Here is a 112,633-nt window from a genome sequence, read left to right as displayed (position 1 = left end):
CACATGCAGCTGGACGTGGCCGGCATCGGCTGTGATTTCTACGCGGTCACCGGCCACAAGATCTGCGGCCCGACCGGCACCGGCGCACTGTGGGCACGCCGCGAACTGCTCGACGCCATGCCGCCCTTCATCGGCGGCGGCGAGATGATCAAGGAAGTCAGCTTCGACAAGACGACCTTCAACGACGTGCCGCACAAGTTCGAGGCCGGCACGCCCAACATCGCCGGCTTCGTTGGCCTGGGCGCGGCGCTGGATTACCTCGAAGGTGTGGGCATGGACGCGATCCGTGCGCGCGAGGCCGAGCTGCTGGCCCACCTCACCGAAGAACTCAACACGATCGAGGGCCTGCGCATCTTTGGCACCGCGCCGGACAAGGCCGCGGTGGTGTCCTTCCTGATCGACGGCGCCCACGCCCACGACCTGGCGACGCTGCTGGACCTGGAAGGTGTGGCCGTGCGCTCAGGCCAGCACTGCGCCCACCCGCTGCTGCAGTACTTCGGCGTGGCGGCGACGCTGCGCGCCTCGCTGGCGTTCTACAACACGCACGACGAGATCGAAGGTTTCATCGCTGCACTGAAGAAAGCCCGCAAGCTGCTGGGCTGAAAGCGCTGGCCTGAATGTGGGAGCTGCTTCAGCAGCGATGAGGCTTTCTCGATGAGGCCCCATCGCCGCAGATGGCCCTGGGCCACGTGGAACGGCCCCCACAGTCCGCACCCTCAACGCCCTGCCCGCGCGTTTTACAATGCGCCCATGCAGACCCTGACCTTCCGCGACGCCACGCTCGCCGACATCGACGCCATCACCGCGCTGGTGACGTCCGCCTATCGCGGCGACGCCAGCCGCGTCGGCTGGACCACCGAGGCCGACATCCTGGACGGCAACCGCATCGACCGCGGCGTGCTGGAACACGACCTCACCCGCCCCGACAGCCGCGTCCTGCTGGCCGAAGTCGATGGCGAGCTGCTGGCGTGCGCGCACGTGGCGATCGAGGACGGCGCCGGTTACTTCGGCATGTTCTCGGTGCGGCCCAGCCTGCAGGGCGGCGGCGTGGGCAAGCAGGTCATGGTCGAGGCCGAACGCATCGCCCGAGAGGAACTGGGCGTGGGCGTGATGCGCATGACCGTGATCGACGTGCGCGAATCGCTGATCGCCTTCTACGAGCGCCGCGGCTACGTGCGCACCGGCAAGTACAAGCCCTTTCCCTATGGTGACGAGCGCTTCGGCACCCCACTGCGCGACGACTTGCGCTTCGAACTGCTGGAAAAATCATTGTGAGCGAGGACTGGACCTTCGTCTGCGCCACCGCCGAGCTGCTGCCCGGCGAGATGCGCAGCACGTTCGACGAGGTCACCGGCACACCGATCGTGGTGTTCAACCTCGACGGCGATCTGTATGCCCTGGAAGACCGCTGCAGCCACGCCGAATTCGAACTGAGCGCCGCCGGCAGCTTCGACGCGCAGGCCGGCAGCGTGGAGTGCGTGCTACATGGCGCGCGCTTCGACATCCGCGAAGGCACCCCGCTATGCGGCCCCGCCTACGCACCGGTGCCCAGGTTCCCAGTCAAGATCGAACACGGCGGCGTCTGGTCGCGCGACGATCGCGACTGAAGATCAGGCCAGCGATCCCCCAACCCGAAAGACCGGCCAAGCGCCGGTTTTTTTGTACCCATCGCGATGCGGCATGGCAGAACCTGCTGGATAAAGGCGATCCAGGACGAAAATTCTTCAAGCGAGGCCATGTAAACCGGTTGTTAATACAAATCGTTCTCATTACAATTCCGCCACGTTTTACGGCCGACATTTTTGCCGCGCCCGGCATTTTCGGCTTCCCGTTCGAGTTTTCCGAGCCCCTGCACATCAGCGAGGGCGGGTCTCGTACGGCCCCCGCACCTCCCGTCAGCCGTCGCCAATGGGGGATTTCGTCAACTTCATTGGAAGAACGCCTGACATGTCGCACATCCGTTCCCGCAAGCACCTGCCGGGCGCCCGCCCGTTGACCGTCGCCGCGCTGGCCACCTCCCTCGCCTTTGCCCTGCCGTCCGCCGCATTCGCGGCCGACACCGTGGCCGCCGATGCGCCGGCCGACCAGCACAAGGATCAGGAGCACGAGCGTGACGGCCATCGCCACCATCGCGACGAAGCCAAGAACCTCGACAAGGTCGACGTGCACGGCTCGCGCATCCAGGCCAAGGCCGTGGCCTCCCCGAAGTTCACCCAGTCGCTGCAGGACACCCCGCAGACCATCCAGGTGATCACCAGCGACCTGTTCAACCAGCAAGGCGCCACTACGCTGACCGAAGCCCTGCGCAACACGCCCGGCGTCGGTGCGTTCTACGCCGGCGAAAACGGCAACACCAGCACCGGCGACACGATCTACATGCGCGGTTTCGACAGCTCCAGCAGCATCTTCATCGATGGCGTGCGCGACCTGGGCTCGATCTCACGTGACCTGTTCAACATCGACCAAGTGGAGGTCGAGAAAGGTCCGGCCGGTACCGACAACGGCCGCAGCGCGCCCAGCGGTGCGATCAACATGGTCAGCAAGCGCGCCTCGTTGCGCGAAGCGATTTCTGGCACCGTCTCTGGCGGCGATGAAGGCCAGAAGCGCGGCACCGCCGACTGGAACCAGACCTTGGGCGGTGGCGGTGCAGCCCTGCGTCTCAACGCCATGTGGCAGGACAGCGACACGCCCGGCCGCGACCACGTCAACAACAAGCGCTGGGGCCTAGCGCCCTCGCTGGGCTTCAACCTTGATGGCGCGACGCGCTATTGGCTGAACCTGTATTACGTCAAGCAGGACAACGTGCCGGACGGCTTCGTGCCGACCATCGGCCTGCCGGGCTGGACCCCGCAGCCGGGCCTGGCCCAGCTGGCTGGCCATCCGGTCGACCCGGAGAACTACTACGGCACCCGCCAGGATCACGATGACGTCGAGGCCAAGCAGGCCACTTTCATCTTCGAGCACGACTTCTCCGACACGCTCAAGTTGACCAACACCGCGCGTTGGGGCGAGACCACGCAGGACTACCTGCTGACCTCGTTCATGGGCACGGGTGTACTGACCGCGGGCAACCCGACCGGCAACATCCAGTGGACCGACATCAACGACCTGTCGACCTACACGCTGGCCCGCAGCAGCAATACGTTCAAGGACCAGCGCAACAAGATCCTCACCGACCAGTTCAACCTGCGTGCGGATTTCGCCACCGGTTCGATCGAGCACAACCTGAGCACCGGCATCGAACTGACGCGCGAAGAGCAGTACAGCCGCAACTTCGGCAGCACCGGCGCGCGTCCGGCCGCCAGCCTGTACAACCCGGACTGGAATGACGTCGGCAACCTGGTCTACTTCCACAATGGCACCGGCAGCTACGGCAAGACCGACACCGCTTCGGTGTTCGCCTTCGACACGCTGAAGTTCGGCGAGAACTTCCTGATCACCGGCGGCGTGCGCTTCGACCACTACAAGACCGAGTACGAGAACACCGCCATCTGCAACAACGGCACCGGCCGAGGCGCCGTGCCGTGCAACGGCGCACCGGTCGGCAGCGCGGTCAGCACGGTCGATACGGACACCAGCGATACGCTGTTCAACTGGAAGCTGGGCGCGGTCTACAAGGTCGGCGACGACGTCAGCCTGTATGCCAACTGGGCGTTGTCGCAGCAGCCCCCGGGCGGCGCCAACTTCGCCCTGGCCTCGGCCGACGGTGCGGCCAACAGCATCAATGCCGATCCGCAGAAAGCCAAGACCTTCGAAGTGGGCACCAAGTGGAACGTGCTGGAGAACCTAGCCGTCAACCTGGCGCTGTTCCAGACCGACGTGACCAACGAGATCAACGCCAACGTAGTCGATGACTTCGGCAACCCGACCCAGACCGGCGAGAAAAAGGTCAAGGGCGTAGAGCTTTCGGCGGTCGGCAATATCACCGACAACTGGACCATCTCGGCGGGCTACACCTCCATGACCACGGATGTCACCGAAGGCCCGGTGGTCAATGCCGATGGCACTTCCGGCCTGTCGTATACGCCGGACGATGCCTTCACCAGCTGGACCAGCTACCGCTTGCCGTTTGGCCTGACCATCGGCGGCGGCGTGCGCTACTCCGGGCAGATGCATCGCGGCACCGACGGTGCGGTCGGCACGCCGGCGTTCACCAAGTCCTACACGGTCTATGACGCCGTCGCTTCGTACGACATCTCGCGCAACGTCACCGTGCGTCTCAACGGCTACAACCTGTTCGACAAGGAATACGTCGCGGCAATCAACAAGAGCGGCTACCGCTACACGCCGGGGACGCCGCGGACCTTCCTGCTGAGCGCGGATTTCCGTTTCTGATCCTGCGCGTCTGCTAGGTTGCACCCACCGTGCCGGGCCACCGGCACTTCCAGCACGGGAAGGCTTGCCTTCCCGTGCGTCGTTGTAGAGGCCCCACACGATGCTGCTGCACGTTCCCAACGTCCTTGATGCCGACCAGCTCCAACAGATGCGCCAGGCGTTGGACGCGGCCGACTGGACCGATGGCCGCGAGACCGTCGGCGCGCAAGGCGCCAAGGTCAAACGCAACGAGCAACTGCCCGATGCCTCGCCCCTGCGCGAACAGCTCGGCCAGCAGGTGCTGGCGGCACTGGAACGCAGTCCGCTGTACTTCGCCGCTGCCCTGCCGCTGCGCACGCTGCCGCCGCGCTTCAACCGCTACACCGGCGGCGGAGAATACGGCTTCCACGTCGATGGTTCGGTGATGGCCGTGGATCGCCCCGGCCAGTCGCGCCAGCAGGTGCGCAGCGATCTGTCGTGCACGCTGTTCCTGTGCGAGCCGGACGAATACGACGGCGGCGAACTGGTCATCAGCGACACCTACGGCGAGCACGAGGTGAAGCTGCCGGCTGGCGACCTGATCCTGTATCCGTCCAGCAGCCTGCACAAAGTCACGCCCGTGACGCGCGGCGCACGCTTGGCATCGTTTTTCTGGGTGCAGAGCATGGTCCGCGACGAAGCAAACCGACGTCTGCTGCTGGAGATGGATACCGCCATCCAGCGGCTCACTGCCAGCGGCGGCGATCAACAGGCGATCGTCCAGCTGACCGGCGTGTACCACAACCTGCTGCGCGGCTGGGCCGAAGTCTGATACGCCAAATCTAGCCCCAAATGACCGTGCCATAATTGAGACCGATTCTCATTTCATGGTGTAATGCCGCGATCGCTAGACCGTCGAACTCCTTCGGAATCCTCCGTTCTTGTCCCAGGCCGCTGCCCCGCTTTCCGCACAGCAACGCCGTGGCTTCTGGCTGCGCACGCTGCACCAGTGGCACTGGATCAGTTCGGCGGTGTGCCTGATCGGAATGCTGCTGTTCGCTGCCACCGGCATCACGCTCAACCACGCAGCCAGCATCGAATCCAAGCCGCAGGTCACCCATCGCACTGCGACCGTTCCGGCGCCGCTGCTCAAGTCGCTGGGTGCGCGCGAAGACGGCAACGCGCCGCTGCCGCGCGTGGTCTCGGACTGGCTGGAAGGCACGCTGGACATCAGCCTGGCCGGGCGCGAGGGCGAATGGTCGGCCGATGAGGTCTACGTGTCGCTGCCGCGCCCCGGCGGCGATGGCTGGCTGTCACTGGATCGCGAAAGCGGCGCGGTGGAATTCGAGTCCACCGATCGCGGCTGGGTCTCGCTGTTCAACGATCTGCACAAGGGCCGCAACGCCGGCGCGGCGTGGAGCTGGTTCCTCGATGTGTTCGCGGTGGCGTGCCTGGTGTTCTGCATCACCGGGCTGTTGCTGTTGCAGCTGCACGCCGGCCAGCGTCGCATGACCTGGCCGATGGTGGGCCTGGGGCTGCTGGTGCCGCTGCTGCTGGCGCTGATCTTCGTCCACTGATTCCCCCTCTGTTGACCTGCACCTTCAAGGACGCCTCGCTATGACCAAGACCGTACCGATCACCCTGACCATCGCGCTCAGCGGGCTGCTGGCGCTGCCGTCGTATGCGGCGACGCTGCAGGTGAAGGTGGAGATCCCGCAGCTCAACGTGGCCGAGTACCACCGTCCGTATGTGGCCGTGTACGTGGAAGGCGCCGACGGCAAGGCCGCGGCCAACCTGGCGGTCTGGTACGAGAACAAGGACACCAAGGAAGGCCACGGCACCAAGTGGCTGCCCGACCTGCGCCAGTGGTGGCGCAAGTCCGGCCGCAGCCTGGAACTGCCGGTGGACGGCTTGACCGGCCCGACCCGTCCGGCGGGCGTGCAGACCCTGGATTTCGCCGCCAATGCGCCGCAGCTGTCCGGCCTCAAGCCCGGCAGCTACACGCTGGTGGTGGAAGCGGCGCGCGAAGTCGGCGGCCGCGAGCTGGTCAAGGTGCCTTTCACCTGGCCGGCCACCGCTGCGCAGACCGCCAAGGGCCAAGGCAGCACCGAAGTCGGCGCCGTCTCGCTGACCGCCAAGCCCTGATCTTCTTCCCCGCATTCGCACGTCTTAACGGAGCAACCCGCATGAAGCGTTCCCTGACCCTCGCCCTGGCACTGGCCGCCGCCCTCCCCTTCACCGCCGCCGCGCACAAACAGTGGCTGGTGCCTGCCTCGACCGTGGTCGCCGGCAACGATGTGTGGGTGACGGTGGATGCAGCGGTGTCCAACGAGCTGTTCTATCCGGACTTCGTGCCGGTGCGCCTGGACGGCATCACCATCACCGCGCCCGATGGCAGCACCGTGCAGGCGCAGAACGACGCCACTGGCAAGACCCGCAGCGTATTCGACGTGGAGTTGAACCAGCAGGGCACCTACCGCGTGGCCAACGTCACCAACGGCCTGTCGGCCCGCTGGGGCGAGCGTCGCGGCCCAGGCGCGCCGCCGGCGCCGGGCGCCAAACCCGATCCCAACAGCGGCTTCCTGCGCAGCGTCACCGCCGAGGAACTGGCCACCAAGGTGCCCAAGGGCGCCAAGAACCTGGAAGTCACCGAGAACCTGGGCCGCGTGGAAACCTTCATCACCAACGGTGCGCCGACCCCGATCAAGGCGACCGGCAAGGGCCTGGAGCTGGTGGAAGTAACCCACCCCAACGACCTGTTCGCCGGTGAGGCCGCCAAGTTCAAGCTGATGGTCGATGGCCAGCCCAAGGCCGGACTGGAAGTGCAGGTCGTCCGCGGCGCCACGCGCTACCGCAACGCGCAGGAAGACACCAAGGTCACCACCGACGCCAACGGCGAGTTCTCGGTGCAGTGGGCCGAGCCGGGCATGTACTGGATCTCGGCTTCGACCACCGACAACAAGACCACGGTCAAGCAGGCCACCCAGCGTCGCCTGAGCTACATCGCCACGCTGGAAGCCCTGCCGCAGTAAGGCAGCCACCGGGCGCGGCTCGACCACGCCCGGTGCGTCCCCGCACGCGGCCGATTGCCCATGTCTTCCCTGCTCGCTCCTTCGCGCATGTTGGCGCTGGCCACGCTCGGCGGCCGCACCATGGGCACGACCTGGTCGACCAAGCTGGCCGTGCCATCGGGCGTGGACCTGCATCCACTGCATGACCTGTTGCAGGCCACGCTGGATCGCGTGGTCGCGCAGATGAGCACGTGGGAAGCCGGGTCGGACCTGTGCCGTTTCAACCACGCCGCGCCCGGCAGCTGGCAGGTGCTACCGCACGATTTCGGCCAGGTGATGGCCTGCGCGCTGAAGATCGCCGCGGCCAGCGGGGGCGCGTTTGATCCGACCGTCGGCGCGCTCGTACAGGCCTGGGGTTTCGGTGCCGGCGGTGGCACGCCATCGATTCCCGCGCCGGCGGCCCTGGCGCAGGCACAGGCGCGTCCGCGCTGGGCGCAGCTGGTCCTGCGCGAGGATCCTTTCGAACTCCTGCAGCCCGGCGACGTGCAGCTGGATCTGTCGGCCATCGCCAAGGGTTACGCGGTCGACCTGCTGCTGCAGGCGCTGCAGGCACGTGGCATCGCCGATGCGCTGGTGGAAGTCGGCGGCGAACTCGCCGGCCGCGGCTGCAAGCCCGACGGCACGCCGTGGCGCGTGCTGGTGGAGACCGGCGCCGATGAGCATGGCGATCTGCCACCGCGCGTGCTCGCCCTGGACGGCCTTGCCGTGGCCACCTCCGGCGATCGCTGGCATCGCTTCGAACACGACGGCGTGCGTTACGCGCACACCTTCGACCCGCGCACCGGACAGCCCGTCACGCAGGCGGCCGCCGCCGTCACCGTGGTCGCCACCACTGCGATGGACGCCGACGCCTGTGCCACCGCGCTGACCGTGATGGGCGTGGACGCCGGGCTGGCGTTCGCGACCACGCACGGGCTGGCGGCGCGTTTCGTCACGCAGTCCGATGCGGGTGCGCAGGAACGGATGAGCGCGCGTTTCGTTGACCTGCTGGCGGCATGAGCAACGCGCGATTGCGTCCGTCGCGCGCCGCCTTGGGCAATGGCCTGGTGCTGCTGGCGCTGGCCGCGGTGGTGGCGGTGCTGTTCGCCTGGCAGCCCGGCGACTGGTGGCGTGGACCGCCGCGACCACAGCGCTGGATCGGCGCTGGTCTCAGCCTGGCGGCGTACGTCGCGTTCACGGGTTGGATCCTGTGGCGCGCCCGCGCGCCGCGCGCCGAAACGCTGACAGAGCAGATCGACGCCGAGACCGTGCTGGTCGCCCACGCCAGCCAGACCGGCTACGCCATCGAACTCGCGCTGCGCACCGCGCAGTCGCTGCGCGAAGGCGGGATTGAGGTACGGGTGCGCTCGTTGGCGTCGCTGGATCTGGCCACGCTGGCGCATTACCGCCGCGTGTTGTTCGTGGTCAGCACCACTGGCGAAGGCGATCCACCGGATCTGGCGCTGGGCTTCGTGCGCGATGTGCTGGCGCACCCAGCCGCGCTAGCGCCGCTGCAGTACGCCGTGCTTGCGCTGGGCGATGCGACCTACGCGCAGTACTGCGCATTCGGACGGCAGCTCGACGACTGGCTCCGCCGACATGGCGCGACGCCGCTGTTCGACCGCGTGGAGGTGGACAACGCCGACGATGCGGCTCTGCGCCACTGGCAGCACCACCTGGCGCTGCTGGCCGGCTATGCCGACCTGCGCGACTGGCGCGCCCCCAGCTACGAAGCCTGGACGCTGCAGGAACGCCGCCTGCTCAATCCCGGCAGCCTCGGCGGCCCGGTCTACCACCTCGCCCTGACGCCGCCTGCCGACATGCCACACTGGCAGGCCGGCGACCTGGTCGAGATCGGCCCACGCCATGCGCCCACGCGCGTGGCGCAATGGCTGCAGCAGCAAGCGTTGGATGCCACCACCTCGGTATTGGTAGAACAGACGCCGATGCTGTTGGCGCAAGCGCTCGCCGCGCGCCAGTTGCCCGACGCGCCCGCGCCCGGGGTTACTCCGCAGACATTGGTTGAGACGCTGCCGCCATTGCCGCATCGCGAGTATTCGATCGCCTCGCTGCCAGCCGATGGCGCACTGCACTTGTTGGTAAGGCGGATGCAGCGGCCCGACGGCAGCCCCGGCCTGGCCAGCGGTTGGTTGTGCGATCACGCCACGCCTGGCGCATCGATTGCGCTGCGGCTGCGGGCCAATCCCAACTTCCACCCGCCGGCACCGGACGTGCCCCTGATCCTGATCGGCAACGGCACCGGCATCGCCGGGTTGCGCGCCCTGCTCAAGTCACGGATCGCCGCCGGCGCGCGACGCAACTGGCTGCTGTTCGGCGAACGCCAGCGCGCGCACGATGTCTATCACGGCGATGAACTCAGCACCTGGCACGCACAAGGCTGGCTGGAGCGGCTGGACCTGGCGTTCTCACGCGACGAAACACCGCGCCTGTACGTGCAGGACGCCCTGCGCCGGGCCGCGTCCGACCTGCAGCGTTGGATCGCTGAAGGCGCCGCCGTTTACGTCTGCGGCAGTCTTGACGGCATGGCGCCAGGCGTGGATGCGGTGCTACAGGACACGCTGGGCGAGGCCGAAGTCGACACCCTGCGCGCACAGGGCCGCTATCGCCGCGACGTGTATTGAGCTGCGTTACGCAGGCTCCGGCGTGGTGAACTTCACCGCGATCAGCTCGCCGCCACCGTCCAGTGCATAACGCACCCGATCCGGCGTGCCGTACAGCAGCGCCGTATCGCCCGCCCACAGCGGCGGCAGGCCGGAGGCCGCATCAAAACGCGCCTGCCCGGCGATCAGGTGGATCGCCCAGTGCGTGCGCGCATCGGCGAAGAAGAACATCGGCCCCACCAGCGGCCGCAACAGCAGTTCGGCATCCAGTGCCTCTGGCCGCCACATCAGATTGAAGTCGTGGGTCACCCCGTCGACCAGCTCGCCGCGCAGGCTGCGCGCGCCGCTGAAGCGATGCTTCTCGTGCGGCGGCGACAGCGTCACCGTCTGCCCATCGTCGAAGCACAGGCGCACGCCGTTGCCATGCAGCAGCACCAGTTCGCGCTCGACGCCGGGGAATGCGGAGAACGCCGCGTCCTGCTCGATCTCGGCGATCGACAGGCGCCAGTCCCAGTCATCGCCGGCATGCGAAGCGGCGATCTGGCGGGTCCAGCCCAGGCCGTTGCGCCAGCGCTCGCGGCGGTATTCGTTGGCAGGGATTACTTGCGTGACGCGAGCGTCGAACGGATGCGAAGTCATGGGACCAAGTTTAGCCGCACCACAAATAGAACCGCCCGGGTGCGTGCGGCGCACCCGGGCGGAAGTACTTCCCTGTCGGCATCGTGCCTTGGTCTACCGGCGTCCTGCCTTCCCTCGTCTCCCACCCAGCCAGGTGGTGAGGTACATCCCTGTCGGCATCCCTGCCGGTCACGTGGCGTCCTGCCCTTGAAGGTCGCGGCGGTGCGTCCTGCTCCGCTGCGTCCCGTGACGTCTTTGCGCCTTAGCGACGTGCCACCGGCTTGGCCGGTGCGGCAGCGGCGGAAGGCTTTTTTGGTGCGGCAGCCGAGCGGCCGACCTCGATGCGATCGCGGTTCTTCTCGACGGTCTTCAGGCCGATGCCCTTGACCATCGCCAGCTCTTCGGCGCTCTTGAAGGGGCCGTTGGTCTTGCGGTAATCGACGATGGCTTGGGCCTTGGTGGCCCCGACGTTGAGCAGCACGGCGTCCAGTGCGGCGACGTCGGCCGTGTTGATGTTCACCTTGGTCTCGGCGGCCTGCGCGGCGGTGATCAGCAGCAGCGACAGGAACAGCGACTTGATCAGGATGGAAATGGATTTCATGGCAACACTCCTTGTGGCGATGAGTTGGGTAGGCGTTCCGGTCCGGGACGGGCTGCGTCATCCGGTGTGCACAGTCTCCCCCTCGACACAGGGCCACGATATCGGCCCAGGCCCTTGGGCGATGCCGGGAAACATCCCGATCCTTTGTAGGAAAAGTCCTACACGCCCCGGCCCCGGCAAGCCGTACAGATCGGGGGGCGTAGAATTGACGGCAGATTTTTGCTGAGTAGAGCCGCATGGATACCGCACGCCTGGACCGTTTCGTTGCCGGCAAGTGGGATGAGGAAATCGTCCCGCAGCTGGTCGAATACATCCGCATCCCCAACAAATCCCCGATGTTCGACGCCGATTGGGTCGCCAACGGCTACATGGCCCAGGCCGTGACGCTGATGGAAACCTGGGCCAAGGCCCAGCCCATCGCCGGCATGCAGGTGGAGGTGATCGAACTGGAAGGCCGCACGCCGCTGATCTTCCTGGACATCCCGGCCAGCGGCGAAGGCACCGGCGAGGACTGCGTGCTGCTGTACGGCCACCTGGACAAGCAGCCGGAAATGACCGGCTGGGACGAGGACCTGGGCCCGTGGAAGCCGGTGATCAAGGGCGACAAGCTCTATGGCCGCGGCGGTGCCGACGATGGCTACGCAATCTACGGTTCGCTGTCGGCGATCCTGGCGCTGCAGGAACAGGGCCTGCCGCATGCGCGCTGCGTGATCCTGATCGAGGCCTGCGAGGAATCGGGCAGCTATGACCTGCCCGCCTACGTCGACCATCTGGCCGAACGCATCGGCAAGCCCTCACTGGTGGTCTGCCTGGACTCGGGCTGCGGCAACTACGAGCAGCTGTGGTGCACCACCTCGCTGCGCGGCATGGCCGGCGGCAACTTCACGGTGAAAGTGCTGAGCGAAGGCGTCCACTCCGGCGATGCCTCGGGCATCGTCCCGTCCAGCTTCCGCCTGCTGCGCCAGCTGCTGTCGCGCCTGGAAGACGAGACCACCGGCAAGGTCGTGGTCGAGGACCTGTTCGTCGAGATCCCGGCCGAGCGCCTGGAACAGGCCGCCAAGGTCGCCGGCGTGCTGGACAAGGAGGTCTACGAAAAATTCCCGTTTCTGCCCGGCATGACGCCGATGGACAGCGATCTGACCGAGCTGGTGCTCAACCGCACTTGGCGCCCGGCGCTGTCGATCACCGGCGCCGATGGCCTGCCTGCGCTGGCTTCGGCCGGCAACGTGCTGCGCCCGCAGACCTCGGTGAAGATTTCCCTGCGCCTGCCGCCGACCCTGGACGGCAAGCGCGCCGGCGAGATCCTGAAAGACGTGCTGCTGCGCGACCCGCCCAACGGCGCCAAGGTCGAACTGGTGCTGGAGAAGTCCTCCACCGGCTGGAACGCCCCCGCACAGTCGCCGTGGCTGACCGACGCCATCGAAGCGGCCTCGCAGGCCGCGTTCGGCAAACCGGCGATGTACATGGGTGAAGGCGGCACGATCCCGTTCATGGGCATGCTGGGCGAGAAATTCCCGGGCGCGCAGTTCATGATCACCGGCGTGCTGGGTCCGCACTCCAACGCGCACGGCCCCAACGAGTTCCTGCACATCCCGATGGGCAAGCGCGTCACCGCCTGCGTGTCGCACGTGATCGCCGCGCATCAGGCGGCCAGCGTGGCCGGCCTGACCACCGGCGTGGCCGCTGCGGCTAGCGCGCAGGAACGCGGCGAGCACGGTTGCTGTTGATCGCACCGCGCCATCGCGCTGAATGAAAACGGCCGCACATGCGGCCGTTTTCACGTGCGCGTCGCGGCTGGCTGGCAGGCTGGCATTCCTCTCCTCATGCATGAGGCACACACGATGGAACACCTGTTCGGCAGCGGCAGCTGGCTCTACACCATCCTGGTCGGCTTCATCGTCGGCCTGCTCGCCCGCGTCGTCACCCCGCACAACGCGCGCATGGGCTGCCTGCTGACGATCGGGCTGGGGATCGTCGGTGCGCTGCTGGCCGGCTGGTTCGGCCGCAGGATGGGCTGGTATGGCGCGGGTGAGCCGGCCGGCTTCGTCGGTGCATTGATCGGTGCGGTGGTGATCCTGGGCCTGACCAGCCTCTTCAGCCGTCCACCGCGCGGACGCGGCTGACTTCTTCTTCGCCGCCAACCAGGCAAAGCAAAAGGCCACCCGATCGGGTGGCCTTTTGCGTGCTGCTTCAGTGTTGGATCAACGCTTGCTGCCGTGGCGGGCGTGCATGTCGTCCTCGTGGTCCAGCCAGTTGCTGCCCTTGTTCTTCAGCGCGAACACGTACACCAGCAGCGAGATGAACATCACCACCGTGGCGTAGATGATGAAGGTGTCCATCTGCTTGGCGCCCTTGGCCCACTGGTACAGCAGTGGCGCGGTGCCGCCGAACACCGAGTTGGCCAGCGCATAGCCCAGGCCCACGCCCAGGGCGCGGATGTAGGTCGGGAACAGCTCGGCCTTCACCACCGCGTTGATCGAGGTGTAGCCGGTCAGGATCACAAAGCCGATTACCAGGATCGCGAACGCCGAGCCCCAGGTCGTCTGCTGCGGCAACGCGGTGATCAGGTACCAGGTGTAGGCCACGCTGCCGACGCCGAAGAACACCAGCAGCGTCTTGCGGCCGATGCGATCGGACAGCCAGCCGCCGACCGGCTGCAGCAGCATCAGCACCGTCAGTGCGATCAGGTTGAGCACCGTGCCCTTCATGATGTCGTCGCCGGCGAAGGCGGTCTGGATCATCTTCGGGCCAGTCACCGAATAGGTGTAGAAGGCCAGCGTGCCGCCCGCGGTGATCAGGAAGCACAGCAGCAGCGGACGCCACTGGTTGACGAACAGCTCCTTCAGCGAGCCGGACTTGCGCGCGCCGCCGGTCTTGGCATCGGCGATGGCGGTCTCGGACAGCGATTCGTCCATCGTGCGACGCAGCCAGAACACCACGATCGCCGACACGCCGCCGATCGCGAAGCCCACGCGCCAGCCCCACTCCACCACGTGGTCCTTGGTGAAGAAGGTCAGCAGCAGGAACAGCGTCAGCTGCGCCAGCACGTGGCCGCCGACCAGGGTGACGTAATGGAACGAGGACAGCAGGCCGCGATGGCCCGGCACCGCAGCTTCGGACATGTAGGTGGCGCTGGCGCCGTATTCGCCACCGGTGGCAAAGCCCTGCAGCAGGCGCGCGATCACCAGGATGATCGCCGCGCCCACCCCGATGGTCTCGGCCGTGGGCACGATGGCGATGCCGAACGAGCAGATCGCCATGAGCGTGACCGACAGGGTCAACGAGGCGCGGCGGCCATGACGGTCGGCGTAGCGGCCGAAGAACCAGGCGCCGATCGGGCGCATCAGGAAGGTCACCGCGAAGATCGCCCACACGTACAGCGTGGCGTTCTTGTCGCCGGCGGAGAAGAACTTGGATTCGAAGTAGCTGGCGAAGACCGAGTAGACGTAGACGTCGTACCACTCCACCAGGTTGCCGGCCGAGCCCTTGAGCGTGTTGGAGATCGAGCGCTTCAGGCTCTTGTGGCTGGTCGCCATCGGATCGGCGACGGGTGTGGATGCGCTCATGCGGGCCTCGCTGTCATGGCTTGAACATGCCTGGAATGGGAACCTACGTGTTCCCCCGCGATGCCTGACCGGCTGCGCCTGGTCGAGACATCGCCGCCATGATGGGCAGCGCGTCGTGAGCGGCACGCGATGGGAGCCGCACTTTATAAACGCCGAAGGCCCGCCTGGTGGCGGGCCTTCGACTTATTGGCTATGCAGCGTGGACCGCCGCACGCAGGCTCAGCTGCGGCCGTACTGGTCTTCGAAACGGACGATATCGTCCTCGCCCAGGTAGCTGCCGGACTGCACTTCGATCAGCTCCAGCGGCAGGCGACCCGGGTTCTTCAGGCGATGGGTCACGCCCAGCGGGATGTAGGTGCTCTGGTTCTCGGTGAGCAGGATCACCTCGTCGCCGCGGGTCACTTCGGCCGTGCCGCTGACCACGATCCAGTGCTCGGCGCGATGGTGGTGCATCTGCAGGCTCAGCGTGGCGCCGGGATTGACGGTGATGCGCTTGACCTGGAAACGCGCGCCCATGTCGATCGAGTCGTACGCGCCCCACGGGCGATAGACCTTGCGATGCAGGACCGCCTGGCTGCGCTCATCGTGCTTGAGCTGGGCCACGACCTTCTTGACCTCCTGCACGCGATCCTTCTTGGCGACCAGGATCGAGTCATCGGTCTCGACCACCACCACGTCGTCCAGGCCGACCAGCGCGACCAGGCTTTCGGCGTAGACATAGCTGTTATGCGTGTCGACGGTGATGACATCACCCGAGCAGGCGTTGCCGTTGGCGTCCTTCTCGGTGACATCCCACAGCGCCGACCACGAACCAACATCGTTCCAGCCCACGTCCAGCGGCAGCACCTTGGCGTCGGCGGTCTTTTCCATCACCGCGTAGTCGATGGAATCGGACGGGCAGGCTTCGAACGCAGCCTTGTTCAAGCGGATGAAATCGCCGTCGCGCTTGGCGCCTTCCAGCGAGGCGCGCACCGCGGCGACCATCTCCGGCTGGAACTTCTGCAGTTCCTCGATGTAACGGCTGGCCTTGAACAGGAACATGCCGCTGTTCCAGAAATACGTGCCTTCGGCCAGGTATTTGGCGGCGGTTTCGGCATCGGGCTTCTCGACGAAGCGCAGCACCGGCTGCACGCCCTGGCCCTTGTCGGCCTGGATGTAGCCGAAGCCCGTTTCCGGGCTGCTGGGCACCACGCCGAAGGTCACCAGCGCGCCGGCTTCGGCTGCGGGCGATGCCGCTTCCACCGCAGCGCGGAAGCCTTCCGGATTGGTGATCACATGATCGGAGGGCAACACCAGCAGCAGCGGATCGTCGCCGCCTTCCAGCGCGCACAGCGCGGCAGCGGCGATGGCCGGGGCGGTGTTGCGGGCGACCGGCTCCAGCAGGATCTGCGCCTGCGGCGCCTTGATCTCGCGCAGCTGCTCGGCCACCAGGAAACGGTGATCTTCATTGGCCACGACCAGCGGCGGCAGCGAGGTCAACGGCTCAACGCGGCGCCAGGTGGCCTGGACCATCGTGTCTTCGCCACCGAGTGGCAGGAACTGCTTGGGATAGGCTTCGCGCGACAGCGGCCACAGGCGTGTGCCGGAACCGCCTGACAACAGGACAGGCTGGAGCTTGCTCATCGAGGAAAATCTCTTCCGTGGGGGAAATCCACCGCAGTGTAACCTGCGCACCCCAGCCCTTATCCCGCCTGTTCCATGAACGAAGTGCCCGTTGCCCTGGACCCGACCGACCGCGCGAACCAGCGCCAGGACTGGGCCCGCCACGCGCTCGACGACGGCCACGCCACCCTGCACCGCGCCAGCGTCGACGCCGGCCAACGCAGTTACTGGCGCACGCAAGGCACAGGTCCCACGCGGATCGTGATGGATTCGCCACCTGGACTGGAAGACGTGCGCCCCTGGCTGCATTGGCACGCGATCCTGACAGCCGGCGGGGTGCGCCTGCCGCAGATCCTGGCTCGTGAGGTGGAATCCGGATTCCTGCTGCTGGAGGACCTCGGCCAGCCCACATTGGCGCAGCAGCTGGCGCGCGATGCGTCCGACGCCGATGCCTGGATCGAGGCGGCCATCGGCCAGTTGCTCACCTTGCAGGCCATCGCCCCGCCCGAGGGCACTGGCATGTTCGGCGAAGCGCTGCTGCAGCGCGATGCGGGCCTGTTCGAAGAATGGTTCCTGCGTCGCCACCTGGGCCTCGAACTGGATTGCGATTTGAGCGACGGCCTTGAACTGGTCCAGCGCCGGCTGATGGACAACGCGCTGTCCCAGCGCAAGGTGCTGACCCACCGCGATTTCATGCCGCGCAACCTGATGCCGGTGCTGCCGGGCCCGGCGGTGCTGGATTTCCAGGACTGCGTGATCGGTCCTGTCGCTTACGACGCGGTGAGCCTGCTGAAAGATGCGTTCCTGAGCTGGCCGCTTGCACGCGTGGACGGGTGGCTGCTGCAGTACCACGCACGGGCGCTGATCGCCGGGATTCCAGTGCCGGCATCGGCCGAGGTGTTCCTGCGCGATGCCGACTGGATGGGCATCCAGCGCCATCTCAAGATCCTGGGCATCTTCTGCCGCCTGCATTACCGCGATGGCAAATCGCAGTACCTGCCGGACCTGCCGCGCTTCATTACCTATCTGGAAGAAGTGCTGCCGCGCCATCCGCAGCTGCAGCCGCTGCAGCAGCTGCTGGACGAGCACATCCGCCCGGCCCTGCAGGCACGCGCCGCATGAAGGCGCTGGTCTTTTCCGCAGGACTGGGCGAACGCATGCGCCCGCTGACCGACACCACGCCCAAGCCGCTGCTGGAAGTCGCCGGTACGCCGCTGATCGTCTGGCACCTGCGCAAGCTCGCCGCACTGGGCATCACCGACGTGGTGATCAACCTGAGCTGGCTGGCCGAACAGTTTCCCCGGGTGCTGGGCGATGGCAGCGCGTTCGGCGTGCGTATCGCCTGGTCGCACGAAGGCGCCGTGCCACTGGAAACCGGCGGCGGCATGCTGCACGCGCTGCCGCTGCTGGGCAACGCGCCATTCCTGGCGGTCAACGGCGATGTCTGGACCGATTTCGACTTCGCCACGCTGCCCAGCGAGCCGGCCGGCGATGCGCACCTGGTGATGATCGACAACCCGCCGCATCACCCGCGCGGCGATTTCCATTTCGACGCGGCCGGCCTGTTGCAGCCGCGCAGCGATTCGGCGGCGAATTTCACCTATTCGGGCATCGGCGTGTACCGGCCGTCGGTGCTGCGCGACTGGCACAAGGTGTTCGAATCCAGCACCAGCCCGGGCCTGGACGGCCAGCCGCCGCGCTTCCCGCTGGCCCCGTTGCTGCGCGCAGCCATGCGCCGCAACGCCGTCAGCGGCCAGCGCCACGCCGGCCGCTGGACCGACGTTGGCACGCCGCAGCGGCTGGCCGAACTGGACGCACAGCTGGCAGCAGAAGCCGGTCACAGCGCGGACTGAGCTCCGATCGCCCCGCGTGGCGGCGCGGTCGTGCGCCGGTTAGGATCGGCTGATCCAAGGAATGCAATGCACACAGGAGTCGTGCCATGGCTGCAAACGGATTGCAGGGTTCCCCGACCAGCAGCGCCCAGGCGCTGGCCGCACGCGCCGCACTGGCCAGCGGCCAGGATGAAGACGCCTCGCGCGCCGATCAGCTGATTCTCGACCACCGCGGTATCGGCGGCATCGACGCCGCCGCGCTGGTGCGCGACATGGTCGCCGCGCCGGGTTATCCGGGCCATCGCAAGGTCAAGCCGCTGATCGCCGAGATTGAACAGCACCTGGACAAGCGCGAGGCGCATCGCTTCGAGGAAGCGCTCGACGATGCCGGTGTCACCGACAGCGCCTTCGAGGATGCTGCCGAAAAGACCGGGCGCGGCGTCTTCGGCTTCTTCCGCGGCCTGTTCCACGCGGTGGAAAAGATCGACGACACCATCCGCAAGACCTTCGACAAGGTCGAACAATGGGCCCATGCCACCGCCAGCGATCCGCAGGCGGGCCTTCTTTCGCGCCTTGTCGCGCGCACCGTGGAAGCGCCCGTCGCCCTGGCCGGCACCGCCTACAAGACCGTCAGCGCGCCGGTGATGAGCGCAGTGCATACGGTCGAAGACGTGGCCGCCGCCGGCAAGGTGATTTACCGCTTCGTCTCCGACGAGCCCTACCGCGACACCGTCACCAGCTTCGCGCGCCTGCGCATGACCGAGGAGCTGACGCTGCCGGGCAAGCTGTTCGACCAGGTCACCGAGCAGGCGCTGGACAAGCTGGGCCAGTGGGAAACCGGCCTGCTGCAGGCCAAGCTGGCCGGCACCGAAGGCGACTACCTGGCCCAGGTCACTAACGAACGCGGCATCTCGCTGTTCACCGGCATCTGGCCAGTGGCGCAGGCTGAAGCACTGGACCGGCTGGCCAGTGTGCTCAAAAGCGTTTCGCTGGACGACATCGAAGGCCTGAAGAACGTCGTGGGCCACGCCAGCGCTGCGATCGGCCGCGACGACGACACCAGCGCGCTGGGCCTGAAAACGCTCGGCCATCTGGTCGACGAATACCGCCACGAAGGCACGCTCGACACGCTGGTCGATACCGCGCGCGTCACCGGCAGCCTGGAGACGCTGATGCGCTCGGGCCAGCTTTCGCCAGGCGAACTGACCGACCTGGCCAGGCACGACCCCACCCTGTTCCTGCCAGATCCGCAGACCCTCGCCGGGATGTCGACCGAACAGCGCGCGCGCTACGGCAGCGTCGAGCTGGACACCGCGCTGCAGGCCAGCCTTGGCCAGCTCGACCCGAGCAATCTCACCGCACACCAGGCTGCTGATGCGATCGAAGCGTTGGTCGGCCGCAACCTCGCCCAAGCCGGCTACAGCGACATCGCCGCGCTCACCGGCAAGGACGGCAGCCCGCTGCAGATGGCCGCGCGCAATGCGCAGGGGCAGATCGAGTTCTTCGACTTCGACACCAACGCTTTGGCGGCCGCCGCAAAACGGGCTCCAGGCCAGGACCTGGCGCAGCTGGTCGAACAGCTGCAGCGGGACACCGGCCAATTCCGCGATCCGCTTGCACCGCAGCTCGCGCATGGCGCGCAAGCAGTTCCTGCACACGCAGCGTCTGACGCACCGCCGGCGATCCACATCGGCGGCAACACCGATCTCTCTCATGGACAGGCCGTGGGCACGGCAAAACAGGAAACGCCGGCAGCCAATCCGCTGGCCCTGCCGATGTCCGACGAACGCCATGCCGACTACCCGATGTACCGCGCCGCGGTCACCGGGCTGGAGGCTGAAGTGGCATCGCGCCACATCCAGTTCACCGACCATGCCGAACTGGAACGTGCCGCTGGCCAGCTGGTGGTCGAAGCCAAGGCGTCCGGCTTGCCGACCATCGCCCGCGTCGCCGCCATCGACGGCGGCAAGGCCATCTTCGCAATGGACCGCGACCCGTCCGAGCCCAACGCCGCCGCCGCGCGCCGCATCTACGTCGACCGCGACCTGGCCATCGCCCACAGCGTCGCCGACAGCACCCAGCGCGCCAGCCAGCTCGACAACGATCTTGCCCAGGCCCTCAAAACGCCCGACCGCGACACCGCCATCGCCGCGCGCTAGGCGCGACGACCAAACTCACATATCGCCCGCCAGCACCTGGCGCAGGAACGGCACGGTGACCCGGCGCTGGGCGGCGAGCGAGGCGCGATCGAGGCGTTCGATCAGCTCGACCAGCTGGGTCGGTTCGCGGGTGGTGCGGGTCAGCATCCAGTCGACGGCGGCGTCTTCCAGGATCAGGCCACGGCGCGTGGCGCGGTCGCGCAGCAGCGCGGCGCGGCCGGCATCGTCCAGCGCGCGCAGGACGATGCGGTTGCACTGACCCAGGCGCGAACGCAGGTCCGGCAGGACCAGGCCGATCGCATCGGGCAGGTCGGCGGCGGTGTAGAGCAGGCCGATGCCGGCAGTGCGGGCACGGTTGTGGAAATCGAACAGCGCGATCTCATCGGCGCGGTCGCCGGCAACGGCGTCCAGCCCGTCCAGCACCACCAGCACGTTGCGCTCCAGCCCGTCCAGCGCCTGCTGCACGTAGCCGCGCGCGGCCTGCAGCGGCAGGTAGGCGGCCGCGCGCCCGGCCTCGCCTGCGGCGGCGCAGGCCGCTAGCGCCAGATGCGTCTTGCCACTGCCGTGAGCCGCGGACAGGTACAGCCAGTCCGCACCGGGCGCCTGGGCCAGGGCCTGGAGCTGTTCCAGCGCACCGGCGGGTGCCCCGATGAAACGATCAAAACGCTGGTCCGGCGGAGTCCGCAGTGCCAGCGGCAACTGCGGCACGCTCATGGCGGGGTGGGGTCCTGCGGGTTGTGCAGGGTTTCAATCGAGGTGTGGTGCGGATCCAGCAGGATCGTCGGCTGGCCGCCGGCGTAGAGCTGGCTGTGGGTGTAGCGCTCGTGCGCATAGCGCAGCAGCACGTTGACCACCGCCGCGATCGGCAGCGCCAGCAGCATGCCGAGGAAGCCGAACAGCTGGCCGCAGGCCAGCACGGCGAAGATCACCGCCACTGGATGCAAGCCGATGCGATCGCCGACCAGCTTCGGGGTCAGCACGTAGCTTTCAATCACCTGCCCGACCGCGAACACGATCGACACCAGCACCAGATGCTTCACGTCGCCGTACTGCATCAGCGCGGCGATCAGGCCCATCGCCACGCCGCTGGTCGGACCCAGATAGGGCACGAAGGTCAGCAGGCCGGCGATCAGGCCGATCAGGATGCCCAGGTCCAGCCCCACCGCCCACAGCCCGGCGCCATAGAGCACGCCCAGGATAATCATCACCAGCAGCTGGCCCTTGAGGAAGCCGCCCAGGACCTCGCTGGATTCGCCGGCCAGCCGGCTCACCGTGCCGACATGGTCGCGCGGCACCATCGACGCAATGCGGCCCACGATCAGGTCCCAGTCACGCAGAAAGAAAAACGCGATCACCGGGATCAGCACCAGGTTGGCCATCCAGCCGAACAGCGCGAAGCCCGAGCGCGAGACATAGCCCCACACCGTGCGGGCCACGCCGCCGGCGCGCTCCCAGTTGCTGCGCAGCAGGTCCCAGATATGGGTGAAGTCCAGGTAATCGGCGATGCGCACGTTGAACTTGCCTTCCAGCCACGGCACCGCGACGGTGTAGATCCACTGCTGGTAGCGCGGCAGCGACTGGATCAGCGTGGTCACCTGGTCCTGGATCAACGGCACCAGCAACAGCAGCACGATGACCACCGCCAGCAGCATCACGAAGAACACCACGGCCACCGAGGTGTTGCGCGACCAGCCGCGCGCCTCCAGGCGATCGACCAGCGGGTCGCCCATCCAGCCCAGGATTGCGGCCACCGCGAACGGGGTCAGCACCGGCGACAGGATCCACACCAGCCACACCACCGCCGCGGCCACGGCCGCCCATTGCAGTCGGCGCAGGAACTGCGCGATGACCTGCTGCGGATCTTCAATGATCATGCCAATGCCATCCTGGTCTTGCGGTAGAGAATCACGTAGCGCGTCAGGCCTTCGGAAAGCATTACTTGAGGTGGAACACGGCCGGGTTGCCGTCGCCACCCACCACCGGGCTGTCCTCGCCCAGCATGCGCTTGAGGCCGTCGACGCCGCTCAGCAGGTCCAGGTCCACTTCCATCGTGTCCCCGTCCACGCGCGCCGGCGCGATCCGGCGCACCACCGCGGTCTGCTGCAACGCGGCCGACAGGCGCAGGTAATCCTCGCTGCTGCGGATGCCGCTGAAGATCACCCGGTAGGTGCCGGGCGTGCCGCCCACGGCCTGCTTGGCGTAGCGCTTGACCAGCGCATCGGCCGCGCCATCGGCGCCGGTGGCCATGGCCTGGCGCGCATCGGCGTTGTCGGCCGACCAGGTCGCCAGGACCTTGCCGTTGTCGACGAAATTCCAGTCCGCCACCCAGCCCGACTTGCCGCGGTAGAGCTTGCCGATCAGCTGCATCGGCGGCGCGTAACGGGCCGAGGCGCGCGACACGGCCGCGGTATCGCCGCGCCAGATCGCCCCGGCCAGCGCGACCTCGGCGGCCGAGCCCTGCGGCAGGCCCAGGCGATAGCCACGGTCCACCGCGCGGTCCAGCAGCGAACGCACCGCCGCCGACTGCTGCAGGCTCACCAAGCGCGCGCCACTGCCGTCATCGATCGCCAGCCAGACCACCGGCTTCGGGCGCGGCTGCGGCCACACCGGCAGGCCCAGCACGCTGGCCAGCACATCGACCTTCTGCTGGTCGAAGCGCGCCACCAGCGTGGTGCGGAAGGTCGGCGCGCCGCCGGCCGAGGTGCCCTGGTCCTGGCGGTAGTCGTAACCGTCCACGTAGTTCTTGGCGTTGCGCAGCTCGGTGGCCACGCCGGCGCGCGAGGTCGCCCCCTTGTCGCCACTGACCTTGGCCAGCACCTGGCCCAGCGCGCGGGCGAACCCGGCGTTGCGGTCGCTCTCGGCCTGGCTGGACACGGTGACCTCGGCCTCGTACAGGCCCTGCGCCTTGGCGACATCGCCCTCGGTGCGCATGCCGGTGTCGTCCTGCGCCAGCGCAGGCAAGGCACTCAGGAGAAGAAAGGCGGCAGCGGCGAAAGCGTTGAAACGGCGCATCGAGCGTCCTGTGAACAGCGAATCTGGGGGAATTGTTGCCCGAATGGACCAGCGCCGCCAGCACGGACCGTTCACATGGGGCGCGAAGCGGGCCGCGCTTCCCTTAAAATGGCCGTCCATTTCCGCCACCGGCCCGCCTCGTGACCCAGTCCAACCCGCCCGCCTCCACGCCCATGACCTACCGCGACGCAGGCGTGGACATCGACGCCGGCAACGAGGTGGTCGAGCGCATCAAGCCGCTGGTCAAGCGCAGCTTCCGCCCGGAAGTGATGGGCGGCCTGGGCGGTTTCGGCGCGCTGTTCGACCTGTCGGGCAAGTACAAGGAGCCGGTGTTGGTATCCGGCACCGACGGCGTGGGCACCAAGCTCAAGCTCGCCCAGCAGCTAGGCCGCCACGACACGATCGGCATCGACCTGGTCGGCATGTGCGTCAACGACGTGCTGGTGCAGGGCGCCGAGCCGCTGTTCTTCCTGGACTACTTCGCCACCGGCAAGCTGGACGTGGAGACCACCGTGGCGGTGGTCGGCGGCATCGCCAAGGGCTGCGAACTGTCCGGCTGCGCCCTGATCGGCGGCGAAACGGCCGAAATGCCCGACATGTATGCCCCGGGCGACTACGACCTGGCCGGCTTCACCGTCGGCGCGGTCGAAAAGTCGCAGATGCTGGACGGCAGTGCCGTGACCGAGGGCGACGTGCTGATCGGCCTGGCCTCGTCGGGCGCGCATTCCAACGGCTACTCGCTGATCCGCCGCATCTACGACCGCGCCGGACGCCCCGCCTCGCTGGACATCGGCGGCGTGACCCTGGAAGACGCGCTGATGGCGCCGACCACCCTCTACGTCAAGCCGATCCTGGAACTGCTGCGCACCCACGGCGCCGGCGCCGGCAAGCCGATCCACGCCATGGCCCACATCACCGGCGGCGGCCTGACCGAGAACATCATCCGCGTCGTCCCCGATGGCCTGGGCCTGGACATCGATGCCAAGTCCTGGACCTTCCCGCCGCTGTTCCAGTGGCTGCAGAAAGAAGGCGCCGTGGCCAACAGCGAAATGTGGCGCACTTTCAATTGTGGCATCGGCTTCGTGCTGATCGCCGCCAAGGACAGCGTCGCCGCGCTGGAAGCCAGCCTGGACACGGCCGGCATCGGCCACTGGCAGATCGGCCAGGTCGTTCCAGCCGGCACCGGCGAGCGGGTGAAGATCGGCTAAGCCCGCCCGCTTGCCACGCTCCACCTTTCCGCGCCACCCGACGGCTGCCGCCGCATGAGCCCGCCGCGCATCGCCGTGCTGGCGTCGGGCCGTGGCAGCAACCTGCAGGCGCTGCTGGACGCGATCGCGGCCGGCACGCTGGCGGCAGAAGTGGTCGGCGTGTTCTCCGACCGGCCGCAGGCGCCGGCGCTGCTGCGCGTGCCCGAGGCACGGCGCTGGAGCGCCAAGCCCAGCGCCTTCACCGACCGCGATGCCTATGAGCAGGCGCTGGGCGATGCCATCGCCGCCGCCCGCCCGGACTGGATCGTCTGCGCCGGCTACATGCGGATCCTGGGCGCTGCCCTGATCGCCCGCTTCGCCGGACGCATGCTCAACATCCACCCGTCCCTGCTGCCGCGCCATCGCGGCCTGCGCACCCACGCCGCGGCGCTGGACGCGGGCGATGCCGAGCACGGCTGCAGTGTCCATTTCGTCATCCCCGAGCTGGACGCCGGCAGCGTCGTCGCCCAGGCGCGGCTGGCGATTGCGCCCAATGACACCGCCGAAAGCCTTGCCGGACGCGTGCTCGCGCTAGAACACCGGCTGCTGCCGGCCGTGCTGGCGCTGGCCTGCAACGGGCGCCTGGCTGAACGTGGCGGCACGGCGCTGCTGGATGGTCAGCCGATGTTTACGCCCTTGACACTAGATTCCTTCGATCGGCTTATGCCGTAACCCCTCGCGACCTTTCAGATGACCAAGCTGCTCGGCGGCCTTCTGTTCCTGGCCTGTGCTGTTCCCGCCCTCGCCCAGGATGCGCCCGTCGCACCGGCGCCGGCGCCCGTGGAAGCCCCGCCGGCCGCGGACCAGACGCCCTGGAAGCTGGCACCGTTCAGCGCGACCTACGAGGCCTGGTACAAGGGCAAGCGCGCCGGCGATGCGACCCTGCAGGTGGTCCACAAGGACGGCAACCAGTGGCGGCTGGACCTGGAGATCCGCGGCGAGCGCGGCGTGGCCAGCCTGCTGCGGCTCAACATCCAGCAGAGCACGGTGTTCGATGTCAGCGGCGCGGCGAACGACCAGTTCCGTCCCTTGAGCCAGAGCACCGTGCGCAAGGCAATCTTCGGCGACAAGGAACAGACCGGCCGTTACGACTGGCACAGCAACACGGCGCTCTGGGAAGGCAAGGTCGACAAAGACCGGCGCGCGCCGGTGCCGCTACAGCCCGGCGACATGAGCTCGCTGCTACTGGACCTGGCGATCATGCGCGACGCCAAGCTCGGCGCCAGCATGGATTACCGCGTGGTCGACAACGGCCGCGCGCGGCAGTACCAGTACGCGGTGGGCGCGCAGACCGAAATCGTCCCGGTCGGCGAGCTGAGCTACGACGCGATGCGCATCCAGCGCATCAACAGCGGCGACCGCGAACAGATTTTCTGGGTGGCCAACGGCGTACCGACGCCGGTGCGCATGCTCCAACGCGACGATGGTGAAGACGCCATCGACCTGCGCCTCATCGATTACCAGGGAGTGCAATGACATGAAATCCAACCTCACCCGCCCGCTGCAGCTGCTGGCCGCGGCCACCACCCTGGCCCTGGCCGCCACGCCGGCCTTCGCGCTGGATGCCTTCACCGCGACCTACCAGGCCAGCGCCATGGGCATGCAGGGCAACGGTCAGATGACGCTCGTCGCGCAGGGCGCCGGCAAGTGGAAGTACGACATGTCGGTGCGCAACCAGCTGGTCAACCTGACCCAGTCCACCACCTTCGAGGACAAGGACGGCACCTTCCGCCCGCTGTCTTCCAGCGACAGCTCGATGGTGCTGGTCAAGAGCAAGTCGGTGAAGACCAACTACGACTGGTCCAGCAAGCAGGCCACCTGGAGCGGCGACATCAAGGACAACCGCAAAGGTCCGATCGCGCTGCAGCCCGGCGACATGGACGCGCTGCTGGTGAACCTGGCGATCGTGCGTGACGTGCACGCTGGCAAGCCGCTCAACTACCGCATGTTGGAGAACGGCAAGGCCTCGCCGATGACCTACCAGGCCGCCGGCAAGGAGACGATCACCGTCGCCGGCAAGCAGGTCAGCGCCACCAAGGTCAGCCAGACCGACGGCAAGAAGCAGATGATCGTGTGGGTGGTGCCGGACATGCCGGTGCCGGCGCGCATCCTGCAGCGCGAGAACGGCCAGGACTCCTACGACCTGACCCTGACCTCGTTCAAGTAAGCGCCCGCTGCGGGCTTTACGAAAAACCCCGGGCTTGCCCGGGGTTTTTGTTTACTTCTTCTCGGTGGCCGCCGCGTCCGGATGCAGCTCGGTGCGGCATTCGACACGGATCTGCTGGCCGCTGCTGCGCCAAGCGTAAGTGGTGCAGGTGCGGTTGCCTTCGGTCGCCTTCTTGGCCACCACCGCGTAATAGGCCTGGATCACCTCGTCGCGGCTGACCTGGCCGTCGCCGTCCCAGTCCATGTCCTTGGTGGAGATGCCGCTCAAGCCGGCCGCGCCGATCCAGCCCATCCAGCCCACGGCCAGCAGCAGGATCACCACCAGCACCAGCACCGCACGCCGGCGTGGCGAGAAACTGGCCTTGGAAAAGCGTCGCTTCCAGCTCATGACACGCGCCTGATGGTGGCGCCCAGCCCGCCGAGCTTCTCTTCGATGTTTTCGTAGCCGCGATCCAGGTGGTAGATGCGGTCGATGGTGGTCTCGCCCTGCGCCACCAGGCCCGCCAGGATCAGCGAGGCCGAGGCACGCAGGTCGGTCGCCATCACCGGCGCGCCGCCTAAACCGTCAGCACCGCGCACGATGGCGGTGTGGCCTTCGACCCGGATGTCCGCGCCCAGGCGCAGCAGCTCGTTGACGTGCATGAAGCGGTTTTCGAAGATCGTCTCGTTGATCACGCCCACGCCCTCGGCCACGCAGTTGAGCGCCATGAATTGGGCCTGCATGTCGGTGGGGAACGCCGGGTACGGCGCGGTGGTCAGGTCAACGGCCTTCGGGCGCTTGCCCTGCATGTCCAGGGTAATGGTGTCTTCGGTGGTTTCGATCCGGGCGCCGGCTTCTTTCAGCTTTTCCAGCACCGCCTCCAGCGTGTCCGGGCGCGCGTTGCGGGCGGTGATCTTGCCGCCGGTCATGGCCGCGGCGACCAGGAAGGTGCCGGTTTCGATCCGGTCCGGCACCACCGCATGGCGACCGCCGCCCAGGCGCTCGACGCCGTGGATGACGATGCGCGAGGTGCCGGCGCCTTCGATCTTCGCGCCCAGCGCGTTGAGGCATTCGGCCAGGTCGGTGACTTCCGGCTCCATCGCGGCGTTTTCCAGCACCGTGGTGCCTTCGGCCAGCACGGCGGCGGCCATGACGTTCTCGGTGCCGGTCACGGTGACCATGTCGAACACGAAGCGCGCGCCCTTCAGGCGTGCGGCGCGGGCCTTGATGTAGCCGTTCTCGACGGTGATGTGCGCACCCAGCGCCTGCAGGCCCTTGATGTGCTGATCGACCGGCCGCGAGCCGATCGCGCAGCCGCCCGGCAGCGAGACCACGGCCGCGCCGTGGCGGGCCACAAGCGGACCCAGCACCAGGATCGAAGCGCGCATCGTGCGCACCAGCTCATACGGCGCGACGAAACGGTCCACCGTGGTCGGGTCGATGGTGATGCTGCGGCCCTTGGCCAGGGTGCCTTCGTCGATGCTGACGCCAGCGCCGATCTCGCCCAGCAGCTTCACCGTGGTGACCACGTCGTGCAGGTTGGGGACGTTGGTGATTTCCACCGGGGCATCGGCCAGCAGCGTGGCGCACAGGATCGGCAGGACGGCGTTCTTGGCGCCGGAGATGGTGACGTCGCCATTGAGCGTGGCGCCACCGGTGACGATGATCTTCTGCATGGAGCTTGGGGTTTCCCGAAGGGACGAGGCGGCTTAGCCGGCTTCGTCGGGGGTGATGGTCTTGAGCTGCAGGGCGTGGATGGCACCGCCCATCAGGTCGCCCAGGGTGGCGTAGACCAGGCGATGGCGGGCCAGCGGCAGCTTGCCCTTGAAGGCATCGGACACGACCGTGGCCTCGAAATGCACGCCATCGTCGCCCTGCACCTGCGCCTGGGCGCCGGGAAGGCCTTTCTCGATGAGTTCACGGATGGTTTCGGCGTCCAACGGCCTTTCCTCCTAAAATGGCCGGCCATTCTAGCCCCACGACACCTGACCCGATGCCTTCCACCGCGCAGCACAGCGTTCCTGCAGACGATGCCGCCCTGGCCGCCAGCGGTCGGCGCGCCGTGCAGATCGAGGCCGATGCGCTGACCGCGCTGGCCGCGCGCATCGATGGCCCGTTCTCGGCCGCCTGCCAGGCGATCCTGGCCGGCGCGGGCCGCGTGGTGGCCATGGGCATGGGCAAGTCCGGGCACATCGCGCGCAAGATCGCCGCCACGCTGGCCTCGACAGGCACGCCGGCGTTCTTCGTCCATCCGGGTGAAGCCGGGCACGGCGATTTCGGCATGATCACCGACACCGACATCGTCCTGGCGATCTCATACTCAGGCGAATCGGACGAGATCCTGATGCTGCTGCCGCTGCTCAAGCGCCAGGGCAACACGGTGATCGCCATGACCGGCAAGCCGGCCAGCACCCTGGCCAAGTCCGCCGACGTGCACCTGGATGTCAGTGTCCCGGCCGAAGCCTGTCCGCTGCACCTGGCCCCGACCAGCAGCACCACCGCCACCCTCGCCATGGGCGATGCCTTGGCCGTGGCCCTGCTGGAAGCGCGCGGCTTCACCTCCGAGGACTTCGCCCGCTCGCACCCGGCCGGCAGCCTGGGCCGCCAGCTGCTGCTGCACATCAGCGATGTGATGCACACCGGCGACGAGGTCCCGGCCGTGGCCGCCGACGCGACCCTGGCCCAGGCCCTGGTGGAGATGAGCCGCAAGCGCCTGGGCATGACCGCCGTGGTCGATGCCGATCGCACCCTGCTGGGCATCTTCACCGACGGCGACCTGCGCCGCGCCTTGGATACGGCTGGCCTGGACATCCACACCACCGCGATCGCCTCGGTCATGACCCACAACCCGGTCACCATCGGCGCCCAGGCGCTGGCCACCGAGGCCGCGCGCCTGCTGGAAACCCGCAACATCGGCAGCGGCCTGATCGTGGTCGATGCGGATGGCCGGGTGACCGGGGCGCTCAATGTTCACGACCTGTTGCGCGCGCGCGTGGTGTAAGAGCCATTGTTTTCCGCTTCACCTTCCCTTTCCGGACCGCCTGACCCGATGCCCCATTCCCACCTCCACGACGTCACCGATGACCTGCTGCAGCGCGCCGCGCGCGTGCGGCTGGCCTGCTTCGACGTCGATGGCACCCTGACCGACGGCGGCCTGTTCCTGGATGCCGACGGCCGCGAAGGCAAGACCTTCCACGTACAGGACGGACTGGGGCTGGTGCTGCTGCGCCGCAATGGCATCGAGGTGGCGCTGGTCACCGCCCGCAGCGGCCAGGTGGTCGAACACCGCGCCCGCGAGCTGGGCATCGGCGTGCACCAGGGCATCAAGGACAAGCTGTCGCACATCAGCGCGCTGTGTGCCGAGCGCGGGCTGGGCCTGGATGAAGTGCTGTTCATGGGCGATGACCTGGCCGACCTCACCACGCTGCGCCAGGTCGGCCTGGCCGTGGTGCCGGCCAACGTGCATGCCTGGGTGGCCCCGGCTGCGCACTGGCGCACCCAGGCCAGCGGTGGCCAGGGCGCGGCGCGCGAAGCCTGCGACCTCGTGCTGGCCGCGCAGGGCTTCGTCGGCAAGCTGCTGCAGGAAGGTGCCGCATGAACTGGCGCAGCGGGCTGGTGCTGGCCCTGCTGGTGGCGACCCTGCTGTTCGGCTGGTCGGCCTGGAACAACCGCAAGAAGCCCTCGGCCAATGCGGCCAATGCCGCGCAGTCCGACTACATCATGCATGACTTCGAGATGGTCGCCCTCGACAAGGAAGGCAAGGAATCGGTCACCCTGCGCGCGCCGGAAATGCACCGCACGGCAGCTGACCAAACCTACACCGTGACCACACCGCTGTTCCTCGTCCCGGACAAGAGCGGGGCGCATATGGAAGTCCGTAGCAAGACCGCCTGGGTCGCTGCCAAGGGCGAGAAAGCCGAACTGCGCGACGATGTCGTAGGCAACAGTCCACCGGGTGTGGGCGTGCCATCGACCTTCAAGACCAGCCGGCTGGATATCTTTCCAGACCAGAATCTTGCCAGTACCGATCAGCAGGTTGTCCTGACCCGCCCCGGCATGAGCCAGCAAGGCACGGGTTTTGAAATCAACTCGCAGACCCAACAATACAAATTCAAGTCCAAGGTGAGCTCCCGCTATGTCCCCAAATCCGCGCAGTAACGCAGTCCTGGCGCTCCTGGTCGCCGGCGTGCTGACGGCCACGGGCGCCTGGGCCAAGTCTTCCGACCGCAATCAGCCGATGGACATCACCTCCGGTGCGCAGGACGGCAACTTCGGCGACAACGCCACCACCAAGATGTGGGGTGGCGTCGAGATCAAACAGGGCACGCTGGAGATCGAGGCCGACCAGGGCGAGATCTACAGCAAGGACGGGCAGATTTCGCGCGCCGTCTTCACCGGCAAGCAGGCCCACATGAAGCAGATCAACGACGACGGCACGCCGATCGACGCGGTCGCCGACCGGATCGATTACGACGTGCTCAATGACGTCGTCACCTTGACCGGCAACTACAAGGTGACCTCACCCAAGGGCTCCAATGCCGGCCAGAAGATGGTCTACAACACCAAGACCGGCAACATGCAGAGCGGTGGCGACGGCACCCGCGTGCATACCGTGATCCAGCCCAAGACCAAGGCACCGGGCGCGACCGTCGGTTCGCCCACGCCTGCCCAGCCCGCCAAGCCGGGAGCCAAGTAATGCTCTCGGCGCAGGGTCTGAAGAAAAGCTACAAGCAACGCAACGTCGTCGCCGAATTCGGCCTGACCCTTGAGCCGGGCGAGATCGTCGGCCTGCTCGGTCCCAACGGCGCCGGCAAGACCACCTGCTTCTACATGATCGTCGGCCTGGTCTCGACCGATGCCGGCAGCATCGTGCTGGACGGCCAGGACATCACCAGCGAGCCGATGTACCGCCGGGCGAAGCTGGGCGTGGGCTACCTGCCGCAGGAGCCGTCGGTGTTCCGCAAGCTCACCGTGGCCGACAACATCCGCCTGGTGCTGGAGCTGCGCGAGGACCTGGACAGCGCTGGCGCCGAGAAGGAGCTGGCCTCGCTGCTGGACGAGTTGCAGATCACCCACGTCTCCGAGCAGCTGGGCGCCAGCCTGTCCGGCGGCGAGCGCCGGCGCGTGGAAATCGCCCGCGCCCTGGCCGCCAAACCGCGCCTGATGCTGCTGGACGAGCCCTTCGCCGGCGTCGACCCGATCTCGGTCGGCGAGATCCAGCGGATCATCACCCACCTCAAGGAACGCGGCATCGGGGTGCTGATCACCGACCACAATGTCCGGGAAACCTTGGGAATCTGCGACCGGGCGTATATCCTCGCCGAAGGCAGCGTGCTGGCGCAGGGGGCACCAGAGGCGCTGCTGGACAACGCCGACGTGCGCCGCGTGTACCTGGGAGATACCTTCCGGTTGTGACGCGTGGTGCGGCGGACGCTGCCGCATCAGCCGCTTCACAGGTCCTCCGGATGAAACCACGCCTCCAGACATCGATGGGCCAGCAACTGGTGATGACACCCCAGTTGCGCCAGGCAATCCGCCTGCTGCAGATGTCCACCGCCGAGCTGGAAGCGGAGATCACCGAGGCCGTCGAGACCAACCCGCTGCTCGACTGGGCCGAAAACAGCCTGCCCGACGCCCCTGCCGCCAATGGCGGCGACGAGCCGCCGGCCGAACGTGCCCAGGCCGAAGAACAGCCCGAACGCCAGGCTGACAGCGACGACTGGCAGCCCGAGGAAAGCCCCTGGTCCGAGTCGACCGGCACGTCTTCGTCCGGCGGCTCGTTCGACGATGACGACAACATGGGCAGCGCCGCCGAGCGCGTGGCCGAGTCGGACACCCTGCAGGACCACCTGCTCTGGCAGCTGCACCTCTCGCACCTGTCCGCCCGCGACCGTCGCATCGGCGCAGCGGTGATCGATGCGATCGAGGACGATGGCTACCTGCGCACGCCGTTCTCCGACATTGCCGAGACCCTGCTGCCGGAAGTCACCGCTGGCGAGGATGAAATCCATACCGTGCTGCGCCAGCTGCAGCGCTTCGACCCGGTCGGGGTCGGTGCGCGCTCGCTGAGCGAATGCCTGCGCCTGCAGCTGGACGTGCTCTCGCCGGACACCGCCGGCCGCAGCCTGGCCCTGATCATCGCCGATGGTCCGCTGCTGGAAAAACTGCCGCGCAGCGGCGTGGTCGGCCTGGCCAGCGAACTGCGCCGCCCGCAGGAAGACATCGAGGAAGCCGTGGCCCTGCTGCGCTCGCTGGACCCCAAGCCCGGCGTGCAGATCGGCGAGCTGACCCAGGACACCTACGTCGTGCCCGATTGCGTGGTCTGGCGCCAGAAAGGCGTGTGGCGCGCGGCGCTGGCCAGCCAGCACCTGCCCAAGGTCACGATCCATCGCGGCTATGAATCCATGATCCGCCAGTGCAATGAATCCGACGCTGGCTACCTGCGCGGCCACCTGCAGGAAGCGCGCTGGCTGCTCAAGAGCCTGGAGGCCCGCGGCGACACCCTGCTCAAGGTCACCCGCTGTCTGATCCACCAGCAGGCCGGCTTCCTGGAGTTCGGTGAACAGGCCCTGCGTCCGCTCACATTGCGCGAAGTGGCCGGCGAAGTCGGCCTGCATGAATCCACCGTCTCGCGCGCCATCGCCCGCAAGTACGTGCGCACCCCGCGCGGCACTTTGCCGCTGCGCGCGTTCTTCGCTTCGGGCGTCAGCACCGAAGGCGGCGGCGAGGCCTCCAGTACTGCGATCCAGTCGATGATTCGCAAGCTGATCGACGCCGAAAACCCGCGAAAACCGCTCTCCGATGCCAAGCTGGCCGACCTGTTGAAATCGTCAGGCGTGCCAGTGGCGCGACGCACGGTGGCGAAGTATCGTGAAGCCATGGACATCCTGTCGTCGCACGAACGCGTACGCATGGCGTGATGCCCTCGAGTTGGCAGGCGGTTCAGTCGCCGCCTGCCAGTTTGAAACCGGACGACCGGTCGTACACCTGAACATCCACCCAGCCCAAGAGGAGCCAGCGAGGAACCCCAGACCACTCCGGTTTGTCCCAAACAACCGACGCAACAACCACTGCAGGAGACAATGCGATGCGAATCGAGACCTACGGCCAGTCGATGGAAGTGACACCCGCACTTCGTGACTATGTCGAGACGAAACTCAAGCGCCTTGAACGACATTTCGACCAGCCGCTCGAATGCCGCACGCAACTGGGGTTCTCCAAGCCCGATTACGTGGCCGAAGCCACGATCAACATGTCCGGCCGCACGCTGCACGCCGATGCCGGCGCCGAGACCATGTACGCCGCCATCGACATGCTGGCCGACAAGCTCGACCGCCTGGTGCTCAAGCACAAGCGCAAGCAGATCGACCGCCAGCGCGGCCCGCGCGGCGAAAACGCCGACTGAGTCGCACATCGCGATGTGATCGAAGAACGGCGACCGCAAGGTCGCCGTTTTCGTTGGTACGCCTGGCATCAACCAGTGGGACGGTTCGACGCGCCATCGGCGCGTCGTATCATCAGGCCTGCTTCCGCCCTGCCGTGACCCCATGAACTCCAGCATCTCCGCCAGCGAGCTGTTCGACCAGATGAAGGACAAGCTCAGCCTGCGTTGGCTGGCCGGGCGCACCGGTGGCAGCCGCCAGATCGACACGGCGGGCAAGGTCAAGCGACGCCCGTCGCTGGCCGGCTACCTCAACGCGATCTATCCCAACAAGGTGCAGATCCTTGGCACCGAGGAGCTGGCCTGGCTGGATGGCCTGGACTCACGCCGGCGCTGGGAAACCATCGAGAAGATGGTGGCCGATCGGCCACTGGCGCTGGTGATCAGCAAGAACCAGTCGTGCCCGGAAGACCTGCGCGCGGCCGCGGATGAATCGGAAACCCCGCTGTGGCTCTCGCCACGACGCGGCCATGAACTGCTCAACTTCCTCTCCTACCACCTGGCGCGCACGCTGGCGCCGCGGGTGACGCTGCACGGCGTCTTCATGGAGATCTATTCGATCGGCGTGCTGATCACCGGCGAGGCCGGCTCGGGCAAGAGCGAGCTGGCGCTGGAGCTGCTGACCCGCGGCCATCGCCTGGTCGCCGACGACGCGCCCGAGTTCACCCAGATCGCGCCGGACGTGCTCGACGGCACCTGCCCGGAGCTGTTGCAGGACCTGCTGGAAGTGCGCGGCCTGGGCGTGCTGAATGTGCGCGACATGTTCGGCGACACCGCAGTCAAGAAGAACAAGTACCTGCGCCTGATCGTGCACCTCACCCGGCCGATGACCGAGCCCACCAACCACGGTTACGAGCGCCTGACCGGTGATTCGGGCAGCCGCCACGTGCTGGATCTGGACGTGCCGCTGATCACGCTGCCGGTGATGCCAGGCCGCAACCTCGCCGTGCTCACCGAGGCCGCGACGCGCCTGCACATCCTGCGCACCAAGGGCATCGATCCGGCGGCGATGTTCATCGCCCGCCACAGCAACCTGCTCGAGCGCAGCACGCCATGACCAGCGGCCCGGAGGACACGCCAGTCGACAGCAAGCCTGCGCCAGCACCTTTTGTGCTGATCGTCAGTGGCCTGTCCGGCTCGGGCAAGTCGGTGGCGCTGAAGACGCTGGAAGACCTGGACTACTACTGCGTCGACAACCTGCCGATCCAGCTGCTGCCGGACTTCATCCGCAGCCTGATGCGCGAGGACGTGCTGCCGCAGAAAGTGGCCATCGGCATCGATGTGCGCGCCCGCCACAGCGACCTGTCGCAACTGGCGCAGTGGCGCGCGGCGGTGGCGCGCCTGGGCTTCGAAGCCAAGCTGGTGTTCTTCGATTCCGAAGACAGCGTGCTGCTGCGCCGCTATTCCGACACCCGCCGCCGCCATCCGTTGAGCCACGGCGGGCTGTCGCTGCCCGAAGCCATCGCCCGCGAGCGCGAACTGACCCAGCCGCTGCGGCTGGAAGCCGATGTGCTCATCGATACCGGCCAGCTCAACGTGCACCAGCTGCGCCGTCGCGTGGTCGGCGAATTCGCCTTCGACAGCGGCGATGCTCCGTCGCTGCTGTTCGAATCCTTCGCGTATCGGCGCGGCGTGCCGGGCGATGCGGACTTCGTGTTCGATGCGCGTGTGCTGCCCAATCCACACTGGCAGCCCGAGCTGCGCCCGCTCACCGGCCGCGATGGCCCGGTGCGCGACTACCTGGACGCGCACGAGGACGTGCAGCGCTACGTCGAACAGGTCAGCGGCTTCCTCGACACCTGGCTGCCACGCCTGCGCGGCGAAACCCGTAGCTACGTCACCGTGGCCTTCGGCTGCACCGGCGGCAAGCACCGCTCGGTCTACCTGACCGAGCGCATGGCCGAACACGCCCGCACCCAGGGCTGGGAACAGGTCGCCACCTTCCACCGCGAGCTCGACTGAAGCGGAACCCGCTCGTCCGCAGGACGTAATCACCGGCACGTTCTTCCGCGGGGCATGCAACAACGCCGCACGGGACGAAGAAACCCGCGCGTACAGGTCGATGCATGCAGCATCGACCTGTTAACGTTGCACCATGACCTGCGGCGTTCTGCTCATCACCCATCCCGGCATCGGCTCATCGCTCCTGGCGGTAGCCAATGGCCTGCTGCGCAACCTCCCGCTCAAGACCGAGGCGTTCGAAGTCCCCTTCGACGCCGATCTGGAAGCACTGTTACCGCAGGCCTCTGCTGCGCTGCGGCGTGTGGACGGCGGCAACGGCGTGCTTGTGTTGACCGATCTGTATGGCGCCTCGCCCAGCAACCTGGCGGGCAAAGTCGCCCGCCTGGGGACGCCGGTGCGCCGCGTGTCGGCGTTAAGCCTGCCGATGCTGCTGCGCGTGATGAACTATCCGGAACAGGGACTGGACGAACTCCCGGCCACTGCGGCGGCCGGCACACGAAACGGAGCCATCCTCGACGATGCTTGAACGCGACCTCATCGTGACCAACAAACTGGGCCTGCACGCCCGCGCGACCGCCAAGCTGGTGCAGGCGGTCGCGCCCTTCCGCAGCCACGTGACGCTCTCGGCCAAAGGCCGCCAGGTCAACGCCAAGAGCATCATGGGCGTGATGCTGCTCGCCGCCGGCCAGGGCACGGCCGTGACCGTGCGTACCGACGGCGATGACGAGACCGCCTGCATGGACGCTATCGAGGCGCTGTTCGAACGGCGCTTCGACGAGGAAGGCTGATGCGCAAACTGCTGCCGGGCCATGGGGCTTCGCGTGGCAGTGCCCTGGGACGTGCGCGGGTTCGCCAGCCGCACGCCCTGGAAGTGGCCGAGCAGCGCATCCGCGCCAGCGAGGTCGAAGACGAACTGACCCGGCTGCACGCGGCCGTGGCCGCGGCCCGAACAGAAATGCACGACCTGCGCGCGCGCCTGCATGGCGCGCTGGCGCGAGAGGTCGGCGAATTCCTGGACCTGCACGCGCTGCTGCTGGACGACCCGGAGCTGCTGCACGGCCTGGATGACCTGATCCGCAAGGGCCGCTATGGCGCCGACTACGCCCTGCGCCTGCAGCGCGATCGCCTCGCGGCCGTGTTCCAGGACATGGATGACGCCTATCTGAAAAGCCGCATGGACGACCTGGACCATGTGATCGGCCGCATCCACGCGCATCTGCACAGCCGTTCGACCGATGCCGAAGGCCTGGCCGGCGAAATCCTGGTCAGCGATACCGTGGCGCCGTCGGAGCTGGCCCAGCTGCAGGCGCAGGGCGTGGTGGCCGTGATCACCTCTACCGGCAGCACCCTCTCGCACAGCGCGATCCTCGCGCGCAGCCTGCACATGCCGCTGGTGGTCGGTGCGGCCCAGGCACTGACCAAGATCAATGATGGCGACGCGCTGATCGTCGATGGCGAGACCGGCGAAGTGGTCGTGGACCCGTCGGCCGCCGACCTGCGCGCCTATCGCCAGCGGCTGAAGGACGCCGCGCGCGAGCAGCGCGAACTCGGTCGCCTGCGCAGCAAGCCTACGCGCACCCGCGACGGCATCGACATCGCTCTGCACGCCAACGCCGAGTCGCGCGAGGACGTGGCCCAGGCGCATGCGCTGGGCGCGGCCGGCATCGGCCTGTATCGCACCGAGTTCCTGTTCCTGCAGCGCAAGGAGCTGCCGGACGAGGAGGAACAGTTCCGCACCTATCGCGACGTGGTGCTGGGCATGAGCGGTCGTCCGGTCACCATCCGCACCTTGGACCTGGGTGCGGACAAGGCCGACCGCACCGGCCTGGCCCTGCGTGGCGAAGAGAACCCAGCGCTCGGCCTGCGCGGCGTGCGCCTGTCGCTGGCCCACGGCGACGTCTTCGACACCCAGCTGCGCGCGATCCTGCGCGCGTCCGGCTACGGCCCGGTGCGCGTGCTGGTGCCGATGGTCGCCGTGCGCGAGGAACTGGTGCAGGTGCGCAAGCGCCTCAAGCGGCTCACCGCGCAGCTGCGCAAGCAAGGCCATGAAGTCGCGGCGGAGATCCCGCTGGGCGCGATGATCGAGGTGCCGTCGGCGGCGATCTGCGTCGAGCATTTCATCGACCTGGTGGACTTCCTTTCGGTTGGCACCAACGATCTGGTCCAGTACCTGCTGGCGGCCGACCGCAACAACGAGGCGCTGGGCGAACTCTATTCGCCGCTGCGCCCTGCCCTGCTGCGCCTGCTGGAGATGGTGCTCAGCGCCGGCCGCGCACACGGCAAGCAGGTCACCGTCTGCGGCGAGATCGCCGGCGATGCGGCGATGGCGCCGATCCTGCTTGCGCTGGGGCTGGAACACTTCAGCCTGCATCCCTCGCATCTGCTGGAACTGCGCCGCGCGATCCGCGGCCACGATCGCAGCGCGCTGATGGACCAGGCCGGCAAGCTGCTCAAGGCCCGCGACCGCACCGGCATCGAACGCTGGCTGGCCAAGGCCGCCGACTGACGCAATCGCATATCCGTTGGACTGGCGCGAGGCGCGATGCCATCGCCTTCAGGCGCATCACGCACGTGATCGCCGCGGTCGTGGCGAGCGCATCACCGCATCGCGCCTGACCTCCAAGGGTGTCCTTTCCCGGCAGCGGGGGGGATAATGGCGGGATGAACACCTGATCTGCAGCGCATCGTCTCCCGGCGACGCGGTGCTTCCGTCGACCGCACAGGGGGCCACGCGCATGGCAGAAGCCGTTCGCCACGACAAGACCGCGCGACAGCTGCGTTTGCTGTCCGACGCGCTGGACAGTGGTCGCCTGGGTCCGGTGCGACGCCTGGTCAACACGCTCTCCCCGGCCGAGATCGGCAACCTGCTCGAATCGCTACCGCCGGGCAAGCGCGAGGTGGTGTGGGGCCTGGTCGATCCCGAAGACGACGGTGAAGTGCTGGTCCACGTCGGCGAGGAAGTGCGCGAAAGCCTGCTGGCCGAGATGGACCCCGATGAAATCATCGCGGCAGTCGAAGACCTGGACATCGATGACCTCGCGGACCTGGTCGAAGACCTGCCCGATACGGTCATCGACGAAGTCCTCAAGTCGATGGACCGCGAGAACCGCGAGCGCCTGGAGCAGGTGCTGTCCTATCCGGAGGATTCGGCCGGCCGCCTGATGAACCCGGACGTGGTCACCGTGCGTGCCGACGTCAACATCGACGTGGTGCTGCGCTACCTGCGCCTGCGCGGCGAACTGCCCGACCACACCGACCATCTGTTCGTGGTCAGCAAGAAGCACCAGTACCTGGGCCGCGTGCCGCTGGCCGCGCTGGTGACGCATGAACCGTCGACGCCGATCAATCGCCTGATCGACGACGAGCAACCCGCCATCGACGTGGAGGAAGGTTCGCCGGAAGTGGCGCGCAAGTTCTCCGACCATGACTGGGTCTCGGCGCCGGTGGTGGACGACAACAACATCCTGCTCGGTCGCATCACCATCGACGACGTGGTCGACATCATCCGCGATCAGGCCGAGCACCAGGCCTTGAGCGCGGCCGGCCTGGACGAAGAGGAAGACCTGTTCTCGCCGATCCGGCGCGCGTTCCGCCGCCGCATGCTGTGGCTGGGCATCAACCTGGGCACGGCCTTCATCGCCTCCAGCGTGGTCCAGCAGTTCGAAGGCACCATCGAGAAGCTGGTCGCACTGGCGGCGCTGATGCCCATCGTGGCCGGCATGGGCGGCAACGCCGGCACCCAGGTGCTCGCGCTGATGGTGCGCGGCCTGGCGCTGGGCCAGATCGCAGGCTCCAACGTCTACGTCCTGCTGCGCAAGGAACTGGGCGTCGCCCTGATCAACGGCCTGGGCCTGGGCCTGCTGCTGGGCCTGATCGTGCTGGTGTGGTTCCGCCAGCCCGGCCTGTCGCTGGTGATCGGCACCGCGCTCACCTTGAACCTGCTCACCGCCGCCGCTGGCGGCGTGGCCGTGCCGCTGGTGCTCAAGCGCATGGGCTTCGATCCGGCGCTGGCCGGCAGTGTCATCCTCACCACGCTTACCGACGTGATGGGCTTCATGAGCTTCTTGGGCCTGGCCACGCTGGTGCTGCTCTGACAGATTGAGGAGGGAGGACATGCGGCGCTTGCTCGAGAAGCTGCAACGACGTGTCTCCCGATTGCGTCACCCGCGCCAGGCCGAACACACCGCACCGCTGGGCCCGGTGCCGGCATGTTTCGTCGAGCGCAGCGTGCAGCTCGACGGCGTGGCGCATCGCTACCGGGTGTTCGTGCCCTGCCCGACGGCGTTAGAAGATGCACCGGCGCTGGTGCTGTTCCTGCATGGTTCGGGCGAGCGCGGAACCGATAACCGCGGACAACTCGACGCCGGGCTGGGGGCGTATCTGCAACAGCAGGCGCACGACTTCCCTGCGCTGGTCGTGCTGCCGCAGGTGCCGGGCGTAGAGGAGTGGACCGGCACAAACGCGCGCGTCGCGCTGGCGGCACTGGCCGCGACGCTGGATGAATTCGCGGCCGATCCAGCGCGCGTGTACGCCACTGGCATGTCGATGGGCGGCTATGGCACCTGGGAAGTTGCCCTGATGGCGCCGGCACGTTTCGCCGCGCTGGTTCCGGTCTGCGGCGCGGTGCATCCGCCGCGCCGCAAGCGCCCCAGCCTGCGCATCACCCAGGTCGACGGCACCGCCGATCCGTACGCGGCCATCGCTGCGCGCCTGGCAGACATGCCGGTATGGATGTTCCATGGCGCACGCGACGACCGGGTGCCCGTCGAAGACGACCGCCGCTTGGTGCAGGCGTTCGCTGCAGCCGGCCATCCGGTGCGCTACACCGAATATCCCGACGCCGACCACAACATCTGGGACGCCACCTACGCCGACCCGGCGCTGTGGGCCTGGCTGTTTGCGCAGCGTCGCCACTGATGCCGCGCCCTGCGCCAACGCGGCCAGCCGCGCCCGCGCTACGCAGCACACACCGACAGGCGTATAAGAGTCGCCATCCCGTCAGGAGTCACCGCATGAAATCCGTGTTCAAGATCGCCGCCCTGGGCCTGCTCGGCTCGCTGGCCATCGCTTCCACCGCATCGGCCGCGCTGAAGAACGGCAGCAAGGCGCCTGAGTTCAGCGCCCCGGCCTACCTGGCCGGCAAGCCTTTCACCTTCGACCTGGCCGGCGCCCTGAAGAAGGGCCCGGTGGTGGTGTACTTCTTCCCGGCGGCCAATACCGGTGGCTGCAACCTGGAGGCGCACCTGTTCTCCGAGGCCGTGGAAGACTTCAAGGCCCACGGCGCGACCGTGATCGGCGTGACCGCCGGCAACACCGACCAGCTGGCCGAGTTCTCCAAGAACACCGAGACCTGCGGCGGTAAGTTCCCGGTCGCGGCCGACACCGGCGCCAAGATCGCCAAGGAATACGACGCGGTCCTGCCGATGAAGCCGGGCTGGTCCAACCGCACCTCGTACGTGATCACCGCTGGCGGCACCGTCGCCCATGCGTATTCGGACCTCAACCCGAAGCAGCACGTGCAGGAAACCCTGGACGCGGTGAAGGCGCTGGAACACAAGGGCAGCTGATCGCCCCGCAAGCAAGCGCCGCCCGCAGGGTCGGCGCTTTTTTTATGCCCGCGATCCAGACCTGCAAGTGGCGGTCGTATCGTCCTTCGCCCGCTAAGCTGTGCGCATGTCCACGCTGAAATACATCGCCGGCTATCCCGAGCACATCCAGGCGCAGGTCCGCACGCTGCTGGACGCGGGCAAGCTCGGTGAGGTGATCGCCAAGCGCTATGGCGAGGCGCACGTGGTGCGCACAGACCGCCAACTCTACGAGTACACCCAGGCACTGAAGGAGCGCTACCTGCGCTCGGCCCAGCCGCTGCACAAGGTGATCTACGACAGCAAGCTGCAGGTGCTCAAGCACGCGCTGGGCACGCACACCACGGTCTCGCGCGTGCAGGGCGCCAAGCTCAAGGCCAGCCGCGAGATCCGCATCGCCACGGTGTTCCGCGAAGCGCCGGCCGACTTCCTCAAGATGATCGTGGTCCACGAGCTGGCCCACCTGAAGGAAGGCGACCACAACAAGGCCTTCTACCAGCTGTGCACGCACATGACGGGCGACTACCACCAGCTGGAATTCGACCTGCGTCTGTACCTGACCGCGCTGGAGCAGCGCTGAGGCGGCCTGCGGGCGTGTTCCGCTGATCGGCCGCACTGTCGGCAACGCTGGGCGGATGACGCCAAACGGCGGCACCCGCAGGGCCAAAGGGTTATTGCATACTCCACCACAGAGGGAAGTGGGGACTATGTCGCGAATCGGCGCGCTGTTATGGATGCTGCTCTGCCTTGCCGTGCCTGCCGATGCGCAGGCGCCAGCGAGTGCGCCTGCGCCCGTCAAACCGCTGGACCTGATGAACCTGGGGGCGCCGGCCTTCACCAACTTCACCACGCGCGATGGTTTGCCCGATGCCGGGATGATGGCCACCTGCGTGGATCGCGAGGGCTTCGTCTGGGGCGCGACGCCGGCCGGCGTGTATCGCTACGACGCGCATCGCTGGGTGCTGAGCAGCGATCCGGCGATGAACCATTCGGCCACCGATGTGTTCCTCGACCACCAAGGCACGCTGTGGGCGGCGTTCCGCAATACCGGCCTGGCTCGCTATGACGGAAAGCACTGGCACGCCGAGAGCGTGGAAAGTGGACTGCCTTCCAACCAGATCCGTCGTTTCGCCGAAACCGTCGATGCCAAGGGTGCCTCCACGCTGTGGGCGCTGACCTGGGACCTGGGTCTGATGCGCCTGGTGGACGGACGCTGGCAGCTGGATGCCGGCAACGCCTCCCTGCCGGCCGATCCGCTGCGTTCGATGACCCAGACCCAGCAGCTCGGCGCGCCCGGCCGGCAATGGCTGGGCACCAATGCGCGCGGCCTGTGGTATCGCGATGCCGGGCAACGCGACTGGCATCGCTGGGAAGGCCACCAGCTCGACGCGGCCCAGGTCGAGGACATGCTGCCGGTGCTGCGCGACGGCCGCGAGGAGCTGTGGATCTCCACCTACACCGGCGGCCTGTGGCGGATGCGCGCTGACAGCATGCGTCACTGGAGCCAGCAGCAGGGCGACTTCCCCAGCAACGTGACCTACAGCATCGCCAGCACGGCCCTGCCCGACGGCAACCGCGCGATATGGGTGGCCAGCCGCTCCGGGCTGCTGCGCTTTGCCGGCGACACGATGCAGGTGTTCAACCGTCGCCACGGCATGCGCTCGGACGTGATCCGCGATGTGAGCGCCTGGCGCAGCCCCGATGGCCTGGACGTGCTGTGGATGGCGACCGACACCGGCGTCTCGCGCACCGCGCTGGGCGCCAGCCCGTGGTCGATCGCCTCGCTGCTGGGCATCGATTCGCTGGGCGTGTTCGGCTTCCTGGTCGAACCCGACGGCCATGGCAGCGAGCGGCTGTGGGTCAGCTCGGCCGGCGAAGGCCTGGCCCTCTATGAGAACGGAGACTGGCACCGCTTCACCGAGAGCGAAGGCGTGCCGATCAACGCCAACATCGGCTCGGTCATCGCCACGCCCGATGCCGACGGCCGCAAGACCTATTGGGTGAGCCTGCGCGGCGGCGCGCTCCTGCGACGTCGACCGGACGACACGCGGTTCTATTCCATCCCCACGCCGTGGAAACAGACCACCGGCGAGATGCTTTACGACACGCTGGTGCGCACCTACGAAGGCCATCGCGAACAGTGGTTCGCCACGCGCGAGACCGGCATGTATCGCCTGCGCGACGGGGTCTGGACCAAATTCCCGCCGCCCGATGCCAACGCGCCTTGGCGCGCGATGCGCGTGCGCGAGGTGATCGACCGCAGCGGCCGCTCGTGGCTGTGGGCGGCGACCAACCAGGGGCTGTCGCGCTTCGACGGCACCCAGTGGGAGCCGCTGGCCAAGACCCTGGGCCTGCCGGAAACCAACGCGATCGGCCTGACCCAGATCGATGACGCGCAGCACCGCCAGATCCTGTGGGTGGGCACCAGCAGTGCGGGCGTCACCCGCGTGGATGTCACCGATCCGCAGCATCCCCGCATGCTCACCCAGGCGCTGCCCACGCCGCCGGACCCCAGCGTGTACAACGTCTCGCCCGACAGCGCCGGGCGCATCTACCTGTGCACCAATAACGGCGTGCAGCTGCTGACGCCAACCGCGCAGGGCTTCGAGAGCCGCATCTTCACCCGGCGCGATGGCATGGTCCACCAGGAGTGCAACTACGTGCACATGGTCGATGCGCACGACCGCTTCTGGACCGGCACGCTCGGCGGCCTGGCCGTGTACGACCCGCAGCGCGAACTGCACGACACCCAGCCCAAGCCGCTGCGCCTGACCGGCCTGCAGATCGACGGTCACCCGGTCGAAGGCGCAACGCTCGATGTGCCGGCCGGCGCCAAGGAGATCCGCATCGACTACGCGCTGCTGTCCTGGTATCGCGAGGCCGATTCGCGCTTCCGCACCCAGCTGGTCGGCTACGACCCGGCGCCCAGCGACTGGACCGACCAGAACTTCCGCACCTTCAACAGCCTGCCGCCGGGCCGCTACACGCTGCGCATCGAAGGCCGCGACCACGCCGACAACGCCAGCACGCCGATCGAGATCGCGATGGTGCTGCATCCGCAGTGGTGGCAGCAGCTGTGGGTGCGCATCGCCGGCGCGATCGCGCTGCTGCTGCTCGGCTATGGGGTGATCCTGCTACGTACCCGCCAGTTGCGCGCACAGCGCAATGCGCTGGAGCAGCACATCGCCGCGCGCACGGCCGAACTCAATATCGCCAACGCGCGCCTGATCGACCTGTCCTACCAGGATGCGCTGACCGGCCTGGCCAACCGTCGCCGCCTGCTGGAGGCGCTGGAACAGCCTGCCGCGGCGACCACGCTGATCCTGCTCGATGTCGATCACTTCAAGCAGTACAACGATCGCTTCGGCCACCTCGCCGGCGACGAAGCGCTGCGCTGCGTCGCGCACGCCCTGCGCGACTGCGCCGGGCCGGACGTGCTGGTGGCCCGCTATGGCGGCGAGGAATTCGCCTGCCTGCTCACCGATACCGATCCGGACGCCGCCAGCGCGCTGGCCGAATGCATCCGCGCGGCGGTGGCCACCTGCGAGATCCCGGTGCCGGGCGAAACCCAGACCATGCGCGTCACCATCAGTGCCGGCATCGCCCACACCGCGCTGACCGCCCCCGAGGACGCGCTGCGCCTGCTCCGCCACGCCGACCTGGCGCTGTACCAGGCCAAGCACGAAGGCCGCAACCGCGTGCGCCACTACGGCGTGGACGCGCCCTCGCCGGATAGCGCCACCGCCTGATCAGGCGCCAGGCTGCATCCGGATCGCCCCTGCCTTCGTAATCGATCCCAGCAAGGGGAGATCGGGGAATCTGGACGTGGCGGTGGTGGTGATTCGTGCGCGTGCGGCGCGCAAGGCAGTAACGGGTGAAGAACTGTTGTCCTGGCTGGAGAACGCCATCGCCGAGCTTTCGGCGCCGCCCTGGCGACCCAGTCAGCGGCCGGCCACGGTGATCGTGATGCACGATGCGCACGGACCGGCGATCACGATTCCCTGCAGCGAACCGATGGCGCTGGCGCGGCTGCTCGATCCGGTCCTGGCCGCGCATGGCCTGCGCCGAACCTTTCCCGATCCGGACGACAGCCCACCCGGCGATGCCTGAAACGCGACGCGACGATGTTCAGTCGCCGCGCCTGCGGAAGGACACATAGGCCAGCAGCGCGGTCAGGATCACCAGCGCGGTCACCACGATGGCAAAGCCGTGCGCGCTCTGGGTCAGCGGCACGCCGCCGACATTCATGCCGAACAGGCCAGCGATCAGGTTGACCGGCAGCGCCAGCACCGTGACCACGGTCAGCACGAACAGGGTGCGGCTGGTGTTCTCGTTGATCAGCGCGGCGAGTTCTTCCTGGATCAGCTTGACCCGTTCGACCAGCGCCGAGGAATCGCCGATCGCCGCGGAGAACTCTTCGGCCGCCTGCTGCAGGTCCAGCACGTCATCGCGGCTGATCCATGCCGGCGGCCGGTTGAGCAGGCGGAACAGCGCGGTCGGTTCCGGCGCCAGCAGGCGCTGCAGGCGCACCAGCGAGCGGCGCAGCGCGCCCAGCTCCTTGCGGTCGGTCGGCACCTGGTTGGCCAGCAGCCGGTCCTCGATCTGGTCCACGCGCACCGTGGACTTGCGCAGGATGTCGCCCAGCACGTTGGCCTGGTCGCGCAGCAGGTGCGCCAGCAGTTCCACCGGCGAACGGAAGGTCTGGCCGCTGCGCACCGCCGCGCGCAGGCGGTCGACCGAGCGCAGTGGCCGCAGGCGCGCGCTCACCACCAGGCGCGGGGCGATGCACAGGCTGGTGGTGCCGACCTCGGACGCATCGAAAGTGGAATCGAACAGCACGTCATGGATCACCGCCACCAGCGCGCCATCGTCCAGCTCCACGCGGGTGGAGCCGACGGCACTGGCCAGCGAATCGTGGAAGGCATCGGGCAGGTCCAGCACCTCGCGCAGATAACGCTTGGAGCCCTGGTTGGCCAGCGAGAAATGCAGCCAGATGAAGTCCTGCCGCCGGCTTGCATCGCCTGAAGCGAGGAAGTCGCGCACCGCCTCGGTGGTGATCGGCTCGGCCGGCGCGTCCGGGGACAGGCGATAGCCCCAGATCAGGCCATCCTCGTTGGAACCGTAGCTGGTATCGACGTGCTGCATGGGCAGATTCAAGGCGGGCGTGCAGCGCGAAGGGTAGCCCAATCCCGTGACGCCCTTGCAGGGACGTCAGCGGCGTTGCGATGTCCGCCGCCACGAGTTGATGCGCATCACGATGAGCGCGCACTGCGGCGTCGGGGACTCGCGTGTGACGCGCTTGTCATGTGGCAAGGCGTGCCGGGCGCGCCATTTTCGGTATTAAAAATGATTCTCGTTTGCTAAGGTGCCCGCGCGCCGCTCCGACCCCCACCGGTGTGCGCTGAAGTCCGTTCAATTCAACGATGTCGTGCATGGAGAGTGCCGCGCTGCTGCGTGGCCGCTGACGGGGAGCGACTGCCCGGAAGGAAGCCCATGCGTCGCGCCACGTTCTGCCTGTTCGCCCTCGTGCCTGCCCCACTCTTCGCGCAGGTCGCGCCCTCCACGCAGGACCTGGACGGCATCCAGGTGCTGGGCAGCGCGCCGTCCTATAGCGCCCCACGCGCCAGCACGGCCACGCGCACCGATGCCGCGGTGCTGGATGTGTCGCAGTCGATCCAGACCGTGACCGCGGCGATGCTGGACGACCAGCGCGTGCGCACGCTCGACGATGCGGTGAGCAACGTCAGCGGCCTCATGCTGGCACCCAGTCGCGCGGGCACGCAGGACGCCTTCATCCGGCGCGGCTTCGGCGACAGCTCGACCGGCTCGATCCTGCGTGATGGCGTGCGTTCGATGCAGAACCGCAACTTCAGCGCCACCACCGAGCAGGTCGAAGTGCTCAAGGGCCCGGCCTCCACGCTGTACGGCATCCAGGAACCCGGCGGCGTGATCAACGTGATCAGCAAGCAACCGCTGGCCCGGCGCCAGACCAGCTTGCAATTGGACACCAGCGATGTGGGTGGTGGCGGCGGCGTGATCGACCATACCGGCTCAATCGGCGAGTCGGGCTTTTCCTATCGCACCATCGCCTCGTACGACGACACGGATTACTGGCGTGCGTTCGGCACCCAGCGGCGTTCGCTGCTGGCGCCGTCGCTGGCCTGGCGCAATGCCGATACCGAGGTGATGCTGGCGCTGGAGCACGGCCGCTACGACACGCCGTTCGACGACGGCACGATCTTCGTCGATGGCAAGCCGCTGGCCATCCCGCGCGAACGCCCGCTGACCGAGCGCTACTCGAAGATGGAAGGGCAGACCGACTACGCCAACCTGCGCGTGCGCCATCGCCTGTCCGATGCGTGGACGCTGCGCGCCACCTATGCCTTCAGCCGCAACCAGTACGACGACGTGCGCGTGCGCGCCGATGGCTACAACGCCGACACCGGCCTGCTGCGCCGGCGCTTCGACGGCCGCCGCGGCGTGGACGATCGCAGCCAGTACGTGGTCGCCGATGCACTCGGCCACCTGGGCCAGGGCTGGCTGCGCCACGAGCTGCTGCTCGGCATCGATCACGAAAGCACCCGCAACCACACCGATGGCGAACTCGCGCGCGTGCGGGTCAACGGCTTCGATGTATGGAATCCGGTCTACGGCGCCGTGCCGGCGCCGACGGCGATCGATCCGGAAACGGTCAACGCCAATGCCGCGCTGACCAGTACCTCGCTGTTCGTGCAGGACGCGATCTCGCTGGGCGAACACTGGATCGTCTCGGGCGCCGCGCGCTACCAGCAGTACAAGCAACGGGAAGGCGTGGGCACCGACTACGCGATCACCCAGGACCTGGACGATCACAAGGTGCTGCCGCGCCTGGGCGTGGTCTACAAGCTCAGCGGCACTGTCTCGCTGTATGCCAACTACGCGACCTCGTTCACGCCCAACCTGGCCAGCGACCCGACCCAGGGCGCGTTCGATCCGGAAGAAGGCGTGGTCCACGAACTCGGCGCCAAGCTCGACCTGGGCAATCGCCTCACCGCGACCGCCGCGCTGTACCAGACCACCAAGCGCAACATCGTGATCAGCCTAGATGACGACACCGCGCGCGCCATCGGCGAGGCCCGCGCGCGCGGCGTCGAGCTGGATGTCGCCGGCCAGCTCACCGACGCACTGCGCGTGGTCGGCGCCTACGCCTACACCGATGCGGAGATCACCGACGACTTGGGCGATACCGTCGGCAACACCCTGCCCAACGTCGCCCGCCACCAGGCCTCGCTGTCGCTGTTCGCCAAGCCCACGTGGCAGACCGGTCCGCTGCGCTGGCAGTTCGGCGCGGGCGTGCGTTATGCCGGCAAGCGCCAGGGCGATGAGGACAACAGCTTCACCCTGCCTTCGTACGTCGTCGCTGATCTCTCCGCCGGCACGCGCTGGGCCTGGGGCGCGCACGATGCGTCGCTGGATGTGGGTCTGCGCAATGTGTTCGATCGCGATTACTACCCATTCGCCGATGGCACCTCGCGTGTGATGATCGGCGAGCCGCGCCGGCTGGAAGCGCGCTTCAAGCTGGCGTTCTGAGCGCGGCGTTGTCGCTGGCCTGATGCGCTTGAATCGGGCAAAGGCACCATGTCGCAAAAACGTCGTTTCATGACGTAATCGATGCGCTCCTCAAACTTGCGCAGGGTGACAATCTTCCCCATCACCCGCAGGCCTGAAGGCTGGAGCTGTCGTCGTGGATCGCAATCGTCTATGGCCGGGGATCTCGGCCGGCATCGCCGCTGGCGCGCTGTGGGGCCTGGTGTTCCTGACTCCGGAACTGGCCGGCGCGTTCACGCCGCTGCAACTGGCCGCCGGCCGCTATGTCGCCTTCGGCGTGATCGCAGCCGTGCTGCTGGCGCCGCGCTGGCCACGCCTGCGCGCGGTCCTGGGCGCGCGCGAATGGCGGGCGCTGCTGGTGCTGGGACTGACCGGCAACATCGTCTACTACGTGCTGCTGGCCAGCGCGGTGCAGCGGGGCGGCATCGCGATGACCTCGCTGGTGATCGGCTTCCTGCCCGTGGTGATCACGGTGTGCGGCAGCCGTGACGCCGGTGCACTGCCACTGCGCAAGCTAACCTGGCCACTGCTGCTGGGCATCGCCGGCATCGCTTGCGTGGGTTGGGACACGCTGGCCAGCGCCCGCCACGGCCGGCCGTCGTCCGCCCTGGGCTTTGCCTGTGCGCTGGGCGCGCTGGGCAGCTGGACGCTGTATGCGCTGATCAACAGCCGCTGGCTCGCCCGCCTGCCGCAGGTGTCCGAACACGACTGGAACCTGCTGACCGGCGTGGTCACCGGCACGCTGTCATTGCTGCTGGTGGTGCCGGCGTTTTTCGGCCAGCAAGCCGGCACGCACGAGGCGCCGGCGTGGCTGCTGTTCGCCGCGGTGTCATGCGGCATCGCGCTGCTGTCCTCGGTCCTGGGCAACGCGTTCTGGAACCGCGCCAGCCGCCTGCTACCGCTGACCCTGGTCGGCTCGATGATCCTGTTCGAAACCCTGTTTGCCCTGCTCTACGCCTTCCTCTGGGAATGGCGCGGGCCGACCGGCACCGAGTCCACGGCAATGCTGCTGATCGGCAGCGCCGTGCTGGCCTCGGTCTGGGTGCATCGCCATCCGGCCGTGCCGGTTGGGATCGACGCCGATGGTCAGCCGCAGCCGGCGCGCCCATGATGGCGCGATGCGCGCCACGTCCTCACACCACTCGGTGAAGCTGCGGGTTGGCATCGTGCTGATGCCAAACTTCACCCTGACCGCCTTCGCCGGATTCATCGATGCACTGCGCCTGGCCGCCGACGAAGGCGACCGCAGCCGCCAGCTCCAGTGCCAGTGGGACGTGATGGCCGCCAGCGGTGGCGAGGCGATCACTTCCAGTTGCGGCATCCGGGTCGGCACGCGCAGCGACTTCGCCTCCGCCGAGCGCTACGACTACGTGGTGGTGGTTGGCGGCGTGCTGCATGGCGGCCAGCGGCTGTCCGCGCAGGCCAGCCGCTTTCTCAAGGACGCCGCGGCGCGGCAGGTGAAGCTGGTCGGGCTGTGCACCGGCTCGTTCGTGCTGGCGCGGCTGGGCCTGCTGCGCGGCCATCTGGCCTGCGTCAGCTGGTTCCATCGCGATGAATTCCAAGCCGCGTTCCCCGAGCAGCCCGTGGTCTCCAGCCAGATGTTCGTGGTTGATCGCGACCGCCTGACCTGCGCCGGCGGCACCAGCGTCGTGCACCTGGCCGCGCACATGATCGAGCAGGCGCTGGGCCGCGCATTGGCCGTCAAGGCACTACGCATCCTGATCGAGGAACAGCCGCTACCGTCCAAGGCGCTGCAGCCCGAGGCGGTCGTCTCGGTCCACGCCCGCGACGTGCTGGTGCACAAGGCGATGCTGTTGCTGGAACAGCAGCTGCAGCGGCCCGTCGCCATCGGCGAGGCCTGCGCCTCGCTGGGCATCGGCCAGCGCCAGCTGGAGCGACGCTTCCGCCAGGACATCGGCCTGACCCCGGCGCAATACCGGCAGACGCTGCGGCTGGAACGGGCGCGCTGGCTGCTGCAGCACTCGGCGCTGGACCTGCAGGCGATCGCGCTGGAATGCGGCTTCAGCAGCCGCGCCCATCTGGCCCGGCTGGTGCAGCGCGAACTCGGCCAGCGCCCGCGTGCGCTGCGCGCCGCCGCGCTGCCCTGACCCGGAAACTCAGAGTTCCAGTTCGCCGCGCAGCCCTTCGCTGAGCAAGTAGTCGTCCTGGTCCAGGTACCAGTGTTCGGGGCCCGACGCGGTCGCAACCAGGTACAGGCCATTGCCGTCCTGCTTGGGCGGGCGCTCCACGCTCACGATCGACACACCCTGCTCCGCCGTGCCAAGCGACAGCAGCACGCGCATCACCGTGCTGGCCAGCTCGGCCGAGGACATCTGCTCGTCGACCGGCCGGAAGGCCAGGCGATAGGTGAAGCGGGGACGCGGTGCAGGCATGGTGGATCGGTCAGCGTGGGGGCGTGCAAGGGTACAGAAGCGGCTTCGGCCTGGCATCGCTGTTGCGCCCCTCGGCGGCCCGCTGCGTTCACGGCCATGACGGCATTGCCCGGCTACCCTGCTCCGCGATTGCCGGGGAACGCCAACATGCAGGACACATCGCCGGGCGCGCTCGCGCCAGCCGCACCCAGCTTGGATGCGCTGCGCCCCAACGGCGCGCTGTACCAGGCCGACGCGACGCCGGCCGACCAGCGCCGTGCGCCGGACGATCCCGAACTGCGCCAGCTCCTGGGCCTGGACGGCCACGACACCGCGGACTGGTGGCGGGCGGTGCGCCCCGATGACCTGGCCGGCGCCCGCAGCGAATACGCGCAACTGGTGGCCGACGGGACGCCGATGGACAGCGAATACCGGATCCGCCTGCCCGATGGCGGCGAGCGCTGGCTGCGCGATCGCGCTCGCGTCTGCACGCGCGACGCGCAGGGCAAGCCCAGTGCGCTGCTGGGCGTGATCGACGATGTCACCCATCGCAACACGCTGCGCCAGCGTGCGCAGGAGGCCGCCAACAAGTATCGGCTGCTGTTCGACAGCATCAACTCGGGCTTCTGCGTGATCGAGCTGTTGTTCGACGCCGACGGCCAGGCCAGCGACTACCGCTTCCTGGAGATCAACACCGCCTTCGCGCAGGTCACCGGCATCCACGATGGCATCGGACGGCGGATGCGCGAGATCGCGCCGGACCACGAGCAGCACTGGTTCGATACTTACGGCCGGATCGCGCGCACGCGCGTGGCCGAGCGTTTCGAGAATGGCGCGGCCGAGCTGGGCTTCTACTACGACGTCTACGCCTTCCCGCTGGGCGATGCAGCGCTGAACCAGGTCGGCATCCTGTTCACCGACATCACCCAGCGCAAGCTGGCCGAGGACGCGTTGCGCGCCGATGGCCGGCGCAAGACCGAGTTCATCGCCATGCTCGCGCATGAACTCCGCAACCCGCTGGCGACCATCACCAGCGGCATGCAGGCCATCAAACTGGGCAGCCACGGCATGGCCATGCATCCAGCCACGCCGATGATGGAGCGCCAGATCGGCCAGATGACCCAGCTGCTGGACGACCTGCTGGACCTCAATCGCATCAACCTGGGCAAGGTGACGCTGCGCCCGGAGCGGACCAACCTGGCCCAGCTGGTGGCGCAGGCGGCCGAGGCCTTCCAGCCCTATTACCTGGAACAACGCCTGACGTTGGCCTGCGTGACGCCCGCCCACGCGGTGTGGGCGCAGGTCGATGCCGTGCGCATCACCCAGGCGCTGGGCAACCTGCTCAGCAACGCCGCCAAGTTCAGCGATGCCGATGGCCACGTGCGGCTGGAACTTCACCAGGATGGCGACCAGGCCAGCATCAGCGTGCGCGACGAAGGCATCGGCATCGAGCCGGCGCAGCTGGATCACATCTTCGAACTGTTCGCCCAGGTGGACAGCGATCGCCACGCCTCTTTCGGCGGGCTCGGCGTGGGTGTGGCACTGGCACGTGAACTGGTGGACCTGCATGGCGGCCAGATCGGCGCTGACAGCGCCGGCATCGGCCAGGGCAGCACGTTCAGCATCACCCTGCCAATCGAACACCACGCAGCGCCTGCGCCTGCGAGCAAATCCGCAGGCGATATGCCGCAGGCCGCGACGACCGGGCACAGCATCCTGGTCATCGACGACAACGTGGATGCGGCCGATTCGATCTCGATGGTGCTGGAGCTGCTGGGCCATCGGATCAACACGCGCTACAGCGGCCCCGATGGCCTGCAGGCCGTCCACGACGACCGGCCCGACGTGGTCTTCAGCGACATCGGCATGCCAGGCATGGACGGGCACGAAGTCTGCCGCCAGCTGCGCGCTCTGCCCGGTGGCGAGGCGATCCGCATCATCGCGTTGACCGGCTGGGGCGCTCAGGAGGATCGCGAACAGACTGCCGAAGCCGGCTTCGATTTCCACCTGGTCAAGCCGGTCACCACGGCCAAGCTGCGCGAAGCGCTGGCCGCGGTTTTCAGCTGAAGGCGCGCCGGCTCAGGCCGGCAGCGGATCGCCCGCCGCGTCGTCGTTGCGCCCACCAACGAAGGCCAGCAGCGCCTCCATCGGCATCGGCTTGGCGTAAAGCCAGCCCTGCGCGAACTGCACGCCACGCTCAGCAAGGATGTCGTGCTGCTCCTGCGTTTCCACGCCCTCGGCCACCATCTGCAGGCGCAGGGTCTTGGCCATCTCCACGATGTGGAAGGCCACCCGGCTGCCCGGCGTGTCGCGGCCAAGCGCATCGATGAAGGACTTGTCGATCTTCAGGTAATCCAGGTCGTAGGTCGCCAGGTAGGACAGGCTGGAATTGCCCGTGCCGAAATCGTCGATGGCAACCTTGAAGCCCTTCGCGCGCATCGACATCAGCACGCCTTGCGCCTTATCCGGCGCGATCAGGCCGCGCTCGGTCGCCTCGATCACGATGTTGTGCGATGCCCCACCGGTGGCCGCCACCAGCGCCCGCAGGCGCGCCTCGGTCTGGTCCGAGTGCAGGTCATCGGCGGAGAAATTGATCGCGATGTGGATCTCGGGATGGCGCTGGATCAGCGCCTTCGATTCCTCGGCCACCATGTCCATCACCTGCGCGGTGACGTGCTGGATCAGGCCGTGCTTTTCCGCCTCGGGAATAAACACCGCCGGGCCGATCGGCTTACCGGACGGCCGCTTCCAGCGGATCAGCGCCTCGGCGCCGACGCAGCGACGGGTGCGCAGCTCGATCACCGGCTGGTACAACAGGAAGAACTCGCGTCGCCGCAGCGCGCGGCGCAGATGCGCCTTGAGCGAAACATGATGACGCGCCGCCCACGCCACCAGGCCGGCCAGCACACCGCCGAGGATCAGGCCCACCGGCACGAAGCGCAGCGCCGCACTCCGCACCAGCGCATCGACGCCGGTCAGCGGCATCGCCGCGATGACTTCGGTATCCAAGTTGTCGGCCGGATGGATCGTCACGAAGTAAGCGTCATCGCTGAAGGTCCGTACCTTGCCGGAGTAGCCGGCCAACCATTCGCGCCGATACACGCCACGCGAACGGACCAGCACGCCGTTGCGATCCAGGTGGACCAGCGACACGGATGGATCAGGCAAGGTATCCAGCACCAGGCTCGGCGAGATCAGCGCGGCATGGCCGTTGCGGCTGTTGATGTTGAAGCGCGCGCCAGGCATTCCCGGCAGCTCCTGCGCGCTCCAGGAAAAGATCCCCGACAGCGTCACCCGATGCGGCGGGCCGAGTTCCAGCGGCGCGGCCAGCTGCACGAAGGTCGTGCACAGCAGCTTGCCGTCGCGGAGATAGCCCAGGCCCTGCAGGTAGTTGAGGTCGGCGACGACCTCGCGCATGCGCTGCAGCGAAGCGTCGGTGCAGGCTTCTGCGATCGGAATGCGCTCCATCGCGGCGATGGCGGTATCGATCTGCAGGCGGGTGATCTTGGAGCGGCGCAGCACGTCGGTGCTGAGTTCATCCAGGCGGGTCTGCGCCTGGCTAAGGCCTTCGTGCCGGGACAACACGATGGACAGCGCCACGGGCAGCATGAATGCCATGCATCCCAGGGCAAAAAATCCCAAGACGACCCGCTTCCTGTCCATCCCTGCCCTCCCCCCGGAACGCCTTTGCGCGGAGTGTACTTCCGGCGCGCAATGGCGTGCGATGCGCGCGTGGCTGGTTCATGCGGTGCACCTGGCGATTGCTGACCAAGGTCACGAATCGCGCCCGCGCGACACGGCAATTTCAGCGACCGCTGCAGGCCTCACGCGTCGTCGTCATCCGCGTCTTCCTCGGCATCGGCGTTTTCCTCGCGCTGCTGCAGCTCTTCCTCCACCACTGCTTCGGCAAGTGCAAAGACCGCGTCGGCATCGGACGCGGTCAGTTCACCTTCGCTGTAGAGGATGGGCGTCTGCTCGCCGATCTGGATCGTCTTGGCGAAGACCTCGCCGCCCTCGCCGCTCCAGATCTCAACGCGGAACTCGGTGTCCTCATGGCGGCCTGTGCGCCAGTGCTTCTTGAACTCGGCCATGCGGGGAACCCTCGGTTGCAGGCGACGTGCCGCGACCGACGTTCGCACAGGCGGCAGTCAAGGCGGGGTGACGCGTGGTGACCTGCAAACACACGCGTCAGCACTGGGCGCCCCTGCTATTTGCGCACGTAGCGCAGGTGCGTGGCGGCCGGACCGGCCAGGACGCTGTCGATTCGGAACTGTGGCCCCGGCATCTGCAGCCGTTCGAACAGCCGTCGGCCATTGCCGAACAGCACCGGCGCCAGCGCAATCTCCAGCTCGTCGACCACGCCAAGATTCAGGTATTGCTGGATCACGTCCGCACCGCCGGAGATGCGGATATCGCGCGCGCCGGCCGCGGCCCGCGCCAGTTCCAATGCGCGCTCGGGGCCGTCGTTGATGAAGTGGAACGTGGTGCCGCCCGGCCGCGCCCACGGCGCGCGCGTTTCCCGGGTGAGCACGTAGACCGGCGTGTGGAATGGCGCCTCCTCCGGCCAGGAAATCTCGCCCTGCTCGAACATCCGCTTGCCCATGATGTTGGCGCCGGTGCGCTCCATCGTGTGGCGCACCAGATCGTTGACCGCGCCGGTTTCGCCGCCCGGCCCGAAGCCGAGCTTGTCGCGGAAAACCTGCTGGCTGATCAGCCAGGACATCAGCGCGCCCCACTTCGGCGCCCAGCGCTCGGGCGTGTGCCAGTGTTCGAGCGTCATGTCCTCCGGCGCCATATAGCCGTCGAGACTGAGTGCGATGTTGACGAAAACCTTGCTCATGTCGTGCCGCTCGCGGGTCGTGGTGCCGGCATCATTGCACCGAAGCCGAGGTTGCGCGCGCGTCGATCATTTCGCCGGCAGCCGGATCCGTCCGGCGCGGATATCGCACTTGCCAAGCGCATTGGCCGTGCCCGCCAGCATCAGCAGATCGCCGCCGTCGGAAGCCAGCAGCGGCGAGCTGTAGCCGGGGCATGCGATCTCGTCCCTGCTGTAGCCGCCGGTGGGCGCGATCAGGAACGGCGCGTCGATCATCGTCCACGGCCCCTTGCCTAGCGTACGGTTGATCATCAACGTGCGGCCGGAAGCAGGCTCGATGGTCACCGCACCTTCCGGTCCGGACACCACGCGCTGTCCAGAGGCGACCAAGGTGCCGTCCCTGCCGCCGTATGGCGTCCATGCGATGCCCGGCGTGTGCAGCAGGCGCTTGCCGTCGGCGGTGGCGATCGGCGTCCCCAGGTCGGCCATCGGCGACCAGTCCTGGCCGTCGGGCGAGGTCTTCAGGTAGACCGTGCAGACGTGGTTCGAATCCTGGTTGGCCTTGCAGTTTTCGAACGTCATCGCATAGCGCCCATCGGGCAGCCGGATCACGGTCGGCATGCCCGGCCGCGCAACGCCATCGCGGATGCCGATGTCGTTGATCTGTGGACCCCAGGTCGCGCCGCCATCGGTGCTGCGCACGTGCGCGATCACCTGACCCATGCCCTCGGCCGAGGTGCGCTCATCGGAGAAGAAACAGTTGAGGCTGCCATCGGCGGTGATGGCGAAGTACGGCTCCCAGATGCCATGGCCTTCATTGTTGACCTGCAGCGCCTCGGACGCACAGCTGCTGCGATAGCTCCAGTTGCGCCCGCCATCGCGGCTGATGAAGACTTCCATCGCCTGCTGGCGGAAGTCCCGACGATTCCAGGCCGTGCCCGAAGCGAACAAGGTACCTGCGGGCAGCTCGCCCTGCGCGACCGGCAGCTCGAACAAGGCCGGCGCTTCGATATCCCAGCCGTGCACGGTGTCGCGCACCACCCCGATGGGCGCCGATGACCAGGTCTTGCCGTCATCGCTCGAGCGATAGATCGGCAGGCTGCCCTTCTCGCCCGGCACGCCGTTGTGGGCGAACGTCGCCAGCAGCGTGCCGTTGTCCGCACCTGCATGCTGCAGCCGGATCACGCGCGGGTAGCCGGCTTCTTCCTGCGGGTGTGTGGTGCCGGCGGCGAACAGCAGCGTGCCCGCGGGCGGATCGCTGGCAGCCGTGGCCACGCCGGCCATCGAAAGCGTGGCCGCGAGGATCGCGGTGGCAGGTGTGCGGAGCATTGGCGAATCCTCGTCGTGGCAATGGGGAGAACGAAACGTTTGGCGACGCGCACGGCTGCCGCTGCAGCGCCGATCGGCAACGCAGGACGTCATGGCGTGGAATGCCCGGCGCTGCCGATGCAGGCCGGGACGCGGGCTATTCGCGGTTCTGGGTCTGGATGCCGAACTTGTCCACCAGTGCGTCGTACTGCTGGCGGGTGATGGTCAGCATCGTGCCGTGGCGGACCTTCGGCGGCAGGCTGTATTTGTCCCAGTCGTCGCGGAAGGTATAGCCGGAGATCTGATACCACGGGCCGGCGAGTTTGCTGGACACCGACAGGCCATACGACACGCCCGGATACTGCTCGTAATACAGGTACCAGGCCTTGCCGTCGGGCGACGGGATCAGCATCGGCGCCTCGCGGAAGTTGGGGCTGATCGGCGCGCTCAGGTGTTCGTAGGGACCCAGCAGATTGTCGGAACTGGCGATGCGGATCGTCTTGCCCGTGGTCCACTGCAGGGTCGGATAGGTCTCGTCCTTGAGGACCGCCCAGTACTTGCCTTCCTCGTGCCGCAGGAACAGGTCGATCGTGCCCATCTCTTCCTTGAGCAGGCGCTTGGGCGGCGCGGAGAACGTCTTGAGGTCCTTGGACGTCACGTACAGCGTGCGCTGGCTGGCCCAGTAGCGCTCGCCGTCTTCCGGCGTGCCTTCCAGATGCGGCGTATGCCAGGTCATCACGAACTGCTGCGAGGCCTTGTCGAAGAACAGCTTGGGCGCGCCGATCCGCTGCAGTGCCTGCGAATAGCCAGGCGTGGCCTTCAGGTCCGGTGTGTAGGTACTGAAGCGCGTCCAGGTGATCAGGTCACGCGAGGACCACAGGTTGATCACCGGCGAGGCATCGCTCTGGTTACCCGCGATGTAATAGGTGCCATCCGGCCCCTGTGCGATGTCCGGATGGCCGCGGTAATCGTCGGTGATGCGCTTACCGTCGTTGAGCCGATACCAGTGCAGGCCGTCCAGGCTGGCGCTGTAGTACATGCGCCCGTAGTCGGCATCGGTCATGTGCACGAACAGATACGCCGCGTTGACCGGCGTCGCGCCCGGCGCGACCTGTCCCGGCGGATCGGGCTGCTTGGACGTCGCGCTGACCGTCAACAACAGGCCTGCACCGAGCAGGAAGCTTCGTAGGACGTTCATGCGACGGCACCTGGCGGAATCCCTTCGAGGCCGCGAGCCTAGCCGGGTTTTATTTGTAATACAAATAACCCAATCCCCGGCAAGGAGGCCGTGATCACGGACGCCATGCAGCGCGCGTGGCGAACTTGCTCCAGCGCATCGCCTACCGACAGCGGCGCTCGCTGAGCGTCCACGACACGCCGCGCGAATCACCGATGCACATCGACCACATGCCGCGCGCTGCACGCCGTCGACACACAAGGACACATGCCGCTCGCCACCAAGCTGCGACGCATCGCGAAGCAGCATCATCCGGAACGTTCGCTTCCAACACTTGCATCGACAACACATCGCGTTGCCGTCTTCCTGTCATGCGCGACATCTAATCTCCCGCATCTAAATCGTTTTAGACCTCGGACGGGATCCAACGACATGTCGCAGCACACGCAGTTCCAGCAGGACACGAAGGCTTGTTTCAAGGAAGGCCACACGCCGTTGAACCGGGAGCTCGGGCGTCGCAAGGAACCCGTCCTCGGCGCGCTCACGTTCGCGTTGTTGATGGCCATGGGCCAGGCCAGCGCCACGCCGATGGATCCGCCGGTCGCTTCAACAGCAGCCACCGACACCATCGCCGCGTCAGACGATCTCGCCGCCGATGCCAACGGCGACAAGCGCGCCACCACGCTGGATGCGGTGTCGGTCAAGGCCGCCTCGCAGGCGACCAAGAACGCGGTCGAGAGCAAGCGCACCTCCGCGGTGACGGTGGACTCGCTGGACGACAACAGCATCCAGGTCCACAGCCAGGAAGACTCCATCGCGCAGAAGCTGCTGGCCGCGCCGGGCGTGAGCCTGATGCGCGACGAGGATCAACCGCGCTACATCAGCGCGCGCGGCATCGAGCCCAACCTCAACAGCACCACGCTGGATGGCATATCGATGGCTTCGGTGGGCGATGAAGGCGGCGGCGAGCGCAAGATCAATCTGCAGCTGATTCCCAACGACCTGGCCGACCGCGTCGACCTGTACAAGACGTTTTCGGCCGAACAGAACCCGGACAGCATCGGCGCCGGCATCAGCCTGATCAGCGGCAGCGCCTTCGATCATCCGAAGAACTCGCTGCATGTCGATGCCAGCGCCAACTACCACGACCTGAGCAACGACGACGGCGCCAATTCGCTGCCTAAGACCACCTCGCGCTGGGGCAACGGGCTCAACGCCAAGTATTCGACGACCTTCGGCAGCAACAACCAGTTCGGCCTGACGGTGTCGGCGCGCCGGCAGGAATTCCAGACCTCGCAGAACAAGCTCTTCCAGAGCTCGCAGTATTTCTACGACACCGACGGCAACTACATCTCCGGGCCGAACGTGGCCGGCTGGAACGGCCTGGTCGCGCCGAACAACTTTGCCTATTACGCCGACAACCGCTGGATCAAGAGCTACGGTGGCTCGGCCAAGCTGGAGTGGTGGCCGACCGACAGCCCGTTCCGCGCTTCGCTGATGGTCTACGGCTACGGCATGACCGAGCGCCGCACCGAGAACGGCTACGAGTTCACCTCCGAGAAGTCGATCCACGACCAGACCGCGACCTCGGGCACCTACGACATCGCCACGCTCAATGTGATCTACCAGAACAACGTGTGGGCGCGGAACAACCGCGGCGCGCTGGCCGGACTGGAATGGTCCGAAGGCAACCAGTGGCTGGCGCTGCGCGCCGGCTACACCCGCGATCGCGTCAACAAGACCAGCAAGAGCGTGCGCCTGACCGCAGATCCCGGCGACGGCCAGCAGCTGGACTATGCCTCTTCCGGCGTGGGCGAGATCTACAACATCCAGTCGATCGCCAACCCGGACATCCTCTACGGATCCACCTATAACCTGGCCAGCGCTTCGATCACCCAGACCTACGCCACGGCCGAAGTCGGCGACGTGCGCCTGGACTACACCTTCAACACCGGCGCCGATGCACGAGGCTTCGGCCTGGCCGCCGGCGCCGAGTACAAACGCCTGGAAGTGGACACCGACTACAGCACCACCACCAACACCGCCGGTGGCGACTACAGCGGTTATCTGTACGACCCGGGCTGGACCTATCCCAAGTCGGCGTATTCGCTGCCGTTCTTCAACTACGACCAGTTCGCCGCCAACGGCGCATGGTCATCGCTGGGCGTGAACACCACCTCGTCGCTATATTCCAGCCAGGCCTCGGATTTCGAGTACATCGAGCGGGTCAAGAACGCCTACCTGTCGCTGCACTACGCCACCGATTCACTTGAAGCAGTGCTGGGCGTGCGCTACGACGACGTGGACTACACCGCGCATACCCCGGCCATCACCAGCGGCGTGGTTACCGGCCTGACCACCAACAATGGCGGCTACGACAACCCGCTGCCGTCGCTCAACATCGTCAACCACCTCACCGACGACATCAACCTGCGCTTCAGCGCCAGCCAGACCGTGGGCCGGCCGATCCCGTCCAACATCGCCCAGGCCGAAGTGGTGAGCTGCGATTCGGACAGCGGCGATTGCTCGATCTCGCGCGGCAACCCCAACCTCAAGCCCGAGCGCTCGACCAACCTGGATCTCTCGGCGGAGCAATACTTCAACGATGGCAACGGCTATGTTTCGCTGGCCTGGTTCCACAAGAAGATCAAGGACAACATCGCCAGCATCAGCAGCGAATCCATCGACGCCAACGGCCAGGTGACCACCATCACCACGCCGCAGAACCTGGACGACTCCAAGGTGCAGGGCGTGGAGTTCTCGCTGGTCAACCGCAACCTGCAGGTCGGCAACCAGCGCTTCGATGCGATGTTCAACGCCACCCACATGGACGGCGAGATGACCTACGTCGGCTCGACCGGCACGCGCGTGATCCACCAGCTCTCCACCCAGCCAAAGAACATCGCCAACCTGGGTCTGACCTGGCACGTGCCGTGGCGCGACACGCGCCTGACCGTCACCGAGAACTACACCGGCAAGCACATCTTCACCATCGGCGCGAACAGCTGGGGCGACCGTGGCTTCCGCTCGCGCTACACCACCGACGTTAACCTCACCACGCGCCTGGACCCGCGCTGGTCGGTGTCGCTGAGCGCGGCCAACCTGTTCGGTGAAGACCAGTACCAGACCGTCGGCGATGATTACCAGACCATGCGCAACCTCAACAACTACGGCGCCACCTACGCGCTGCACGTGAGTTACGACCTCGACTGATGGCCGGCCTCTCGACCGCCACGCCGATACGGAGAATGGAATGAACCTGCTTGCTGCATCCCGGCGCGTGCTGGCCTGCGCCTTCCTGCTGGCCGCCAGCGCGACCCTCCCTGCGGAACCGGCCGCCACGCGCGAGGGCCTGCGCGTGATGAGCTTCAACATCCGCTACGCCGCGCCGCAGGATGGCGCCAACCTGTGGGCGCACCGCCGCGACCTGTGGGCCAAGACCGTGCTGGCGCGCCATCCGGACATCATCGGCACCCAGGAACTGCTGCTGTCGCAGGCGGCCGATATCCAGCAGCGCCTGCCGGGCTATGCGTGGTTCGGCAAGGGGCGCAACGGCAACGAACTCGACAAGGACGGCAACGAACACATGGGCGTGTTCTACGACACCAAGCGCCTGAAGCTGATCGAGCATGGCGACTTCTGGTATTCGGAAACACCGGACGTGCCGGGCAGCCCCAACTTCGACCAGTCGCTGCCGCGCATGGCGACCTGGGCGCAGTTCGAAGAGCGCAGCAGCGGCAAGCGGTTCTACTTCTTCGACACGCATTTCCCGCATCGCGATGAAGCCGAAGCCGTGCGCGAGCGCTGCGCGAGGATCCTGCTGGAACGGATCGCCCGCCTGCCCAAGGACGTGCCGGTGGTGGTGACCGGCGACTTCAACAGCAGCCCGGACACCGCGGCCCATCGGCTGCTGACCACGCAGCTGCACGACGCCTGGGAGTCGGCCAGTGAACGCGTCGGCCCCGAGAAGACCGTGCACGCCTTCACCGGCGTGCCGACCCAACGCATCGACTGGATCCTGTCGCGCGGTTTCAGGACCGGCCGCGTGGAGACCGCCGACGATCATCAGGGCGAAGTGTTTCCGTCCGACCACTATCCGGTGATCGCCGACCTGCATTGGTGAGGTGGCCGACGCCGCGCGCTCGCGTTCCTTCTGGAGTTCCTGCATGAAACCTTCCATCCTTGCCTGCGCGCTCTGTGTCGCCGCGGCGCTTCCGTTCAATGCGTGGGCGTGGGGCCATCGCGCCCATGCGGCCATCGACCAGGCCGCGCTGCTGGCCTTGCCGGCCGATGGCCCGGTGTTCCTGAAGCAATACGCGGCCGTGATCGGCGATGGCGCCACCATTCCCGATGATTGGCGCAACGAGAGCGAGCCTTTCCTGAAGATCGAGGAAGACCCCAATCACGGCTGGTTCCGCGAGCAGTTCGCCTTCATGCAGCAGCCGCCGCGCTCGCGCTACGCCTTCGTCATCGCGCTGTATGAGGAGCAGCAGCGCATCGCCAGGACCGACCCGGAACTGGCCCAACGCATGAACGTGCGGTGGACCGGCACGCTGCCCTACGCGGCGACCGAAGGCTACGAGCGCCTGGTGGTCACCATGCGCCAGATCCGCAAGCGTCAGGCGCAGGGCCAGGACACCCGTGAGCTGGAGCGCACCTGCGCGTTCTACGTGAGCTGGTTCGGCCACTACATCGGCGATGGCGCGCAGCCCATGCACGACAGCATCCAGCACGACGGCTGGGTGGGCGCCAATCCGCATGGCTACACGCTGGATCACGGTGTGCATGGCAAGTTCGAATCGACCTTCGTCGACACCATGCAGCTGGCGCCGCAGGACCTGGTGCCGCGCCTGCCCGCGCCTGCGCACCAGCAGGGCGATGTGTTCGACCTGATCCTGGCGTACCTGGCCACCGGCACCTCGCGCGTGGAGGCGGTCTACCAGCTGGAGAAGGATGGCGCGTTCACCGGCGCCGGCACGCAGGCCGGACGCGAGATGGTCTATCGCACCACCGGCGATGGCGCGGCGATGCTGCGTGACCTGGTCTACCGCGCGTGGAAGGAAAGCGCGCTGACCGCAGCCAAATCCGGCAGGCCGCCGACCATGGACCCCACCCATCCGCAGTACGACCCGGTCACCGGCAGTGCGCCGGCCGCGCTGTCACCGGTGTTGCCGCAGGGCTGAAGCAACGCCACGCGCTGCGGCGCTGCGGCGGATCAAGCGGCGCCCGGATCGACCGACGCGCACTCCATGCCGGTCGGCATCGGCACGAAGCCCAGCCCGGCATAGAACGGCTCCTTGCCGGGCATCGACTTCAGCATGAAATTCGGCGTGGCGGCGCGTTCGCGGATTAGCCGCATCAGCGCGCCACCGATGCCCTGCCCTTGCGCGTGCGGGTCGACCGCGACATCGAAGATCGCCGTCCACGCCACACGATCGCTCAAGGCACGCCCCGCGCCGACCAGACGCCCCTGGTCATGCGCGAACGCCACGAGCTGGCTGCCGCGGAACGTGGCTTCGATCAATGCCGGCGTGCGCTGGCCCAGGCCGGCGCGATTGAACAACGCTGCAAGCGCGTTCCAGTCGATGCCGTCCAGGCGGTCGGTGTAAACGATGGCCATGCCGGTCAGCCCGCCAACAGCGTGGCGATGCGCGCGCGGTCGGCTTCGGTTGCCGGCGTGTAGACGATCATGCCCAGGTCGGGCTGGCCATCGACGACGAAGTGCGAATAGTCCATCGCGATGGCACCCACGCCGGGCCGGTTGATGTGCTTGGTGCCTTCGCCGTGGCTGCGCACGTCGTGCTCGTTCCACATCGCGGCGAACTCGGGACTGCGCGCGCTCAGCTCGGCCGCCAGCGCTTCGGCCTGCTTGGCCACGCGCGCACCGGCCCGCGTGCTGTCGCTGCGGAACGCCGCCACGGCAAAGCGCGCATCGCGCTCCCAGTTGGGCATGCCGCGGCGCGTGTGCGGCGCGCAGAAGATCACTTTGAGGATGTTGCGCTCGGCCGGCGGCACCAGGCCGTAATCGGTCAGCAGCACGGTCGAAGCGTGGTTCCAGGCGATCACGTCCCAGGTCGCGTTCTTCACCAGCGCCGGGCTGTCCACCAGCGCGTCCATCACCCGCTGCAGACGCGGGCTCACGGCCTGGCTGGGCTGCAGATCCATCACCGGCGGCCGGTGCTGGGCCAGCAGGAACAGATGCTCGCGTTCGTCCTGGCTCAGCGCCAGCGCACCGGCGATGCGCTCCAGCACCTCGGTCGAAGGCGCACCGCCGCGGCCCTGCTCCAGCCACGTGTACCAGGTGGCGCTGACGTTGGCGCGCTGGGCCACTTCCTCGCGGCGCAGGCCCGGCGTCCGCCGCCGCGTGGCCGAGAAGCCGAACGCCGCCGGATCCAGCCGCGCGCGCCGATCGCGCAGGTACACACCAAGAAGATTGGGATCAGGAGCGCTCATGCTTTGCCTGCTGGTGGTGATGTCAATGCGACGGCTGCAGCCGACCTGTCCGCGATGATCGCGCAAGGGCGGCAACGTGGAATCAACAGGGTGATTTTCGCGCGAATGGGTGGCGTTCGCCCAGCGTCGGACACGCCGCTGCGCCCCCCATGCGATCCTGCCCGCAACGCGCGCCGTCGGCGAGCGACCACTTCCCCCAAGCCTGTCTTCACCATGACCCAATCCCTGCCCTCGGTGCTGTTCGTCTGCACCGGCAACATCTGTCGCTCGCCCACCGCCCATGCCTTGCTGCTGCACAAGGCCGCGGCGCTGGGGCTGGTGGTGCACACCGACAGCGCGGCGGTGACCGAAGAGGAAATCGGCAACCCGCCCGATCGGCGGGCGCTGCAGGAGCTGCGCCGGCGCGGCGTGCCGATGCCGGCCCATCGCGCGCGCCAGGTGCAGGCGCGCGACTTTACGCAGTTCGACCTGGTGCTGGGCATGACCGCCGCGCACGTGCGGGCACTGCAGCGGATGGCGCCGGCGCATGCCACCGCCCGCATCGACCTGCTCATGCGCTACGCCGAGGACGAAAATCCCATCGACGTGCCGGACCCGTGGTACGGCGGCCCGCAGGATTTCATCGAGGCCTTCGACATGATCGAAGCCGGCGTGGAGGGCGTGTTGGCGCGCCGGGGCCGGCTGCCGCGCTGAACGCGGTGGCCTGGTCCGACAACGGCCGGGCTGTCGATCCGGTCATCGTCATCTGCCCTCCATGCGCGTCTCCAACGATCTTCGTGAGGCGCCGCCGCTTTCGTGACACACCGCCTTGACGCTGCCGAAGCCAGCATGGGACCGTTCGGCGCGTCCCGTCAGGATCGGCCGCATGCCGCCCGCCCATCAGGAAGAGACGATGTCCAAGGATTCTGGCCTCCCTTCAACGCGTGTCGCCCAGCCCGTTTGCGCGCTCACAACGCGCGTATGGCGGGTCGCGCTGCTCGCATCGCTGCTGCCGCTGGCCGCCTGCAAGCCCGAGACCGCTCCTGCTACACAGAACGCCGCGCCCGCAGCCTCGCTCGCACCGGCGACGCCACCCGCACAAGCTGTGCCCGCGCCCGCCGTGCTGTCCACGCTGAAGGCCGGCATGTCCCATGACGAACTGCAGGCCACCCTGGTCGCCGACGGCTGGCTGCCGCTGGAAGACCGCCAGGCCTGCGTCGCAAGCCTGGGCGATGCGATGGCCAATGCCTGCCGCAACCTGCCCGAGCTGCACAGCTGCGATGCCGGCAAGTCCACCTGCCAGATCCAGCTGGCCAAGCCCGGCCAGCCGCAGGCCTTGAACCTGGAGCTGTCCGACACCCAGAGCCCCGGCGCGGTGCAGCTGGGCACGCTGGTCGCCTTCAATGCCGTGCCTTTGCCGGATGCCGTTGCAGCGGCCGCACCGGCGGCCTGCCCCGCCACCGATTTCAACGCCTTCCTGCAGGCCTTCGCCGCGGCCAGCCCGGCCCAGCGCGCCGCATGGAGCGCACCGCTGCTGCAGGTCACGCGCGTGGTGGAAGACGAGGAATCCGACGAATCCCCGCGCCAGGTGCTGGTGCCGCAGGCGCGCTACAGCGGCTTCGCGCTGGGCTATGCCGATGGCAAGTTCCAGCTGGTCGACAGCGCCGGCACGAATCAGGGCCCGATCGAGCCGGTCATCGCCACGCAAGGCAGCGATGCCATGCAAGTGTCGTTTCCGGAGAACGTCGAAGCCATCCATTACCTGTTCCGCAAGGACGCAAGCTGCTGGCGTTTCATCGGCAGCCCGGAGCAGACCGCACCGTAAACCCGCAACACCCATCGACTTAAGGAGGAGCAGCGCATGCCCAGCGATCGCATCCACATCGTGGAACCGTACGGAAACGGCAACAGCAATCGGGAACTCCGCCACGGCCAGACCGGCGAGCAGGCCTTCCACGACCTCAAGATCCACCACCCCAACACCAACGCCAACGCGGTGCGTACCGGCAATGCCGCCGCAGTGGATCGCGCGGCGGGCTTCGTCGAGGGTGAGCTGGAGGCGATCCGCACGCGCGGCGACCGCAACGGGATTCCGCTGGTCAGCAAGGACCTGATCCTGTCCAACGACGCGGGCAGCCGCAACCTGATGATCCCCAACCCGGTCGCCGGCTACGCGGAATTCCGCAACGACGGCACCAACACCATCAGCCTGTGGAGCGCGCCCAAGGGCGATCCCAACCGCGAGCTGGTTGGCCAGGTGCTGCATGGCGCCAAGGGCACTTCGCCGTACAAGGACGGCGATTTCATTCCGTATGGCGCGCCGCTGATCCGCCAATCCGACGCCGGCAGCCGCGGCGCGGTGCACGCGCATATCGAACTGGAACCGGCGCAGTACAAGCGCTATCTGGGCGACATTCTCAACGACCGCATCACTCTCAACCACACGCCAACGCAGACCGGCGCCGATGCGCGCACCGCCTCGGCCAGGCCGGCGGCATCGGCCGACCCGATGGCCGACGGCGTGCTCAAGCACGGCGAGAAAGGCGAGCCGGTCAAGACCCTGCAGGAGAAGCTTTCCGCGCTGGGCTACACCGGCGCCGATGGCAAGCCGCTGGCGCCGGACCGCGATTTCGGCGACAACACGCTGCACGCGGTACAACAGTTCCAGCGCGACCACGCATTGAAGGTGGACGGCAAGGCCGGGCCGAAGACATTTGAAGCGCTCGACGCCGCCACGCGCGAGCACGCGGCGCCCAAGCCCAGCGCCGCGACAGCCGAGCCCGCGTTGGCGCCCAAGGCCGGCACCCTCGCCGACCCGGCCCATCCCGACCACGCGCTTTACGGCCAGGCGCTGGACAAGCTCAAGGAACTGGACAGCGGCCGGCGCCAGGCCGGACAGCCGCCGCTGTTCGCCGATGAAAAGGCGCTGTCCAACGCCGCGGGCCAGCTCGCCTTCGAGAGCAAGGTCGGCGGCATGAAGCAGATCGACAGCGTCGCCGCGCGTGCCGATGGCGCCGGAATCTTTGCGATGGAAGGCAAGCAAGGCGATCCGGCCGCCCATCGCGTCTACGTCGATCGTGCCCAGGCCGCCGGCCAGAGCGTGGAAACCAGCACCCAGCAGCTGGCCAGCTTCAACCAGCAGTTCCCGCAGGAGCCGGCGCAAACCCAGACGCAGGCACAGGCCGTCGCGCGCTGACATCGACCGATGAAAGACATTCAGAACAAATTCAACGCCCCGCGCTACAGGAACGCCACCATCGTGTTCCTGGGCTCGCTGCTGTCATCGCTCACGATCGGCTTTCATGGCACCCGCATGGGCGGGCTTTCCGGACAGCTGGTGTGCATGGAACGCTTCCTGGGCCTGATCAGCGTCGTCACCGTGCCGATGGCGTGGCGCTGGGTGTATCTGCGCCAGACGCGTTGACCCTTCGCCTTGGCGAATTCCCGGTGGGTGTGCGGCGTGCCCTCCTTGGCGTGCCGCGCAGTGAAGCCGCTGGCGCCTGATCGGTGTACACCGCGATCTGCATGCGATGCGCGGCCAGCAACGCTGGTTGAGTCCCGCTTCGCCCGTCGCAACACGGGCACTTGCTATGGTCGGGCTTCCCCTTCCCGCAGGAGCCCGCCATGACCCGCCTGACCGCCAAGGATTTCGCCCCCGAGCTGCTGGAGCTGTACGACGGTTACGTGCACGGCAAGATCAGCCGGCGGCAGTTCCTGGATGGCGCGGCGGCGTTCGCGGTGGCCGGGCTGTCGGCCACGGCGATCCTGGCATCGCTGAGCCCCAACTACGCAATGGCCACGCAGGTGGAGTTCACCGATCCGGACATCGTGGCCGAGTACATCACCTATCCCGCGCCCAAGGGCCACGGCCAGGTGCGCGGCTATCTGGTGCGCCCGGTCAAGGCCACCGGTCCACTGCCTGCGGTGGTGGTGGTACACGAAAACCGCGGGCTCAATCCCTACATCGAAGACGTCGCCCGGCGCGTGGCCAAAGCCGGCTACATCGCGCTGGCGCCGGATGGACTGAGTTCGGTCGGCGGCTATCCGGGCAACGACGACAAGGGCCGCGAGCTGCAGGCCAAGGTCGATCCGGAAAAGCTGATGAACGATTTCTTCGCCGCCATCGAGTTCCTGCTGGCCGATGCGCGCACGACCAAGAAGATCGGCATCACCGGCTTCTGCTACGGCGGCGGCGTGGCCAATGCCGCGGCGGTGGCGTATCCGGAACTGGCCGCGGCGGTGCCGTTCTACGGGCGCCAGCCGCGCGCGGAGGAAGTGCCGGCGATCAAGGCGCCGCTGTTGATCCACTACGCGGAAAAGGATGAACGCATCGACGCCGGCTGGCCGGCCTACGAGGCCGCACTGAAGGCCAACAAGAAGGTCTACGAGGCCCATATCTACCCCGGCACCAACCACGGCTTCCACAACGATTCGACGCCGCGCTACGACGAGGCCGCCGCCAAGCTGGCCTGGGAGCGCACGCTGGCCTGGTTCGGGAAGTACCTGGCCTGAGCGGATGGCGCCGGCCGGCGGACCCGGCGCGCCACCTGGCCGGCCGATGTGCAGGGTTTTCACACCTGCGACACCGCGACGTTGTATAGATGCAGGGCACCCGCACGAGACGCCCATGACGACACTGCGCAGCACCAAGGCCATGCCCCCCGACTCGCTGTTCAAGCGCCCCCGCGAAGACAAGCGCACCGCTCACGAAGTGCTACAGGACAAGCTGGACGCGTTCGAACGCGCCGGCGGCCAAATCGAAAAACTCGGGACCACGTTCCCACGCAAGAGCGGCTGATTTTTCCCAACGCCATGACCGCCAGGCCTGCCCCTCCGGCGCAGGCCTGGTGTGATGCGCCCTGCCCCTGAGCAGGCCATCGTCCCGATCCGACGCGCGCCGGATCAATGGCCCGGTGCGGCTATCCAGCGGCCTGTCCAGCGCCCTGCGTCATCGCGATGCCGTCAGCAGCGCCAACGGCATCGATGTCATCGATGCCGCGCTTGACTCATCGTGTCTGCGCGTCTTACAAACCATGGCCCGGTTGCATGCCACCGGACGCCTTGCCTCGCCTTTCCTTCCATTTCCTCCTGCCGCGCCTGATGGTGCGGTGGTTGCCAGGAGCTATGTCGAATGAAGTCGGTGTTGCTGTTGTTGGGCCTGTGCGCGAGCGCGCTGCCGGCCCGGGCCGCGCAGCCGATCGCGCAGCGTTTCAATGCCGATCCCTCGCCGCACTATTTCGCGACCGCACGCGGTGGTGGCTTCTACCTGTACGCCACCGATGACGCGTCCAACAGCGGCACCTACTGGGATTCCACCAGCTGGCGGCTGTATACCTCGCCGGACCTGCAGCAGTGGCGCGACGCCGGCGCGCCGCTGGATGTGAGCGTTTTCAAGTGGGCCCGGCCCGATGCCAAGGCCTGGGCGCCCGACGCCGTCGCGCGCAACGGCCGGTACTACTTCTATGCGCCCATCGGCGGCGACAAGATCGGCGTCGCGGTGGCCGACGATCCGGCTGGCCCGTTCCACGATGCACGGAGCGATGCGCTGGTAGACAAGGCGCGCGATGCCAACGCCGGCGCCGAGCCGATCGACCCGCAGGTCCTGGTCGACGACGATGGCCAGGCGTATCTGGTCTTCGGCACGCGCGTGCCCAAGATGGTGCGGCTGGCCAGGGACATGATCCACCTGGAAGGCCCGATCCAGGACATCGTGATCGAAGGCTTCCCCAAGGACGATCCGAAGAAGCAATACGGGGAGGCGCCGTTCCTGCACAAGCGCGGCAGCACCTACTACTTCAGCTTTTCCACCGGCTGGCCTGGGCAGATCGTGTATGCAACATCCCGTACGCCGACCGGGCCATTCCGCTATCGCGGGGTGATCCTGGATTACCTGGCCATTTCCACCAACCACCAGGCGATCATCGAGCACGATGGCAAGTCGTACCTGTTCTACCACGACGCCCTGCTGCCCGGCAGCGGCGACCACAAGCGCTCGATCGCGATCGCGCCGCTGACCTACACCGACGAAGGCGACATCGTCCAAGTGAAGCCCTGACCGGGAAACGCCGCGCCGCATCGCCTGCTGTCATCGGGGTTGAACGTCGCGCCTGTACCGCGGGCCAACGCTTGACGCGCAGCCGGCGCGGGGACGGACTAGAATTCGCGCCCCACTTTGCGGGCCGTCTTGGCCTGCGCCGTCTTTCCGGAAGTCCATGAAGCACCTTGCCCAGTGCGTGGTCCGTTACGCGCAATGCCTTTGGCAGGCCCAACCACTGCTGCCGCTGGAATCAGGCGCCGCAGCGCCTGCATCGTCCGAGCGCCTGCGCCGCGCGGCGCAGCTTGCAGATCATTACCTGGCCAGCCTGCTCGGCTCGCTGGCCGCGCTACCTGCCGACCAGCGCGCCACGCTGACCCAGGCCGCGCGCATGGGCCTGCGCCCGGTGCTGGCCAGCCAGCACAAGCCCGATGCGGTGCGCGATGCCTTGATCGCCGGCGAGCCGCTGGTGCCGCCACAGGCGCCTGCCACACCCGTGGCGCCATGGCGCGACGAAGCGCTGGCCGCGATCGCGCTGCGCAGCCTGCAGTACGCGCTGGACCTGAGCGATGCGCTGCCCGATCCGCACGCCGCCACGCCGATGACCGGCCTGAGCAACGAGCAACACGCCGCGCTGTGGACCGCCGCACACGCCATCGATGAGCAACAGGCCGCGCTCTGGGATGCGATGGAAGCAGTCAGCACCGCTGAAGCCGACCTGCTGGCCGCGGCCGCGCGCGATGCGGTCCAGCACGTGTTGCCCGACCATCCCCATGCCGAACTGCTGGCCTACTTCGCCAGCGGCATGTTCGCCGAACGGGTTTGCGCCAAGGGCTGAGCGCGTCCTGCACGAGCGCATTACCCCGCATTGCTAAGCTTTCCCACGCCGGTGTCCCCGTCATCGGCACGTTCCTGGGAGGGAAAGCATCGATGAAACGCACCGGACGTAGCGCCTGGCTCCTGGCCACTTTTTGGATCGCGGCCCTGCCGCAGGCACGCGCCGCGCAGGACGCGCCCGACGCACCGCGCATCACCCTGGAGATCACGTCGCGCGAAGACGTGCCCGGCGACTGGGGCAACGTCGGCGGTTACGAGAAGCTGACCGGCGTGATCCATGGCGAGGTCGATCCGGCCGATCCGCACAACGCGATCATCCAGGACCTGCAGCTGGCCGACCGCAACGCGCGCGGGATGCTGGACTACGCCTCCGAATTCGTCCTGCTCAAGCCCAAGGACATGTCCAAGGCCAGCGGCGTGCTGCGCTACGACGCGCCCAACCGCGGCAGCATCCTGACCTGGATCGATCCGGCCAGGACGCCGGGCGATGCGGTGTATTTCGAACGCGGCACCGTGCTGCTGTACGCGGCCTGGCAAGGCGACGTCCCCAAGTCCTCGCCACAGCGGCTCACCCTGAGCGTGCCGCTGGCGCACAACGCCGATGGTTCGTCGATCACCGGGCCGTATCGCGCCGAGCTGGTGCCCAACCAGCCCACGCCGTCGATGTCGCTGCCCGGCGGCACCTTCAACGCCTCGATGCTGCCGTATGCGCCGGCCAGCCTGGACACCGCCCAGCCGGGGTATTCGCTCACCCGCCGCGTCAACGAGAGCGATGCGCGCCAGTCGATCGCCGCGCAGGACTGGGCCTTCGCCAGGTGCGATGCCGAGCATCCCTTCCCCGGCACACCAGACCCGGCCAGCGTCTGCCTGCGCGCAGGCTTCGATCCGCAGTATCTCTACGAAGTGGTTTACGTCGCCAAGGATCCCAAGGTCATGGGCGTCGGGCTGGCGGCGCTGCGCGACGTGGTCAGCTTCTTCCGCCACGACGCGCAGGACAGCGATGGCCGCACCAATCCGCTGGCCGGCCACATCCATTACGCGCTGGCCGAAGGCACCTCGCAGTCGGGCAACCTGATGAAGACCTTCATGCACCTGGGCTTCAATCAGGCGCGCGACGGCAGCAAGGTGTTCGACGGCATCTACGCGCAGGTCGCCGCGCGCCTGACCAATATCAACGCGCGCTTCGCCGTACCCGGCAGCGCAGGGGGACTGCGTGCCGATCGCACCGCTTTCGGCCAGATGGGGCCGCGTGCGCTGGCGCCGGACTACGTGGACGGGCTCACCGGCGAACGCGGCGGACTGATGGCGCGCTGCACGGCCACGCAGACCTGTCCGAAGTTTTTCCTCGGCCTGTCCGGCACCGAGTTCTGGCAGCTGCAGGGTGCGCCGGTGCTCAGCGATGCCAGCGGCGCGCGCGACCTCAAGCAGCCGGCTGATGCGCGCATTTACTACTACGCCGGTGCCCAGCACGGCGGCCCGGGCGGCACCGAGAGCATCCACTGGGACCCGAAGCAGGACGTCTATCCGCGCGGCACCGTGGTGCAGTTCAACGACACCTTCCGCGCCCTGTGGATCGCGCTGGAAGACTGGGTGGTCAAGGGCACGCCGCCACCGGACAGCCGCGCCCCGCGCATCACCGACGGCACGCTGGTCGCGCCCAAGGCCGTCAAGTTTCCCGTGATGCGCGGCGTGTCGTGGCCGGTGGACGGCACGCCCACGCCGATCCCCGCGTTCAACTACCTGGCCCGCGTGAACCGGATGACGCGGCTCGACTTCGGCCCGCAGTACAACGCAAAGGACGAGTCCGGCATCGCCACGGTGCTGCCGCCGCGCGACACCGGCCGCCTCTACGCGCCGCGCGTGCCGCAGGTCGATCCGAAAACCGGCATCGGCATCGCCGGCGTGCACAGCGTCGAGGCGCTTGCGCCGCTGGGCACGAGTCTGGAATTCGACTACGTCGCCCGTCCGGGCATCGTCGACCTGTCCACGCTCGCAGGCAGTTTCATCCCTTTCCACGCCACCGAAGCCGCGCGCAAGGCCGCCGGCGATACGCGCCCCTCGCTGGAATCGCTGTACGGCATGCAGGCCGGATACGTCGCCGCCGTGCGCAAGGCCGCCGACAAACTCGTCGCGCAACGCCTGCTGCTGCCGCGCGATGCGGAGCGGTTGGTCAATGAGGCGAAGGCTCGGAAGGTGTTGCCCTAGGCACGCCATGCGGGAGCTGCGCGTCCGTGGGAGCCGCTTCAGCGGCGAAGGGCTTTGTCGACAAGCCCTGTCGCCGCTGAAGCGGCTCCCACATTTGCGCTGACGAAGGCAAAAGAAAAAGGCGGATGCCTCGCGGCACCCGCCTTTTTTTAAAGCCAGATCGGGTGAATCAACCGCCGATGCTGGCCGTGTTGTTGCTGCGATCGGCGTCGGGCAGCTTGTGGTCCGGGTCCAGGGTGACCTTGGCCACCGGCTTGGTCACGGCGATGCCGACTTCCGGGGCGCTGCGCTGGATCCATGCTTCGACCGGGATACGGCGATCCTCATGGCTGCCGTCGGTGTAGTCGATGCGCAGCGTCGCCGGCATCACCAGCTTCTGCCGGCTGGCCAGCGCCACCGAAATGGCGGTGTGGCTGTCATCGACGTAGCGTGCGCCGGTGATGCCCATGTCCAGCTGCCAGTTGTTGAAGTACCAGCCGCGCCACCACCACGACAGGTCCTCACCGGATTCGCTTTCCATGAAGCGGAAGAAGTCCGACGGGTCCGGATGCTTGTACGCCCAGGTGGCGATGTACTTGCGGAACGCGGGATCGAAACGCTCAGGCCCCAGGATCTGCTCGCGCAGTAGCACCAGGCCCAGCGCGCCTTTGAAGTAGGTCACCGGATGGCGGTACTTCTCGCTGGTGCCGTCGGCGATGTGCATCAGCGTCGGCGCATCGGCATCGGCCAGCACGGGCAGGATCTCATCGACCGGATTGCCGCCCTTGGGCGCGTATTCGCCATCGCGCTTGGGCGCGTATTCGCCGTGGTTGAATGCGTCCGAGGCGTAGACGTCGATGAAGGTGTTGAAGCCTTCATCCATGAACGCATGGCGGCGCTCGTTGGAGCCGACGATCATCGGGAACCAGCCGTGGCCCAGCTCATGCGCGGTGATCCAGAACAGCTTGTCGTCCTTGTCGTCATAGCCGTCGAACACGATGCCCGGATACTCCATGCCCGCGCCGTGGCCGCCCAGGTTGACCGCTGCCGGCCACGGGTAGGCGTACCATTTGCTGGAAAAATGCTCGATCGCGCCCTTGACGTACTCGGTCGAGCGCACCCAGTTGGTGACACCTTCTTCCGGATACACCGACATGGCCAGCGAATGCTTGCCGCCCGGCAGGTTGATGCGCGCCGCATCCCACACGAACGCCGGCGAGGCGGCAAACGCCACGTCGCGGGTGTGGTCCATGTGGAAGCGCCAGGTCTTGGTGCCGCTACGACTGGGGCGCGAGGCCGGATCGGTGACTTCGGCCGGCGCGCGGATCATCACCGTCTTGTCGCTGGCCGCGGCGTCCTTCAAGCGGCTGCGCTGGGTCGCGGTGAGCACCTCATCGCCATTGGTCAGCCCGCCGGAGCCGGCGACGATGTAATCCCACGGCACGGTCACCGCGTAGTCGAAGTCGCCGTATTCCAGGTAGAACTCCGAGCCCAGGTAAGGCTGCGTGTCCCAGCCACGCAGGTCGTCGTAGACGGCCATGCGCGGATACCACTGGGCGATCTCGTAGATGTCGCCATTCTTGGTGGGCGTGATCGCGGTGCGTCCGCCCCAGGTGCCGGGCACGGTGTAGCGGTAGTTGATATGCAGCTTGAGGCTGCCGTCGCCGGCCTTGAGCGCAGTAGGCAGATCCACGCGCATGCGCGTGTCGTCCACCAGGTAATCGACCTTGCTGCGCTTGCCGCCCTGCTCCACTTCCACGCTGGCGATGCTCATGCCATCGCCGTACTGCGGCGTGCGGCCCGGACGCGGCGAACGCGCCGACGCCGCGCGCGAATCGGCGCGGTAGATGTTCTGGTCCAGCTGCAGCCACAGCACGTCCAGCGCATCGGGGCTGTGGTTGGTGTAACTGATCGTCGCCTCGCCAGTGAGCGTGTGCGTGGCCGGGTCGATGGTGGCGTGCAGGTCGTAGTCGGCGCTGTTCTGCCAGAACAGCGGGCCGGGCTTGCCCGCACCGCCGCGGAGCGCATTGGCCGGCTGCGGCAACTGCAGCGGCGCGAAGAACTCGATCGGATTGAAGCCCGCATCCTGCGGCTTGGTGGGCGAGGCCGCGGGCGCGGCAATGGCCGCGCAGGCCAGCGATGACAACAACAAGGCCAAGCCGCGCAGGCCGCGGCGATGGGACGGGTTCATGGGCGCAGGGATTCCGATGCGACGAAGGGGAATCTGAATCCTACCTTGCAGGATCGTCAGCGCATGGGCCTTTTGGGCTAGAGGGTCGCTTGTTTTCTGTTGTGCGGGTTCTGATCTTTGGCAGCTGCAGCTGGTCACCACTGAATGGTTTCAGTTGCATCTTCTGATGGCTATATGTGCTGTGTAGAGCAAGTGCAGAGCTTTCGCGCGGCTTCGCCGCACGCCTTCCTTTTGTCTTGGCAAAAGGAAGCAAAACCGGCAGCGCCTGACACCCGCCGCCGCGATGCGGCGGTGCCCTGTGCTCCTCGCCGGAAACGGCACGGCGCGGGAACTCGCTGCGCTCAAACACCCGCGCCTCTTCGGCCGTTTCCGCCTGCGGTGCTCGGCTCGCTTTGAAGGCGCTGAAGATCAAGAGCAGAGCAAACGCAAAAGCGGCACCGCGCGAGGTGCTGCTCTTGCTTGTGCTTTCAGATCTCCGTGAGGCACGGCGAAGGGGCGAGGCCAAGACCCGCAGGGCGATGCACATGGATGTGCATCGTTTTTGGAAGGGACAAGATGTCCCATCCAAAAATCCCTCGCCCCGTAGCGAACCCGCGTAGCGGGCGTGCCGCCCGGAGTGTGTTTCTTTGCCTACCTTTCTTTGCACAAGCAAAGAAAGTAGGTCGTGGCGCGAAGCGCCGCGAAAGCTCTGCTCCAAAATCAAAGTCGCCGCGTGAACGCGGCGGAGAACTCAGCCGAGCAACGTCTCCAACACCGCCATCCGGATCGCCACGCCATTGCCCACCTGGCGCAATACCAGCGACTGCGGCCCATCGGCCACTTCGTCGGTGATCTCGACACCGCGGTTGATCGGCCCCGGATGCAGCACTACAGCACCCGTGGCGGCCTGCTTAAGGCGCGCGGCCGTCAGGCCGTAGTCGCGGTGGTAATCCTCCAGCGAAGTGACCAGGCCTTCTTCCATGCGCTCGCGCTGCAGGCGCAGCATCATCAGCACGTCGGCGCCCTTGAGCGCGGCGTCGAAATCGCCGGTGGTCTGGCAGCCGGCGCTGACATCAGCTTCCGGCAGCAGGTTGTCGGGGGCGCAGAGCGTGACATCGGTGGCGCCCAGCGTACGCAGCGCCTGCAGGTCCGAGCGGGCCACGCGCGAGTGCTTGATGTCGCCAACCATCACGATCTTGAGCTTGGAGAAGTCCGGGCCCTTGGCCTGGCGGATCGACAGCACGTCCAGCAGGCCCTGCGTGGGATGCGAAGAACGGCCGTCGCCGGCGTTGATCACCGTGGTGCCTTCGTGCGCGTGGCGGGCCAGCATTTCGGCGGCGCCGTCGTCCGGGTGGCGCACCACGAAACCACGCACGCCCATCGCTTCCAGGTTGCGCAGGGTGTCCAGCGCGGTCTCGCCCTTGCGGGCCGACGAGGTCGACGCATCGAAATTCACCACGTCCGCGCCCAGGCGCTGGGCGGCGATCTGGAACGAGCTGCGGGTGCGCGTGGAGGGCTCGAAGAACAGCGTGCATACGGTGCGGCCAACCAGCGTGTCGCGCTTCTGGGTGCGGCCCAGCGCGGTATCGCGGATCGCGCCGGCGCGGTCGAGGATGCGGCACAGCGTCTCTTTGGGCAGGCCATCCAGCGTCAGCAGGTGCAGCAGGCGGCCATCGGAATCCAGTTGGGTCATGGGGTGCTCGTGGTGTGGCGACGGGCGACGTCCCGGGACGGGCCGTGCGCGAAAGAAGGAAGAAGGTGCGTGGCGTCGTGTCGTGGCCGACCAATCTGGCTGGCCTGCAAAGCCTCACTCGACATGCGTGGCGTCCTGCGGCGCGGCCAGCCAGCGTTCGACGATGACCGCCGCGGCGACCGCATCCAGCGCGGCAGCATCTCGCTTTTTCTTGCGGCCCTGGGCGCGGTCCACGGCGAAGCGCTGCGCGGCCTCGACCGAACTGGAGCGCTCGTCCACCAGCACCACCGGCAGCTTGTAGCGCAGGCGCAGCTCGCGCGCGAAAGCCTGGGCGCGCTTGCGGATCGGCTGGTCGCCGCCGTCCAGGGTCAGCGGATCGCCGACCACCAGGCCGTCGGGGCGCCATTCGGCGCGCAGCTTGTCCAGCGCGGCCCAGTCCGGGCCGCTGGGGTGGACGTCGACCACGGCCAGCGCGCGCGCGCCGGTGCCGAAGGCACTGCCCACCGCCACGCCGATCCGGCGCGAGCCCACGTCGAAGCCCAGCACGGTGCCGTCCAGCTTCATGACCGGGCTCCGGGCAGTGGGAAAAGACGGGGATGCGCCGTCTGCGGACGGCGCCAGGCGCGGGCGAGGAAGAGGTTCCAGGCCCGATGCATCATGCGTGACCGCTGTAGTCCGTCAGGCGGGTCATGTCCACGCCGATGCGGCCGCCTGCGGCCTGCCAGCGCTGGTCCAGCGGCATGTCGAACAGCAACTCGCCATCGGCCGGTGCGGTCAGCCAACTGTTTTCACCCAGCTCGAACTCGAGCTGGCCCGCGCCCCAGCCGGCGCAGCCCAGCGCCACCACGGCGTTATCCGGGCCGCGGCCGTTGGCCATGGCTTCGAGGATGTCGCGCGAAGTGGTCAGGTACAGGCCGTCGGTGATCTGCAGGGTGGAATCCCACTCGCCGCTGCCGTCGTGCAGGACGAAGCCGCGCTCGGGATGAACCGGACCGCCGTACAGCACCACGCGGTTGCGCAGGCTCTCGTCATCGGTGTCCAGCTGCATCTGGCGCAGCACTTCGCCCAAGGTGTATTCCGAGGCGCGATTGACCACCACGCCCATGGCGCCGTCGTCATCGTGCTGGCAGATCAGGGCCACGCTCCGCGAAAAATGCGGATCGTCCAAGGCAGGCAGCGCGACCAGCAGCTGGTTGGCCAGGTTGTCGGACAGCGTGGGCATGGGGTCATTCTAGCCGCAAGGTGCCGATCTGCCGCGCCGGGCCGTTCACGTTTTCGCGCGCCCCCGCCGTAACGCACGCTCACTGCGGGTTTGCATGCGATCAGCACAATCAGGGTTTTCCACGGCATGGGACACGGCAATGGGCACGATCGCAGTGGTGATGGTCGACGGCGTAGCGGACTGGGAAATCGGCGTGGTGCTGCCGGCCGCGCGCGAATGGTTCGGCGATACGGTCAGCGTGGCTAGCATCGATGGGCAAGCGGTCACTTCGATCGGCGGGCTGACGATCACACCGTCGCTAGCCCTCTCCGACCTTGACCCGCTGGCGGCCGATCTGTGGATCCTGCCCGGCAGCGAGCGCTGGCAGGCGGGCGAAATCCCCGGCCTAAGCGGCGTGCTGCGCGACCGCGTCGCGGCTGGCAAGCCCGTGGCCGCGATCTGCGGCGCGACCCTGGCGCTGGCCTATGCCGGCCTGCTCGATACCCGCCCGCACACCAGCAATGCGCTGGACTTCCTCACCCGCAACGTCGGCGCGGTCTACGCCGGCCAGGCGCACTACCGCGATGAAACGGTGGTCAGCGCCGAGGGCGTGGTCACCGCACCGGGCAGCAGCCCGGTGAACTTCGCCCTGGCCTGCCTGCGCCTGCTGCACCTGGACCGCGAGGATGACATCGCCCAGGTGCGGGCGATGTTCGCCGGCGAGTTGGCCTAGGCGTCCAGGCCGATCGCGCAGCTCACGCCAGTGCCACCCAGGCCGCAGTAGCCGTTCGGGTTCTTGGCCAGGTACTGCTGGTGGTAGTCCTCGGCGAAGTAGAACGGCGGCGCCGGATACACGATCTCGGTGGTGATCTCGCCGTAGCCGGCCTCGCGCAGGCGCTGCTGGTAAGCGTCGCGGCTGGCGATGGCGGCATCGTATTGATCCTGCGTTTCGCAATAGATCGCCGAACGGTATTCGGTGCCGCGATCGTTGCCCTGGCGCATGCCCTGGGTCGGGTCGTGGTTTTCCCAGAAGGTGCGCAGCACCTCCTCGCGCGAGACCTTCGCCGGGTCGAACACCACCCGCACCACTTCGGCATGGCCGGTCTGGCCGGTGCAGCTTTCCTCGTAGGTCGGATTGGGCGTGGCGCCGCCCTGGTAGCCGACGGCCGTGGTGTAGACGCCCGGCAGCTGCCAGAACTTGCGCTCGGCGCCCCAGAAGCAACCCATGCCCACGTCGATCGTTTCCATCCCGGCAAACTCGCCCTTGAGCGGATGGCCGTTGACGAAGTGCACGTTGCGCAGCGGCAGCGGCTCGGCGCGACCCGGCAGGGCTTCACCTTCGCGCGGCAGGCGCTGCTTGAACGCACCAATGCCCAGGCGGGCCGTCAGTTCTTCGAACATGGGGGAACCTCCAGAAGGTGGGATGCCGGCCGTCAGGCGGGCAACAGGCCCGAATCGGGCAACTCCCCGTAAGTGGGGGCTTCCGGGCCGTCCAGCAAGCCCGAGGCCTTGAGCGCGTCATGCGCGGCCGGCAGCGCCACATCCGGCACGCAGACCCGCAGCACGCCGAAAAGCGGCAGCTCGCCGCCGGCGCCGAGCAGCGATTCGCCGAAGACGAAGGCCGGGATGCCGGCGTCTTCCAGTGCGTGCTTGGCCAGGTGGGCGTCGAACAGGTTGTCGGCGCGATAGGCGACTTGCATGGGCGCGCCCCTTGGGCGTGAGGACTGTGGGCGAGCATACGCCGGCCGTGCGGGCCGGCTTGTGGAGATCACAGGCGTGGAAGCCGGCCGGGGCCAGCGCCTGCCATCGGCTAAACTTGTTGATTCTTCGAAATCGCCTTGCGCCCTGCCCATGTCCGACACGCCTGCCCTGCCCGCCGATTCCGCACCCGAAAAGCGGGACTTCATCCGCCAGATCGTGCGTGAGGACCTGGCCCAAGGCCGGCACCAGGGCATCCGCACGCGCTTTCCGCCCGAGCCCAACGGTTACCTGCACATCGGCCATGCCAAGGCGATCTGCCTGGACTTCGGCGTGGCGGCCGAGTTCGGCGGCGTGTGCAACCTGCGCCTGGACGACACCAACCCGGCCAAGGAAGACCCCGAGTTCGTCGCCGCCATCCAGGACGACGTGCGCTGGCTGGGCTTCGACTGGGCCAACCTTCGCCATGCCTCTGACTACTTCGACGTGCTGTACCTGGCCGCCGAAAAGCTGGTCCAGCAGGGCGACGCGTTCGTCTGTGACCTGTCGGCCGAGGAAGTGCGCGAATACCGCGGCACCCTGACCGAGCCTGGCCGCAACTCGCCCTATCGCGACCGCAGCCCGGAAGAAAACCTCGACCTGCTGCGCCGCATGCGCGCCGGCGAGTTCCCCGATGGCGCCCGCACCCTGCGCGCCAAGATCGACATGGCCAGCGGCAACATCAACCTGCGCGACCCGGCGCTGTACCGCATCAAGCACGTCGAGCACCAGAACACCGGCAACGCCTGGCCGATCTATCCGATGTACGACTTCGCCCATTCGCTGAGCGATGCGGTCGAAGGCATCACGCATTCGCTGTGCACGCTGGAGTTCGAAGACCACCGCCCGCTGTACGACTGGTGCGTGGACAAGGTGGACCTGGTCGGCCATCCGGCGCTGCTGCAGCCGCTGCTGGAAAAAGGCTTGCCGCGCGAAGCGGCCAAACCGCGCCAGATCGAGTTCTCGCGCCTGAACATCAACTTCACCGTGATGAGCAAGCGCAAGCTGACCCAGCTGGTCATGGAAAACCTGGTGGAAGGCTGGGACGACCCGCGCATGTACACGCTGCAGGGCCTGCGTCGCCGTGGCTATACGCCTGCCTCCTTGCGCCTGCTGGTGGACCGCGTCGGCATCTCCAAGCAGAACTCCGTGATCGATTTCTCAGTGCTGGAAGGCTGCCTGCGCGACGACCTGGACGCTACCGCGCCGCGCCGCATGGCGGTGGTCGATCCGGTCAAGCTGGTCCTGACCAACCTGCCCGAAGGCCACGAGGAGACGCTGAGCTTCTCCAACCATCCCAAGGACGAAACGCAGGGCCTGCGCGAGATTCCGTTTTCACGCGAACTGTGGATCGAGCGCGAGGATTTCGCCGAAATCCCGCCCAAGGGCTGGAAGCGCCTGGTCACCGGCGGTGAAGTGCGCCTGCGCGGCGCCGGCATCATCCGCTGCGATGAGGTGATCAAGGACGCCGACGGCACCATCACCGAGCTGCGCGGCTGGCTGGATCCGGAATCACGCCCGGGCATGGAAGGCGCCAACCGCAAGGTCAAGGGCACCATTCACTGGGTCAGCGCGACGCAGGGCGTGTCGGCGGAAATCCGCCTGTTCGACCGTCTGTTCTCGGTGGCCAAGCCGGACGACGAAAGCGAAGGCAAGACCTATCGCGACTACCTCAACCCCGACTCCAAGCGCGTGGTGACCGGCTATGTCGAGCCGGCCGCTGCGCTGGCCGCACCGGAGCAGTCCTACCAGTTCGAGCGCACCGGCTATTTCGTGGCCGACCGCCGCGACCACACCCAGGCCAAGCCGGTGTTCAACCGCAGCGTGACTTTGCGCGATACCTGGGCGGCCCAGGCCTGATGCGTCTGCGCTGCGCGCTGTTCACGCCGCTGCTGGCCGCCGCCGTGCTGCTGGCCGGCTGCGCCGCACCGGCGAACACGACCGCGCCGCAGACCGCGCCTTCAGACACGCCCGCGCCTGCACCGGCGGCCAATCCCGCACCGGCGCCTGCCACTGGGACGCCGGTCGAGGCCCCCGTCACCGCCGCGCCCTCGCCGGCACCCACCACGCCGGTGAAAGTCGACACCAGCTGCAAGCGCGACGCCGATTGCGCGGTGAAGAACGTCGGTAGCTGCTGCGGCGAACTGCCCGCCTGCGTCAACGCCGACAGCCCGACCGATCCGGCGGCCGTCCAGGCCCAGTGCCAGGCCAGCGGCCGCATGGGCATCTGCGGCTTTCGCCAGATCAGCGCCTGCCAGTGCCAGGCCGGCACCTGCCAGCCGGCCAACGATGGCACCGGCCTCCTGAATTCCCCTTCCCCCGCACCGTTGCCGATCCGCTGATGCTGTACGCCCAAGTCCACCTCACCCTGCCCGCCTGGGTCCACGACGCCGTGGACATGGCGCGCACCTACGACACCGACGAAGACAAAGTCGCGCTGGCGATCGCGCTGTCGCGCCTGAATGTCGAGCACGCCAGCGGCGGCCCGTTCGGCGCGGCGGTGTTCGGCGCCGACCATCGCATCGTCGCCGTCGGCGTCAATCGCGTGGTGCCGCACAACACCTCGCTGGCCCACGCCGAAAACATGGCCTACATGCTGGCCCAGCAGCGCGTGCAGTCGTTCCGCCTCAATGCGGTGCTGCCCGGCCCGGTGGTCCTGGCCACTTCGGCCCAGCCCTGCTGCCAGTGCTTCGGCGCGACCGTGTGGGCCGGCATCGATCGCCTGCTGATCGGCGCGCGTGCGGAAGACGTGGAAACCCTGACTGATTTCGACGAAGGCCCGTTGCCCGCCGACTGGGTCGGTGAACTCAACAAGCGCGGCATCGAGGTGGTGCGCGACCTGCATCGCGATGCATCGCGCGCGGTGCTGGCCCATTACGGCCAGCACGGCCCGCAGTACTGACCGCCATGCAGGGACTGCTGTGCTACTGCCGCCAGGGCTTCGAGCCGGAACTGGCGGGCGAACTGACCCAGCGCGCGGCCGAGGCTGGCTTTGCCGGTTATGCGCGCACCCAGCGCAATGACGGCTATGTCGTGTTCGCCTGCGAGGACGAGGGCCTATCCGAGGCGCTGCCGTGGCAGCAGCTAGTGTTCGCCCGGCAGAAGCTGGCGCTGATCACCGAGCTGCGCGGACTGGATCCAGCCGACCGGATCACGCCGATGCTGGCAGCGCTGGCCGGCACGCCGCGCTTTGGCGATGTGTGGGTGGAGCACCCGGACAGCGATGCGGCCAAGCCGCTCGCCGGCCTGGCCCGCAGCTTCGGCAATGCGCTGCGCCCGGCGCTGCGCAAGGCCGGCCTGCTCAGCGCCAAGGAAGACAGCCGCCTGCCGCGCCTGCATGTGCTGTTCGTCAATGGCGACCATGCCTTTCTCGGCATCGCGCAGCCGGCCGACGCCGCGCCGTGGCCGCTGGGCATCCCGCGCCTGCGCTTGCTGCCGGATGCGCCGTCGCGTTCTGCATTGAAGCTGGAAGAGGCCGTGCTGGCCCTGCTGCGCCCGGACGAGCGCGAAACCCTGCTGCGCGCCGGCATGAGCGCGGCCGATCTGGGCGCCGCGCCCGGCGGCTGGACCTGGGTCCTGACCCGCCAGCACCTGCGCGTGACCAGCGTGGACAACGGCCCGCTGCGCCAGCACGTGCTGGACACCGGCCTGGTCGAACACCTGCGCGCCGACGGCTTCCGCTGGCAGCCCGCGCAGCCGCTGGACTGGATGGTCTGCGACATGGTCGAACAGCCGCGCCGCGTGGCCGAGCGCATGGCCACCTGGCTGCGCGAAGGCTGGTGCCGCCACACCATCTTCAACCTCAAGCTGCCGATGAAAAAGCGCTGGGACGAAACCACGCTGTGCCTGGAGATCCTGCGCGAACAGTCCGGCGGCCTGCGCACCGTGCGCGCCAAGCAGCTCTACCACGACCGCGAAGAGATCACGGTATTCGCGTCCAAGGGCGGGCGCTGAGCCGGCTCAGCTTGAGCATGCGGAAGCTGCTTCAGCCGCGATGATGGTTGTGGGTGAAGCCCCATCGCCACTGAAGTGGCTCCTCCAGGAAAAACGCATTCCACGACGCCGCGCACGCCGCATCTCAACCGGTGCAAATGGCCTGTGCGATCCTGCCTTCCGTCGAAAGGAGGCCACCGTCATGCAACCCATCCAGCTCAAGGACCCGGCCGGGTTCGCCGAGGAATACCTGCGCCTGTCGCTGATGCAGGGCTTCGGCTCGCTCAACAAGCGCGACCTCGAACTGCTGACCTTCGTCCTGCTGGAACGCGACGGCGCGATCTCGCGCTCAAGTTCCAATGCCGTCGCCGCGCTGCAACTGCGGATCACGCCAACCCGGGTCAAGAGCCTGCGCCGCGATGGCTACGCGCGTTGGCGCGCGCTTGTGCCGGAGGAATCCGACGCCGCCCTGCAGCGGATCGTGGCCACGGTGCTGACCGAAGAGAACCTGCGCTCCGGCGCCAAGCACGTCAGCGAGCGGGCGAAGAAGGACGGCTTCCTCGCCATCCGCGTCGAGCATCCCGATGACGCACAGCAGTTCGAGCAGGCCATCCTCGATGTGGGCGCGCTGCCGGTCTATGAGCGCAACCGCGAAGTGGTGGCGGTGCGCTTCGACACCCTGCTCAAGATCGCCGAAAAATGGGGCTACCTGCAGCCCGACCCGGCCGCGATCACCCGCGAACTGAAGAAGCTCCAACCCACCGCCAGCGAAGTCGCCGACCTGCTGCAAAAGGACGTCGCCAAACTGCGCTGGGACGATGCGCGCAACGCGCTCAACAGCCTCGGCGCCAAGGCGATTGCCTCGACCGCCGAGGGCGGATTGAAAGGACTGCTGAAGCTGGTGTTCCCGTTCCTGCCCTGAGCCTTACAGGCCCGCCGCACGCCGCCACAGCAGGGCGGTCAGCGGCGGCAGCTTGCCTGCCAGGCCGAGCAGCGGCCCGCGCGCCAGCGTGGTGTGCAATTCATCGGTGGAAAACAGCCGGTTGATGCCATCGAAGGTGTAGGCCGCCACCGCATTTTCGCTACGCCGCGTGCGCGCCCAGCGTTGCAGGCGATGCGGCGTGTCCCAGTCGGCGCGGCGCGCCTGCGCATCGGCGACCAGGTGCTGGAGCCCGGCCACGTCACGCAGGCCGAGGTTGACGCCCTGACCGGCCAGCGGATGCACCACGTGCGCCGCATCGCCGATGGCGACCACGCGCCCTTCCACGTACTGCTGCGCCAGCTGCAGCTTCAGCGGAAACGCCGCACGCGGTGAGTCGAGCGTCAGCTCGCCCAGGCGCCCACCGAAGGCCGTGGTGAGTTCGCGCGAGAACGCGGTGTCATCCAGCGCCAGCACGCGCGCGGCTTCGTCCTGCGACAGCGTCCAGACGATGGAACTGCGTCCATCCGTGCACGGCAACACCGCCAGCGGCCCGGTCGGCAGGAAGCGCTGCCACGCGGTGTCTTCATGCGGGCCTTCGCTGCGCAGATAGGCAACCACACCTCGTTGCGCGTAATCGTGGCCCTGCACGGGCAATCCGGCCAGCTGGCGCAAGGTGGAACCCGCGCCGTCGGCCGCCACGACCAGGCGCGCTTCCAGCCGCGCGCCGTCGTCCAGGCGCAGGCGCACGCCGCTGGCGTCCTGCTCCATCGCCTCTACGCGAGCCGGGCAGCGCACCTGCACGCCTGCAGCGGGAAGCGCGGCCCAGAGGCGATCGGCCAGGAGTGAATGCTCGATGATCCAGCCCAGCTGGGTGCGGCCCATGCGATCGGCATCGAAGGTCAGCTCACCGCCACCGGCCGCATCCCACACGCGCATGCGCCGATAGGCCTGCGCGCGCGTGGCGCGTACCGCATTCCAGACGCCCAGCTGCTCCAGCAGGGCCGCGTTGTCCGGCGCGAACGCGTAGACCCGCAGGTCCGGCTGCTGCGCCGACCACGACGCCGGCACCTGGCCCTCGACCAGCTCCACGTCCAGGTCCTGCGCGGCCAGTGCCAGTGCACATGCCGCGCCGACCACGCCACCACCCACCACGATCACATCGCTGCGGCCGCGACGACTCATGCCGCCACCTCGCGGCACAGCGCGGGCACGTCGCCGGCAAAGCCCATCGCCCCGCCGACCAGCATCGACTGCACCGCCTGCACGCTGCCTGCGGCCAGCAAGCCAGCGCTGCGCACTGGCCGTAGCAGCGGCGCGGGGTTGCTTGTCAGGCGCGCCAGGCCATCGGAAAAGCGCAACGTGCGCTCGCGATCGGGCTGGCGCCGGCGCACGTATTCGGCCAGCAGCGCATCGCCGCCGGCATCCTCGGACTGCGCCATCAACTCGGCCAGGGTCAGCGCATCGCGCAGGCCCAGGTTGAAGCCCTGCGCACCCAATGGATGGATGCTCTGCGCGGCATTGCCCAGCAGCACCGCACGCGGCGCGACCAGGCGCTCGGCCAGCACGCGCACGATCGGGTAGGCACTGCGCGGCCCGCTCGCCAAGAACTTGCCTGCGCGCCAACCGAACGCCGCCTGCGCATGCGCCAGCCAGCCAGCGTCATCCAGCGCGGCAACGGCCTCGGCCTGATCCTCCGGCACCCCGTGGATCAGCCCGTAGTGGCGATCGCCACGCGGCAGCAGCGCGGTTGGGCCATCGTTGCCGAAACGCTCCCACGCTGTACCGTCGGGCGCGCGCGAGGTGCGCACCCGTGCAACGAACAGGCGTTGCGCATAGTCGTGGCGCTCGACGGCGATGCCCAGCGCGTCGCGGACCATGCTGTTGCTGCCGTCGGCGCCGACCAGCAGCGGCGTCTCCAGTTCGGTTTCGCCGTCGGCGGTCGCGATGCGGACGCGGCGCAGGCCTTCGCCCATCCCAGCGAGGGCAACGAAGCGCGCCGGGCGATAACGGGTCAGGTGCGTGCAGGCCGCCAGTGCGTCTTCCAGCGCCGTGCCGAAGTCACGCGCCACCACCACCTGGCCGAATTCGCTGCGCCCGTAATCGCGCGCCTGCAGCAGCACCCGGCCGAAATCGCCCGCGCGGCTGACATGGATCCGCTGGATCGGGCCGGTCGGATGGCGCAGCCGTTGCAGCACGCCCAACGCCGTCAGCGCATTGACCGTGGCAGCGGCAAAACTGAGGTTGCGTTCGTCGAACACCGCGGGCACCTCGCCCGCCGGCGTCGCTTCGATCAGGGCGACGTCGCGCCCCAGCCGGTCCAGCGCGATCGCCAAGCTGGCCCCGACCAGGCCGCCGCCGACGATCACCACATCATGTCGTGCACTCATGGCCGACATGATACGACCCCGCCCGGCACGGGCGGTGGTCAGGGATTGGACGGATTACCAGCAGTTGGCCGCAGTGTCGCCCGTGGAGGTCTTGGCGCTGGCCTGGTTGATGGTCAGGCTGGTGCAGCTGTCCTTGACCTGGGCATTGACCGCGGTGGCCGTGATCGTGAAGGTTGCCCCCGCAGCTGTCGGCACCACGTTGTAACGCTTGGTGCTCGCGGTGGCCTCACGCGGCGAAACCGACACCGGTAGCGTGAATCCGGTGTAGGTGTTGTTCGCGGTGTGGAAGCGCTCGGCCATCTGCGCGTACTCCACCAGATCCGCTTTTGCCTGCCCGCGATAGGTGCGCAGCACATAGCGCTGGTAGGACGGATAAGCGATCGCCGCGAGGATGGCCACGACCGCGACCACGATCATCAACTCAATCAGGGTAAAACCACTCACTTTCTGTTGTTTCGACATTTCAGATTCCAGTTACTTCAACTGACGCCAGGACTGGCGGCCGCACGGCACGCTGTTGTAGAGACCAGTCGCGATGCCGTTGGCGACCCCCGCCACGGTGCACTGACCCGTCTCGGTGGTGTTGGCCTCATTACGCAGCCAACCGAGCGACAGCATCGGTGCAGTTGAGCCTGCGAGCGTGCTATTCGTCGACGTCGACACCCGTCCACACGCACCCTGACAAACCGCCTTGCCCGTGCTGTCGGTCAGGCCAGACAAGGCACCCGCTCCATTGAGCGCACCCAGCCCGTAGAGCCAGTTCTCACCACCACCACCACAATCTGTCCCCACTGTCGGCACGTACGTGGCGAAATACACCACCCCGCTAAGGAGGTAAGGCGTGCCGATGAAGCGCTCTCCCTGGGCATTGCCATCCAGCTTGAGATCCAGATACCAGCCTCGGCTGGTTGCGTAGTTGACTGTCGTGCTGCTGACGCTCTCGGACTCATATTCGCTACCCGACGTCGAGGTCGACCCTCCGATCGTCTGACTAACCAATGCGGATCTGCCGGAGATCACGCTACTTAGATTGTCCTGCACCGCATAAAGGCTCTGGACAGTGCTATCAGACGCATCACCGGTGACGAAATAGCGCCCCGTTCCAAAATAGACCATCACACCGCCTGCACCACTGACGGCGGTCTTGAGCAAAAGGTGACCGGTAATCGCCTGCTCCTTGTTGTCGCTATTGATGGCCTGGAACAGCGGCTTACCACTGAAGGCTACGCTCCAGCTCGACGCAGTCGCAGAACTGATATCGAACTTCCACAGATTTCCGCGCAAGTCGCCTGCATAGACTGTGTCGGCAAGGCCCTGGCTGTTATTGAGCGCCGCCACTGCCACATTCACGATGCCGTTCTTGCCTTGGTATGCAGCGCCGGTCGGCGATAGCCGGCTCAGCACTTGCCCGGTGCCTACATCGACGACGTAGAGGACCGGGTTGCCGTTTACCGAATTGGCGCCATTACCGAAGATCGCGACGAAGCGCACACCGGTCGCGGTCTTGACGGGCACGACGGTGGCCGAGCCCAGCACCTGGCCGAGGTTGGCATCGTTCTGTGCGGACAATTCCCACAGCACGCTGCTGGAAGTCACAGTCGACGGATCGGTGACATCCAGTGCAAACACCGAACCCTGCGGCAAGGTGCCTGCGTTGGTTTCGCTGGCACCACCCGCACCGGTCGAGCCGATCGCGACGGTGTGCCAGGCACTGCTGTAGTACGCATCGCCCACCACGACCGGGCCATCGACGTAGTAGCGATGCTGGAACCCGCTTGTGCTCTTGGTCGTACTGACGACAGGGTTGGCCAATTCACCCAGATGCTGGAAGGCGCTGTAGGGCACGAAACCGAACAACTCGTTGCCGCCATTGGTCCCGGTGGTGGCATTAAATCCATGCAGCATGCCGTCGTTGGCTCCGACGTAGACCGCCGGAATCCGTGTGGACTTGCTGGTCATGAACGTCTTGTAGGACGTGCCGTAGGTCGCATAGGTTCCGCTCGACCACGTACTCGAATAGCCGTAGTCGTCCGTCGGCAGCGACACCACTGGGCTGGAATTAACGATGTCGCCCAGAAGTGACGAGCGCGTGCGGAAGGCTGTGTTCGGTGCGCCTTTGAGGTAATCCAGCAATGTATTGACCACAGTACTGCCGAGCCAGTCGATCGTGTCCTGATCGTTGATGTTCAGGCCCAGCGAAGCCATACGTGTCTTGCGATTCGAGCCATCGACACTGCCACGTTCAAGATCGCCGGCATCGACCGCCTGGGTCACTTCGCCAGAGGTGTTGATTTGGGTGGGCGTGGCCACGGTGAAAATGTTGCGCTTGGCGTAGCCCATCGCATTGAGCTTAGTCGCTGCCGACCAGAGCTGTAGCCCGGTCGAAAGCGAGGTCGCTACTACGTCGCCAGTCCAGTCGTTGTTGCTGCCTGCGGAGAATGAGGAGTACACACCAAAGGTATTGCTGTTGATGCTGCTGCTGGATGCGCTACCGCCCACCGCGACGGCATCGTTGGCCGCCGAATCGAAGATCTGCTGCAGACGCGACTTGAGCGCCGCCGGGTTGCGGGCCAGGAAGTAGCCGTCCGGCGTGCCGGACTTATTGCTGTCCCACTCGCCTGAATCGGGTTTGCCGTTGCCGTTCTTGTCGGTGAAGTTGCCGTACTTGGCGGCGTACCACAGCGGGTTCTCAAGCTGACCCGTACTACTGGTCCCTGCCGTGAAGCGATAAACCACAGGCGCACCCCAACCCGTTGGCTGGCCGGAGGTGGTATTCAGCGTTGAGCCGTTGTTGTTGCCGACGCGCAACAGGTCACGCTTGGTGCCGTCGCTGTTGGTGCCGGTCGCGTTGAAGCCAAACAGCAATGCGTTGCCTGCATAGGCCGACAGCACTTCGACGCGCACCATCACTTCATTACTGGTCCCGCCGAACGAATTACATGCAGTCTGGGACGCAGATGACGTCGCGCGCCAGCAAATATTGTTGCCACTGCTGTAATCGCCACTACCAGAGACCGAACAAGCAGTCCCCACGCAGAAGCTCAGCATCGTCACGCCGTCGTTGTCGTGATCGTTACCCCATAGCGAGTCTTCCCAGATCATCTTGTAGCTACCCGAGACCAGGTTCCCATTGCTGTCGTACTGCAAGTTGCGACCGTAGCTGTAATAGGGATACACGGTCGAGGCCGTCTTACCGACCGCGACATTACCGATCGAGCAGGTTCTCCATCCCGAGCTGCCTGCGGTAGCACCGCCATCGTTATTCGACTGGCACAGCGGAGAAAGCGTGATCGTCTTGCCACCCACCGGGATCTGGAAACTGGGCAGGCTTTCCGCCATCTGGACAGCATAGGTCTTCACGACGTTCTTGTACTTCGCTGACTTACCCTGGGTAGAGACCAGGTCAGGCCGCAGATCTGTCGTCGCGGCCGCGGCGGCAAGGCCTGCGACGCGATAACTGCCCTCGGTGGAAGCCGAGTCCGGGCAAATGCCCAGCACCTTGCCCAGGCTGTCAACAGTCTGCGATGCGCAGTAATCCGCATACGTCGCCGCCGTGCTGCTCTTGGACAACGTATTGGTGATGCGGCCGGCAAAGTAGCTTCCGCCGGTGATGCCTTCGTTATCGCCTACTGTTTTGGTGGCGGTGTCTGCGGAAATACTGGTGGACCCGCCTTTGGGTGTCACCGTCGGGATATCGTCACTATCGAACGACGGCACGCCCGAGGACATCACCAGGATGCTGCAGCTTGAGCAATACGAGTAGCCCAGGCCCGTGCTGGTCCCTGTCGACGAACCATAGGGATCACGCCAGGTGATGTTGCCCGGGAGGTTGCGGGCGGCATCGCTGGTGGTCGACGTATTGAAAGCACTGGTCTTGCTGCCGCCAGCGATGTACTTCAGCGCTTCGGCATACATCTCGGCGATCGGATTTCCCCACGCGCTGCACGCATAGCTGCCGCCGCTGTTGGGGTCCTTCAGGTAGCCATAGCCCGCCGAGTCCTGGCGATTGAGGATGCTGTAGGTACTGCAATCGGTCCAGTTGTTGCCCTTCCAGCCGGTCGGACTGGCGCTCGTCCCGTAGGTCAGCGTGAAGCGATCGACCGTGCTGACGATGCCCTCTGCCGTCGAGCCGCTGACCAGGTAGCAGAAACGCCCATCGGCAGTGTTGACTTCGTCGCCCGTCGAGCAGGTGGTCGTGCTGTTGCCGGCGAAACGGCCGATGTTGCGCCGGAGCACGCCACCCGCGCGCGGTTGGTCGTAGGTACCACTGACCAAGCCAAAGCGCAATTTTCCGCTTTCGCCATACTGCTGCAGCAAACCGGCTGGGCGATAATACGTGTTGGTGCCGTCGTTGTAGCTCCGACAGAACGACTCACGCAGGCTTTCGGACGTATTTCCGCACACGTCCACGCGCACCGTGAGGTCAGAGACCTGGGAGGACGACGGTGCATTGGTCACACCGGTGTTGCACTGCGTGTAATCCACCGATGCCCACTCGGTATAGCTGCCTGATGCCACGCGCATCAATGGTGCACCGGTTGGGCTCAACGAGGTATTGCAGAAGGAGGTCGTCGTCGAATACGGAGTGTACTTGCCGATGTCGCTCCCCGAATAAACCTTGACCCAGGCATGAAGATCGCTGGGGATGTAGGCACGCTCCAGGATCGTCTGGTAGGCGCCGCTGCTTCCCACCGTATCGGTGGAACGCTTGCCGCCGTACAAAACAAAACGCAGCAGGTCCAGGCGACTCATCGTCACCCAGTTGAGAAAATTCCCGGACCAGTTGCCTGCGCACTGGTGCAGGTTGGTCCCGCTCGCTGCGGCCGCCGCCTTGAAAACCGAGTTGGTGATCCCGTAGCAAAGATTCGGATCGAAATAGCCCGAGTAATCAAAACTGTCGGTATATGTCGTATCGATCTTACCGTCGTCGCCGTCCTCCCCCTGCTGCAAATTGGTGTAATCCGAGTACGCGCGATTGAACAGCTGCTCGTCGCGCGACATCACCAGCATCATCAACGGCGGCTCGCTGTCGCCGAGATACATCGGACTCTGCGACATCGAAAAGTCGCTGGTGGACGCAAGCAGTGGTGCGAACACGGCGCCCAGCAGCGCCACGGCAGAAAGGCCGCGCAGGACAAGCTTGTTTACCTGGAATTTCAGCTTGGAGAACGTCATGGGATATAGACCGTCTGCACAACCGCGGTGGCGGTCGGACTGGATTTATCGTCGGGTGCGAGCGAAGTGACTTCGTAGGCACTACCGACCGAGCTGGCGTCGACCGTGGCGCCCAGATTGCTGGACGTGCCGGTCGTGGCATCGCAGATCAGACGCCGGACATACACCGTCTGGGTGGAACCGATCGTACGGGCCCACGCGAGCGCATCGAAGGCGCACGCAGTGCTATCCACGGACACCGACGAGGCTGCGGCTTTGATCGCCTTCTCCCGCTCACGCACGTAGCCTTCCGCATTCTGGAAAGCCACGTCGGACTGCCGATAGTTGGAGGCCATCTTTTCCTGCATGGACGCCACCTGCATGCCGCTGATGCCCAGCAGCGCCAGCAGCAACAACATGATCAGCGCCACATAGAGCACTGCGCCGGATTGGTGGGGGCGTGGCGAGCGCGAACGACGCTTTTCAGTTGCCATACAGGCGGTTCCGCAAGGTCACGGTGGATTGGTAAACGGTGCGCGCACGGCCGTCGTTCGGCGCAGTGAAAGTCACACCCTGTGCGGTCAGTCCCGCAGTCTGCGTGTTGCTCGAGTCGACCTGGGTGGCCGAGGCCACCTCGGGGCTGGCCATGACCAGGCCGATCTGCACCGTGATCACGCGACGCCAAGCCGCCTCCGAACTACTCATCGAGGTGTCGATCTGATCGGCCGTGACCAGTTGGGTCACCGAACCGCCCGGCGTGCTGCTGGTAGGCGAGTCCTGGCCATACAGCAGCTGCATGCTTTCCACGCCTTCGACCAGCTCTTCGGTCAACGCGGTAATCCCGCCATCGGGCGCAGCCGTAAAGCGAGCCCGATAGAGCGAGGGTCGACTGTCGCTATTGAGACCGACGTAATAGACCTCGCTCTCAGCGCGATACAGCTCAGCGCCCTGCGGAAACTGGAAATTGATGGCAGATAGGCCGGCATTGAGGGTTGTGGCGGCCACGGTCACGCTGGTAGCAGACGCCGTCTTGGCCTGGAACACAATTGCGTTATCGCAGGTCGTGATGCCGAACAAACCGGGTGTGGTAATGCCGCCTTTGAACAGCGACCAGTCTGTCGTGCTCGGCGAAATCGTGAAGTTAGGCGTGCCGCTGTTAACCGCCGTCGTGATGGGCAGCCCCTGCCCTTCCAGGTAGCGCAACACCAAGATGTCACTACCGGACACCCGATTGGTCAGTGCGTTGGAAATCCGGGCTGGCAGACCCGATGCGTTTGAGTAAGCGCCACCGACGGTAGGCGTCGAGGCCAACGTGATCGCGCCTTTAGGCGCCGTGCCGCTGGCTTCATAGCCTCGGATGGCATAGTTGAATTGCAGGGCTGCATCATCAGTTGCGCCGAAGGTGGTGCGCGAAGTCAGCAACGACGTACCGTCGCGCGTCAGGATCTGATCGCTGCTGCAGCCCATGTGACCAGCCATGCGCAGATCGCGCGACAGGTAATCCATCGCAAAACGGCCACCTTCCTGCAGGCGTGCAGTGCCCTTGGCGAGGCGATAAGCATTACTCGATGCCGAGAACACCTGGATCACACCCAGCATCAGAATCAGGCCAATCAGCAGCGCAATCATCAGCTCGATGAGCGACATGCCACTCTGCGCCTGCATGCGCGAATGATGGGGCCCGTTCACAGCTGCGTACTCGTACTGAATATCTGGTTGCCCAGCGAATTGACGTTCCAGCGATCGTCATTCCAGCTGATCGACACCGTGATCGATGTTCCAACCTGAGTCACCGTGGCGGTCGCGCCGTCGCCCAACGCACGTCCCAGCTGGCATTGCCAGAACGTCTTGAAAGTACTTGCAGAAACAGCACCCGTCGTTGGGACACAGCCCGCTGCAGCATTGGAGCCGGTATACGTGGTGACGTAAGACGCCACGGCCGTTCGATCTGCACGCACCTGATCCAGCAGCGTGTCCGCAAGCTGCGTCGCCTTGGTCCGGTAGTTGGCGCTCTCGGTGAAGCGCACATTCATGACCTGCAGCATGGCAAAGCCGAGCAAGCCCACGGCCAGCACCAGCAGCGCGATCAGCACTTCGAGCAACGTAAAGCCCGACTGCATCGCGTGAGGCGAAAAAGAGCGTTGGAGACGGCTCATGAGCAAGCCCCCTGGGTGACCTTGACCGAGCCGGTCGCTGCGATCGCGATGGTCCGCTTCAGGCCCGTGGCGCCGATCGTGCACTTGGCCACCTGCAGGCTCAGACTCTGGTCGGTGCTCGATGCCCGGCGCCCGCGCGAGTCGAAACCGACGACCGCACCGCTGGTCGCACTCAGGGTCAGATTCGAATCAGCCGCTTGGAACCGCACCACGGTTTCACCGGAGCTCAGCGCGCCATCGCCATTGGTGTCGTCCCAGACCAGCCAGCCGCCGCTCCAGCTGGCCGAGCAGCTGCTGCCATCGCTACTCGGGCACAGGCCGGAGGCCTGCACGGTGCGGATCGCTTCGGAACGTGCCAGCGCCAAGCCGGCGACCAGCGAGTTGGTCTGCGTCGTCAGCCGGCTCTGCTGGATCACCGACTTGAAACTCGGCAGTGCGATGGTGGTCAAGATCGCCAGTACCAGCACAACCACCATCAACTCAATCAAGGTAAAGCCTGAACCATCCTTGCCCAGGCGTGTCGTGGACCGAATCGGTCCGCGGCGCGTCTTGCCACACATGTGAATCACTGCCCCTGTAGAACGTAGTGCCATCGCCCCGGTCCCCGCACGCCGCGTGCCAACCGCGTCAAAAGCACGGCTGCAGGGCGAATCTGGCCGGCAAGCTAATGGGGCTCTTCGGCGGGACGATGTCGAGAACCGACATTACATGTCCATGTTTGCTGCTTTGCAACAATTTTTGACCTTCACGCCAATTAGGCCCGATAACCGGTCCTCAGCCGCGCCCGGACGGTCAATCGCCCCACGTCAGGGGAAGCGCGCGATAGAATCGCCATTCACACTTTCGATCGCCGCCATGACCCGCCACCTCCCCGCACGCACCGGCCAGCGCGCCGTCATCCTGGTCCTGCTGGCTGCCCTGATGGTCGCCACGCGCTCGCATCTGCCGGCGCTGCTGACCCACCTGGGGCCGATTCCAGATGCGTCGTGGGCCGTGTTTTTCATTGCCGGGTTCTACCTGCGCGGCTGGTCGCGCTGGGCGTTCCCGCTGTTCATGTCACTGGCCGTGGGCGTGGACTACGCGGTAATCACCGGCCAAGGCATTGATTTCTGGGCGCATTACTGCGTGTCAGCCGCCTATTGGTGCTTGGTGCCGGCGTACTTGGCTCTGTGGGCCGGCGGCAGCCTGACCGCGCGTTTCTCCCAGGAGCTGTCGGACAACAAGACCCTGGCCGTGGCTGCGGTCGCGCTGGTGGTGTCGGTGGCGCTGTGCCACCTGGTTAGCCAGGGCAGCTTCTACTGGACCAGCGACAGCGTGCCGCAGCCGGCCACGTTGGCGGGCTGGTGGAAGAACTACAGCGACTGGTTTCTGCCATTCCTGCGCAGCACCGCGATCTATGTGGGTCTGGGCGTGATCGTCCATGTAGCGGTCCAGCAGGTCGTCCGCCTGGCCCGTCCGCAGGACCGGACCGCGGGCTGAGGCCGGCGGCGGGACGCGCATGGGCCATCGCCTGTCCCGGATCTATACGCGTACCGGCGATGACGGCAGCACCGGGCTGGGCGACGGCAGCCGCACCGGCAAGGATTCGGCCCGGGTCAACGCGTATGGCACGGTAGATGAAGCCAATTCGGCGATCGGCGTCGTGCTGGCGGTGCCGTCGGTGGCCCAGGACATCCGCGAGCTGCTGACCACCGTGCAGCACCAGCTGTTCGATCTCGGCGGGGAACTGTGCATTCCCGGCCACGCGGCGATTACCGCGCAGGACGTGGCCGCGCTGGAACGCCAGCTGGACCATTACAACGATCCGCTGCCGCCGCTGAAGGACTTCATCCTCCCGGCCGGCGGCGAGGCGGCCGCCCGCTGCCACCTGGCCCGTACCATCGTGCGCCGGGCCGAGCGCGAAACCGTCGCCCTGGCCCGCTTGGAAACCGTCCGGGCCGAGCCGATCCATTACCTCAACCGGCTCTCGGACCTGTTGTTTGTCCTGGCCCGGGTGCTGGCCCGCGCCGAAGGCGCTGGCGAGGTGCTGTGGAACCACCAGCGCCGGCACGCCGCGCCATGATCATCTTCACCCACCCCGCCTGCCTGGCCCACGACCCCGGCCCGGAGCACCCAGAGCGCCCGGCGCGGCTGGAAGTGGTGCTGGAAGCCCTGCGCCGCGACCACGGCGACCTGGATTGGCGGGAAGCCCCGACCGCCAAGCTCGGCGATTTGCGCCGGGTCCACAGCCAGGCCCACGTCGATGCGGTGATGGAACAGGACTTCGCCGGCTACCGGATGCTCGACCCGGATACGGTGATGTGCCCGGACTCGCGCGCCGCGGCCCTGCGCGCGGCCGGTGCGGCCGTGGCGGCGGTGGATGCGGTGATGGACGGCCAGGACCCGATTGCCTTCTGCGCGGTGCGCCCGCCCGGCCACCACGCCACCGGCGAGGCCGCGATGGGCTTCTGCCTGCTCAACAACATCGCTGTCGGCGCGGCCCATGCCTGCGACAAGCACAGGCTGGAACGCGTGGCGGTGGTGGATTTCGACGTCCACCACGGCAACGGCACCCAGGCGATCTTCTTCCAGGATCCGCGCGTGGCCTACTTCAGCAGCCACGAATCGGGCCTGTTCCCCTACACCGGCGCGCCGTCAGAGCGCGGCGCCGGCAATGTCATGAACGCCCTGCTGCCGCCGGGCAGCGGCAGCTTCAACTTCCGCAATCTGTGGGAAGACCAGATGCTGCCGGCCATCGAGGCCTTTCGCCCGCAGCTGCTGATGATCTCGGCGGGGTTCGATGCGCACATGCGCGACCCGCTGGCCGACATCATGCTCGAAACCGAAGACTTCGCCTGGCTGACCCGGCGCCTGCGCCAGATCGCCACCTCCCACGCCAGCGGCCGGATCGTGTCGCTCCTGGAGGGCGGCTACGACCTGGAAGCCCTGCGCGAATGCAGCGCTGCGCACGTGGCCGAGCTGCGCTGAACCGGGCCGCGCCGGCATCCGGATGAACCCGAGCCGGCCGTTGCCGCAGCGTCTTCATTGCCCCCTGCACAGCGATACGGCAAGCTAACGACCGTTTTTCGCCTGGACTCCCCAACGCGTGCGTCGAGCCCTCCGCCTGCTGCCCATTCCGTTCAGTATCGCCCTGGCCCTGCCGGCCCTGGCCGCGAACGAAAAACCCGTCAGCTACGCGCTGTGCCCCGTCGAGGACCCGATTCCCGCCTTCGACGGTGCGCCGGCCGCCGTAGCGCCAAAGGATCAGGCCGCCCAGCGCGCCCAGAGCCAGCAACTGCCCACCGATGTCAGCGGCGACACGTTCACCGGCAACAACATCGATGCCACCGGCGCCTACCAGGGCAACGTGCGTCTGATTCGGGGCGACCAGTTCCTCAATGCCGACAATCTCTTCCTGGATCAGGATGAAGGCACCTATACCGCCGACGGCAACGTGCGCTACCAGGATTCCGGCATCCGTGTCCTGGCCAAGCGCGCCAGCGGCAACCAGAACCAGGACACCCACAACATCCAGGACGTGCAGTACCAGCTGATGGCCCGTCGCGGCAACGGCATCGCCGACAGCATCCACATGACCGGTCCGGAAGGCGCCCTCCTCGGCTCGACCTACACGACCTGCGATCCGGAAGACCCGGCCTGGCAGCGCTGGTACCTGCGCGCCAAGGAAATCGACGTCAATACAGACGAAGGCTTCGCCACGGCGCATCACGCCACGATCCGCATCGGCCAGGTGCCGATCTTGTATGCGCCGTGGTTCAAGTTCCCGATCGACGACCGTCGCCAGACCGGCCTGCTGTATCCGCGCATCGGCCTGTCGGGCAAGAACGGCTTCGACTACGAGCAGCCGATCTACCTCAACTTGGCGCCGAACTACGATTCGACCCTGTATCCGCGCTACATGAGCAACCGCGGCATCGTGCTGGGCGGCGAGTTCCGCTACCTGTACCACGGCGGTGAAGGCGTACTCGATGGTGGCTGGATGCCCAGCGACGATCTGGTTCGCCGCCGCGCCGAGGACTACGCCAGCGGCGAGGAGCAGGACACCTACGGCGATCCGTTGCAGGACAAGAACCGCGGTTTCCTTCGTTTCCGAGGCAAACACAACCTCAGCAGCACTTGGCAGGCGCGCGCAAACTACACTTGGCTCAGCGACACGCGTTATCTGGAAGACAACGGCCGCAACACTGGCACAGGCGATAGCAACGGCAGCGGCCTCGCCGCCTCGATCCTGACCAACACCGTCGGCATCTACGGCCGATCGCGCTACTGGAGCGCCGGCGCCGAGGCACAGAGTTACGAGCTTTCCGACTACACGATTGCCGAGAGCTCGGTGCCCTACAGTGCAATGCCACGCCTGTACTTCAAGTACGAGCGCCCGGTGCTCGACTGGCTCAACGTTGGTTTCAACAGCGAGGCCGCACGGTTTGAACAGAGCGAAAAGGACGGCGGCAGCCGCCTGGACCTGAAGCCTTACGTCTCCATCCCGTTACGTGGCCCGTCCTGGTTCGTCGAACCGGGCTTGGCCTATCGCTATACCGCCTATTCGCTGGACAAGGGCTTGGCCGATTCGCTCGGCGGCGATCGCAGCCCGACCCGCTCCACGCCGATCGCCACGCTGGACGCCGGTCTGTACTTCGACCGCGACACGGTCTGGAACGACACGCCGTACCTGCAGACCCTGGAACCACGCCTGTACTACCTCAACGTGCCCTATCGCGACCAAAGCGGCCTGCCGCTGTTCGATACGCGCGCGATGACCTTCAGTTACGGCCAGCTGTTCCGCGACAACCGCTATTCCGGCGCCGATCGCCAGACGGACGCCAACCAGATGACATTGGCGCTGACCAGCCGCAGCATCCGCCAGACTGATGGCTTGGAGAAGTTCAACGTCAGCCTGGGCCAGATCCTGTATTTCGAGGATTCGAAGGTCGTGATCCCGGGCCAGGACACGATCCAGCAGGGCAAATCCGCCTGGGTGGTCGATTCCAACTACATGCCGACCGATCGCTGGACCCTGGGCGGCTCCTACCAGTACGACGCCAAGAACAGCCGCGCCGACCTGATCAGCTTCCGCTCACGCTATCTGATCGGCGGCGACGGCGTGATCAACCTGTCCTATCGCTATCGCCGCGACGTGCTCAAGCAGGCGGACTTCTCGTTCCTGTACCCGATCAACCAGGTCTGGAGCGTCGTCGGTCGCTACTACTACTCCTTCCAGGACAAGAAGACCCTGGAAGCGATCGCCGGCGTGCAGTGGGACAGCTGCTGCCTGGCCGTGCGCCTGGTCGGCCGCCATTACGTGCGCAATCGCGAAGGCGACCAGGACAACCAGATCCAGGTCGAATTTGTCCTGAAGGGTCTTGCCTCGCTGGGCCAGAACACCGACAAAAACCTGCGCCGTAGTATCCTCGGCTATTACCGAGACGACCTCTATCTGGTTCCTCCCAGTGTCACCGCGCCAAGCGTGAACGACACTGATGACACCAGCTCCGATCCGTTCTGAAGACTTCCATGACCATTCGATCCTGCTTCGTTGCCAGCCTGCTGGCCGCTTCCACCATTGCCGCCCCGCTGTACGCGCAGAACGCCCAGCCGCTGGACGGCATCGCCGCGGTGGTCAACGAGGACGTGGTCCTGCAGAGCGAGCTGGACCGCGCCGTGGCCAACGTCAACGCCCAGTACGCCAGCAACCCCGGCCAGCTGCCGCCGCCGGACGTGCTGCGCCGCCAGGTACTCGAACGCCTGGTGCTGGTGAAGCTGCAGGTCGGCCGCGCCCAGGAAAACGGCATCCGCGTCACCGACGAGGAAGTCAACAGCGCCGTGGCCAGCGTGGCCCAGCAGAACAACACCACCGTCCAGGGCCTGCAGCAGCGCCTGGCGACCGAGGGCCTGTCTTTCGACGAATTCCGCAGCTCGCTGCGCGATGAAATCACCGTCCAGCGCCTGCGCCAGAGCTACGGCCAGAGCCGCATCCGCGTCAGCGAGGCCGAGGTCGATGCCGCGCTCAAGGCCCAGGCCAGCACCGGCGTGCAGTACCACCTGGCGCACATCCTGGTGGGCCTGCCCGAAGGCGCCACCGCCGACCAGATCGCCACCGCGCAGAAGAAGGTCGAAGGCGTGAAGGGCCTGCTGGACCGCAACGAGATGGACTTCGCTGCTGCAGCCGTGCGTTATTCGGACAGCCCCAACGCGCTGGAAGGCGGCGACTTGGGCTGGCGCAGCGCCGATGAAATCCCGGTGGCCTTCGTCGACACCCTCAAAGGCATGCAGTCCGGCCAGGTGGTTGGCCCGATCCGCGGCCCGTCCGGCTTCCAGCTGCTCAAGCTGGTCGAGACCCGCGACGCCGCACAGGCCCCGACCCAGACCGCGACCGAGTTCCACGCCCGCCACATCCTGGTCCGCGTGACCGAGGTGCAGGACGCCAACGCCGCCAAGGCCAAGATCGACACCCTGCGCGCCCGCGTCGCCGGTGGCGCCGACTTCGCCACCGTGGCCAAGGAAGCCTCCGAGGACGCCAACACCAAGAATGACGGCGGCGAGCTGGGCTGGTTCACCGCCGACCAGTTCGGCCCGGACTTCGGCCAGCGCCTGACCGCGCTGCAGGACGGCCAGGTCAGCGAGCCCTTCCGCACCGAGGCCGGCTGGCACATCGTCCAGCGCGAAGGCACCCGCCAGACCGACGTGACCGACCAGAACCGCCGCGCCCAGGTCCGTGACACCATCGGCCGTCGCAAGCTGGAAGACGAGTACAACCGCTACCTGCTCGAACTGCGTGGCGAGGCGTACGTGAGCTTCCGCACCGGCAACAGCGCCATCGACAGCGCCACGCCGGACACGATGATGAGCGCCCCGGGCGCCGCCGAAGAAGCCGCCAAGGCCGGCAACAAGCGTCGCGACAGCAGCGAGCCCGCGCCGGGTTCGGCTGCGACCAACGACCGCCTGTAAGCCCAGCCATGGCGCCCGTCCTCGCCCTGGTCCCTGGCGAACCGGCGGGGATCGGGCCAGAGCTCTGCGTCCGCCTGGTGCAGACGCTGCGTGAGGATTGCCGCCTGGTCGCCTTCGGAGATCCGGACACGCTGCAGGCCGCCGCCGATGCGCTCGGCCTGCCGCTGCAGCTGCTCGATGCCGATGCGATCACCACTGCACCTGGCGATCTGCCGCTCATCCCGGTGCCCAACGCGGTGCGTGCGCAGTTCGGCATCACCGATCCGCGCAACGCCGCGGCGGTGGTCGGCGCGCTGACCCAGGCGGCCGATGGCTGCATCGCCGGCCGCTTCGCCGGCGTGGTCACCGGTCCGGTGCACAAGGCCGTGATCAACGATGGCGGCATCCCCTACACCGGCACCACCGAACTGCTGGCCCAGCATGCCGGCCGCGAGGTGGTGATGATGCTGGCCAACGAGCACGTCCGCGTGGCGCTGGTCACCACCCACCTGCCGCTGCGCGCCGTGCCCGACGCGATCACCGAACACGCCCTGCGCCACGCCGTCACCACCACCGCCACGGCGCTCCAGCGCGACTTCGGCATCGCCCTCCCACGCATCTGCGTGCTCGGCCTCAACCCGCACGCCGGCGAAGACGGCCACATGGGGCGCGAAGAGCTGGATCTGATCATCCCGGTGATGGACGCGCTGCGCGCCGAGGGCCACACCCTGATCGGCCCGCTGCCGGCCGATACCGCCTTCCTGCCGACCAAGCTGGCCAACTTCGACGCGGTGCTGGCGATGTACCACGACCAGGGCCTGCCGGTGCTCAAGTACAGCGGTTTCGAGCAGGCCGTGAACCTGACCCTGGGCCTGCCCTACCCGCGCGTGGCCGTCGACCACGGCACCGCGCTGCCGTTGGCCGGCAGGGGCATTGCCGATCCTTCCAGCCTGTTCGCCGCCGTGCGGACGTGCGCGCAAATGGCCGCCCATCGCCGCGCACCGTAGACTTCACCCCATGAATTCCCCTGATTCCACCGGCAAGCCCGGCTTCGTCCTGCCCGCCAAGAAGGCGCTGGGCCAGCACTTCCTGCACGAACGCCACTACATCGACAACATCGTGCTGGCGGTGAACCCCAAACCCGGCGACACGCTGGTGGAAATCGGCCCTGGCCAGGGCGCGATCACCTTCCCGCTGCTGCGCAAGCACGGCTCGCTGACCGCGATCGAATTCGACCGCGACCTGATCGCGCCGCTGACCGAGGCGGCCAAGGGCGTGGGCGACCTGACGATCATCCACCGCGACGTGCTGTCGGTGGATTTCACCGACCTGGCCGCCGGCGGCAAGCTGCGCCTGGTAGGCAACCTGCCCTACAACCTGTCCTCGCCGATCCTGTTCCATGCACTGGATCACGCCGCGGCGATCACCGACATGCACTTCATGCTGCAGAAGGAGGTGGTCGACCGCATGGCCGCCGGCCCCGGCAGCAAGGTCTACGGCCGGCTGAGCGTGATGCTGCAGGCGTACTGCGACGTGACGCCGCTATTCGTGGTGCCGCCGGGCGCCTTCCGGCCGCCGCCAAAGGTCGATTCGGCCGTGGTGCGGATGGTGCCCAAGGCGCCGTCGCAGATCGCCGTGCGCGATCCCAAGCGCCTGGAAGCGGTGGTCCGCGCCGCGTTCGGCCAGCGCCGCAAGACCCTGCGCAACGCGCTGTCCAGCGTTTGCGATACCGACATGATCGAAGCGGCCGGCATTCGCCCGGAGTCGCGCGCCGAACAGATCGAGGTGGCCGATTTCATCGCCCTGGCGAACCTTCCCTACGGCGATGCGGTCGAACAGCCCTGAGCCTTTGAAATACACTGTCACCCATGAGCACCACCGATTACGCCATCGATGTCGATGTCGCCACGCGTTTCCTTGAGGAGCGCTCCGAGCCGGACAACGACCAGTACGTCTTCGCGTACACCATCGTGATCCGCAACCGCGGCAACAAGCCCGCGCGCCTGGTCGCGCGCCACTGGGTGATCACCGACGGCAACGGCAAGGTCGAAGAGGTCAACGGCGAAGGCGTCGTCGGCGAGCAGCCACGGCTGCGTCCAGGCGAGCAGTTCAAGTACACCTCCGGCGCGGTGCTGGAAACCGATCACGGCACCATGCGCGGCAGTTACGACATGGTCGCCGATGACGGCACCCACTTCGATGCACCGATCGCGCCGTTTGCGTTGTCCGTGCCGCGCACCCTGCACTGACCCATGGCGGTCTGGGCCATTGGCGACCTGCAGGGCTGTTACGACGCCACCGCACGGCTGCTGGAAAAACTGAAGTTCGACCCGGCGCGTGACCGCGTCTGGTTCTGCGGCGACCTGGTCAACCGCGGCGGCCAGTCGCTGGAAACCCTGCGCCTGGTCCACTCCCTGCGCGACTCCTGCGAAGTGGTGCTGGGGAATCATGACCTGTCGCTGCTGGCGATCGGTGCACGCACCGAGGCCGAACAGCGCAAGGTCAACCCGGACCTGGGCCGGATCGTGCAGGCACACGATCGCGACACGCTGCTGGAATGGCTGCGCCATCGCGAACTGGTGCACGTGGATCGCGACCTCGGCTGGATGATGCTGCACGCCGGCCTGGCCCCGCGCTGGACCTGCACCCTGGCCGAAAGCTATGCGCGCGAGGTGGAAACCCAACTGCGCGGCCCGCATTTCGCCAAGCTCATGCGTAGCATGTACGGCGACAAGCCCAACTGGTCCACCGGCCTCAACGGCCCGGACCGCTGGCGCGCGATCATCAACGTGCTCACGCGCATGCGCTACTGCACGCCGCGCGGCCGCATCGCGATGGAAGAAAAAGGCACGCCGGGCACCCAGCAGCAGGGCATCTACCCGTGGTTCGACGTACCGGGCCGCGAAATGCGCGAGCTCAAGATCGTCTGTGGCCACTGGTCCACGCTGGGCCTGATGATCGGCCACGGCGTGCATGCGATCGATACCGGTGCGGTGTGGGGCGGCAAGCTCACCGCGCTCCAGCTCGATACCGATGAGCTGCGGCTGGTGCAGGTCCCGGGCCGCGATGCCGAGGCGATCGCCGCCTCGCAGACCCAGCGCCGCGCCTGATCAACGCCTGCGGGCGTAATCCACGAAGTCGAATGCGACCGCGTGTTTCGCATCGGCCGGGTGCGTTTCGCGTGCGGCCACCTGCCACGCATCCGCGTTGAAGCGCGGGAAGAACGCATCCGCATCGGCAACTTCGATGTCGACGTGGGTCAGATGCAGCACGTCGGCCTGCGCCAGCAGCAGCGCATAGATCTCACCGCCGCCGATCACGCACAGTTCGTCGGCGCCCTGCGCCTCGGCCTGCTGCCGTGCGTCGTCGAGGGACGACACCGCGACCATGCCCTCGAACGGCACCACGCCGCTGCGGGTCAGCACCAGGTTCAAACGGCCCGGCAGCGCGCGGCCCAGCGATTGCGCGGTCTTGCGTCCCATCAGCACAGGCTTGCCCAGGGTCAGTGCCTTGAAGCGCTTGAGGTCATCGGGCAGCCGCCACGGCAGGTCGTTGTCGCGGCCGATGGCGAAGTTGCGGTCCAGCGCCGCGATCAGCGAAAGCCGCACCGATCAGACCGCCACCGGCGCCTTGATCGCCGGCGCGGGGTCGTAGCCGTGAATCTCGATGTCGTCGAAGGTGAAGCCGAACAGGTCGGTCACATCAGGATTGAGATGCAGCCTGGGCAGCGCGCGCGGCGTGCGTGAGAGCTGCTCGCGGGCCTGTTCGAAGTGGTTCGAATACAGGTGCGCATCGCCCAGCGTATGCACGAAATCGCCCACGCCCAAACCGGTCGCCTGCGCGACCATATGGGTCAGCAGCGCGTAGCTGGCGATGTTGAACGGCACGCCCAGGAAGATGTCGCCGCTGCGCTGGTAGAGCTGGCAGCTGAGCTTGCCGTCCACCACGTAGAACTGGAACAGGCTGTGGCACGGCATCAGCGCCATCTGCGGCAGCTCGGCCACGTTCCAGGCGCTGATCACCAGCCGGCGCGAATCCGGGTTGCGCTTGATCTCGTCCACCAGCCACTGCATCTGGTCGATGGTCTGGCCGTTGGCGCCTTCCCAGCTGCGCCACTGCTTGCCGTAGACCGGGCCGAGTTCGCCGTGTTCGTCGGCCCACTCATCCCAGATGCTGACCTTGTTGTCCTTGAGATAGGCGATGTTGGTCTCGCCCTTCAGGAACCACAGCAGCTCATGGATGATCGAGCGCAGGTGCAGCTTCTTGGTCGTGACCAGCGGGAAGCCTTCATTCAAATCGAAGCGCATCTGCCAGCCGAACACGCTGCGCGTGCCGGTGCCGGTGCGGTCGGATTTCTCGGCGCCGTGGTCCAGCACGTGCTGCAGCAACTCCAGGTACTGGCGCATCAGTGGGCTCCGGCAGGCGTGGTGGCGGCCGGCGGCACCGGCTGCAAAGTAGGCGCGCGGCGCGAGCGCCACAGCAGGAACAGGCCCAAGGCGATCAGCGGCAGGCTCAGCACCTGGCCCATCGTCACCCAGCCAAAGGCGAGGTAGCCCAGCTGCGCGTCAGGCACGCGCACCAGTTCGACCAGGAAACGCGACAGGCCGTAGAGCAGCGCGAACAGGCCCGAGACGGCGTAGCGCGCGCGCGGCTTCATCGAGAACACCCACAGCGCCAGGAACATCACCACGCCCTCCAGCAGCGCTTCGTACAGCTGCGAGGGATGGCGCGCGTACTGGTTCAGCGCGCCAGCGGCGTACTGCGCCTGCAGCTGCGCCTGGTCCAGGTGCAGGCTGCTCACGGCCGAGTCGGTGCTGGGGAAGATCACGCCCCAGTTGCTGCCGGTGAACTTGCCCCACAGCTCGCCGTTGACGAAGTTGGCCAGCCGGCCCAGGCCCAGCCCGGTCGGCACCAGCGGCGCCAGGAAATCCATCGTGTCGAAAAAGTGCAGGCGGTGCTTGCGCGACCACAGCCACGCGGCGAACAGCACGCCCAGCAGGCCGCCGTGGAAGCTCATGCCGCCTTCCCACACCTTGAACACCTTCAGCGGGCTGTCCAGGTACACCGGCAGGTCGTAGAACAGGATGTAGCCCAGGCGTCCGCCCAGGACCACGCCCAGCATCGCGTAGAAGGCCAGGTCGGAGAAATGCTCCAGGTTCACGCCCGGCAGGCGCCCGGCCAGGATCCGGCTGCGGCCCAGGAACCAGGCGGCGAAGAAGGACAGCGCGTAGGCGATGCCGTACCAGTGCACATCGACCGGGCCGATCGAGAAGGCGATGGGGTCGAACTGGTGCAGGAAGATCATGCGTCAAAACTTGCGGCGAAAGCAGCCGCCATTCTGCCGCACGCAGGCGCGCGCCGCATGATCGGCACCGCAACGCTGCGACGTGCCGGACGCCCGGCAGGCGCCGGAAACCTTACGGCGCCGAGCCCTCGCCCACCGCAGCCGCGGGCGAACGCAGGCGGAACAGGCGCAAGCCGGCCGCCTGCAGGGCGGCGCGGGCCTGGTCGGCCAGGTGGTCTTCGCCACCCAGCCAGGACTCGACCAGGGCGCGGTCGTGGCGGCAGGCCAGCAGCAGCTCGTGCGCCGGCACGGCCGGGCTGGCCTGGGCGACATCACGCAGGAAGGCCGCACGCAGCTTCAGCGAGCCGCGTAAGGCCAGCACCGTCTGCACCAGGATGAAGGCGCCCAGGCCCCAGGCCGCGTCGCCCACGCCATGCGCGGTGCTCAGCCAGGCGAAGGCCACGCAGGCCAGCGCGCGGGCCAGGGTGGCGCGGGTGTTCTCGCCGGGGAAGCTCCAGCGCTGGTGGCAGAGGTATTCGAACCAGGTCAGCACCAGCGCGAAGGCCGCCAGCGAATTGCAGCCGGCAGCGACCAGGGCGCTGGAGGCGGCAACGGCAATGGCCATTTCGCCGTTACGCGGGCGCAGCGCGTCGTCGTAGAGCTTGGGCAGGCGGGACAGCGTGTCTGCGATGGCGGGATGCATGGCGGAGAAATCCTGGCGCTGCGCGGAAGACGGCACCTGCCGGCGGGCGGTGCGAGGCTGGGCGCGGAAACCGCGCCTCGTCCCGTGTCTGCACGAACCGTGCCGACGAGCTTCGAGGACGCAACTCCGATCATGCCGCAGCGCGGCAACACCGTGAAGAGTGTGTGATGAAGACCACCTGTCCGTGGCCGTTCCTGGGATTGAAGTCACATCCCAGACGGCGCTTGCGCTGGGCTCAGCCCAAGATGTGGGGGAGATCCGGCAGTTCGTTCTCGCCGGCATCGCCGGGCGTGGCGGGAAACGCACGCGCCAGCAGTGCCGAGGCGGCGCGGACGCCGGCGATCACCGCCGCCTCAAACCGGCCCTCGCGCATGCCGGACTCGATCTGGGCGCAGACCGACTGCCATTCCTGGGGCAGGACCTGACCTTCCAGGCCACGATCGGCCACGATTTCGATCCGGTGGTCGGCCAGCAGCAGATAGATCAGCACACCGTTGTTGGCCGCCGTGTCCCAGGTCCGCAACCGGGCGAACGCCGCCTGCGCCGCCCGTCGCGCGTCCACACCCTGGCGCAGCGCGCCCAGCTCCAGGCCCGGCTCGACCGCGAACATCACCTCGCCGCTATGCAGCCGCTCGCCCTCGGCGATGGCCGCGGCGATGCGCTGCAGGCTCTCCGGCGGAAACAGCCGGTGTGCCGAGGGCGCGAACAGATGGCGGAACCAACGCATCACCAGCTCCCCGAGGCGCCACCGCCTCCCGAAGATCCACCGCCGCCGCCCCAGCCGCCACCTCCGCCGCCGAAGCCTCCGCCTCCACCGAATCCACCACCGCCCCAGCTGCCGCCGCCGAAACCGCCGCCGCCCCAGCCGCCAAACCCACCCGGGCCCGCAAAACGCCCGCCCGAGCCGCCGAACAGGCCCATCAGCAGACCGACGAAACCGGCCAGGCCGCCCACCAGCAGCAGCGAGGAAAACAGCCACGCCACCGCGCCGCCGGCGACACCGCCAAGCACGGCGCGGATCGGCTTGGGCAGGCCGCCCAGCACGCCTCGGGCGAAACTGGCGGCGAACAGGCCGGCGATCAGGCCGAAGATCCAGCCACCGCCCTGTCGGCGCTCGGGCGGGTGCGCGCTCTGCGGCGCGGGCAGCACTTCGCCGTCGACCAGCTTCACCAGTACCGCAGTGGCATCCACCAGGCCGCCGCCGTAATCGTTCTGGCGAAAGTGCGGCGCCATGTATTCCTGGATGACGCGGTTGGCCACCGCATCGGGGATCGCGCCTTCCAGGCCGTACCCCGGCTGGATGCGCACCCGGCGATCCTCCTTGGCCACCACGATCAGCACCGCGTCGTCCACGCCCTTGCGGCCCAGTTTCCACTGGTCGAACACGCGCTGGGTGTACTGCTCAATGGTCTCGGGCTGGGTGCTGGGCAGCATGAGGATCTGCAGCTGGGCGCCCTTGCGCTGCTGCAGGTCCAGCGCCTGCTGGCGCAGCTGCGCCGTCTGGCCGGCATCGAGCGTGCCGGTGGTGTCGATCACCGGCGCATCCAGCGCCGGGATCGCCACGTCCTGCGCCCACGCTGGCAGCGCCAACAGGCATAGCAGCAGCGCGCAGCGGCGCAGCAGGGGGCTCATCGCGGCGTAGCCGTCGCGCTTACTGCGCGGGAGTCGAAGCCGGCGGGGTCTGCGGCTGGGCCGGTGCCGACGGCGGCGGCTGGCTGAAATCCACGGTCGGCGCCTGCGAGATCTGCGCTTCGTTGGCGACAGAGAAGTTCGGCTTCTCCTTGGCACCGGTGACCTTGGCGGTCAGCGCCTGCGGTAGCTGGCTGATGTAGGTGTTGTAGTCCTGCACCGACTGGATGTAGCGGCCGCGGGCGACGGTGATGCGGTTTTCGGTGCCTTCCAGCTGGGCCTGCAGATCGCGGAAGTTCTGGTCGGACTTCAGGGTCGGATAGTTCTCGCTGACCACCAGCAGGCGGCTCAGCGCGCTGCCCAGCTCGCCCTGCGCCTGCGAGAACTGCTGCAGCGAGGCGGCGTCATCGGCGTTGACCTGGACCTGGCCGACCTTGGCCCGCGCATTGGTGACCTCGGTCAGCACCTGGCGCTCCTGCTGGGCGTAGCCCTGCACGGTGCGGACCAGGTTCGGGATCAGGTCGGAACGACGCTGGTACTGGTTGAGGACCTCGGACCAGCCGGCCTTCACCGCCTGATCCTTCTGCTGGATGGTGTTGTAGCCGCAGCCGGCTAGCAGGGCGAAGGCCGCAAGCAACAACGACGAACGGATGAGGTTGCGCATGGCGTGCAGTCTCCTAAAACCGGTGCGTGGAAGTAGAACGGCCGCCCGAAGGCGGCCGCGGGTTGCGCGCACTATGAACAGGCGTGCATTAAGACGCCGTTGCAGTCCTCAGAACTCGCCGGCGCCCTTGACTTGGTGCTGTACGGCGCCGCGGCGCATGAACAGATTGAGCGCTTCGACCAGCGCCGAGAAGCCCATCGCGAAGTACACGTAGGCCTTGGGCACGTGGACATCCAGGCCATCAAGCACCAGCACCACGCCGACCAGCACGATGAAGGCCAGCGCCAGCATCTTGACCGTCGGGTTGGCATCAATGAAGCGGCCCAGCGGGTTGGCGGCCAGCAGCATCACCGCGACCGACAGCAGGATCGCCGCGACCATGATCGGGATGTCCTTGGCGAAACCCACCGCCGTGATCACCGAATCCAGCGAGAACACGATGTCGATGATCGCGATCTGCAGGATCACCAGGCCGAACACCGAGGACACCTTGGTCGTGGTGGGATCCTCATCCTCGCCGCCGGTGACTAGCTCCTTGATCTCCATGATGCCCTTCACCACCAGGAACACACCGCCCACGATCAGGATCAGGTCGCGGATGGAGATGCCCATGCCGGCCACGGTGAACAGGTCGTTGCTCATCCGCGACAGGTAGGCCAGCGACACCAGCAGCGCGATGCGCGTCAGGCAGGCCATCGCGATACCCAGCTTGCGCGCGCCGGCACGGCGCGACTCGGGCAGGCGACTGACCGCGATGGAGATGAACACCAAGTTGTCGATGCCGAGCACGATCTCCAGCGTGCTCAGGGTGAGCAGCGTCAGCCAGGCGTTGGGATCGGTAAGCAGTTCAAGAAGCATGTGGGAGGAAAGTCCTAGAGCGAAGGGGAAAACAGGAAGAGGTACAGCCGCGGCCACAGGATCAATCCCCAGCAGCACAGCACGTTGAGCATCATCATCAGCACCGCGGCCGAGCCCATGTCCTTGGCGCGCCCGGCCAGTTCGTGGAATTCCGGGCCGTAGCGCTCGATCACGGCCTCCACGGCCGAGTTCAGCAGCTCCACGCCCAGCACCAGCAGCAGCGAGCCCACCAGCAGCGCGCGCTGCACGCCATCGGCGCCCAGCCACAGGCCAATCGGCGCCAGGACCACGAACAGCACCACCTCCAGGCGGAAGGAGGATTCATGCATCCATGCCGCGCACAGCCCCTGCCAGGACCACTTGGCGGCCTTCAGCAGGCGCGCCGGCCCACGCGGCGCATGACCGTAGGTATCGGCCATGTCAGTGCCCGGACGCGTACAGCGCCGCCGGCAGGCAGACCGGGAAAACGGAGAAATCGAGGGACATGGGCATGCGGATCAAGCAGATGAGGCGTGATTTTGCCACACACCGCCATCGACGCCGCCTTGCCCCTCGCGCCGCAGGCTGGTTCACTGACCGCCGCAATCGAAACTGGGAGGTGTGGAATGCGACTGGAAATCCGTCGTCTGTTGGTCGCCACGATGTTGACAGCCGGCCTCGCAAGCTGCGCGCAGGCGCCCGTCTCCGCGCCACCACCTCCTGCCGCCCAGGCACCGCCAGCCACGCCTGCACCCAC

General features: G+C 67.1%; 111 protein-coding genes (1 of these 111 only partly in view). 68 read left to right on the top strand and 43 right to left on the bottom strand.

Going from position 1 to position 112,633, the window contains the following annotated elements; translation table 11 throughout:
• From BMZ17_RS12360 to BMZ17_RS12315, 10 genes are all read left to right on the top strand, one after another.
• Window positions 1-603 carry the 3' end of a cysteine desulfurase gene (locus BMZ17_RS12360; RefSeq protein ID WP_093138869.1) on the top strand. Its footprint begins 663 nt before the window's first position, so only the last 603 of its 1,266 coding nucleotides appear in the window; the start codon falls outside the window, past its left edge; its stop codon occupies window positions 601-603.
• A 147-nt stretch (window positions 604-750) separates the two neighbouring features.
• A complete protein-coding gene (locus BMZ17_RS12355; RefSeq protein ID WP_093138868.1) occupies window positions 751-1,275 on the top strand; it encodes a GNAT family N-acetyltransferase in 525 nt (174 codons plus the stop codon).
• Entirely contained in the window at window positions 1,272-1,607 is a 336-nt protein-coding gene (locus tag BMZ17_RS12350) for a non-heme iron oxygenase ferredoxin subunit (protein ID WP_093138867.1), read from the top strand. Before BMZ17_RS12355 ends, BMZ17_RS12350 begins: the two co-directional genes overlap by 4 nt.
• A gap of 340 nt (window positions 1,608-1,947) precedes the next feature.
• Complete coding sequence (locus tag BMZ17_RS12345) at window positions 1,948-4,335, top strand: catecholate siderophore receptor Fiu (RefSeq protein ID WP_093138866.1); 2,388 nt, start codon at window positions 1,948-1,950, stop codon at window positions 4,333-4,335.
• A 100-nt stretch (window positions 4,336-4,435) separates the two neighbouring features.
• Window positions 4,436-5,125, top strand: coding sequence for a Fe2+-dependent dioxygenase (locus BMZ17_RS12340; RefSeq protein WP_093138865.1), 690 nt, complete (start codon window positions 4,436-4,438; stop codon window positions 5,123-5,125).
• Between the two features lie 109 nt (window positions 5,126-5,234).
• The gene (locus tag BMZ17_RS12335) at window positions 5,235-5,870 is read left to right on the top strand and encodes a PepSY-associated TM helix domain-containing protein (RefSeq protein ID WP_093138864.1); all 636 of its coding nucleotides are present in this window, start codon (window positions 5,235-5,237) and stop codon (window positions 5,868-5,870) included.
• Window positions 5,871-5,910: 40 nt separating this feature from the next.
• The gene (locus BMZ17_RS12330; protein WP_093138863.1) at window positions 5,911-6,438 is read left to right on the top strand and encodes a DUF2271 domain-containing protein; all 528 of its coding nucleotides are present in this window, start codon (window positions 5,911-5,913) and stop codon (window positions 6,436-6,438) included.
• Between the two features lie 41 nt (window positions 6,439-6,479).
• The gene (locus BMZ17_RS12325) at window positions 6,480-7,325 is read left to right on the top strand and encodes a DUF4198 domain-containing protein (RefSeq protein WP_093138862.1); all 846 of its coding nucleotides are present in this window, start codon (window positions 6,480-6,482) and stop codon (window positions 7,323-7,325) included.
• A gap of 60 nt (window positions 7,326-7,385) precedes the next feature.
• On the top strand, window positions 7,386-8,363 hold the full coding sequence (locus BMZ17_RS12320; RefSeq protein ID WP_093138861.1) for an FAD:protein FMN transferase: 978 nt from the start codon (window positions 7,386-7,388) through the stop codon (window positions 8,361-8,363).
• Complete coding sequence (locus BMZ17_RS12315; protein WP_093138860.1) at window positions 8,360-9,985, top strand: sulfite reductase subunit alpha; 1,626 nt, start codon at window positions 8,360-8,362, stop codon at window positions 9,983-9,985. Before BMZ17_RS12320 ends, BMZ17_RS12315 begins: the two co-directional genes overlap by 4 nt.
• A 6-nt stretch (window positions 9,986-9,991) precedes the next feature.
• Here BMZ17_RS12315 and BMZ17_RS12310 read toward each other — a convergent pair whose 3' ends face one another.
• Together BMZ17_RS12310 and BMZ17_RS12305 are read right to left on the bottom strand one after the other, a co-directional pair.
• On the bottom strand, window positions 9,992-10,603 hold the full coding sequence (locus BMZ17_RS12310; protein WP_093138859.1) for a HutD/Ves family protein: 612 nt from the start codon (window positions 10,601-10,603) through the stop codon (window positions 9,992-9,994).
• 241 nt (window positions 10,604-10,844) lie between these two features.
• Window positions 10,845-11,183, bottom strand: a complete 339-nt coding sequence (locus tag BMZ17_RS12305) for a ComEA family DNA-binding protein (protein WP_093138858.1) — start codon at window positions 11,181-11,183, stop codon at window positions 10,845-10,847.
• Between the two features lie 236 nt (window positions 11,184-11,419).
• Here BMZ17_RS12305 and BMZ17_RS12300 point away from each other — a divergent pair, with 236 nt between their 5' ends.
• The gene (locus BMZ17_RS12300; RefSeq protein WP_093138857.1) at window positions 11,420-12,910 is read left to right on the top strand and encodes a M20 family metallopeptidase; all 1,491 of its coding nucleotides are present in this window, start codon (window positions 11,420-11,422) and stop codon (window positions 12,908-12,910) included.
• A 114-nt stretch (window positions 12,911-13,024) separates the two neighbouring features.
• Window positions 13,025-13,306 carry a GlsB/YeaQ/YmgE family stress response membrane protein gene (locus tag BMZ17_RS12295; RefSeq protein WP_093138856.1) on the top strand — a complete coding sequence of 94 codons (282 nt, stop codon included), beginning with the start codon at window positions 13,025-13,027 and terminating at the stop codon, window positions 13,304-13,306.
• A 78-nt stretch (window positions 13,307-13,384) separates the two neighbouring features.
• Here the strand turns inward: BMZ17_RS12295 and BMZ17_RS12290 are convergent, their stop codons facing one another.
• Window positions 13,385-14,749 (bottom strand): MFS transporter, encoded by a 1,365-nt coding sequence (locus BMZ17_RS12290; protein ID WP_093138855.1) that lies wholly within the window; start codon window positions 14,747-14,749, stop codon window positions 13,385-13,387.
• 219 nt (window positions 14,750-14,968) lie between these two features.
• Window positions 14,969-16,372: a mannose-1-phosphate guanylyltransferase/mannose-6-phosphate isomerase gene (locus tag BMZ17_RS12285; RefSeq protein ID WP_093138854.1), complete on the bottom strand. Its 1,404-nt coding sequence runs from the start codon at window positions 16,370-16,372 to the stop codon at window positions 14,969-14,971.
• A gap of 75 nt (window positions 16,373-16,447) precedes the next feature.
• On the opposite strand from BMZ17_RS12285, the gene BMZ17_RS12280 reads away from it, so the two are divergent.
• The 3 genes from BMZ17_RS12280 to BMZ17_RS12270 all read left to right on the top strand — a co-directional run bounded on the left by BMZ17_RS12280 (window position 16,448) and on the right by BMZ17_RS12270 (window position 20,342).
• Window positions 16,448-17,473, top strand: coding sequence for an aminoglycoside phosphotransferase family protein (locus tag BMZ17_RS12280; RefSeq protein ID WP_093138853.1), 1,026 nt, complete (start codon window positions 16,448-16,450; stop codon window positions 17,471-17,473).
• Window positions 17,470-18,204: an N-acetylmuramate alpha-1-phosphate uridylyltransferase MurU gene (gene murU, locus BMZ17_RS12275; RefSeq protein ID WP_093138852.1), complete on the top strand. Its 735-nt coding sequence runs from the start codon at window positions 17,470-17,472 to the stop codon at window positions 18,202-18,204. The genes BMZ17_RS12280 and murU overlap by 4 nt, the downstream gene beginning before the upstream one ends.
• An 86-nt stretch (window positions 18,205-18,290) precedes the next feature.
• Window positions 18,291-20,342, top strand: coding sequence for an XVIPCD domain-containing protein (locus BMZ17_RS12270; protein WP_139202908.1), 2,052 nt, complete (start codon window positions 18,291-18,293; stop codon window positions 20,340-20,342).
• A gap of 15 nt (window positions 20,343-20,357) precedes the next feature.
• On the opposite strand, the gene hda is transcribed toward BMZ17_RS12270, so the two are convergent.
• The 3 genes from hda to BMZ17_RS12255 form a co-directional block, all read right to left on the bottom strand.
• Entirely contained in the window at window positions 20,358-21,056 is a 699-nt protein-coding gene (gene hda / locus BMZ17_RS12265; protein ID WP_093138850.1) for a DnaA regulatory inactivator Hda, read from the bottom strand.
• Entirely contained in the window at window positions 21,053-22,213 is a 1,161-nt protein-coding gene (locus BMZ17_RS12260; RefSeq protein ID WP_175485616.1) for an AI-2E family transporter, read from the bottom strand. Before BMZ17_RS12260 ends, hda begins: the two co-directional genes overlap by 4 nt.
• 64 nt (window positions 22,214-22,277) lie before the next feature.
• Window positions 22,278-23,354, bottom strand: coding sequence for a DUF2066 domain-containing protein (locus BMZ17_RS12255; RefSeq protein WP_093138848.1), 1,077 nt, complete (start codon window positions 23,352-23,354; stop codon window positions 22,278-22,280).
• A gap of 173 nt (window positions 23,355-23,527) precedes the next feature.
• Between BMZ17_RS12255 and purM the strand changes: the two genes are divergently transcribed.
• The 4 genes from purM to BMZ17_RS12235 are packed head-to-tail and all read left to right on the top strand — an operon-like array spanning window position 23,528 to window position 26,768.
• A complete protein-coding gene (gene purM, locus BMZ17_RS12250) occupies window positions 23,528-24,562 on the top strand; it encodes a phosphoribosylformylglycinamidine cyclo-ligase (protein ID WP_093139697.1) in 1,035 nt (344 codons plus the stop codon).
• 54 nt (window positions 24,563-24,616) lie between these two features.
• The gene (gene purN, locus BMZ17_RS12245; protein ID WP_093138847.1) at window positions 24,617-25,273 is read left to right on the top strand and encodes a phosphoribosylglycinamide formyltransferase; all 657 of its coding nucleotides are present in this window, start codon (window positions 24,617-24,619) and stop codon (window positions 25,271-25,273) included.
• Window positions 25,274-25,291: 18 nt separating this feature from the next.
• Entirely contained in the window at window positions 25,292-26,077 is a 786-nt protein-coding gene (locus BMZ17_RS12240) for a DUF3108 domain-containing protein (protein WP_093138846.1), read from the top strand.
• A gap of 1 nt (window position 26,078) precedes the next feature.
• Window positions 26,079-26,768, top strand: a complete 690-nt coding sequence (locus BMZ17_RS12235; RefSeq protein WP_093138845.1) for a DUF3108 domain-containing protein — start codon at window positions 26,079-26,081, stop codon at window positions 26,766-26,768.
• A gap of 51 nt (window positions 26,769-26,819) precedes the next feature.
• On the opposite strand, the gene BMZ17_RS12230 is transcribed toward BMZ17_RS12235, so the two are convergent.
• Genes BMZ17_RS12230 through BMZ17_RS12220 form a run of 3 tightly spaced genes read right to left on the bottom strand, consistent with a single transcriptional unit; the run spans window position 26,820 to window position 28,687 of the window.
• The gene (locus BMZ17_RS12230) at window positions 26,820-27,155 is read right to left on the bottom strand and encodes an EF-hand domain-containing protein (protein WP_093138844.1); all 336 of its coding nucleotides are present in this window, start codon (window positions 27,153-27,155) and stop codon (window positions 26,820-26,822) included.
• Complete coding sequence (gene murA, locus BMZ17_RS12225) at window positions 27,152-28,423, bottom strand: UDP-N-acetylglucosamine 1-carboxyvinyltransferase (RefSeq protein WP_093138843.1); 1,272 nt, start codon at window positions 28,421-28,423, stop codon at window positions 27,152-27,154. Before murA ends, BMZ17_RS12230 begins: the two co-directional genes overlap by 4 nt.
• A gap of 33 nt (window positions 28,424-28,456) precedes the next feature.
• Window positions 28,457-28,687, bottom strand: coding sequence for a BolA family protein (locus tag BMZ17_RS12220; RefSeq protein WP_093138842.1), 231 nt, complete (start codon window positions 28,685-28,687; stop codon window positions 28,457-28,459).
• A gap of 53 nt (window positions 28,688-28,740) precedes the next feature.
• Here BMZ17_RS12220 and BMZ17_RS12215 point away from each other — a divergent pair, with 53 nt between their 5' ends.
• The 18 genes from BMZ17_RS12215 to BMZ17_RS12130 all read left to right on the top strand — a co-directional run bounded on the left by BMZ17_RS12215 (window position 28,741) and on the right by BMZ17_RS12130 (window position 45,845).
• A complete protein-coding gene (locus tag BMZ17_RS12215) occupies window positions 28,741-29,748 on the top strand; it encodes a KpsF/GutQ family sugar-phosphate isomerase (RefSeq protein WP_093138841.1) in 1,008 nt (335 codons plus the stop codon).
• Between the two features lie 48 nt (window positions 29,749-29,796).
• The gene (locus BMZ17_RS12210; RefSeq protein WP_093138840.1) at window positions 29,797-30,345 is read left to right on the top strand and encodes a KdsC family phosphatase; all 549 of its coding nucleotides are present in this window, start codon (window positions 29,797-29,799) and stop codon (window positions 30,343-30,345) included.
• Window positions 30,342-30,905 carry an LPS export ABC transporter periplasmic protein LptC gene (gene lptC, locus BMZ17_RS12205; RefSeq protein WP_093138839.1) on the top strand — a complete coding sequence of 188 codons (564 nt, stop codon included), beginning with the start codon at window positions 30,342-30,344 and terminating at the stop codon, window positions 30,903-30,905. Before BMZ17_RS12210 ends, lptC begins: the two co-directional genes overlap by 4 nt.
• Complete coding sequence (lptA, locus tag BMZ17_RS12200) at window positions 30,883-31,443, top strand: lipopolysaccharide transport periplasmic protein LptA (RefSeq protein WP_093138838.1); 561 nt, start codon at window positions 30,883-30,885, stop codon at window positions 31,441-31,443. The genes lptC and lptA overlap by 23 nt, the downstream gene beginning before the upstream one ends.
• A complete protein-coding gene (gene lptB, locus BMZ17_RS12195) occupies window positions 31,443-32,162 on the top strand; it encodes an LPS export ABC transporter ATP-binding protein (RefSeq protein ID WP_093138837.1) in 720 nt (239 codons plus the stop codon). The genes lptA and lptB overlap by 1 nt, the downstream gene beginning before the upstream one ends.
• A 50-nt stretch (window positions 32,163-32,212) precedes the next feature.
• Window positions 32,213-33,667 (top strand): RNA polymerase factor sigma-54, encoded by a 1,455-nt coding sequence (locus BMZ17_RS12190; protein WP_093138836.1) that lies wholly within the window; start codon window positions 32,213-32,215, stop codon window positions 33,665-33,667.
• A gap of 167 nt (window positions 33,668-33,834) precedes the next feature.
• Window positions 33,835-34,152, top strand: a complete 318-nt coding sequence (raiA, locus tag BMZ17_RS12185) for a ribosome hibernation-promoting factor, HPF/YfiA family (protein ID WP_093138835.1) — start codon at window positions 33,835-33,837, stop codon at window positions 34,150-34,152.
• A gap of 142 nt (window positions 34,153-34,294) precedes the next feature.
• Entirely contained in the window at window positions 34,295-35,245 is a 951-nt protein-coding gene (gene hprK, locus BMZ17_RS12180; RefSeq protein WP_093138834.1) for an HPr(Ser) kinase/phosphatase, read from the top strand.
• Window positions 35,242-36,150, top strand: coding sequence for an RNase adapter RapZ (gene rapZ / locus BMZ17_RS12175; RefSeq protein ID WP_093138833.1), 909 nt, complete (start codon window positions 35,242-35,244; stop codon window positions 36,148-36,150). Before hprK ends, rapZ begins: the two co-directional genes overlap by 4 nt.
• Before the next feature lie 133 nt (window positions 36,151-36,283).
• Window positions 36,284-36,676 carry a PTS sugar transporter subunit IIA gene (locus BMZ17_RS12170; protein ID WP_093138832.1) on the top strand — a complete coding sequence of 131 codons (393 nt, stop codon included), beginning with the start codon at window positions 36,284-36,286 and terminating at the stop codon, window positions 36,674-36,676.
• Complete coding sequence (locus BMZ17_RS12165; RefSeq protein ID WP_093138831.1) at window positions 36,669-36,938, top strand: HPr family phosphocarrier protein; 270 nt, start codon at window positions 36,669-36,671, stop codon at window positions 36,936-36,938. The genes BMZ17_RS12170 and BMZ17_RS12165 overlap by 8 nt, the downstream gene beginning before the upstream one ends.
• Window positions 36,938-38,656 (top strand): phosphoenolpyruvate--protein phosphotransferase, encoded by a 1,719-nt coding sequence (gene ptsP, locus BMZ17_RS12160; RefSeq protein WP_093138830.1) that lies wholly within the window; start codon window positions 36,938-36,940, stop codon window positions 38,654-38,656. The genes BMZ17_RS12165 and ptsP overlap by 1 nt, the downstream gene beginning before the upstream one ends.
• Window positions 38,657-38,885: 229 nt before the next feature.
• Entirely contained in the window at window positions 38,886-40,244 is a 1,359-nt protein-coding gene (gene mgtE / locus BMZ17_RS12155) for a magnesium transporter (protein WP_093138829.1), read from the top strand.
• A gap of 19 nt (window positions 40,245-40,263) precedes the next feature.
• Window positions 40,264-41,067: a carboxylesterase family protein gene (locus tag BMZ17_RS12150; RefSeq protein WP_093138828.1), complete on the top strand. Its 804-nt coding sequence runs from the start codon at window positions 40,264-40,266 to the stop codon at window positions 41,065-41,067.
• 95 nt (window positions 41,068-41,162) lie between these two features.
• Entirely contained in the window at window positions 41,163-41,717 is a 555-nt protein-coding gene (locus BMZ17_RS12145; protein WP_093138827.1) for a peroxiredoxin, read from the top strand.
• Window positions 41,718-41,823: 106 nt separating this feature from the next.
• Entirely contained in the window at window positions 41,824-42,315 is a 492-nt protein-coding gene (locus BMZ17_RS12140) for a M48 family metallopeptidase (protein ID WP_093138826.1), read from the top strand.
• Between the two features lie 127 nt (window positions 42,316-42,442).
• The gene (locus BMZ17_RS12135; RefSeq protein ID WP_093138825.1) at window positions 42,443-45,484 is read left to right on the top strand and encodes a ligand-binding sensor domain-containing diguanylate cyclase; all 3,042 of its coding nucleotides are present in this window, start codon (window positions 42,443-42,445) and stop codon (window positions 45,482-45,484) included.
• Between the two features lie 76 nt (window positions 45,485-45,560).
• The gene (locus tag BMZ17_RS12130) at window positions 45,561-45,845 is read left to right on the top strand and encodes a hypothetical protein (protein WP_093138824.1); all 285 of its coding nucleotides are present in this window, start codon (window positions 45,561-45,563) and stop codon (window positions 45,843-45,845) included.
• 18 nt (window positions 45,846-45,863) lie between these two features.
• Here BMZ17_RS12130 and BMZ17_RS12125 read toward each other — a convergent pair whose 3' ends face one another.
• A complete protein-coding gene (locus BMZ17_RS12125) occupies window positions 45,864-46,880 on the bottom strand; it encodes a transporter (protein ID WP_093138823.1) in 1,017 nt (338 codons plus the stop codon).
• A 348-nt stretch (window positions 46,881-47,228) separates the two neighbouring features.
• Between BMZ17_RS12125 and BMZ17_RS12120 the strand changes: the two genes are divergently transcribed.
• From BMZ17_RS12120 to BMZ17_RS12110, 3 genes are all read left to right on the top strand, one after another.
• Entirely contained in the window at window positions 47,229-49,304 is a 2,076-nt protein-coding gene (locus BMZ17_RS12120; protein WP_093138822.1) for a TonB-dependent siderophore receptor, read from the top strand.
• A 154-nt stretch (window positions 49,305-49,458) separates the two neighbouring features.
• A complete protein-coding gene (locus BMZ17_RS12115) occupies window positions 49,459-50,433 on the top strand; it encodes a DMT family transporter (protein ID WP_093138821.1) in 975 nt (324 codons plus the stop codon).
• A gap of 7 nt (window positions 50,434-50,440) precedes the next feature.
• Entirely contained in the window at window positions 50,441-51,430 is a 990-nt protein-coding gene (locus BMZ17_RS12110) for a GlxA family transcriptional regulator (RefSeq protein WP_175485571.1), read from the top strand.
• Window positions 51,431-51,439: 9 nt separating this feature from the next.
• Here the strand turns inward: BMZ17_RS12110 and BMZ17_RS12105 are convergent, their stop codons facing one another.
• Entirely contained in the window at window positions 51,440-51,715 is a 276-nt protein-coding gene (locus BMZ17_RS12105) for a hypothetical protein (protein WP_093138819.1), read from the bottom strand.
• Between the two features lie 147 nt (window positions 51,716-51,862).
• Between BMZ17_RS12105 and BMZ17_RS12100 the strand changes: the two genes are divergently transcribed.
• Window positions 51,863-53,761, top strand: a complete 1,899-nt coding sequence (locus BMZ17_RS12100; protein WP_175485570.1) for a hybrid sensor histidine kinase/response regulator — start codon at window positions 51,863-51,865, stop codon at window positions 53,759-53,761.
• Between the two features lie 12 nt (window positions 53,762-53,773).
• Here BMZ17_RS12100 and BMZ17_RS12095 read toward each other — a convergent pair whose 3' ends face one another.
• The 5 genes from BMZ17_RS12095 to BMZ17_RS12075 all read right to left on the bottom strand — a co-directional run bounded on the left by BMZ17_RS12095 (window position 53,774) and on the right by BMZ17_RS12075 (window position 59,016).
• Window positions 53,774-55,312 carry an EAL domain-containing protein gene (locus tag BMZ17_RS12095; RefSeq protein ID WP_217645791.1) on the bottom strand — a complete coding sequence of 513 codons (1,539 nt, stop codon included), beginning with the start codon at window positions 55,310-55,312 and terminating at the stop codon, window positions 53,774-53,776.
• A 206-nt stretch (window positions 55,313-55,518) separates the two neighbouring features.
• A complete protein-coding gene (locus BMZ17_RS12090; protein WP_093138816.1) occupies window positions 55,519-55,785 on the bottom strand; it encodes a hypothetical protein in 267 nt (88 codons plus the stop codon).
• A gap of 116 nt (window positions 55,786-55,901) precedes the next feature.
• Entirely contained in the window at window positions 55,902-56,534 is a 633-nt protein-coding gene (locus tag BMZ17_RS12085; protein WP_093138815.1) for a dihydrofolate reductase family protein, read from the bottom strand.
• Between the two features lie 66 nt (window positions 56,535-56,600).
• Window positions 56,601-57,839, bottom strand: coding sequence for a sialidase family protein (locus BMZ17_RS12080; protein WP_175485568.1), 1,239 nt, complete (start codon window positions 57,837-57,839; stop codon window positions 56,601-56,603).
• A gap of 136 nt (window positions 57,840-57,975) precedes the next feature.
• Window positions 57,976-59,016, bottom strand: coding sequence for a glycoside hydrolase family 43 protein (locus BMZ17_RS12075; protein WP_093138813.1), 1,041 nt, complete (start codon window positions 59,014-59,016; stop codon window positions 57,976-57,978).
• Window positions 59,017-59,427: 411 nt separating this feature from the next.
• On the opposite strand from BMZ17_RS12075, the gene BMZ17_RS12070 reads away from it, so the two are divergent.
• The 3 genes from BMZ17_RS12070 to BMZ17_RS12060 are packed head-to-tail and all read left to right on the top strand — an operon-like array spanning window position 59,428 to window position 64,178.
• The gene (locus tag BMZ17_RS12070; RefSeq protein WP_175485567.1) at window positions 59,428-62,208 is read left to right on the top strand and encodes a TonB-dependent receptor; all 2,781 of its coding nucleotides are present in this window, start codon (window positions 59,428-59,430) and stop codon (window positions 62,206-62,208) included.
• A 40-nt stretch (window positions 62,209-62,248) separates the two neighbouring features.
• Window positions 62,249-63,118 (top strand): endonuclease/exonuclease/phosphatase family protein, encoded by an 870-nt coding sequence (locus BMZ17_RS12065; RefSeq protein WP_093138811.1) that lies wholly within the window; start codon window positions 62,249-62,251, stop codon window positions 63,116-63,118.
• Window positions 63,119-63,161: 43 nt separating this feature from the next.
• The gene (locus BMZ17_RS12060) at window positions 63,162-64,178 is read left to right on the top strand and encodes a phospholipase C/P1 nuclease family protein (protein WP_093139694.1); all 1,017 of its coding nucleotides are present in this window, start codon (window positions 63,162-63,164) and stop codon (window positions 64,176-64,178) included.
• A 32-nt stretch (window positions 64,179-64,210) separates the two neighbouring features.
• Here the strand turns inward: BMZ17_RS12060 and BMZ17_RS12055 are convergent, their stop codons facing one another.
• Both BMZ17_RS12055 and BMZ17_RS12050 read right to left on the bottom strand, forming a co-directional pair.
• Window positions 64,211-64,615 (bottom strand): GNAT family N-acetyltransferase, encoded by a 405-nt coding sequence (locus tag BMZ17_RS12055; RefSeq protein ID WP_093138810.1) that lies wholly within the window; start codon window positions 64,613-64,615, stop codon window positions 64,211-64,213.
• Window positions 64,616-64,620: 5 nt separating this feature from the next.
• Entirely contained in the window at window positions 64,621-65,448 is an 828-nt protein-coding gene (locus BMZ17_RS12050; RefSeq protein ID WP_093138809.1) for a helix-turn-helix transcriptional regulator, read from the bottom strand.
• Window positions 65,449-65,661: 213 nt separating this feature from the next.
• On the opposite strand from BMZ17_RS12050, the gene BMZ17_RS12045 reads away from it, so the two are divergent.
• From BMZ17_RS12045 to BMZ17_RS12010, 9 genes are all read left to right on the top strand, one after another.
• The gene (locus BMZ17_RS12045) at window positions 65,662-66,141 is read left to right on the top strand and encodes a low molecular weight protein-tyrosine-phosphatase (protein WP_093138808.1); all 480 of its coding nucleotides are present in this window, start codon (window positions 65,662-65,664) and stop codon (window positions 66,139-66,141) included.
• Window positions 66,142-66,340: 199 nt separating this feature from the next.
• On the top strand, window positions 66,341-67,252 hold the full coding sequence (locus BMZ17_RS12040; protein ID WP_139202906.1) for a hypothetical protein: 912 nt from the start codon (window positions 66,341-66,343) through the stop codon (window positions 67,250-67,252).
• 36 nt (window positions 67,253-67,288) lie between these two features.
• On the top strand, window positions 67,289-68,623 hold the full coding sequence (locus BMZ17_RS12035; RefSeq protein WP_093138806.1) for a peptidoglycan-binding domain-containing protein: 1,335 nt from the start codon (window positions 67,289-67,291) through the stop codon (window positions 68,621-68,623).
• Between the two features lie 9 nt (window positions 68,624-68,632).
• On the top strand, window positions 68,633-68,851 hold the full coding sequence (locus tag BMZ17_RS12030) for a hypothetical protein (RefSeq protein WP_093138805.1): 219 nt from the start codon (window positions 68,633-68,635) through the stop codon (window positions 68,849-68,851).
• Window positions 68,852-69,051: 200 nt separating this feature from the next.
• Complete coding sequence (gene yghX, locus BMZ17_RS12025) at window positions 69,052-69,939, top strand: YghX family hydrolase (RefSeq protein WP_093138804.1); 888 nt, start codon at window positions 69,052-69,054, stop codon at window positions 69,937-69,939.
• Between the two features lie 115 nt (window positions 69,940-70,054).
• On the top strand, window positions 70,055-70,225 hold the full coding sequence (locus BMZ17_RS21155; protein WP_175485566.1) for a hypothetical protein: 171 nt from the start codon (window positions 70,055-70,057) through the stop codon (window positions 70,223-70,225).
• Window positions 70,226-70,558: 333 nt separating this feature from the next.
• The gene (locus BMZ17_RS12020; RefSeq protein ID WP_093138803.1) at window positions 70,559-71,482 is read left to right on the top strand and encodes a family 43 glycosylhydrolase; all 924 of its coding nucleotides are present in this window, start codon (window positions 70,559-70,561) and stop codon (window positions 71,480-71,482) included.
• A gap of 157 nt (window positions 71,483-71,639) precedes the next feature.
• Window positions 71,640-72,299 carry a hypothetical protein gene (locus BMZ17_RS12015; RefSeq protein ID WP_093138802.1) on the top strand — a complete coding sequence of 220 codons (660 nt, stop codon included), beginning with the start codon at window positions 71,640-71,642 and terminating at the stop codon, window positions 72,297-72,299.
• 92 nt (window positions 72,300-72,391) lie between these two features.
• The gene (locus tag BMZ17_RS12010) at window positions 72,392-74,503 is read left to right on the top strand and encodes an alpha/beta hydrolase domain-containing protein (protein WP_093138801.1); all 2,112 of its coding nucleotides are present in this window, start codon (window positions 72,392-72,394) and stop codon (window positions 74,501-74,503) included.
• 169 nt (window positions 74,504-74,672) lie between these two features.
• Here BMZ17_RS12010 and BMZ17_RS12005 read toward each other — a convergent pair whose 3' ends face one another.
• From BMZ17_RS12005 to BMZ17_RS11985, 5 genes are all read right to left on the bottom strand, one after another.
• Window positions 74,673-76,673: a M1 family metallopeptidase gene (locus BMZ17_RS12005; RefSeq protein WP_093138800.1), complete on the bottom strand. Its 2,001-nt coding sequence runs from the start codon at window positions 76,671-76,673 to the stop codon at window positions 74,673-74,675.
• Window positions 76,674-76,713: 40 nt separating this feature from the next.
• Window positions 76,714-77,199 carry a hypothetical protein gene (locus BMZ17_RS21150; protein ID WP_175485565.1) on the bottom strand — a complete coding sequence of 162 codons (486 nt, stop codon included), beginning with the start codon at window positions 77,197-77,199 and terminating at the stop codon, window positions 76,714-76,716.
• A 204-nt stretch (window positions 77,200-77,403) separates the two neighbouring features.
• A complete protein-coding gene (locus BMZ17_RS11995) occupies window positions 77,404-78,345 on the bottom strand; it encodes an aspartate carbamoyltransferase catalytic subunit (RefSeq protein WP_093138798.1) in 942 nt (313 codons plus the stop codon).
• 114 nt (window positions 78,346-78,459) lie between these two features.
• Window positions 78,460-78,909: a Holliday junction resolvase RuvX gene (gene ruvX, locus BMZ17_RS11990; protein WP_093138797.1), complete on the bottom strand. Its 450-nt coding sequence runs from the start codon at window positions 78,907-78,909 to the stop codon at window positions 78,460-78,462.
• Window positions 78,910-79,000: 91 nt separating this feature from the next.
• On the bottom strand, window positions 79,001-79,567 hold the full coding sequence (locus tag BMZ17_RS11985) for a YqgE/AlgH family protein (protein WP_093138796.1): 567 nt from the start codon (window positions 79,565-79,567) through the stop codon (window positions 79,001-79,003).
• A gap of 139 nt (window positions 79,568-79,706) precedes the next feature.
• On the opposite strand from BMZ17_RS11985, the gene BMZ17_RS11980 reads away from it, so the two are divergent.
• Window positions 79,707-80,279 carry a type 1 glutamine amidotransferase family protein gene (locus BMZ17_RS11980; protein ID WP_093138795.1) on the top strand — a complete coding sequence of 191 codons (573 nt, stop codon included), beginning with the start codon at window positions 79,707-79,709 and terminating at the stop codon, window positions 80,277-80,279.
• Here the strand turns inward: BMZ17_RS11980 and msrA are convergent.
• Window positions 80,276-80,947, bottom strand: coding sequence for a peptide-methionine (S)-S-oxide reductase MsrA (gene msrA, locus BMZ17_RS11975; protein WP_093138794.1), 672 nt, complete (start codon window positions 80,945-80,947; stop codon window positions 80,276-80,278). The two genes, BMZ17_RS11980 and msrA, sit on opposite strands and share 4 nt — an antisense overlap.
• 32 nt (window positions 80,948-80,979) lie before the next feature.
• A complete protein-coding gene (locus tag BMZ17_RS11970) occupies window positions 80,980-81,246 on the bottom strand; it encodes a putative signal transducing protein (protein WP_093138793.1) in 267 nt (88 codons plus the stop codon).
• 151 nt (window positions 81,247-81,397) lie between these two features.
• On the opposite strand from BMZ17_RS11970, the gene BMZ17_RS11965 reads away from it, so the two are divergent.
• From BMZ17_RS11965 to BMZ17_RS11945, 5 genes are all read left to right on the top strand, one after another.
• Window positions 81,398-83,143 carry a glutamine--tRNA ligase/YqeY domain fusion protein gene (locus tag BMZ17_RS11965; RefSeq protein ID WP_093138792.1) on the top strand — a complete coding sequence of 582 codons (1,746 nt, stop codon included), beginning with the start codon at window positions 81,398-81,400 and terminating at the stop codon, window positions 83,141-83,143.
• Window positions 83,143-83,625: a hypothetical protein gene (locus tag BMZ17_RS11960; protein ID WP_254775289.1), complete on the top strand. Its 483-nt coding sequence runs from the start codon at window positions 83,143-83,145 to the stop codon at window positions 83,623-83,625. The genes BMZ17_RS11965 and BMZ17_RS11960 overlap by 1 nt, the downstream gene beginning before the upstream one ends.
• On the top strand, window positions 83,625-84,185 hold the full coding sequence (locus tag BMZ17_RS11955; RefSeq protein WP_093138791.1) for a nucleoside deaminase: 561 nt from the start codon (window positions 83,625-83,627) through the stop codon (window positions 84,183-84,185). Before BMZ17_RS11960 ends, BMZ17_RS11955 begins: the two co-directional genes overlap by 1 nt.
• A gap of 5 nt (window positions 84,186-84,190) precedes the next feature.
• Window positions 84,191-85,237: a 23S rRNA (cytidine(2498)-2'-O)-methyltransferase RlmM gene (gene rlmM, locus BMZ17_RS11950; RefSeq protein WP_093138790.1), complete on the top strand. Its 1,047-nt coding sequence runs from the start codon at window positions 84,191-84,193 to the stop codon at window positions 85,235-85,237.
• 181 nt (window positions 85,238-85,418) lie between these two features.
• Window positions 85,419-86,138, top strand: coding sequence for a hypothetical protein (locus BMZ17_RS11945; RefSeq protein WP_093138789.1), 720 nt, complete (start codon window positions 85,419-85,421; stop codon window positions 86,136-86,138).
• A 3-nt stretch (window positions 86,139-86,141) separates the two neighbouring features.
• Here the strand turns inward: BMZ17_RS11945 and BMZ17_RS11940 are convergent, their stop codons facing one another.
• The 8 genes from BMZ17_RS11940 to BMZ17_RS11905 are packed head-to-tail and all read right to left on the bottom strand — an operon-like array spanning window position 86,142 to window position 96,395.
• Complete coding sequence (locus BMZ17_RS11940) at window positions 86,142-87,320, bottom strand: UbiH/UbiF family hydroxylase (protein WP_093139688.1); 1,179 nt, start codon at window positions 87,318-87,320, stop codon at window positions 86,142-86,144.
• Window positions 87,317-88,525: a 2-octaprenyl-6-methoxyphenyl hydroxylase gene (gene ubiH, locus BMZ17_RS11935; protein ID WP_093139685.1), complete on the bottom strand. Its 1,209-nt coding sequence runs from the start codon at window positions 88,523-88,525 to the stop codon at window positions 87,317-87,319. Before ubiH ends, BMZ17_RS11940 begins: the two co-directional genes overlap by 4 nt.
• A 54-nt stretch (window positions 88,526-88,579) precedes the next feature.
• Window positions 88,580-88,987 carry a type IV pilin protein gene (locus tag BMZ17_RS11930; RefSeq protein WP_093138788.1) on the bottom strand — a complete coding sequence of 136 codons (408 nt, stop codon included), beginning with the start codon at window positions 88,985-88,987 and terminating at the stop codon, window positions 88,580-88,582.
• Between the two features lie 12 nt (window positions 88,988-88,999).
• Complete coding sequence (locus tag BMZ17_RS11925; RefSeq protein ID WP_093138787.1) at window positions 89,000-93,700, bottom strand: pilus assembly protein; 4,701 nt, start codon at window positions 93,698-93,700, stop codon at window positions 89,000-89,002.
• The gene (locus BMZ17_RS11920) at window positions 93,697-94,173 is read right to left on the bottom strand and encodes a pilus assembly PilX family protein (protein ID WP_093138786.1); all 477 of its coding nucleotides are present in this window, start codon (window positions 94,171-94,173) and stop codon (window positions 93,697-93,699) included. Before BMZ17_RS11920 ends, BMZ17_RS11925 begins: the two co-directional genes overlap by 4 nt.
• Window positions 94,163-95,344: a PilW family protein gene (locus BMZ17_RS11915; protein ID WP_093138785.1), complete on the bottom strand. Its 1,182-nt coding sequence runs from the start codon at window positions 95,342-95,344 to the stop codon at window positions 94,163-94,165. Before BMZ17_RS11915 ends, BMZ17_RS11920 begins: the two co-directional genes overlap by 11 nt.
• Window positions 95,345-95,364: 20 nt before the next feature.
• Complete coding sequence (pilV, locus tag BMZ17_RS11910) at window positions 95,365-95,835, bottom strand: type IV pilus modification protein PilV (protein WP_093138784.1); 471 nt, start codon at window positions 95,833-95,835, stop codon at window positions 95,365-95,367.
• A complete protein-coding gene (locus tag BMZ17_RS11905; protein WP_093138783.1) occupies window positions 95,832-96,395 on the bottom strand; it encodes a GspH/FimT family pseudopilin in 564 nt (187 codons plus the stop codon). Before BMZ17_RS11905 ends, pilV begins: the two co-directional genes overlap by 4 nt.
• 295 nt (window positions 96,396-96,690) lie before the next feature.
• On the opposite strand from BMZ17_RS11905, the gene BMZ17_RS11900 reads away from it, so the two are divergent.
• The 9 genes from BMZ17_RS11900 to BMZ17_RS11860 all read left to right on the top strand — a co-directional run bounded on the left by BMZ17_RS11900 (window position 96,691) and on the right by BMZ17_RS11860 (window position 105,869).
• Window positions 96,691-97,314 (top strand): hypothetical protein, encoded by a 624-nt coding sequence (locus BMZ17_RS11900; RefSeq protein WP_093138782.1) that lies wholly within the window; start codon window positions 96,691-96,693, stop codon window positions 97,312-97,314.
• A gap of 19 nt (window positions 97,315-97,333) precedes the next feature.
• The gene (locus BMZ17_RS11895) at window positions 97,334-97,897 is read left to right on the top strand and encodes a cob(I)yrinic acid a,c-diamide adenosyltransferase (RefSeq protein ID WP_093138781.1); all 564 of its coding nucleotides are present in this window, start codon (window positions 97,334-97,336) and stop codon (window positions 97,895-97,897) included.
• Window positions 97,894-98,802, top strand: a complete 909-nt coding sequence (locus BMZ17_RS11890) for a histone deacetylase family protein (protein ID WP_093138780.1) — start codon at window positions 97,894-97,896, stop codon at window positions 98,800-98,802. The genes BMZ17_RS11895 and BMZ17_RS11890 overlap by 4 nt, the downstream gene beginning before the upstream one ends.
• Before the next feature lie 118 nt (window positions 98,803-98,920).
• Window positions 98,921-101,338: an LPS assembly protein LptD gene (lptD, locus tag BMZ17_RS11885; protein ID WP_093138779.1), complete on the top strand. Its 2,418-nt coding sequence runs from the start codon at window positions 98,921-98,923 to the stop codon at window positions 101,336-101,338.
• Window positions 101,339-101,346: 8 nt separating this feature from the next.
• Window positions 101,347-102,780, top strand: coding sequence for a peptidylprolyl isomerase (locus BMZ17_RS11880; protein WP_093138778.1), 1,434 nt, complete (start codon window positions 101,347-101,349; stop codon window positions 102,778-102,780).
• 8 nt (window positions 102,781-102,788) lie between these two features.
• Window positions 102,789-103,766, top strand: a complete 978-nt coding sequence (pdxA, locus tag BMZ17_RS11875) for a 4-hydroxythreonine-4-phosphate dehydrogenase PdxA (protein ID WP_093138777.1) — start codon at window positions 102,789-102,791, stop codon at window positions 103,764-103,766.
• Between the two features lie 10 nt (window positions 103,767-103,776).
• A complete protein-coding gene (rsmA, locus tag BMZ17_RS11870; RefSeq protein WP_093138776.1) occupies window positions 103,777-104,604 on the top strand; it encodes a 16S rRNA (adenine(1518)-N(6)/adenine(1519)-N(6))-dimethyltransferase RsmA in 828 nt (275 codons plus the stop codon).
• A gap of 23 nt (window positions 104,605-104,627) precedes the next feature.
• Window positions 104,628-105,008: a Co2+/Mg2+ efflux protein ApaG gene (apaG, locus tag BMZ17_RS11865; protein ID WP_093138775.1), complete on the top strand. Its 381-nt coding sequence runs from the start codon at window positions 104,628-104,630 to the stop codon at window positions 105,006-105,008.
• A gap of 3 nt (window positions 105,009-105,011) precedes the next feature.
• Window positions 105,012-105,869, top strand: a complete 858-nt coding sequence (locus BMZ17_RS11860) for a symmetrical bis(5'-nucleosyl)-tetraphosphatase (RefSeq protein WP_093138774.1) — start codon at window positions 105,012-105,014, stop codon at window positions 105,867-105,869.
• On the opposite strand, the gene BMZ17_RS11855 is transcribed toward BMZ17_RS11860, so the two are convergent.
• From BMZ17_RS11855 to BMZ17_RS11815, 9 genes are all read right to left on the bottom strand, one after another.
• Complete coding sequence (locus tag BMZ17_RS11855) at window positions 105,870-106,367, bottom strand: dihydrofolate reductase (protein WP_093138773.1); 498 nt, start codon at window positions 106,365-106,367, stop codon at window positions 105,870-105,872. It lies immediately after the preceding gene.
• Between the two features lie 3 nt (window positions 106,368-106,370).
• A complete protein-coding gene (locus tag BMZ17_RS11850) occupies window positions 106,371-107,165 on the bottom strand; it encodes a thymidylate synthase (RefSeq protein ID WP_093139682.1) in 795 nt (264 codons plus the stop codon).
• A complete protein-coding gene (lgt, locus tag BMZ17_RS11845; protein ID WP_093138772.1) occupies window positions 107,165-108,064 on the bottom strand; it encodes a prolipoprotein diacylglyceryl transferase in 900 nt (299 codons plus the stop codon). Before lgt ends, BMZ17_RS11850 begins: the two co-directional genes overlap by 1 nt.
• 112 nt (window positions 108,065-108,176) lie before the next feature.
• A complete protein-coding gene (locus BMZ17_RS11840) occupies window positions 108,177-108,746 on the bottom strand; it encodes a hypothetical protein (RefSeq protein WP_139202904.1) in 570 nt (189 codons plus the stop codon).
• A gap of 235 nt (window positions 108,747-108,981) precedes the next feature.
• Window positions 108,982-109,473, bottom strand: a complete 492-nt coding sequence (locus tag BMZ17_RS11835; protein WP_093138770.1) for a TPM domain-containing protein — start codon at window positions 109,471-109,473, stop codon at window positions 108,982-108,984.
• A complete protein-coding gene (locus tag BMZ17_RS11830) occupies window positions 109,473-110,378 on the bottom strand; it encodes a TPM domain-containing protein (RefSeq protein WP_093138769.1) in 906 nt (301 codons plus the stop codon). The genes BMZ17_RS11835 and BMZ17_RS11830 overlap by 1 nt, the downstream gene beginning before the upstream one ends.
• A gap of 19 nt (window positions 110,379-110,397) precedes the next feature.
• Window positions 110,398-111,039 carry a LemA family protein gene (locus BMZ17_RS11825; RefSeq protein ID WP_093138768.1) on the bottom strand — a complete coding sequence of 214 codons (642 nt, stop codon included), beginning with the start codon at window positions 111,037-111,039 and terminating at the stop codon, window positions 110,398-110,400.
• 108 nt (window positions 111,040-111,147) lie between these two features.
• Window positions 111,148-111,897 (bottom strand): TerC family protein, encoded by a 750-nt coding sequence (locus BMZ17_RS11820; RefSeq protein ID WP_093138767.1) that lies wholly within the window; start codon window positions 111,895-111,897, stop codon window positions 111,148-111,150.
• 14 nt (window positions 111,898-111,911) lie between these two features.
• Window positions 111,912-112,316 (bottom strand): diacylglycerol kinase, encoded by a 405-nt coding sequence (locus BMZ17_RS11815; RefSeq protein WP_093138766.1) that lies wholly within the window; start codon window positions 112,314-112,316, stop codon window positions 111,912-111,914.
• Between the last annotated feature and the right edge of the window lie 317 nt (window positions 112,317-112,633).

Source organism: Pseudoxanthomonas sp. GM95, from assembly GCF_900109775.1.
Classification (GTDB): Bacteria; Pseudomonadota; Gammaproteobacteria; order Xanthomonadales; family Xanthomonadaceae; genus Pseudoxanthomonas_A.
The sequence above is the reverse complement of the archived record's forward strand: the minus strand, read 5'-3'. Positions and strand labels throughout refer to the sequence as shown.

Coding starts and splice junctions, on each gene's coding strand:
- BMZ17_RS12355 (WP_093138868.1), top strand. CDS start 751: ATGCAGACCCTGACCTTCCGCGACGCCACGCTCGCCGACATCGACGCC.
- BMZ17_RS12345 (WP_093138866.1), top strand. CDS start 1,948: ATGTCGCACATCCGTTCCCGCAAGCACCTGCCGGGCGCCCGCCCGTTG.
- BMZ17_RS12340 (WP_093138865.1), top strand. CDS start 4,436: ATGCTGCTGCACGTTCCCAACGTCCTTGATGCCGACCAGCTCCAACAG.
- BMZ17_RS12330 (WP_093138863.1), top strand. CDS start 5,911: ATGACCAAGACCGTACCGATCACCCTGACCATCGCGCTCAGCGGGCTG.
- BMZ17_RS12325 (WP_093138862.1), top strand. CDS start 6,480: ATGAAGCGTTCCCTGACCCTCGCCCTGGCACTGGCCGCCGCCCTCCCC.
- BMZ17_RS12320 (WP_093138861.1), top strand. CDS start 7,386: ATGTCTTCCCTGCTCGCTCCTTCGCGCATGTTGGCGCTGGCCACGCTC.
- BMZ17_RS12315 (WP_093138860.1), top strand. CDS start 8,360: ATGAGCAACGCGCGATTGCGTCCGTCGCGCGCCGCCTTGGGCAATGGC.
- BMZ17_RS12310 (WP_093138859.1), bottom strand. CDS start 10,603: ATGACTTCGCATCCGTTCGACGCTCGCGTCACGCAAGTAATCCCTGCC.
- BMZ17_RS12305 (WP_093138858.1), bottom strand. CDS start 11,183: ATGAAATCCATTTCCATCCTGATCAAGTCGCTGTTCCTGTCGCTGCTG.
- BMZ17_RS12300 (WP_093138857.1), top strand. CDS start 11,420: ATGGATACCGCACGCCTGGACCGTTTCGTTGCCGGCAAGTGGGATGAG.
- BMZ17_RS12295 (WP_093138856.1), top strand. CDS start 13,025: ATGGAACACCTGTTCGGCAGCGGCAGCTGGCTCTACACCATCCTGGTC.
- BMZ17_RS12290 (WP_093138855.1), bottom strand. CDS start 14,749: ATGAGCGCATCCACACCCGTCGCCGATCCGATGGCGACCAGCCACAAG.
- BMZ17_RS12285 (WP_093138854.1), bottom strand. CDS start 16,372: ATGAGCAAGCTCCAGCCTGTCCTGTTGTCAGGCGGTTCCGGCACACGC.
- BMZ17_RS12280 (WP_093138853.1), top strand. CDS start 16,448: ATGAACGAAGTGCCCGTTGCCCTGGACCCGACCGACCGCGCGAACCAG.
- murU (WP_093138852.1), top strand. CDS start 17,470: ATGAAGGCGCTGGTCTTTTCCGCAGGACTGGGCGAACGCATGCGCCCG.
- BMZ17_RS12270 (WP_139202908.1), top strand. CDS start 18,291: ATGGCTGCAAACGGATTGCAGGGTTCCCCGACCAGCAGCGCCCAGGCG.
- hda (WP_093138850.1), bottom strand. CDS start 21,056: ATGAGCGTGCCGCAGTTGCCGCTGGCACTGCGGACTCCGCCGGACCAG.
- BMZ17_RS12255 (WP_093138848.1), bottom strand. CDS start 23,354: ATGCGCCGTTTCAACGCTTTCGCCGCTGCCGCCTTTCTTCTCCTGAGT.
- purM (WP_093139697.1), top strand. CDS start 23,528: ATGACCTACCGCGACGCAGGCGTGGACATCGACGCCGGCAACGAGGTG.
- purN (WP_093138847.1), top strand. CDS start 24,617: ATGAGCCCGCCGCGCATCGCCGTGCTGGCGTCGGGCCGTGGCAGCAAC.
- BMZ17_RS12240 (WP_093138846.1), top strand. CDS start 25,292: ATGACCAAGCTGCTCGGCGGCCTTCTGTTCCTGGCCTGTGCTGTTCCC.
- BMZ17_RS12235 (WP_093138845.1), top strand. CDS start 26,079: ATGAAATCCAACCTCACCCGCCCGCTGCAGCTGCTGGCCGCGGCCACC.
- BMZ17_RS12230 (WP_093138844.1), bottom strand. CDS start 27,155: ATGAGCTGGAAGCGACGCTTTTCCAAGGCCAGTTTCTCGCCACGCCGG.
- murA (WP_093138843.1), bottom strand. CDS start 28,423: ATGCAGAAGATCATCGTCACCGGTGGCGCCACGCTCAATGGCGACGTC.
- BMZ17_RS12215 (WP_093138841.1), top strand. CDS start 28,741: ATGCCTTCCACCGCGCAGCACAGCGTTCCTGCAGACGATGCCGCCCTG.
- BMZ17_RS12210 (WP_093138840.1), top strand. CDS start 29,797: ATGCCCCATTCCCACCTCCACGACGTCACCGATGACCTGCTGCAGCGC.
- lptC (WP_093138839.1), top strand. CDS start 30,342: ATGAACTGGCGCAGCGGGCTGGTGCTGGCCCTGCTGGTGGCGACCCTG.
- lptA (WP_093138838.1), top strand. CDS start 30,883: ATGTCCCCAAATCCGCGCAGTAACGCAGTCCTGGCGCTCCTGGTCGCC.
- lptB (WP_093138837.1), top strand. CDS start 31,443: ATGCTCTCGGCGCAGGGTCTGAAGAAAAGCTACAAGCAACGCAACGTC.
- BMZ17_RS12190 (WP_093138836.1), top strand. CDS start 32,213: ATGAAACCACGCCTCCAGACATCGATGGGCCAGCAACTGGTGATGACA.
- raiA (WP_093138835.1), top strand. CDS start 33,835: ATGCGAATCGAGACCTACGGCCAGTCGATGGAAGTGACACCCGCACTT.
- hprK (WP_093138834.1), top strand. CDS start 34,295: ATGAACTCCAGCATCTCCGCCAGCGAGCTGTTCGACCAGATGAAGGAC.
- rapZ (WP_093138833.1), top strand. CDS start 35,242: ATGACCAGCGGCCCGGAGGACACGCCAGTCGACAGCAAGCCTGCGCCA.
- BMZ17_RS12170 (WP_093138832.1), top strand. CDS start 36,284: ATGACCTGCGGCGTTCTGCTCATCACCCATCCCGGCATCGGCTCATCG.
- BMZ17_RS12165 (WP_093138831.1), top strand. CDS start 36,669: ATGCTTGAACGCGACCTCATCGTGACCAACAAACTGGGCCTGCACGCC.
- ptsP (WP_093138830.1), top strand. CDS start 36,938: ATGCGCAAACTGCTGCCGGGCCATGGGGCTTCGCGTGGCAGTGCCCTG.
- mgtE (WP_093138829.1), top strand. CDS start 38,886: ATGGCAGAAGCCGTTCGCCACGACAAGACCGCGCGACAGCTGCGTTTG.
- BMZ17_RS12150 (WP_093138828.1), top strand. CDS start 40,264: ATGCGGCGCTTGCTCGAGAAGCTGCAACGACGTGTCTCCCGATTGCGT.
- BMZ17_RS12145 (WP_093138827.1), top strand. CDS start 41,163: ATGAAATCCGTGTTCAAGATCGCCGCCCTGGGCCTGCTCGGCTCGCTG.
- BMZ17_RS12140 (WP_093138826.1), top strand. CDS start 41,824: ATGTCCACGCTGAAATACATCGCCGGCTATCCCGAGCACATCCAGGCG.
- BMZ17_RS12135 (WP_093138825.1), top strand. CDS start 42,443: ATGTCGCGAATCGGCGCGCTGTTATGGATGCTGCTCTGCCTTGCCGTG.
- BMZ17_RS12125 (WP_093138823.1), bottom strand. CDS start 46,880: ATGCAGCACGTCGATACCAGCTACGGTTCCAACGAGGATGGCCTGATC.
- BMZ17_RS12120 (WP_093138822.1), top strand. CDS start 47,229: ATGCGTCGCGCCACGTTCTGCCTGTTCGCCCTCGTGCCTGCCCCACTC.
- BMZ17_RS12110 (WP_175485571.1), top strand. CDS start 50,441: ATGCGCGCCACGTCCTCACACCACTCGGTGAAGCTGCGGGTTGGCATC.
- BMZ17_RS12105 (WP_093138819.1), bottom strand. CDS start 51,715: ATGCCTGCACCGCGTCCCCGCTTCACCTATCGCCTGGCCTTCCGGCCG.
- BMZ17_RS12100 (WP_175485570.1), top strand. CDS start 51,863: ATGCAGGACACATCGCCGGGCGCGCTCGCGCCAGCCGCACCCAGCTTG.
- BMZ17_RS12095 (WP_217645791.1), bottom strand. CDS start 55,312: ATGGCATTCATGCTGCCCGTGGCGCTGTCCATCGTGTTGTCCCGGCAC.
- BMZ17_RS12090 (WP_093138816.1), bottom strand. CDS start 55,785: ATGGCCGAGTTCAAGAAGCACTGGCGCACAGGCCGCCATGAGGACACC.
- BMZ17_RS12085 (WP_093138815.1), bottom strand. CDS start 56,534: ATGAGCAAGGTTTTCGTCAACATCGCACTCAGTCTCGACGGCTATATG.
- BMZ17_RS12080 (WP_175485568.1), bottom strand. CDS start 57,839: ATGCTCCGCACACCTGCCACCGCGATCCTCGCGGCCACGCTTTCGATG.
- BMZ17_RS12075 (WP_093138813.1), bottom strand. CDS start 59,016: ATGAACGTCCTACGAAGCTTCCTGCTCGGTGCAGGCCTGTTGTTGACG.
- BMZ17_RS12070 (WP_175485567.1), top strand. CDS start 59,428: ATGTCGCAGCACACGCAGTTCCAGCAGGACACGAAGGCTTGTTTCAAG.
- BMZ17_RS12065 (WP_093138811.1), top strand. CDS start 62,249: ATGAACCTGCTTGCTGCATCCCGGCGCGTGCTGGCCTGCGCCTTCCTG.
- BMZ17_RS12060 (WP_093139694.1), top strand. CDS start 63,162: ATGAAACCTTCCATCCTTGCCTGCGCGCTCTGTGTCGCCGCGGCGCTT.
- BMZ17_RS12055 (WP_093138810.1), bottom strand. CDS start 64,615: ATGGCCATCGTTTACACCGACCGCCTGGACGGCATCGACTGGAACGCG.
- BMZ17_RS12050 (WP_093138809.1), bottom strand. CDS start 65,448: ATGAGCGCTCCTGATCCCAATCTTCTTGGTGTGTACCTGCGCGATCGG.
- BMZ17_RS12045 (WP_093138808.1), top strand. CDS start 65,662: ATGACCCAATCCCTGCCCTCGGTGCTGTTCGTCTGCACCGGCAACATC.
- BMZ17_RS12040 (WP_139202906.1), top strand. CDS start 66,341: ATGTCCAAGGATTCTGGCCTCCCTTCAACGCGTGTCGCCCAGCCCGTT.
- BMZ17_RS12035 (WP_093138806.1), top strand. CDS start 67,289: ATGCCCAGCGATCGCATCCACATCGTGGAACCGTACGGAAACGGCAAC.
- BMZ17_RS12030 (WP_093138805.1), top strand. CDS start 68,633: ATGAAAGACATTCAGAACAAATTCAACGCCCCGCGCTACAGGAACGCC.
- yghX (WP_093138804.1), top strand. CDS start 69,052: ATGACCCGCCTGACCGCCAAGGATTTCGCCCCCGAGCTGCTGGAGCTG.
- BMZ17_RS21155 (WP_175485566.1), top strand. CDS start 70,055: ATGACGACACTGCGCAGCACCAAGGCCATGCCCCCCGACTCGCTGTTC.
- BMZ17_RS12020 (WP_093138803.1), top strand. CDS start 70,559: ATGAAGTCGGTGTTGCTGTTGTTGGGCCTGTGCGCGAGCGCGCTGCCG.
- BMZ17_RS12015 (WP_093138802.1), top strand. CDS start 71,640: ATGAAGCACCTTGCCCAGTGCGTGGTCCGTTACGCGCAATGCCTTTGG.
- BMZ17_RS12010 (WP_093138801.1), top strand. CDS start 72,392: ATGAAACGCACCGGACGTAGCGCCTGGCTCCTGGCCACTTTTTGGATC.
- BMZ17_RS12005 (WP_093138800.1), bottom strand. CDS start 76,673: ATGAACCCGTCCCATCGCCGCGGCCTGCGCGGCTTGGCCTTGTTGTTG.
- BMZ17_RS21150 (WP_175485565.1), bottom strand. CDS start 77,199: ATGTGCATCGCCCTGCGGGTCTTGGCCTCGCCCCTTCGCCGTGCCTCA.
- BMZ17_RS11995 (WP_093138798.1), bottom strand. CDS start 78,345: ATGACCCAACTGGATTCCGATGGCCGCCTGCTGCACCTGCTGACGCTG.
- ruvX (WP_093138797.1), bottom strand. CDS start 78,909: ATGAAGCTGGACGGCACCGTGCTGGGCTTCGACGTGGGCTCGCGCCGG.
- BMZ17_RS11985 (WP_093138796.1), bottom strand. CDS start 79,567: ATGCCCACGCTGTCCGACAACCTGGCCAACCAGCTGCTGGTCGCGCTG.
- BMZ17_RS11980 (WP_093138795.1), top strand. CDS start 79,707: ATGGGCACGATCGCAGTGGTGATGGTCGACGGCGTAGCGGACTGGGAA.
- msrA (WP_093138794.1), bottom strand. CDS start 80,947: ATGTTCGAAGAACTGACGGCCCGCCTGGGCATTGGTGCGTTCAAGCAG.
- BMZ17_RS11970 (WP_093138793.1), bottom strand. CDS start 81,246: ATGCAAGTCGCCTATCGCGCCGACAACCTGTTCGACGCCCACCTGGCC.
- BMZ17_RS11965 (WP_093138792.1), top strand. CDS start 81,398: ATGTCCGACACGCCTGCCCTGCCCGCCGATTCCGCACCCGAAAAGCGG.
- BMZ17_RS11960 (WP_254775289.1), top strand. CDS start 83,143: ATGCGTCTGCGCTGCGCGCTGTTCACGCCGCTGCTGGCCGCCGCCGTG.
- BMZ17_RS11955 (WP_093138791.1), top strand. CDS start 83,625: ATGCTGTACGCCCAAGTCCACCTCACCCTGCCCGCCTGGGTCCACGAC.
- rlmM (WP_093138790.1), top strand. CDS start 84,191: ATGCAGGGACTGCTGTGCTACTGCCGCCAGGGCTTCGAGCCGGAACTG.
- BMZ17_RS11945 (WP_093138789.1), top strand. CDS start 85,419: ATGCAACCCATCCAGCTCAAGGACCCGGCCGGGTTCGCCGAGGAATAC.
- BMZ17_RS11940 (WP_093139688.1), bottom strand. CDS start 87,320: ATGAGTCGTCGCGGCCGCAGCGATGTGATCGTGGTGGGTGGTGGCGTG.
- ubiH (WP_093139685.1), bottom strand. CDS start 88,525: ATGAGTGCACGACATGATGTGGTGATCGTCGGCGGCGGCCTGGTCGGG.
- BMZ17_RS11930 (WP_093138788.1), bottom strand. CDS start 88,987: ATGTCGAAACAACAGAAAGTGAGTGGTTTTACCCTGATTGAGTTGATG.
- BMZ17_RS11925 (WP_093138787.1), bottom strand. CDS start 93,700: ATGACGTTCTCCAAGCTGAAATTCCAGGTAAACAAGCTTGTCCTGCGC.
- BMZ17_RS11920 (WP_093138786.1), bottom strand. CDS start 94,173: ATGGCAACTGAAAAGCGTCGTTCGCGCTCGCCACGCCCCCACCAATCC.
- BMZ17_RS11915 (WP_093138785.1), bottom strand. CDS start 95,344: ATGCAGGCGCAGAGTGGCATGTCGCTCATCGAGCTGATGATTGCGCTG.
- pilV (WP_093138784.1), bottom strand. CDS start 95,835: ATGAGCCGTCTCCAACGCTCTTTTTCGCCTCACGCGATGCAGTCGGGC.
- BMZ17_RS11905 (WP_093138783.1), bottom strand. CDS start 96,395: ATGTGTGGCAAGACGCGCCGCGGACCGATTCGGTCCACGACACGCCTG.
- BMZ17_RS11900 (WP_093138782.1), top strand. CDS start 96,691: ATGACCCGCCACCTCCCCGCACGCACCGGCCAGCGCGCCGTCATCCTG.
- BMZ17_RS11895 (WP_093138781.1), top strand. CDS start 97,334: ATGGGCCATCGCCTGTCCCGGATCTATACGCGTACCGGCGATGACGGC.
- BMZ17_RS11890 (WP_093138780.1), top strand. CDS start 97,894: ATGATCATCTTCACCCACCCCGCCTGCCTGGCCCACGACCCCGGCCCG.
- BMZ17_RS11880 (WP_093138778.1), top strand. CDS start 101,347: ATGACCATTCGATCCTGCTTCGTTGCCAGCCTGCTGGCCGCTTCCACC.
- pdxA (WP_093138777.1), top strand. CDS start 102,789: ATGGCGCCCGTCCTCGCCCTGGTCCCTGGCGAACCGGCGGGGATCGGG.
- rsmA (WP_093138776.1), top strand. CDS start 103,777: ATGAATTCCCCTGATTCCACCGGCAAGCCCGGCTTCGTCCTGCCCGCC.
- apaG (WP_093138775.1), top strand. CDS start 104,628: ATGAGCACCACCGATTACGCCATCGATGTCGATGTCGCCACGCGTTTC.
- BMZ17_RS11860 (WP_093138774.1), top strand. CDS start 105,012: ATGGCGGTCTGGGCCATTGGCGACCTGCAGGGCTGTTACGACGCCACC.
- BMZ17_RS11850 (WP_093139682.1), bottom strand. CDS start 107,165: ATGCGCCAGTACCTGGAGTTGCTGCAGCACGTGCTGGACCACGGCGCC.
- lgt (WP_093138772.1), bottom strand. CDS start 108,064: ATGATCTTCCTGCACCAGTTCGACCCCATCGCCTTCTCGATCGGCCCG.
- BMZ17_RS11840 (WP_139202904.1), bottom strand. CDS start 108,746: ATGCATCCCGCCATCGCAGACACGCTGTCCCGCCTGCCCAAGCTCTAC.
- BMZ17_RS11835 (WP_093138770.1), bottom strand. CDS start 109,473: ATGCGTTGGTTCCGCCATCTGTTCGCGCCCTCGGCACACCGGCTGTTT.
- BMZ17_RS11830 (WP_093138769.1), bottom strand. CDS start 110,378: ATGAGCCCCCTGCTGCGCCGCTGCGCGCTGCTGCTATGCCTGTTGGCG.
- BMZ17_RS11825 (WP_093138768.1), bottom strand. CDS start 111,039: ATGCGCAACCTCATCCGTTCGTCGTTGTTGCTTGCGGCCTTCGCCCTG.
- BMZ17_RS11820 (WP_093138767.1), bottom strand. CDS start 111,897: ATGCTTCTTGAACTGCTTACCGATCCCAACGCCTGGCTGACGCTGCTC.
- BMZ17_RS11815 (WP_093138766.1), bottom strand. CDS start 112,316: ATGGCCGATACCTACGGTCATGCGCCGCGTGGGCCGGCGCGCCTGCTG.